Source organism: Actinocrispum sp. NPDC049592 (assembly GCF_040675465.1).
In the GTDB taxonomy this organism is placed as follows: Bacteria; Actinomycetota; Actinomycetes; order Mycobacteriales; family Pseudonocardiaceae; genus Kibdelosporangium.
Window position 1 is genome coordinate 1 of sequence record NZ_JBFAPA010000028.1, and the last position, 115343, is coordinate 115343.

General features: G+C 68.6%; 67 protein-coding genes and 2 pseudogenes (1 of these 69 running past the window's edge). 42 read left to right on the forward strand and 27 right to left on the reverse strand.

Going from position 1 to position 115343, the window contains the following annotated elements:
* Positions 1-270 precede the first annotated feature (270 nt).
* From AB0J95_RS47810 to AB0J95_RS47825, 4 genes are all read left to right on the forward strand, one after another.
* Positions 271-633 (forward strand): GntR family transcriptional regulator, encoded by a 363-nt coding sequence (locus AB0J95_RS47810; protein WP_364773078.1) that lies wholly within the window; start codon positions 271-273, stop codon positions 631-633.
* Between the two features lie 139 nt (positions 634-772).
* A complete protein-coding gene (locus tag AB0J95_RS47815; RefSeq protein WP_364773080.1) occupies positions 773-1369 on the forward strand; it encodes a maleylpyruvate isomerase N-terminal domain-containing protein in 597 nt (198 codons plus the stop codon).
* A gap of 20 nt (positions 1370-1389) precedes the next feature.
* Positions 1390-2472, forward strand: a complete 1083-nt coding sequence (locus tag AB0J95_RS47820; RefSeq protein WP_364773082.1) for a cupin domain-containing protein — start codon at positions 1390-1392, stop codon at positions 2470-2472.
* The gene (locus tag AB0J95_RS47825) at positions 2465-3262 is read left to right on the forward strand and encodes a class I SAM-dependent methyltransferase (protein WP_364773084.1); all 798 of its coding nucleotides are present in this window, start codon (positions 2465-2467) and stop codon (positions 3260-3262) included. Before AB0J95_RS47820 ends, AB0J95_RS47825 begins: the two co-directional genes overlap by 8 nt.
* A 37-nt stretch (positions 3263-3299) precedes the next feature.
* Here AB0J95_RS47825 and AB0J95_RS47830 read toward each other — a convergent pair whose 3' ends face one another.
* The 3 genes and pseudogenes from AB0J95_RS47830 to AB0J95_RS47840 form a co-directional block, all read right to left on the reverse strand.
* Positions 3300-6650: a CARDB domain-containing protein gene (locus AB0J95_RS47830; protein ID WP_364773085.1), complete on the reverse strand. Its 3351-nt coding sequence runs from the start codon at positions 6648-6650 to the stop codon at positions 3300-3302.
* 228 nt (positions 6651-6878) lie between these two features.
* A complete protein-coding gene (locus AB0J95_RS47835) occupies positions 6879-7544 on the reverse strand; it encodes a glycoside hydrolase family 64 protein (protein WP_364773224.1) in 666 nt (221 codons plus the stop codon).
* Positions 7545-7733: 189 nt separating this feature from the next.
* A pseudogene (locus AB0J95_RS47840) lies at positions 7734-8234 on the reverse strand (discoidin domain-containing protein); the annotation flags it as partial.
* 317 nt (positions 8235-8551) lie between these two features.
* On the opposite strand from AB0J95_RS47840, the gene AB0J95_RS47845 reads away from it, so the two are divergent.
* Complete coding sequence (locus AB0J95_RS47845; protein ID WP_364773087.1) at positions 8552-10273, forward strand: discoidin domain-containing protein; 1722 nt, start codon at positions 8552-8554, stop codon at positions 10271-10273.
* A 107-nt stretch (positions 10274-10380) separates the two neighbouring features.
* On the forward strand, positions 10381-11346 hold the full coding sequence (locus tag AB0J95_RS47850) for an adenosine kinase (RefSeq protein WP_364773089.1): 966 nt from the start codon (positions 10381-10383) through the stop codon (positions 11344-11346).
* 148 nt (positions 11347-11494) lie between these two features.
* Here AB0J95_RS47850 and AB0J95_RS47855 read toward each other — a convergent pair whose 3' ends face one another.
* Positions 11495-12619 (reverse strand): damage-control phosphatase ARMT1 family protein, encoded by a 1125-nt coding sequence (locus AB0J95_RS47855; RefSeq protein WP_364773090.1) that lies wholly within the window; start codon positions 12617-12619, stop codon positions 11495-11497.
* Positions 12620-12683: 64 nt separating this feature from the next.
* Between AB0J95_RS47855 and AB0J95_RS47860 the strand changes: the two genes are divergently transcribed.
* The 3 genes from AB0J95_RS47860 to AB0J95_RS47870 are packed head-to-tail and all read left to right on the forward strand — an operon-like array spanning position 12684 to position 16292.
* Positions 12684-14321 (forward strand): TIGR04141 family sporadically distributed protein, encoded by a 1638-nt coding sequence (locus AB0J95_RS47860; protein ID WP_364773092.1) that lies wholly within the window; start codon positions 12684-12686, stop codon positions 14319-14321.
* Positions 14322-14362: 41 nt separating this feature from the next.
* Positions 14363-15232 (forward strand): LytTR family DNA-binding domain-containing protein, encoded by an 870-nt coding sequence (locus tag AB0J95_RS47865; protein ID WP_364773094.1) that lies wholly within the window; start codon positions 14363-14365, stop codon positions 15230-15232.
* On the forward strand, positions 15177-16292 hold the full coding sequence (locus tag AB0J95_RS47870) for a histidine kinase (RefSeq protein ID WP_364773096.1): 1116 nt from the start codon (positions 15177-15179) through the stop codon (positions 16290-16292). The genes AB0J95_RS47865 and AB0J95_RS47870 overlap by 56 nt, the downstream gene beginning before the upstream one ends.
* Here the strand turns inward: AB0J95_RS47870 and AB0J95_RS47875 are convergent.
* Both AB0J95_RS47875 and AB0J95_RS47880 read right to left on the reverse strand, forming a co-directional pair.
* The gene (locus AB0J95_RS47875) at positions 16280-16777 is read right to left on the reverse strand and encodes a sigma-70 family RNA polymerase sigma factor (protein ID WP_364773097.1); all 498 of its coding nucleotides are present in this window, start codon (positions 16775-16777) and stop codon (positions 16280-16282) included. The two genes, AB0J95_RS47870 and AB0J95_RS47875, sit on opposite strands and share 13 nt — an antisense overlap.
* A 213-nt stretch (positions 16778-16990) precedes the next feature.
* Positions 16991-17698: a FadR/GntR family transcriptional regulator gene (locus tag AB0J95_RS47880; protein ID WP_364773099.1), complete on the reverse strand. Its 708-nt coding sequence runs from the start codon at positions 17696-17698 to the stop codon at positions 16991-16993.
* 169 nt (positions 17699-17867) lie between these two features.
* Here AB0J95_RS47880 and AB0J95_RS47885 point away from each other — a divergent pair, with 169 nt between their 5' ends.
* Genes AB0J95_RS47885 through AB0J95_RS47910 form a run of 6 tightly spaced genes read left to right on the forward strand, consistent with a single transcriptional unit; the run spans position 17868 to position 25821 of the window.
* Entirely contained in the window at positions 17868-19454 is a 1587-nt protein-coding gene (locus AB0J95_RS47885; RefSeq protein ID WP_364773100.1) for an ABC transporter substrate-binding protein, read from the forward strand.
* Between the two features lie 4 nt (positions 19455-19458).
* Complete coding sequence (locus AB0J95_RS47890) at positions 19459-20418, forward strand: ABC transporter permease (protein ID WP_364773102.1); 960 nt, start codon at positions 19459-19461, stop codon at positions 20416-20418.
* A complete protein-coding gene (locus AB0J95_RS47895; RefSeq protein WP_364773225.1) occupies positions 20418-22376 on the forward strand; it encodes a dipeptide/oligopeptide/nickel ABC transporter permease/ATP-binding protein in 1959 nt (652 codons plus the stop codon). The genes AB0J95_RS47890 and AB0J95_RS47895 overlap by 1 nt, the downstream gene beginning before the upstream one ends.
* The gene (locus tag AB0J95_RS47900) at positions 22363-23319 is read left to right on the forward strand and encodes an ABC transporter ATP-binding protein (RefSeq protein WP_364773103.1); all 957 of its coding nucleotides are present in this window, start codon (positions 22363-22365) and stop codon (positions 23317-23319) included. The genes AB0J95_RS47895 and AB0J95_RS47900 overlap by 14 nt, the downstream gene beginning before the upstream one ends.
* A 15-nt stretch (positions 23320-23334) precedes the next feature.
* Positions 23335-25179, forward strand: coding sequence for a sialidase family protein (locus tag AB0J95_RS47905; RefSeq protein ID WP_364773105.1), 1845 nt, complete (start codon positions 23335-23337; stop codon positions 25177-25179).
* 48 nt (positions 25180-25227) lie between these two features.
* Positions 25228-25821 carry a flavodoxin family protein gene (locus AB0J95_RS47910; protein ID WP_364773106.1) on the forward strand — a complete coding sequence of 198 codons (594 nt, stop codon included), beginning with the start codon at positions 25228-25230 and terminating at the stop codon, positions 25819-25821.
* A 7-nt stretch (positions 25822-25828) separates the two neighbouring features.
* Here AB0J95_RS47910 and AB0J95_RS47915 read toward each other — a convergent pair whose 3' ends face one another.
* Together AB0J95_RS47915 and AB0J95_RS47920 are read right to left on the reverse strand one after the other, a co-directional pair.
* The gene (locus tag AB0J95_RS47915) at positions 25829-26887 is read right to left on the reverse strand and encodes an acetate/propionate family kinase (protein WP_364773108.1); all 1059 of its coding nucleotides are present in this window, start codon (positions 26885-26887) and stop codon (positions 25829-25831) included.
* Positions 26863-29115: a phosphoketolase family protein gene (locus AB0J95_RS47920; RefSeq protein ID WP_364773109.1), complete on the reverse strand. Its 2253-nt coding sequence runs from the start codon at positions 29113-29115 to the stop codon at positions 26863-26865. Before AB0J95_RS47920 ends, AB0J95_RS47915 begins: the two co-directional genes overlap by 25 nt.
* A gap of 76 nt (positions 29116-29191) precedes the next feature.
* Here AB0J95_RS47920 and AB0J95_RS47925 point away from each other — a divergent pair, with 76 nt between their 5' ends.
* Positions 29192-29506, forward strand: coding sequence for a DUF6292 family protein (locus AB0J95_RS47925; RefSeq protein ID WP_364773110.1), 315 nt, complete (start codon positions 29192-29194; stop codon positions 29504-29506).
* On the opposite strand, the gene AB0J95_RS47930 is transcribed toward AB0J95_RS47925, so the two are convergent.
* Complete coding sequence (locus AB0J95_RS47930) at positions 29503-30042, reverse strand: hemerythrin domain-containing protein (protein ID WP_364773112.1); 540 nt, start codon at positions 30040-30042, stop codon at positions 29503-29505. The genes AB0J95_RS47925 and AB0J95_RS47930 overlap by 4 nt on opposite strands.
* Before the next feature lie 72 nt (positions 30043-30114).
* Here AB0J95_RS47930 and AB0J95_RS47935 point away from each other — a divergent pair, with 72 nt between their 5' ends.
* A complete protein-coding gene (locus AB0J95_RS47935) occupies positions 30115-31092 on the forward strand; it encodes a TIGR03557 family F420-dependent LLM class oxidoreductase (protein WP_364773113.1) in 978 nt (325 codons plus the stop codon).
* Between the two features lie 5 nt (positions 31093-31097).
* Positions 31098-31598, forward strand: coding sequence for a hypothetical protein (locus tag AB0J95_RS47940; RefSeq protein WP_364773114.1), 501 nt, complete (start codon positions 31098-31100; stop codon positions 31596-31598).
* Here the strand turns inward: AB0J95_RS47940 and AB0J95_RS47945 are convergent.
* Both AB0J95_RS47945 and AB0J95_RS47950 read right to left on the reverse strand, forming a co-directional pair.
* Positions 31595-31948 carry an STAS domain-containing protein gene (locus tag AB0J95_RS47945; RefSeq protein WP_364773115.1) on the reverse strand — a complete coding sequence of 118 codons (354 nt, stop codon included), beginning with the start codon at positions 31946-31948 and terminating at the stop codon, positions 31595-31597. The two genes, AB0J95_RS47940 and AB0J95_RS47945, sit on opposite strands and share 4 nt — an antisense overlap.
* 223 nt (positions 31949-32171) lie before the next feature.
* The gene (locus tag AB0J95_RS47950; protein WP_364773116.1) at positions 32172-32366 is read right to left on the reverse strand and encodes a DUF2795 domain-containing protein; all 195 of its coding nucleotides are present in this window, start codon (positions 32364-32366) and stop codon (positions 32172-32174) included.
* A gap of 71 nt (positions 32367-32437) precedes the next feature.
* Here AB0J95_RS47950 and AB0J95_RS47955 point away from each other — a divergent pair, with 71 nt between their 5' ends.
* The gene (locus tag AB0J95_RS47955; RefSeq protein ID WP_364773117.1) at positions 32438-32923 is read left to right on the forward strand and encodes a DUF6328 family protein; all 486 of its coding nucleotides are present in this window, start codon (positions 32438-32440) and stop codon (positions 32921-32923) included.
* Here AB0J95_RS47955 and AB0J95_RS47960 read toward each other — a convergent pair.
* A complete protein-coding gene (locus tag AB0J95_RS47960) occupies positions 32913-33587 on the reverse strand; it encodes a DUF2306 domain-containing protein (protein WP_364773118.1) in 675 nt (224 codons plus the stop codon). The genes AB0J95_RS47955 and AB0J95_RS47960 overlap by 11 nt on opposite strands.
* 31 nt (positions 33588-33618) lie before the next feature.
* A complete protein-coding gene (locus AB0J95_RS47965; RefSeq protein ID WP_364773119.1) occupies positions 33619-36588 on the reverse strand; it encodes a BTAD domain-containing putative transcriptional regulator in 2970 nt (989 codons plus the stop codon).
* A gap of 64 nt (positions 36589-36652) precedes the next feature.
* On the opposite strand from AB0J95_RS47965, the gene AB0J95_RS47970 reads away from it, so the two are divergent.
* The 3 genes and pseudogenes from AB0J95_RS47970 to AB0J95_RS47980 all read left to right on the forward strand — a co-directional run bounded on the left by AB0J95_RS47970 (position 36653) and on the right by AB0J95_RS47980 (position 38763).
* Positions 36653-37786, forward strand: coding sequence for an ROK family protein (locus AB0J95_RS47970; protein ID WP_364773121.1), 1134 nt, complete (start codon positions 36653-36655; stop codon positions 37784-37786).
* A gap of 105 nt (positions 37787-37891) precedes the next feature.
* Positions 37892-38062 (forward strand): annotated as a pseudogene (locus tag AB0J95_RS47975) (LLM class flavin-dependent oxidoreductase); the annotation flags it as partial.
* 77 nt (positions 38063-38139) lie between these two features.
* On the forward strand, positions 38140-38763 hold the full coding sequence (locus AB0J95_RS47980; RefSeq protein WP_364773122.1) for an alpha-ketoglutarate-dependent dioxygenase AlkB: 624 nt from the start codon (positions 38140-38142) through the stop codon (positions 38761-38763).
* Between the two features lie 282 nt (positions 38764-39045).
* Here AB0J95_RS47980 and AB0J95_RS47985 read toward each other — a convergent pair whose 3' ends face one another.
* Entirely contained in the window at positions 39046-39246 is a 201-nt protein-coding gene (locus AB0J95_RS47985) for a hypothetical protein (protein ID WP_364773123.1), read from the reverse strand.
* 437 nt (positions 39247-39683) lie between these two features.
* On the opposite strand from AB0J95_RS47985, the gene AB0J95_RS47990 reads away from it, so the two are divergent.
* Positions 39684-40730 carry an MBL fold metallo-hydrolase gene (locus tag AB0J95_RS47990; RefSeq protein ID WP_364773125.1) on the forward strand — a complete coding sequence of 349 codons (1047 nt, stop codon included), beginning with the start codon at positions 39684-39686 and terminating at the stop codon, positions 40728-40730.
* A gap of 12 nt (positions 40731-40742) precedes the next feature.
* On the opposite strand, the gene AB0J95_RS47995 is transcribed toward AB0J95_RS47990, so the two are convergent.
* The 3 genes from AB0J95_RS47995 to AB0J95_RS48005 form a co-directional block, all read right to left on the reverse strand.
* On the reverse strand, positions 40743-41552 hold the full coding sequence (locus AB0J95_RS47995; protein WP_364773126.1) for a universal stress protein: 810 nt from the start codon (positions 41550-41552) through the stop codon (positions 40743-40745).
* 120 nt (positions 41553-41672) lie between these two features.
* Positions 41673-42881, reverse strand: coding sequence for an NAD(P)/FAD-dependent oxidoreductase (locus AB0J95_RS48000; RefSeq protein ID WP_364773128.1), 1209 nt, complete (start codon positions 42879-42881; stop codon positions 41673-41675).
* Between the two features lie 149 nt (positions 42882-43030).
* Entirely contained in the window at positions 43031-43678 is a 648-nt protein-coding gene (locus AB0J95_RS48005) for a PadR family transcriptional regulator (protein WP_364773129.1), read from the reverse strand.
* 121 nt (positions 43679-43799) lie between these two features.
* Here AB0J95_RS48005 and AB0J95_RS48010 point away from each other — a divergent pair, with 121 nt between their 5' ends.
* From AB0J95_RS48010 to AB0J95_RS48035, 6 genes are all read left to right on the forward strand, one after another.
* Positions 43800-44951 carry a sialidase family protein gene (locus AB0J95_RS48010; protein ID WP_364773131.1) on the forward strand — a complete coding sequence of 384 codons (1152 nt, stop codon included), beginning with the start codon at positions 43800-43802 and terminating at the stop codon, positions 44949-44951.
* 65 nt (positions 44952-45016) lie between these two features.
* Positions 45017-45394: a hypothetical protein gene (locus AB0J95_RS48015; RefSeq protein WP_364773133.1), complete on the forward strand. Its 378-nt coding sequence runs from the start codon at positions 45017-45019 to the stop codon at positions 45392-45394.
* On the forward strand, positions 45391-46302 hold the full coding sequence (locus AB0J95_RS48020; protein ID WP_364773134.1) for an FAD:protein FMN transferase: 912 nt from the start codon (positions 45391-45393) through the stop codon (positions 46300-46302). The genes AB0J95_RS48015 and AB0J95_RS48020 overlap by 4 nt, the downstream gene beginning before the upstream one ends.
* Positions 46299-46850 (forward strand): ferric reductase-like transmembrane domain-containing protein, encoded by a 552-nt coding sequence (locus tag AB0J95_RS48025; RefSeq protein ID WP_364773136.1) that lies wholly within the window; start codon positions 46299-46301, stop codon positions 46848-46850. The genes AB0J95_RS48020 and AB0J95_RS48025 overlap by 4 nt, the downstream gene beginning before the upstream one ends.
* Positions 46847-48103, forward strand: a complete 1257-nt coding sequence (locus AB0J95_RS48030) for an NADH-ubiquinone oxidoreductase-F iron-sulfur binding region domain-containing protein (RefSeq protein WP_364773138.1) — start codon at positions 46847-46849, stop codon at positions 48101-48103. Before AB0J95_RS48025 ends, AB0J95_RS48030 begins: the two co-directional genes overlap by 4 nt.
* On the forward strand, positions 48100-48309 hold the full coding sequence (locus AB0J95_RS48035; RefSeq protein WP_364773139.1) for a ferredoxin: 210 nt from the start codon (positions 48100-48102) through the stop codon (positions 48307-48309). The genes AB0J95_RS48030 and AB0J95_RS48035 overlap by 4 nt, the downstream gene beginning before the upstream one ends.
* Here the strand turns inward: AB0J95_RS48035 and AB0J95_RS48040 are convergent.
* Genes AB0J95_RS48040 through AB0J95_RS48070 form a run of 7 tightly spaced genes read right to left on the reverse strand, consistent with a single transcriptional unit; the run spans position 48298 to position 57335 of the window.
* Positions 48298-49683, reverse strand: coding sequence for a rhamnulokinase family protein (locus AB0J95_RS48040; protein WP_364773140.1), 1386 nt, complete (start codon positions 49681-49683; stop codon positions 48298-48300). The genes AB0J95_RS48035 and AB0J95_RS48040 overlap by 12 nt on opposite strands.
* On the reverse strand, positions 49683-51695 hold the full coding sequence (locus AB0J95_RS48045; protein WP_364773142.1) for a bifunctional aldolase/short-chain dehydrogenase: 2013 nt from the start codon (positions 51693-51695) through the stop codon (positions 49683-49685). The genes AB0J95_RS48040 and AB0J95_RS48045 overlap by 1 nt, the downstream gene beginning before the upstream one ends.
* Positions 51692-52846, reverse strand: coding sequence for an L-rhamnose isomerase (gene rhaI / locus AB0J95_RS48050; protein ID WP_364773144.1), 1155 nt, complete (start codon positions 52844-52846; stop codon positions 51692-51694). Before rhaI ends, AB0J95_RS48045 begins: the two co-directional genes overlap by 4 nt.
* 8 nt (positions 52847-52854) lie before the next feature.
* The gene (gene rhaS, locus AB0J95_RS48055; RefSeq protein WP_364773146.1) at positions 52855-53922 is read right to left on the reverse strand and encodes a rhamnose ABC transporter substrate-binding protein; all 1068 of its coding nucleotides are present in this window, start codon (positions 53920-53922) and stop codon (positions 52855-52857) included.
* Complete coding sequence (locus AB0J95_RS48060) at positions 53904-54884, reverse strand: ABC transporter permease (protein WP_364773148.1); 981 nt, start codon at positions 54882-54884, stop codon at positions 53904-53906. Before AB0J95_RS48060 ends, rhaS begins: the two co-directional genes overlap by 19 nt.
* Positions 54877-55854, reverse strand: a complete 978-nt coding sequence (locus tag AB0J95_RS48065) for an ABC transporter permease (protein ID WP_364773149.1) — start codon at positions 55852-55854, stop codon at positions 54877-54879. The genes AB0J95_RS48060 and AB0J95_RS48065 overlap by 8 nt, the downstream gene beginning before the upstream one ends.
* On the reverse strand, positions 55851-57335 hold the full coding sequence (locus AB0J95_RS48070; protein ID WP_364773151.1) for a sugar ABC transporter ATP-binding protein: 1485 nt from the start codon (positions 57333-57335) through the stop codon (positions 55851-55853). The genes AB0J95_RS48065 and AB0J95_RS48070 overlap by 4 nt, the downstream gene beginning before the upstream one ends.
* Positions 57336-57422: 87 nt before the next feature.
* Between AB0J95_RS48070 and AB0J95_RS48075 the strand changes: the two genes are divergently transcribed.
* From AB0J95_RS48075 to AB0J95_RS48095, 5 genes are all read left to right on the forward strand, one after another.
* The gene (locus tag AB0J95_RS48075; RefSeq protein WP_364773152.1) at positions 57423-58424 is read left to right on the forward strand and encodes a substrate-binding domain-containing protein; all 1002 of its coding nucleotides are present in this window, start codon (positions 57423-57425) and stop codon (positions 58422-58424) included.
* A 534-nt stretch (positions 58425-58958) separates the two neighbouring features.
* Complete coding sequence (locus AB0J95_RS48080; RefSeq protein WP_364773154.1) at positions 58959-59171, forward strand: hypothetical protein; 213 nt, start codon at positions 58959-58961, stop codon at positions 59169-59171.
* Entirely contained in the window at positions 59168-61495 is a 2328-nt protein-coding gene (locus tag AB0J95_RS48085) for a TOMM precursor leader peptide-binding protein (RefSeq protein WP_364773155.1), read from the forward strand. Before AB0J95_RS48080 ends, AB0J95_RS48085 begins: the two co-directional genes overlap by 4 nt.
* 100 nt (positions 61496-61595) lie before the next feature.
* A complete protein-coding gene (locus tag AB0J95_RS48090; RefSeq protein WP_364773157.1) occupies positions 61596-63068 on the forward strand; it encodes a SagB family peptide dehydrogenase in 1473 nt (490 codons plus the stop codon).
* A 139-nt stretch (positions 63069-63207) separates the two neighbouring features.
* Entirely contained in the window at positions 63208-64362 is a 1155-nt protein-coding gene (locus tag AB0J95_RS48095; RefSeq protein WP_364773159.1) for a histidine kinase, read from the forward strand.
* A gap of 81 nt (positions 64363-64443) precedes the next feature.
* Here AB0J95_RS48095 and AB0J95_RS48100 read toward each other — a convergent pair whose 3' ends face one another.
* Both AB0J95_RS48100 and AB0J95_RS48105 read right to left on the reverse strand, forming a co-directional pair.
* Positions 64444-65049, reverse strand: coding sequence for a response regulator transcription factor (locus tag AB0J95_RS48100; protein ID WP_364773160.1), 606 nt, complete (start codon positions 65047-65049; stop codon positions 64444-64446).
* A gap of 408 nt (positions 65050-65457) precedes the next feature.
* Positions 65458-66009 carry a hypothetical protein gene (locus tag AB0J95_RS48105; protein ID WP_364773162.1) on the reverse strand — a complete coding sequence of 184 codons (552 nt, stop codon included), beginning with the start codon at positions 66007-66009 and terminating at the stop codon, positions 65458-65460.
* A gap of 317 nt (positions 66010-66326) precedes the next feature.
* On the opposite strand from AB0J95_RS48105, the gene AB0J95_RS48110 reads away from it, so the two are divergent.
* From AB0J95_RS48110 to AB0J95_RS48145, 8 genes are all read left to right on the forward strand, one after another.
* Entirely contained in the window at positions 66327-69059 is a 2733-nt protein-coding gene (locus tag AB0J95_RS48110; protein WP_364773227.1) for a LuxR family transcriptional regulator, read from the forward strand.
* 163 nt (positions 69060-69222) lie between these two features.
* On the forward strand, positions 69223-69498 hold the full coding sequence (locus AB0J95_RS48115) for a hypothetical protein (RefSeq protein ID WP_364773164.1): 276 nt from the start codon (positions 69223-69225) through the stop codon (positions 69496-69498).
* A 163-nt stretch (positions 69499-69661) separates the two neighbouring features.
* Positions 69662-83821 (forward strand): type I polyketide synthase, encoded by a 14160-nt coding sequence (locus AB0J95_RS48120; protein WP_364773165.1) that lies wholly within the window; start codon positions 69662-69664, stop codon positions 83819-83821.
* On the forward strand, positions 83818-93159 hold the full coding sequence (locus AB0J95_RS48125; protein WP_364773167.1) for a type I polyketide synthase: 9342 nt from the start codon (positions 83818-83820) through the stop codon (positions 93157-93159). Before AB0J95_RS48120 ends, AB0J95_RS48125 begins: the two co-directional genes overlap by 4 nt.
* A 147-nt stretch (positions 93160-93306) precedes the next feature.
* Positions 93307-96258, forward strand: coding sequence for a beta-ketoacyl synthase N-terminal-like domain-containing protein (locus AB0J95_RS48130; RefSeq protein WP_364773169.1), 2952 nt, complete (start codon positions 93307-93309; stop codon positions 96256-96258).
* A gap of 14 nt (positions 96259-96272) precedes the next feature.
* Positions 96273-99056: a beta-ketoacyl synthase N-terminal-like domain-containing protein gene (locus AB0J95_RS48135; protein WP_364773171.1), complete on the forward strand. Its 2784-nt coding sequence runs from the start codon at positions 96273-96275 to the stop codon at positions 99054-99056.
* 30 nt (positions 99057-99086) lie between these two features.
* Positions 99087-113630 carry a type I polyketide synthase gene (locus tag AB0J95_RS48140; protein WP_364773172.1) on the forward strand — a complete coding sequence of 4848 codons (14544 nt, stop codon included), beginning with the start codon at positions 99087-99089 and terminating at the stop codon, positions 113628-113630.
* Entirely contained in the window at positions 113627-115213 is a 1587-nt protein-coding gene (locus AB0J95_RS48145; protein WP_364773173.1) for an AMP-binding protein, read from the forward strand. Before AB0J95_RS48140 ends, AB0J95_RS48145 begins: the two co-directional genes overlap by 4 nt.
* A gap of 1 nt (position 115214) precedes the next feature.
* On the opposite strand, the gene AB0J95_RS48150 is transcribed toward AB0J95_RS48145, so the two are convergent.
* Positions 115215-115343: the end of a TetR/AcrR family transcriptional regulator gene (locus AB0J95_RS48150; RefSeq protein WP_364773175.1), read on the reverse strand. Its footprint extends 459 nt past the window's final position; 129 of the gene's 588 nt are visible here — the last part of the coding sequence; its start codon lies beyond the right edge, outside the window; its stop codon occupies positions 115215-115217.

The window sequence follows — 115343 nt, forward strand, 5'->3', positions numbered from 1 at the left end:
CGGCGCACATAAGCTTTCCGGCGGGGCAGGTCGCAGACCTGCCCCCTTTGATCTGCCCCGTGCGCCGCAGGGGTCCCCGCACAAAATCGAACCGCCCCAGCCCACATCCAGGCGCCGCCCAACCCACGATGGCGCTGCCCCATGGCGCCGCCCTAGCCACGCGATGGCGCCGCCCCAGCCACGATCCAGGCGCCGCCCCGACGCACCTCCAGACGCAGCCACACCCACCCAGCCACCCATCGTTTGTCGCATGGGTTGTACCATCCATCCATGGTCACCATCGACGCTGACTCGGCCACGCCCCCGTTCGAGCAGGTCCGGTCCCAGTTCGCCCGCCAGATCACCGACCGCACCCTCCCCGTCGGCACCAAACTCCCCACCGTCCGAGCACTGGCCACGGAGCTCGGCCTGGCGGCCAACACGGTGGCCAAGGCGTACCGGGAGCTGGAGGAGGCCGGGCTGATCGAGACCCGCGGCCGGGCCGGCACGTTCGTCAGCGCGGCGGGGCAGCGCAGCATGGCGATCGCCCAGCAGGCCGCCCGGGACTACGCGCACCAGATCCGCGCGCTCGGCCTGGACGCCGAGGAGGGGCTGCGGATCGTGCGCGCCGCGTTGACCAACACGTCCGGTTAGGACACTCACCGTCACGAAACGTGTACCGGCGGGCGGGAAGTCGACATGGTTACCGCCATCCGGCGGTGGCGGGCGGCACGAACTAAGTGGAAAACTATTCATATTCTGCTATGAATCCCTCGTGTCCCCCGGAGAGTCGATGGCTGTGTCCCGTTCGCGCGGCCGCAGCACGGATGTGCGCCTGCTCACAGCGCTTTGGCAGCAGTGGCAGGACGTTGGGACGGCCATGCCCGCGGGCCGGTGGAGCCATCCGACCGGCCTGGGAAAGTGGACGGTCCGTGATTTGTTCGCTCACGTAGCGCTTGGCGTGCGGACGACTGTGCAGCTCGCGTCCCAGCCAGCGGTAGAAAGCGGGCCCGAACTCGGAGACGCCGCAGCGTATTTCGCCGCCCTGCGCCCGCTCGGCGAGGCCGGTGCGGCCCAAGTGGCCCGGCTGGCAACGCAATGGGCTTCGGTACGGTCCGACGCCGAACTGGTGGCGGGTTTTGACGTTCCGGTGCCGGACCTCGCCGGTGATCCGGTGGTGCGCAGTATCGCCGGTACCATCAGGTTTGCCGACTACCTGGTGACCAGAGTCCTTGAGGCGACGGTGCATCTGCTCGACGTCGGCGTTCAGCCTCCGGGTGAGGCACTGGACCGGGCCGCGGACGTGCTGCTGGATCTCTGTCCACCAGCGGATTTCGTCCGGCTGGCCACCGGACGTCCGGCGGGACCGCTGTTCCCGGTGTTGACCTGAACGCTCGAAGGAGGGCCGCCATGTCCATTCTGCCGCCCGATGCCGACCGCAAGCGATGGCATCTCGGTGCGCTCACGTCGATCGCCGCCACCGCGGCCGAGACGAACGGCGCGCTTTCCGTGGTGGAGCAACGAGCCCAGCGCGGGTTCGCCACCCCGGCGCACGTGCACGGCCGCGAGGACGAAACGCTGTTCGTCATCGACGGTGAACTGGAGTACTCCGTCGACGGCGTCACAGGCATTGTGACCGCGGGGAAAGCCGCGCACCTGCCGAAAGGCCGGGCGCACCGCTTCGCCGTGCTGTCGGAGACGGCGCACTTCCTGGTGATCATCACTCCGGGCGGGTTCGAGCGGTTCTTCGGTGAGGTCAGCCCGTCCGCTTCGGCGGAGCGCCTGCCGAACGAGAACGACGGTGTGCACACGGCTTTGCTGAAGATGGTCGAGAGCGCGGCCTCCTGCGGCACGAAAGTGTTCCACGATGAGGAAAACGCGATCCTGACCGCCGCCCGGACCGTGGCGACATCGGATATCCCGGCCGAGATCACGTCCGCGTACCGAGAACTGGGCGCTTTGCTGGCCGGACCGGGTCCGCTGCCGGAAGACCCGGACGCGGCCGTTCAGCTGTTGGTGGAAGCCGTGGGACGCCTGGAATCCTCGCCAGTGCACGCACGGGCGTTGATCCTGCTCGGCATCCTGATCGAGCGCGCCGATGCCGAAGTCCCCGTGCGACCCCTGATCGACGCGATACAACCAGACCTGCCCGAACCCGCTGCGCTCGCCTTCGCCTACGCTCTGGCGCATTTCCCTGCGCACGCGGAAAGTGTCCGTGCCGCCTTGGCACCGGTGAACCTTCCGGAGCCGGACCGGGAACGCTTCTTGCGGTGCCTGGAGGAGCCTGCCCTGCAACGGATCGGCCGCGTGTGGCCGTCGCCGACGGTGTGGCGGCTCGACGAAGCCGAGCAAGGACTCGACGAGAGCTGGCGGACGCGGCTGGACCTGAGCGAAGAGGCCGTGCGGGAGTTGTGGGACGCGGAGACCGTGGCCTTGTTGGCGTTCATGGGATCCCGCGCCGATCACGCGGTGGAGAGGACTGAGCATGCTTGACCTGCTGGCAAACCCGTATCACGCCGCTTTCGCGTGCCCGACCTGCCACGGACCGCTGAGCGGGGAGCCGCTGTTCTGCGAGACCTGTGAGCGGACGTACCTGGCGGACAAGGGATACCTCGACTTCGCCCCCGAGGTGCGGATGAAACCGGGGCTGGGCCCGTTCTTCCTGCAGGACCCGTTGCACGTCACGAGGTACGAGGAACAGACCCGGGTCGCGTTCCTGAACATCATGGGCGCCAACTGGAACGACTCACTGACTCCCGAGCGCGAGGACGACTACCTCAGCGCACACATCGTGCCGGTCGACGGTCCGGTGCTCGATCTCGGTTGCGGCGCAGGACGGTGGACTCGAACGGTGGTCGATACCGTCGGCCAAGCGCGGGTGATCGGGCTGGACCTGAGCCTGGCCATGATCGATCTGATCCGGGCCGAGCTGCCGGAGCTGTGTGTGGTGCGCGCCAACGCTTTGCAGCTGCCGTTCGGGCGCGACTCGCTGGGCGCGGTGAACTGCTCGAACGCGCTGCAGCTGTTCCCGGAGCCGCGCACGGTCATCCAGGAGGTGGGCCGGGTGCTGAAGCCCGGCGGCACGTTCACCGCTTTCACGTTCCGGCAGGCGGAACGCCCCACCTATCGGTACTTCCAGTCCCAGCACGAGAAGACGTTCAACGTCAGGTCGTTCCGCGTCGACGAACTGACCACCTGGCTGACGAGCGCCGGTCTCGACCTCCTCGACCTCACCTCCCTGTCCGGCACCCTCCTGTTCACCGCCCGCAAGAAACCCTCGTGAGTGGTCTCGGCCGAGACCACTCACGAGGGCCACAGGGTCAGGAGCCGGTTATGGTGAAGCTGGAGCCTGGCTCGATGAGGATGTTGCCGTCGCGGGAGTTGGTGATGGTGACGTTGGTCAGGCGCGCGTTGCCGCGTGCGCTGCCCATGGCCAGAATCCCGGACCCGTTGTTGGACTTGTCGATACGGGTGTTGGTGATGGCGACGTTGGGGTAGGCGCCGCCGCCCGCCTTGAACTGGATACCGTCGTAGGTCGAGTCACTGATGTCGGTGTCCCTGATGGTCACGCCCGGGATGTCACCGTTGGGCGCGAACAACGTGATGGCGCCGAACTCCTGGGCCTCGCCCCAGAACACCCCGCCACAGCGGAACAACGCGTTGTTCGCCAGCAATGTCGTGCCGGAGAACGGGATCGGGTCGTGATCGGTGGCCAGCATGATCCCCGGGTAGTTCATCGTGTCGTAGATGAGGTTGTTCTCCGCCGAGTTGCCGTAACCGCCGTAGATCGCGATCCCGTTGGCCCGCCAGGGCAGCTGGATGGTGTTGTTGACGAAGTGGTTGTCGTGCCCGACATCCACCGACTGGTCCTTCACGTACTTGCTCGCCCACACCGCCAGCGCGTCGTCGCCGGTGGTGCGGAACGACGAGTTGAACACCCGCGAGTTGCGGGAGCCGTTGGTGAGGTTGATGCCGTCCGCGTAGGTGTCCCGGATCCGCATCCCGCTGAACTCCAGGCCGTCCGCCGGTCCCCACAGCTCGGGGATGTTGTCGAAGTCGCGGCCGACCCAGACACCGACGTTGGCGTGCTCGATCCAGACGTTGCTGATCTTCGTGCCGGTGCCGAACCGGCCGTTGAGGCCGACCCCGCCCTCGGCGTTGCCGTCCCCGCCGCGGATCCGGCCGGAGCCGAAGATGGCGATGTCCGAGATCTGGACGTTCTTGTCGATGTCGAAACCGAAGTTGCCTTCGTGCGGGTGGTTGATGCCGTGCGCGTCCTGCGGCTGGGTGAGCGTGTAGAACTGGGAGTACCACATGCCCGCGCCGCGGATCGTGACGTTGCTGATGCCCACCTGGTTGTACTGCCCGCGGTTGAGCGGGTCGTCGGTGAGGATCTTCTGCTCCTGCCGCCATTGCCCGCGCGGGATCCAGACACACGGGATCACGCCGTTCTGGTCGTCGGTCACCGCGCGCTGGATCGCGGCGGTGTCGTCGTTGCCGTCGTCGGGAACCGCGCCATAGTTGGTGATCGAGACGCAGCCGGCCGGCTGGCTGAGCGGCGGCGCGACCTGCTCCAGGTCGATCATGTCGATGATGTAGAAGGACGCGTTGTCCCCGTTGTCCCGCTGCAGCTTGAACTTCGTGCCGGGCGGGTAGCTGTTGGCCAGCAAGGCGTGTGACTCGTCGAACAGCCGCCGCGCGTCGCCGCCGGGTGTGTTGGTCAGCGACTCGGGTCCGTCGCTGTTGCCGTACAACCAGCTGTGCTGCGAGGAAAGCGTGAGCTTCTGCAGGAACGTGCCGTTGACGTACAAGCTGATCGTGGCGCTGATCCCGCCGCCGCCCGGGGCGTCCGGGATGGAGTTGCGCACCACGATCGAGTTGGCCTGGTTGACCGAGGTGAACTCGACGAACTGGCCGGTGCTGTTGAGCCGCACCGACTGGCGGCCGGAGGACTCGGTCGCGAAGTTGGTGTGGCCGAACGTCCGCAGCGGGTCGGTCTGCAGCAGCGTGCCCTGGTAGCTGGCGGCTTCGGCCTCGTACTCGGTGTACGGGACCGCGGCGCCCCGGCCGACCACGATCGCCTGCGAGAACGAGTTGTTGGTCTCGTTGGTCTCGGCGACGACGTTGGTCGCGTCGGCGGTGGCCGTGATCGTGGCCCCACCGCTGGTGGCCGTCCAGCTGCCCGACATGGCAACGCTAACCGTCGCGCCGGCGGCGATCGACGCGGTGTTGGTGTTCAACGTCGTGCCACCGACCGTAACCCGGGTGACCGTCGTGGCGTTCGTGGCTGTGGTGCCACGGTTGTTGACCGACACGGTGAACGTCACCGGTGCGCCCACTGCAGGGTTGGGCGGGTTCGACGTGACACCGAGGACCTGCAGATCCGGTCCGGGAGCCTGGGCGACCTGCAACTGCGACGCCGCCGTGAACGTGTTGTTGGCGTCGTTCTGTTCGATCACCGTATTTGACGGGTCCACAGTGGACGATACGGTGTAGCTGCCCTGCGGTCGAGTCCCGACGTCGAGGGTCACGGTCGTCGATGCGCCCGCGGCGAGTGCGCTCACCGGAACACCGCTCGTGGCCTGGCCACCGATGGAGAACGCCGCCGAGGTGGCCGGAGCCGCGGCCGAGCCGATGTTCTGCACGGTCGCCCGCATGGTGATCCGGTCGGTCTCGGCCGGTGAGGTCGGCGTCCACGACACCGCGCTGACCGTCAGATCCGGGTTCGGCGCAGGCGTGCCAAGGACATGCAGCTCGCCAACCTGCCCGCCTGGAGCGCCGGTGTTCCCGGTGAACCGCAGCCGCACATCGGCCGTGCGAGCGGTGACCGGAATCGAGACGGTGTTCTGGGTCGACGGGGTGAAGTTGTACGGTGTCAAGGCTTTCAACGAGGTGAAGCCGGACGCGGACTGTTCCCGGCCAAGAACCTCGAAGGTCTGCGTGCGCGGCCCCCAGATCGGGTCCGGGTTCAGCTTGACCACGACCCCGGTGATGTCCGCGTTCGAGCCCAGCTTGACCGTCAACGTCGACTCGAAGCCCGCGGACTCCCAGTACGTGCCGACGTTGTTGTCATTGGCGTTGGTGGCGACGAAGTTCTGGGTCGTCGATGAGGCCTCGATCGCCTTGCCCACGGCCAGGTTCGTGCCGGTGGGCGGGGGATCGGTGGGCCCGTTGTCCGGCCCGTAGATCTCGAACTCGGAGACCTGGGCCGCCGGCCAGCCGGTGTTCGCGGTGACGTTCACCCGCACGTACCGCGTGGTCGCCGTCAGGTTCAGGGTGACCGTGTTGTTCGCGGTCTGGTCGAACAGCCGGCCCGCCGAAGGAGACAGGGTGCTGAAGGAGGAGCCGTCCGTACTGCCCTGCACGCTGAGGGTCTGGGTCCGCGACCCCCACGAGCCGGGCAGTTTGAGCACGACCTGGTCGATGCTCACGCTGCCGCCGAGGTCGATCTGCACCCACTGCGGGAACGCGTTGTTCGGGCTCTCCCAGTAGGAGTTCTGGTTGCCGTCGTTGACGTTGGACGTCGGGAAGCCGCCGAGCGAGCCGCTCGCGGTCACCGTCCTGCCCAGCGCCAGGTTGGGTCCGGCCGCGAGGGCGGACGCAGGCGAGATGATCAGGCTCACCGCTACCAGTCCGGTGAACCACCGCCAACGGAGTCGATTCCGTTTCATGGAGTCCTCGTTCTGTGTGAAAACGACAGAGTGGGGCGCCACGGCAGGCGGGGCGGTCCGCCTGCGATGAAGTTGCAAGAAGTTCTGGATTGTTTAAGCAGGGCTGAGTGACTTCTTGCGGTCAGGTGTCAAAGGTTTCAGATGCGTGACCGGTTCGTCAACACCCCGGAACACGAAAAACCGGCTGCGGACCCGTCGGGCCCGCAGCCGGTGTGGTTCAGCGGCCGGTTACCAGCCAACCGCCACGAGCAGCCACTGTGGGTCGCCGTGCGAGACGAACGACGACTGGCCCGCGACGTCGTCGTACGGGAACCCGTACGCGAGCTTGTTGATCGCGTGGTCGTGCCAGAACTTGGCGTAGTAGTTGGCCGGAGCGGCCTTGTAGTACTGCGCCGGGTCCTCCCACTGGGTGCGCGGCAGGTGCGCCGTGTGCCGGTTGAGCGCGGCGCACATGCTCGGGTTCGAGGCCATCGACCCCGCGCAGCCGGTGATGTTCGAGGTCGGCTCGTTCACCCCGACCGACTGGGCGTAGGCGGTGAAGTAGTTCGCGTACTGGCCACCGGTCCGGAACGCGGGCACGCTGCCCGGCGCCGGGATCCGCAACGGCGCGTTCGGCGCCTGCGCCAGCTGCTTGAACTCGGTCGGCACCTCGTTGACGAACTTCTGGAAGGTGACCGCCCGGTCCTCCTGGAAGGTCTGGTAGTCCTCGCCGACCTGGACGTCATAGCCGTCCTTGGCGTGCAGGCGCATGGCCAGCTTCACCGCGAACGCGTCGACCCTGGTCGTGTTGCCGTTGAACACTCCTGCTCCCACGGTGAACTCGATGAAGTCGTTGTACTGGCTCGTGGGGGAGCCGAGGTAGAAGTACATCCGGCCGGCCGAGTTCGCCGGCATGTCCAGGTAGGGCTGCTCGGCGATCGAGTGCACCTGTCCGTTGAAGCTCCAGTAGACCTGGTTGTCCGGGTACTTCCCGTTGGTGCGGTTGAGGATCTTCACGGTGAGCACGTTGCGCGCGGGCGGGATGCCCGCCGTGTCACCCCAGAACGAGTCCGGCGGCTGCCCGGGGTTGCCAGGTCCGCCGCCACCACCGGTGCCGAACACCTGGAACTCCCACAGCGAGTAACCCCACTGGGTCGCACGGGCGGTGCCGTTCATCCGGATGTAGCGGCCGGAACCGTTGACCGCCAGGGTCTGGATCCCGCCCGTACTCGTTGTGGTGCTGTAGATGTCGCTCCAGGCGTTGCCGTCGGCGGACACCTGGATCTGGAACGCCCGCGCGTACGCGGTCTCCCAGTTGAGCACGACCTGGGTGACGTTCGCGGTGGCGCCGAGGTCGATCCGGATCCACTGTGGATCACTGAACGCGCTCGACCAGCGGGTGCCGGTGTTGCCGTCGTTCGCGGCGCCGGCCGGCGTGCCGGCGTTCTCCGTGGACGAGGCGAGGGTCGGTTTTCCTTGGGAGATCAACGGATCAGCGGCCGAGGCCGGAGCGGAACCGATCGTCAGGGACGCTGCCACGAGCAGTGCTGCGGCAAGTAAGGACGTGGGGCGACGCCAGCGCCGCGCCGATGCGGTGATGGACATGCGTTCTCCGAGGAGTGCAGGGGTGAGTGACGGAGGCCGCCGGTGGCCAGGGGACGTCTCCGTCGGAGGGGTACTCCAGTGGGCACGCGGGGCAGGACGGGTGATCACTGGAGAGCGCTCTCTCCTTGAGACTTGTACGATTCAGTCGGGATGTCAAGTGGACGAACCAGACATCCTGTCAGCGCGGGGTTTCCGGCCGGGCTTGACACGTCCTCCCGCCCGGCGGGATATTCATGAGAGCGCTCTCCTTCTCAGCCCTGCCCGGCGCCGCTGCCTGGCCAGCCGCGGACGCCTGCCTTTCCCTGCAAGGAGTACGCATGTCTCTGAGACGGCTGGCCCGGGTGTTGCTGGCCCTCACCGTTATCGGCGCGGTGACCTCGGTCAGTCCCACTTCCGTCGCGGAAACGCCGATTCGGATCCAGGCGGTCCCTGCGCCGCCGCCTGGGTTCAGCACCGTGTGGAGCGATGACTTCGACGGTGCCGCGGGTACCGGGCTGGACACCGGCATCTGGCGTTACGACGTCGGCCCGGGCAGCAGCTTCGGCACCGGCGAGATCGAGGACATGACCAACAGCACCGCCAACGTGTTCCACGACGGCGCCGGTCACCTTGTGTTGCGGGCACTGCATTCCGGCACCAACCCGGCCACCGGCTGGACGTCCGGGCGGGTCGAGACACAGGCGGACGGCTTCGGCGCGCAGGCCGGCGGGGTGGTCCGCATCCAGTCCTCGATCCAGCAACCCAACGTGAACACGAGCAACGGCGCCGGATACTGGCCGGCGTTCTGGATGCTCGGCGCCCCGCTGCGGATCGGCGTGCCGTGGCCGGGATCCGGCGAGATCGACGTCCTCGAGGACGTCAACGGCCGCAGCTCCACCTTCGGCACGTTGCACTGCGGCACTTTCCCGGGTGGTGTCTGCAACGAGGGCACCGGCATCGGCAGCGGGGAACGCCCCTGCCCGGGCTGCCAGACCGGCTACCACACCTACGCCGTGGAGATCGACCGGTCGACCTCGCCCGAGCAGATCCGTTGGTACCTCGACGGGTCCAACTACTTCACCCTGCAGTCCAACCGCGTCGACGCCACCACGTGGTCGAACGCGGTCGACCACGCCTTCTACATCATCTACGACCTGGCCATGGGCGGTCAGTTCCCGGCCGCGTTCGGCGGTGGCCCCAACGCCGCGACCGTGTCCGGCGGCCAGATGAACATCGACTACGTGGCCGTCTACGCCAAGCCGCCGGCCAGCACCTCCGGTACGAACCTCGCGCGCGGCAAGCCGACCACCGCCTCCTCGGCGGAGAGCGCGATGTTCCCGGCCACCAACGCCACCGACGGCGACGTGACGACCCGGTGGTCGAGCACGTTCAGCGATCCACAGTGGATCCAGGTGGACCTCGGCCAGTCCTACAACCTCAACCACGTGACCCTGACCTGGGAAGCGGCCTGTGCGCGTGCTTATCAGGTCCAGACCTCAGCCAACGGGTCGGCGTGGACAACGGTCTATACCAACAACAACAGCACCGGAGGGATCCAGGACATCTCGTTCGCGAGTACCGGCAGATACGTCCGCGTGCTGGCCACGGCTCGTGCTTCGCAATGGGGCGACTCGCTCTACGAGTTCGCCGTCTATGGCACGACCGGCGGTGGTACTGGAAACCTTCTGTCCCAAGGACATCCCGCCACCGCATCGTCCACTGAGAACGCCGGCTTCGCTGCCACGAACGCTGTCGACGGGAACACCGGCACGCGCTGGTCGAGCGCGTTCAGTGATCCACAGTGGATCCAGGTCGACCTCGGCGCCAGTCACGCGCTGAGCCAGGTGGTGCTGAACTGGGAGGCCGCGTTCGCGTCGGCGTTCCAGATCCAGACCTCACCCGACGGCAACGCGTGGACGACCGTGCTGACCACCTCGGGGTCCGCGGGTGTCCAGACGTTACCCATCACCGGGTCCGGGCGGTACGTCCGGATGCTCGGCACCGCCCGGGCCACCCAGTGGGGCTATTCGCTGTGGGAGTTCCAGGTCTTCGGCACCTGACCCCCGGAGCCGGCTGGTGGCTCGCCCACCAGCCGGCTCCCGTTTTGTGCGGGCACTGAGCCGTTCATGCCACACTGGGGTACGTGGTTGATGACGTCATCGGGGGCATGACCCCATCACGCCTCGACATCCTCGGGATCGGCAACGCCGTGCTGGACATCTTCGCGCGCGTCGACGACACCTTCCTGGAAGCGCATGACCTGGTCAAAGGGTCGATGACGCTGGTCGACGCGGACCAGGCCCACGCGCTGCACGCGGACCTCTCACCGATCGCGGAGATCTCCGGCGGGTCGGTGGCCAACTCGATGGTCGTCGCCGCGTCGCTCGGCGCCCGGGTCGCCTACGTGGGGAAAGTCCGTGATGACGACCCCGGTGACACCTTCGCCAGAGACACCCGCTCGGCAGGAGTGGGCTTCCAGACTGCGCCTACGACGTCGGGCGCGCCGACGGCTCGGTGCATTGTGATGGTCACGCCGGATGGTGAGCGGACCATGTGCACTTTCCTCGGTGCCTGCGCCGAGTTGGGGCCTGAGGATATTGACGCCGGGCTTGTTTCGGGGGCCGCGGTGACGTATTTGGAAGGGTATCTGTGGGATCGGCCGCGGGCCAAGGATGCTTTCCGGCTGGCCATGTCGCTGGCGCACTCTGCTGGGCGGAAGATCGCGCTGACCTTGTCGGACAGCTTCTGTGTGGAGCGGCATCGGGCTGAGTTCCTGGCGCTCATTCGTAGTCACGTGGATGTGCTGTTCACGAATGAGGATGAGGCTCGGTCGTTGTACGAGGTGGCCACTGTTGAGGAGGCGATCTCGCGGCTTCGCGATGAGTGCGAGATCCTCGCCGTCACCCGCGGCGAGAACGGCTCGTACATCACCCACGGCGACGACTTCCACGCCATCCCGGCCCAACCAACCACCGTGGTGGACACCACCGGCGCCGGTGACGCCTACGCCGCCGGGTTTCTGCACGCGTTGACCCAGGGCGAGGACCTCGAGACCTGCGCCCGCCTGGGCTCCACCACTGCGGCGCGGATCATTTCGCACATCGGTTCACGCCCCTTGGTCGCACTGTCGTAGAGCGCTACCGGAGTAGTGGGTGTCCGCTTGGTTGGACACTGGGGTGCTGAGGTGACTTGAAGGGCTACGGGTGGGGGCGGCTTCGTGGGTTGGGGCGCCGTGGCGGTGGGACGAGCGCCGACTGGCCGCCGCCAGAAGAGTCAGTCGCTCACCGTCGGGTGGGGAGGTTGGCGGTTTGGATGAGGGCGTGGTGGCCGGAGGTGCGCCAGTTGGGTTCGAGGTCCTGGAACGTGGTGGGGGTGAGGCCGAGGACGACTTCGGACTTCAGGGTGCGGAGGGCGGCGATGGGGGCAGGGAGGTAGGCGACGGCGTCCTGGAAGGAGGCGGTGGGGTCCCAGTCGCGGTCACCGACGAGGCGGCGGTAGTTGAGGTCGCCCTTGAAGATGGTGAGGCCGGTGGCGAACTCCGCCGCGAGGTCGGCGGGCATGTCCGCAAAGGACAGTGGGGCGGCGTGGAATGGGTGGGTGCGGATGGACAGTGTGCCTTCGGCGGCGGCGTGGTGGAGGCGGTCGCCGGTGGCGCCGGGGAGTTTTCTCAGGCGGCGCAGGCAGTCGCCGACGTCCGTGAAGGTGGCGTCCGAGGTGAAGTAGGGGTAGGGCTTGACGTGCAGGACGACCTCGTTCGCCATTCCTGTGTCCAGGAGGTGGCCGGCGAGGATGAGGTCGGACAGCAGTTCGCGGCCCGCGTTGTCCACTACGAACGTCACGCGGAGGGGTGCGTGGTCGAGGAGGAAGCGGTGGAGGTGGGCGCTGTCGTCGGCGAGGAGGGGTGGGTGGGTGGTGGTGTCGGCGCGGCCGGCGATGAGCTGGAAGCCGAGGTCGGCCTTGTTGCCGTAGAGGGCGGCGGTCAGTGCTGTGTCGAATGTGGTCTCGGTGATCCAGGCGAAGTCGTTGTCCAGGGCGGGATCCTGGAGTTCGGCGGTCTTGAACGGGCCGAACAGGTCGACGCCCGTGGTGAAGTAGCCCACCGCGTCGAGCAGGCACCGGTAGAAGTAGCTCTCCGCCCAGAGGAACGGCGCTTGGGACCACGGCGTTGCGAAGTGGCCACGGTCCCAGTCCAGCCACAGTGGCCGGTCGGCCCAATGCTCCGGTGGGGGCGGGACTACGCCGTTCAGGGTGGACTCGAGCAGCTCCGTCACGGCGGAGCGTTGCGCCGGGCCGTACGGATGGGTGTCCAGCAGCCGCCGGACGAGTTCCGGATGGCGTTCGTGGAACACCTGCCAGGGGAACGACCCCTCGGCCCCGATGGTGAAGACCGGCGGCTCAGATGACATACCGGCTACCGTAGTTGTTCATCCGCGTGTCACCGAAACCGGGTCCTACCTGGGGTTATACTGGATGGCAGACGCTGACATCGGGGAGTGCGAGATGGCCGGCCGATCCTTCAACCTGACCTCCCTCTACCGGATGACCGGCGGCCGCGACCTGTCCGAGTACGTGGTCGCCGCCGACTTCGACACCGACACCACGGTTCACCTCGATGGCGTCGCCGGGCGCCTGGTCACCGGTGCGCTGCGGTCCGACCGTCCAAAGTGGTCAGACCAGGTCACCTCGCTCACCGGCGGCCCGGCCGAGCTGCCGGGGGTGCACCCGTTCGCGGTTCTGTTGGTACCACTGGATTCCTGGACGTACGCGCTGACGTGGGGTTCGGGACACCTGTTGCTCGAGGACGAGTTCGTCGAGCAGGGTTTCGGGCTGCTGTTCGGGATCCGGCGGCTCAACTCCGAACGCCTTGGCCTGGTCGCGAGCGCGGCGCTGGACGCGTCCGCCCGCACGACGCAGACCTCCTATCCGGGCGGCAGCGACCTTTCCGGGTTCCGCCTCGAACCATACGGCGAACTCGTCACGCGGATGGCAGGCTCGGCCGACCTGCACGGGCTGACCTACGGCAAGTCGTACCGGATCAAGGTCGGCGACGCGCTCTGGGCGCCGTTCCCCACCACCGCAAGGGAACTGCTCGCGGATCTGCGGTCGGTCGGTGCGGTGGTGGACCAGCCGGACGAGCACTCGGCGCTGCGGTTCGTCGCGCAGGTCCGCCGCCTGACCCCGGCCGAACCGCACCTGCCCGAACTGAACCACCGCCTCGCCGAGGCGCTCGGTGGCGACGACCGGCACGGCCCGCTGGGACTGGCGTGGCCGAGCGAGATGGTCAACGAGGTCGAACAGGCCGGCGAGTTCACGATCAAAGGCCTGGGCGCGCCCGCCGGGATCGACGGTTCCATCGAGCTCGCGGACTTCACCGACCGCTTCGCCGAGATCCCTGTCGGGGAGCGGATCGACGTGCTGCGCAAGGCAAAGGTGTCGGCGGGGGACGAGACCGCGCGCGGAGTCGTCGCGGCGAAATGGTTCGCCTTCGAGACCACCATCGACCACGTCCGATACTGTTACCTGCAAGGAAAGTGGTTCAGGATCGGCGAGAACTACGTCGGCCGGATCCACGACCAGGTCGCCGCCCTGCTGGCCAGGCGGGCGAACCTGACCTTCCCGGTCTGGCGGCCGACCCGGCAGTCCGACGACGAGCACCAGTTCTGCCTGCGGATCGCCGCGCAGCCGGGATATCTGTGCCTGGACAAGGACTTCGCGACCACGCCCCTGCACCCCCGGTTCGAGCTGTGCGACATCCTCGGCCCGGGCAACGAACTGGTCCACGTCAAATGGCTGGGCCGCGCCCAAGCCGCGAGCCACCTGTTCATCCAGGCCCAGGTCTCCGCGGACGCGCTGCGCGACGAACCGGAGGCGATGCTCCAGCTCGCCGGCAAGATCCGCGAAGCCGACCCCGGCCGGATCCTCACCGACGTCCCGGACACCGTCGTGCTCGCGGGCGCCGGCCGGCCATGGAACGTCGCCACCCTGTTCACCCTGTCCCAGATCGCCCTGCTGCGCCTCGACCGGACCCTGCGCGGCCGGCGAATGACCCTCAAGTTCGCCGACATCCCGTTCGTGCCCAAGCGAAAGCAGATCCGCCGGGCCGCTTGACAACCCGGCGTAGGGTGAGACGGAGGAGCGGGCCACGGGAGGTGACGCGCTTGCCTCCGTGTGCGGTCTGCGTGCGCAACGGCCGGGATCCGGACGGGGAACGAGTGCTGCGCGTGCTGGCCGTGGACGACGAGGTCCCGGTGCTGGAGGAGCTGGTCTACCTGCTGCGGTCCGACCCGCGGATCGCCGCCGTGCAAGGCGTTTCCGACGCCACCGACGCGCTTCGCCTGCTGCACCAGGACCGCCCGCCGGACGCGGTGTTCCTCGACATCCGGATGCCCGGCCTGAGCGGGCTGGACGTGGCCCGGCTGCTGTCCAGGTTCGCCGACCCGCCGACGGTCGTGTTCGTCACCGCGCACGACGAGTTCGCCGCCGACGCCTTCGACCTGAAAGCCGTTGACTACCTGCGCAAGCCGGTCCGGCCGGAGCGGCTTTCCGAGGCGGTGCACCGGGTTCTGCACGCGGTGGACGAACGCCGCGGTCCCCGGCCCGAACACCCCGGCCGGCCGGACGCAGGCGAGGCCATCCCGGTGGAACTGGGCGGGACGACCCGGTTCATCAGGATCTCGGATGTGCGGCACGCGGACGCCTGCGGCGACTACGCGCGCCTGCACACCGCCAGCGGCAGCTTCCTGCTGCGTGTCCCGCTCACCACGCTCGCGGAACGCTGGCGGGACTCGGGTTTCGTCCGGGTGCACCGCAGCCACCTGGTGGCGCTGCGGTTCGTGGAGGACCTCACCCAGCACGACGGGCAGCTCACCGTGCTGGTCGGCGGGGTCCGGCTCGCGGTCAGCCGCCGGCATGCCCGCCAGGTTCGCGACCTGCTCGACCGGCACGCGAAGAACAGAGGTGGCCATGAGGCTTCGGAGACGGACCGGCACGGACCCGGTCGTCAGCCGGGCGACCTATGAGGCCCTGCACCGGGCCTGGTCGGCGGCACCGCCGCTGCGCCAAGGCCTGCAGCCGGTCAACGCCCGCAAGTCCGCCCGGCACCTGCGGTCCCTGCTCGGCACCCAGTCACTCCTGATCACCGACGTGTCGGAACTGGTGGCGTGGGACGGATCCGGCTTCGACTGCCACGGCGCCGCCGTGGTCTCGCACGCGATGTCGGTCCTGGAGACCGGGCGCAGCCGGATATTCGGCCGCAAACGGCTGGGCTGCACGACCCCCGACTGCCCGGCCCGGTACGCCGTGATCGCGCCGCTGACCGTGGACGAGCGCGTTGTCGGAACCCTGGGTGGCTGTGGCGCGGTCGGCTCGCCCGGGTTGGTGCGGGCCACGGTCGAGGTGTCGCGGTGGGTGTCCGGGCAGCTGGAACTGGCGGAGCTGGACCGGTCACGCAGCCGGCTGCTGGAGGCGGAGCTCACCGCGTTGCGGGCGCAGATCTCCCCGCACTTCATCTACAACTCGCTGACCGTGATCGCGTCGTTCGTGCGGACCGACCCGGACCGGGCGCGCGAACTGCTGCTGGAGTTCGCGGACTTCACCCGCTACTCCTTCCGGCGGCACGGCGAGTTCACCACGCTGGCCGAGGAACTGCGGTCGATCGACCAGTACCTGACCCTGCAACGCGCCCGCTACGGTTCCCGGCTGCGGGTCACCTTGCGGATCGCGCCCGAGGTGCTGCCGGTCGCGGTGCCGTTCCTGTGCCTGCAACCGTTGGTGGAGAACGCGATCCAGCACGGCATGGAAGGCAGGGCCGGTCCGGGACAACTGTCCATTGTGGCCTCCGATGAGGGGGTGGACGCGCACATCACGGTCGAGGACGACGGGGTCGGGATGGACCCGGAGGTGGTCCGGCGGGCGCTGGCCGGGCAGGAGATGTCCGGCATCGCCCTGGGCAACATCGACGAGCGGCTGCGGCACGTGTTCGGCGACGAGTACGGCCTGGTCGTGGAGACCGCGCTGGGCGCGGGAACCAAGGTGCACGTGCGGGTGCCGAAGTACCACGCCGGGGTTCAGGCGTCCTGATCGAGGATCGCCCGCAGCGACCTCAACCCGTAGTAGATACGGGACTTGACGGTGCCGACCGGGATCCCGAGCAGGGCCGCGGTGTCCGCAAGGGACAGTCCGGAGTAGTAGACGTGCGCCAGCACCTGGCGGTGCACCGGCGCCAACCGGGCCAGGGCACCCTGCATGACCTGAGCCTGTACGGTCTCGTCGATCCGGTCGCGGGCCTCGGGGATCCCGGCCAGCTCCGCCTCGCCGAGGACGGCGGGCCGCGTCCGCCGGGCCCGCCAGTGGTCGTTCACCAGGTTGCGGGCCACCGTGAACAGCCACGGCCGCACGGAGGAATGGCGGCTGTCCACGATCGCGGGCCGTTGCCAGGCCCGCACCAGGGTCTCCTGCACGACCTCCTCGGCGAGGTGCCGGTCGTTCGACGTCAGCTTGGCGACATACCGGCGCAGGGGCACGCCGTACTCCCGGATCACACCGGCCAGAGTCGGCTCGTCCATCACGGGGAGGGTCGTGCCCGCCATCGGAGCCTCCAAGAGGGGTCGCTGACATCACCAGCACCGCCCACGGTAGGCAGCAGGCCGGAAACAGGTAACCTCCGAGACTGTTTCCTGCGACAAAGGGCCCGCATCAGCGGCTTTGCGGACCACCGGCGGCGCGACCAGCGGTCGACCGTCCCGCGACGAACGGACAAGCGGCCAGGCCGGGCGCACTCACACCTGGTCGCCGACCGCGAGGCTGCCGTACGGGCGGGCGTGGGTGCGTCTGCGGACTTCCTCGAAGTGTTTGTGGACGGCCGTGGCGGCGGCGAGCGGGTCGCGGAGGATGAGGGCGTCGAGGATGGGCTGGTGGCGGTCGGCGGTGCTGGCGGCGGTCGGGAGGTCGCAGCCGAGCTCGGACTCGGCGGCGCGGTAGACCTCCCAGAACAGGCCGGTCAGCTCGCGGGCCAGGTCGAACCCGGCCTCGGCGCTGATCAGGTCGTGGAACTCGCGGTCCGCCGCCACACTGTCCGGCCCCTCGACCCGCATCCGGTCCACGCACTTCTCCAGCCGCGGAATCAGCTGGGGGCTGTGCTGCTCGGCCACCCGGCGGGTGAGCTCGGTCTCGATGATCTCCCGGACCTCCAGCAGGTCCCGCAGCCGGCTGAGGTCGTCGCCGCGCGTGCGGGTCCGGAACAGCAGCCACGTCTGCAGGGCCGCCGAACCCGCGCGGCCCACGAAGGTGCCGTAGCCATGCCGGATCTCGACGATGCCCAGCGCCTGCAGCGCCTTGATCGCCTCGCGCACCGAGTTGCGGCTGACCCCGATGTCCTGCATCAGGCTCAGCTCGGTCGGCATCGGCGCCCCGGGCGGCAGCGCCCGCTCGATGATCAGGTCGATGATCCGTTGGGTGATCTCTTCGCTCCGCTGCGGGCGCGCCACACAGTCTCCCCAGGCTCCGAGGGCGTTGTGACCAGACATCCTACGTCATACCTTTGGGTGTTCCCAGTTGTGAACGTCCCCTTGACCCGCTCTGGCCGTACCCCTAAAGTTCGCCGCAAGTCATAGGACGTCCCACGTCCCACAACCAGGGTGGCAAAGGAGCCGAGCGATGTCCCTCAGCCGGCGTGACATGCTGCGTTTCACCGGTCTGGCGGGCGCCGCGGCCGCGTTCTCGGCCGGTCTGGGCGCGTGCGGGGCCGGTCCGGCGTCCACGAACAAGGCCGCGTCGGCGGATTCGGTCACGGCGGTGCTCGGCTACGGCAACAACCAGACCTGGGACCCCCTGCAGACCGCCTCCGCCTTCGCGATGGCCGGGATCCTGCACGCCTACGAGTCCCTCGTGGAGGGTGACCCGATCACCCGCGAACCGTTCCCCGGCCTGGCCAAGGCCCTGCCGACGGACCTTACCGCGACCACGCTGAGGTTCGAGCTGCGGGACGGCGCGAAGTGGCACGACGGACAGCCGGTGACGGCCGATGACGTTGTGTTCACCTACGCCCGCGCGTTGAGCACCACGGAGAACGTGCTGGTGCACAGCTTCTTCGACCACTGGCTGGGCGAAGTCCGCAAGCTCGATGAGAAGTCCGTCGAGTTCGTCCTGAAAGCCCCGTTCCCGTATGCGTTGCAACGGATCCAGACCTGCAAGATCGTTCCCAAGCACGTGTTCGACGGCAAGTGGGCGGACGCGGTCGCGGGCAAGGTGGTCGGCTCCGGGCCGTACAAAGTCACCGAGCAGGCGCCGTTGAGCCACACCAGCTTCGAGCGGTTCGAGGAGTACAACGGTCCGCGACCGGCCGCTTACCGCAAGATGCTCTGGAAGTCCATTGTGGATGCCGCGCCCCGGGTGGCGGCCATCTCCGGCGCCAGGCCGGAGGCCCAGATCGTGGAGAACATCCCGCCTGCCAACGCCGACCAGCTGCGCAAAGCCGGTCGCACGGTGGAGTTCGCCGACGGCGGCAACAACCTGTTCCTGCTGTTCAACACCGCGCACGCGCCGTTCGGCGACAAGCTGGTCCGCCAGGCCCTGCACTACGCGATCGACGGCCGCAAGATGGTCGACGTCGGCCTGAAGGGCGCGGGCACCCCGGCGACCTCGTTCATCAACCCGAAGTTGCCATCGTCACAGCCCGCGGCCAACAGCTTCGGCTACGATCCCGCCAAGGCAAAGGATTTGCTGCGACAGGCTGGGGTCTCGGGGCTGAAGGTGACACTGTCCACAACGAACACCTCGCTGGTTGCCGACTGCGTGAAGGTGATCAAGGAGGGGTGGGACGCCATCGGCGTGGAGACCACTTTGGACTCGCAGGACACCAAGGCGCTGTTCTCCAAGCTGGACGCGGGCAACGACTTCCAGGTGGTGGCCACCACCAACAACCCGATGCAGTTCGGCAACGACCCGGACCTGCTGGTGCGCTACTACTACGCCTCGACGTCGACCCTGATGACCAAGTACGCCCGCTGGACGAACGCGGACGCGCAGGCTTTGCTGCAGCTGCAGGACAAGGCCGCTCTGGAGACCGACGAGGCCAAGCGCAAACAGCTGACCAGGCAGCTGCTGGACCTGATCTCGGAGCAGGCCGTGATCTACCCCGTGGTGTTCACCCAGCTGGGCACGGCGTGGGACGCGAAGGCCATCAGTGGCGTGCGTGCGCAGGGCTACCCCGGCATCTACCTCAACCAGGCCAAGCCGGTCTGACGCGATGGCCGTCGTCGTGCGGATGCTGCTCGGTCGCATCCTCGCCCTGATCCCGCTGCTGCTGGGCGTGATCCTGTTCGTGTTCGTGATCATGCGGTTCTCCCCGGTCGACCCGGCGCTGGCCGCGTTCGACGGTGCGAACGCGACGGCCGAGCAGCTCGCCCGGTTCCGCGCGGAGAACGGGCTCAACGACCCGCTTCTCCTGCGGTACGTGCACTTCGTGTGGCATCTCGTGCAGGGTGACTTCGGTACCAGCGTGATCACCAAGCAGTCGGTCGGTGCGACGATCGCGACCGCGTTGCCGTTGACCGTACAGCTCACCGTGCTGGGCCTGGCGATCGCGATCGTGATCTCGCTGGTGCTCGGCGTGACCTCCGCGCTGTTCCGGGATCGCTGGCCGGACCAGCTGATCCGGATCGTCACGCTCGCCGGCGTTGCGGCGCCCGCGTTCTGGGTGGCGCTGTTGCTGGTCCAGTGGCTCGCGGTCGGCCAGGGGATCTTCCCGACCAGCGGGTACGTCAGCATGAACGACTCGTTCGGCGGCTGGCTCAACTCGATGACCCTGCCCGCGGTGTCGCTGGCGCTTCCCGTCGCGGCGCAACTGACCCGGATCATCCGGACGTCGATGGTCGAGGAGCTCGACAAGGACTACGTGCGGACCGCGCGCGGCGGGGGACTGCCGCCGGTGGTCGTGGTGGGGCGCAACGTGTTGCGCAACGCGCTCGTGAACCCGTTGACCGTGCTGGGGTTGCGGGTCGGGTACCTGCTCGGCGGCGCGGTGGTGATCGAGACGATGTTCGCGCTGCCCGGCATGGGACAGAACATGATCCAGGCGGTGCTCGACGGCGACGTGTCCAAAGTGCAGGGTTTCGTGATCACCATCGCGGTCGGGTTCGTGCTGGTGAACCTGATCGTCGACGTGCTCTACCTGATCGCCAGCCCGCGGCTGAGGAGCCACTCGTGATGCGCCCGGGCCTGACGAAGCGCCTGTCCCGGCCGGGAATCCGGTTCGCCCGGCTGAACCTGGCGTCCTGGGTCGCCGTCGGCCTGCTGGCGATCCTCGTGCTCACCGCGGTCTTCGGGCCGCTGATCGCCACGCACAACCCGGACGCGCTGAGCACCGACACCGGCGGCCCGAGCGGGGCGCACTGGTTCGGCACGGATCAGTCGGGCCGGGACATCTTCTCCCGCTTGGTGTACGGCAGCCGCTGGTCGCTCGCGATCGGACTCGGCGCGACGCTTTTGGCGCTGCTGACCGGAGCGTTGATCGGCGCGCTGACCGCCACCGCGCGGCGGTGGGCGGACTCGGTTGTCATGCGGACTCTGGACGTCGTCATGGCGTTCCCGGGCATCGCATTGGCTGCCGTGCTGGTCGCGGTGTTCGGCCGCGGGATCCTCGTGCTGATCCTGGCGATCGGGTTCCTGAACATGCCCTCGGTGGCCCGGGTGGTCCGGGCCAATGTGCTCGCGCAGTACAGCGAGGACTACGTGGCCGCGGAGCGGATCATCGGCGCCAGGCGGTGGTTCATCCTGGTCAAGCACGTTGCGGTGAACTGTGCGGCGCCGGTGCTGGTGTTCTGCACGGTGATGGTCGCCGACGCGATCGTGTTCGAGGCCTCGCTGTCGTTCATCGGCGCGGGCATCCAGCCGCCCAACCCGTCCTGGGGGTCGGTGTTGGCCGATGGCAAGGACATGGTGCTGCTCGGCGGCTGGTGGGCCACGGTGTTCCCGGGCCTGCTGATCCTCGTCACCGTGCTGGCGCTGAACGTGTTGTCGGAGGGCATCTCCGACGCGTGGGCGGCGCCGTCGGCCCGCAGCGCCCAGGCGGGCGCGGCGGCGAAGGCCGAGGCCGCCGAGGAAGCGGCCGAGAACACCGAACCGGTGCTGCCGATCGCGGGTCTGCGCGAGGCCGGGGAGCGACTCAGCCGCACTGCCCGCGATCTCGACGGGCATCCGCCGGTGCTCGAAGTGGACGGTCTGACGATCGCGTTCCCGGAGCGGCACAACGGTGTCAACGTGGTGCAGGACGTGTCGTTCACCGTGCGGTCCGGTGAGGTGCTCGGCCTGATCGGCGAGTCCGGCTGCGGCAAGACGCTGACCTCGTTGTCCATCATGGGGTTGCAGCCCCGGACCGCGCGGGTGTCCGGGCAGATCCGCTTCGAGGGTCGTGATCTGCTCGCGTTGCGCCCGGGTGAGCTGCGCGCACACCTGGGCACCGACATCTCGATGATCTACCAGGACGCGCTCAGCTCGCTCAACCCGGCGATGACGATTCGCGCGCAGGTCAAGCAGTTCACCCGCCGCGGTGGCACCCGCAGGCCCGAGGAACTCCTCGAGCTGGTCGGCCTCGATCCACAGAGGACGCTCCGGTCGTACCCGCACGAGCTGTCCGGCGGGCAGCGGCAGCGGGTGCTGATCGCGATGGCGTTGTCCCGCAGCCCCAAGCTGATCGTCGCGGACGAACCGACCACGGCTTTGGACGTCACGGTGCAGGCGCAGGTCATGCGGTTGTTGCTGCGGCTGAAGGACGAGCTGGGGTTCGCGTTGATCCTGGTGTCGCACGACCTCGCGCTGGTGTCCGAAGTGGCCGATCGGGTCGTCGTGATGTACGGCGGGCAGGTGGCCGAGGTGGGTGCGACAGCGCGGATTGTCGGGTCTCCGCAGCATCACTACACGCGCGGCTTGCTCGGCGCGGTGCTGTCGCTGGAGGAGAACCAGGGCACACTGACCCAGATCAAGGGTGTCGTGCCTGCCCCGGCCGACTTCCCGGCCGGCTGCCGGTTCGCCGATCGGTGCCCTGCCGCGCGGGCGTTGTGCCGGGCCGAACCTCCGGTGCGGACGGGCGACACGTTGACCCACATGATCGCCTGCCACTTCCCGGCCGACCGCGAGCTGATCGGGGTGAGCCGTGAACCTGCTTGACCTCGACGGCGTCCATGTGGTGCACCGGATCCGGGCGGCGCGGCTGTTCGGCCACGCCAACGTCTACGCCCTCACCGACGCGAACCTGGTGATCAACCCCGGCGAGACCATCGGCGTGGTGGGGGAGTCGGGCTGTGGAAAGTCCACTTTGGCCAAGGTGATCGTCGGACTGCAACGACCCACCGCGGGAACGGTTCGCTACCAGGGACGGTCGCTGTGGGAGATGACCGCAGGGGAACGCGCCCGCGACTTCGGCTCGAACGTCGGCATGGTGTTCCAGGACCCATCGACGGCGTTGAACCGGCGGCTGTCGGTGGCCAAGATCATCCGGGATCCGTTGGACGTGCACAACTCCGGCACACCACAGTCGCGAGCGGACCGGGTGCGCGAGCTGATGTCGTTGGTGGGCCTCCCGGACAGCGTCGCCGAGGCCGTACCCGGTCAGCTGTCCGGCGGGCAGCGGCAGCGGGTCGCGATCGCACGCGCGTTGGCGTTGAACCCTGCTCTGCTGGTGGCCGACGAGCCGACGTCCGCCTTGGACGTTTCGGTGCGCGCGCAGATCCTGAACCTGCTGATCTCGCTGCGGGAACGGCTGGGCCTGGCGATGGTGTTCGTGTCGCACGACATCCAGACCGTGCGCAAGATGAGCGACCGGATCGTCACGATGTACCTCGGCCGGGTGGTGGAGGAGGCGCCGGTCGCCGAGATCCCCGCCGCGGCCCACCATCCGTACACACGGGCACTGTTCTCGGCCACTCCCAGCCTGCTGCACGCGGTCGAGCCGATCGTGCTGACCGGGCCGGTGCCGTCGGCCACCGCGCCGCCCAGCGGCTGCACGTTCCGCACGAGGTGTCCCAAAGCGACGGACGAGTGCGGGGCATCGTTGCCCCCGCTCGCCATGGCCGCGAGCGGGCACACGTTTCGCTGCATTCACCCTGACTGAAAGGGACCTCCGGACATGAGACCCCGCGCACGGCTGGCAGCTGTGCTCGTGATCGGGCTGTCGTTGCTCACTCCGGTGCAGCAGGCGACGGCTGCGCCCTTCTACGAACAGCAGGTGCTGTTCAAGGCTTCGCAGGATCCCGGCTACTCGTGTTTCCGGATCCCGGCGATCGTCAAGGCGAAGTCCGGTGCGCTGCTGGCGTTCGCCGAGGGGCGGGTGAACAACTGCGGTGACACCGGGGATATCGACGTCGTGCTCAAGCGGTCCACCGACGGCGGCAGGCACTGGACGCCCCTGACGGTCGTGAACTCAGGCAACGGCGATACCCACGGCAACCCGGTGCCCATTGTGGACGCTGACTCCGGCAAGGTCGTCCTGGTCACCACGTACAACAAGGGCCGCTTGGACGACAGGGGCTGTGACATCCCGTGCCCGCGTACGCCGCACGTCCAGTTCAGCACGGACGAGGGGCTGACCTGGTCGGCGCCGAAGGACATCAGCGCCCAGGCCAAGCTGCCGGAGTGGGACTCCTGGTACGCCTCCGGCCCGGTGCACGGCATCCAGCTCGCCAAGGGCCCGCACGCCGGCCGGATGGTCTTCGGGTTCAACGCGGAGACCAGTGACGGCACGCATTCCGTCGCCAACCACGCCGGTCTGATCTACAGCGACGACGACGGCGACTACTGGCACATCGGCGCTGTTTCCTCGTTCCCGCACCCCGTCGGCGGCACGTACACCCAGAAGCCTTCCGAGGTCACGGTTGTGGAGCTGCCGGACGGCTCGGTCTACGCGAACGGCCGGGAACAAGGCGGAACCGACCTCGGCAACCGCGACTACGCGGTCAGCAAGGACGGCGGCGAGACCTTCAGCACGCCGTTCACCACCATCCCGGACCTGGTCACGCCGATGGTCCAGGGTTCGGCGCTGCGGCTGGAGCGGCCCGGCCTGGGCGAGCGGATCCTGTTCTCGTCCCCTTCGGACACCGACCGGCGCCGCTGGATGGCCATCCGTTCCTCCTACGACAACGCCAGAACCTGGGAGAACGCCGACCAAGGCACCCGCATCACCACCGACTGGTCGGGCTACTCGGACCTCGTGCAGATCACCGGCACCGCCAACCCCGAGATCGGCCTGATCTACGAGGGCGGCGCGGCCGATGCCCGCGACGAGATCCGGTTCGGCCGGTTCACCGAGGACTACCTGGGCTGGCGCAAATCCGGGGGTCCGGCCACCCCGGATGTCTCGCCCACCAACGCGGACAGCAACGTCGTGGGCTCGACCACAGTCACCACAGGCAAGTTCACCAAGGCCATCGCGCTCAACGACGACTTCGTCCGCGTTCCTTACAAACCAGCGCTGGCCGTCGGCGACGACGACTTCACGTGGTCGAGCTGGTTCCGTTATGGCGCCACGAAAACTCCTCAGGTCATCTTCTGGCTGGGCGGCATGGGCAACACCGCGCCGCAGATCTGGCTGCGCGGCGAACCGGCCAACAACCGCCTGATCGCCCTGATGACCACCGCCAACGGCAGCAAGTCGATCGAGACCACCAAGGCCTACGACGACCAGGCCTGGCACCACATCGCCCTCCAACGCGCCGCCGGCCAGCTGAAGATGTGGGTCGACGGCACCCAGGTGGCCGCCGGCCCGGACATCGCCGGCTCGGTCACCGAAACCGTGTCCTTCCAACTCCTCCTCGGCCAACGCCTCGACGGCCAGTACCGCTGGAACGGCGCCTTCGACGACACCCGCCTCTACCACCGCGCCCTGACCACCACCGAACTCACCCGCATCCGCCAGGCCAACGATCCGCTCACAAACGGCCTGGTTCTGCGTTTGCCGTTCGACGCCGTCGGTTAACCCTTGCATGCATGGGTAGTCCTCCGGGGACGGAAAGGAGGGCTACCCATGCGCGCGGTTGTCCTGAACTGCACTTTGAAGCGGTCGCCGGAGGAGTCCAACACGGACAAGCTGGCCGCGGTGGTGGCTGCTGGGTTGCGGGACAAGGGTGCCCGGGTGGATACGTACCGGGTGGTCGACCACCACGTGGTTCCTGGGGTGGTCACTGATGCGGGGGATGGGGACCAGTGGCCGCAGCTGCATGACGCGTTGGTGCAGGCGGAGATCCTGGTTGTGGCCACGCCGACGTGGGTGGGGCATCCGTCTTCGGTGGCGCAGCGGGTGCTGGAGCGGATGGACGCCATGATCTCGGAGACCGGTGATGATGGGCAGCCGGTGGCGTACAACAAGGTCGCGGGTGTTGTGGTGACCGGTAACGAGGACGGCGCCCATCACGTGATCAGTGAGATCGCCGGGGCGCTCGGCGATATCGGGTACACGATTCCGGGGCAGGCGTGGACGTACTGGAACATGGGACCCGGCCCTGGGCCGAGCTATGCCGACACCGACCACGGGCACCAGTGGTCGCACAAGACCGCCGCGACCATGGCGAACAACCTCTATGGGGTCGCCGCCGCACTGCAGTCGATGCCGATAAAATGACGCCGAATCAAATGAGCTGAGCCGTCTCGCGGGCGATCTCCAGCTCCTCGTGGGGTTCCACGGCAAGCACCGGGATGGGTGCGTGGGGTGACGAGATGATGGTGTCCTCGGTGGGGTTCGGGTTCAACGCCGCCGGGATGCCCAGCCGGGTGAGCCCCCGGCAGACGGCCGCGCGGACCTCCGGCTGGTCCCAGCCGATCTCGCCGGTGAAGACCAGGCCATCGATGCGCGGCAGGTTCACCGACATCGCCGCGAGGGCCTGGCTCACCCGGTGGGTGAACACGCCCAGCGCGAGATCACAGTGTTCGCGCACGAGATCCCTGGTGTCGCTGGAGAACCCGCCGGACAGGCCGAGCAGGCCCGATTCGTGGTACAGGCCTTCGCGCACCTCATCGAGGCTCATCCGCTCGAGCAACCACAACAGCATGCCCGGATCCACACTGCCGGACCGGGTGCTCATCGGCACACCCTCCAACGGCGTGAACCCCATCGAGGTGTCCACACTGGACCCGTCCCGCACCGCGCACACCGAGCACCCGCCACCCAGGTGCGCCAGCAGGAGGCTCACCTCCGAGGCGGGCCGGTCCAGGATGGCGGCCGCCCGGGAGGTCGCCCAGGCATAGGAAAGACCGTGGAAACCGTACCGGCGGAGCCCGTACCTGGCCCGCCACTCCGCTGGGAGCGGGTAGGTGATGGCGACGTCGCCCAGTGAGGCGTGGAAGGCAGTGTCGGGGCAGAGCACGTGCGGCACGCCGGGAAACCGCTCCCGCGCCATGTCCAGGAGTTTCAGCGTGATGGGCACATGCAACGGTGCCAGTGCGGCTGCTTCCTCCACTTTGGACAGTACTTTATCGGTGACCACGGTCGGCTGGCGAAGGTGAGGTCCACCGTGGACAAGCCGATGACCGACCGCGTCGACCGAGCCGGTCAGCTCCAGCTTGGCGAAAGCGTCGGCGGAGTGCCCTTCCTGGGTCACGGCTGTGATGACCTTGCCGGACTCGACGACGTGCACCTGCAGGCTGTTCGATCCCGGGTTGACTGTCAGGATGATGGTGCCCACCGCCACTCGGTCACCTCACGGGGGTCGACGCCGTCCCGCCAGGCCTTGTCCCGCACCAGGTCCCGCGTGGCCAGCAGCGAGTCCGCCACCTGGGCTCCCCGGCCACGCCAGGCCCGGCGCACCGCGTCGGCGGCGAGGTCGAACCGGCTCATCTCGTTGCTCACCAGAAGGTCGAACGGCGTGGTGGTGGTGCCTTCCTCCTGGTAGCCGTGCACGTGGAACCGCTGGGGGGTACGTCTGCCGTGCAGCACCTCGTGAACCGCGGACGGGTACCCGTGGAACGCCATCACCACGGGGATCTCGGTGCCGAAACACCGGGTGAACGCGTCGATGGGCAGCCCGTGGGGGTGCTGGTCCGGCGGCGCCAGCGCCAGCAGGTCGACGATGTTCACCGTCCGCACCCGCAGATCCGGCGCATGCTGGCGAAGCAGAGCCGCCGCGGCCAGGGTTTCCACGGTGGGAACGGTTCCCGCGCATGCCAGCACGACCTCGGGGCTGCCCGGGGTGGACGCCCACTCCCACACCGAGGCGCCCGCCTCACAGTGGGCGGCCGCGGCATCGGGGTCCAGCCACACCGGGTACGGCTGTTTGCTGGCGACGACGAGGTTGATCCGGCCGGTCCCGCTGAGGCAGCGCCGCATGGTGTACAGCAACGTGTTCGCGTCCGGCGGCAGGTACACCCGCGACACCGAGGCCTTGCGGGTCAGGATGTTGTTGATGAACCCCGGCCCCTGATGGCTGTAGCCGTTGTGCTCCTGCCGCCAGCCCTCGCTGGTGAGCAGGTAGTTCAGGCTGGCCACCGGCACCCGCCACGGCACCTCGGCGGACATCTTGAGGAACTTGGCGTACTGGTTCACCATCGAGTCCACAATGGACGCGAACGCCTCGTAGCACGGGAACAACCCGTGCCGCCCGGTGAGCACGTAGCCCTCCAGGATGCCTTGGCAGATGTGCTCGGACAGCACTTCCACCACCCGGCCGTCCGGCGCCAGGTTCTCCGCGTACCCGTCGAACGACCAGGTGAACGCCCGGTCGGTGGTGTCCAGGATGGCGCCGAGCTTGTTGGACTCCAGCTCGTCCGGGCAGACGACCCGGAAGTCGCGCCGGTCCTCGGTGGCGCCGACGAGTTCGGCCAGCCACCCGCCGAGCGTCTCGTTGGCGCTGACGACCTCGCCCGCGCCGTGCATGTGCTTCTCGATCGAGGGCAACGGCAGGTCCTCGCGCAGCAGCCCGCCGTTGGCCTGCGGGACCTGGCCCAGCCGAAGGTGCCGGGGCGGGATCTCGTCCAGCAGGTCGGGAAGTGGCTCGCCGGACGGGGAGAACAGCTCGTCCGGCCGGTAGGACCGCAGCCACGTCTCCAGAACGTCGAGCTGGTCCGGGGAAACGGGCACCTGGTGGGCGTGGAACGTGCCGGCCAGAGCGGTGCCGTGGTCGTCGTGGCCGGGCAGGCCCCAGCCCTTGGGGGTACGCAGGATGATCATCGGCCGGGCGGCCAGCGCGGCCTGCGCCAGGTCGAGCGTCTCGGCCAGCAGCAGGTCCGGATCGCGGCTCTGCGTGACGTCCACGATCCGCGGCGACCAGCCGGCGCCCCGGAAGTACGACATCAGCTCGCCGTCGCTCATCGCCGCGAACACCGTGGGCGAGGAGATCTTGTAGCCGTTGAGGTGCAGGATCGGCAGCACCGCGCCGCCGGTGTCCAGGTCGAGGAACTTCGTGACCTGCCAGGACGCGGCGGTCGGCCCGGTCTCGGCCTCACCGTCGCCGACGATGCACGCCACCATCAGGCCGGGATCGTCCAGCGCGGCACCCGCCGCCGTCGCCAGGGCGTAACCCAGCTCGCCGCCTTCGTGGATCACCCCGGGGACCTGCGGCGCAAGGTGGCTGGGAAACCCGCCGGGCCAGGAGAACCGCCGGACCAGCTCGGTCATCCCGGCCCCGTCCAACGACAACGCCGGGTCGTACACGGCGTGGGTGCCCTCCAGCCACAGGTTGGCGTGCACGGCCGGAGCGCCGTGACCCGGCCCGGTGACCAGCAGGGTCCGCTGACCGGACCGGGAGACCAGCCCGTTGAGTCCACTGTAGACCAGGTTGATGCCAGGACAGGTGCCCCAGTGGCCCAGCAGCCGGGGCTTGAGGTGCTCGGGCTTGAGCGGCTCGCGCAACATCACGTTGTCCCGCAGGTAGATCATGCAGGTGGCCAGATAGTCGCACGCGCGCCGGTACCGCTGGCTCATAGAGGTTGGCTACCCGCGGGAGTGACTGGCAACCGTTGGAGGTTTGACGGATTTGCGTGGAGCCGACTCTATAGCCGTGATCGATGACGTGCGTGACTACCTGGCCGACGTCAGCAGGCAGGCCGGGGTGGGGCTGGAGTCGTGCTGCTGGGGCTGGGACTCCCCGGCCTGGGGGTACATCGCCCTCGACTGGCGGTTGAACGGGCGCGACGTGGCGCTGGTCTGGGACGAGACGACCGGGTGGGCGATCGCCACCGAGACCGACGGCGCCGAACTGGACATCGTGGCTCACCTGGACGGTGAGATCACGCCACCCGCGAGCACGGTCGCCCAGTTCGCGGCGACGCTGCGCTCGGAGGTGCCCTGGGCGCCGCTGACGGCCGCGGGCTAACGGTTGCCGGTGAGCGCGTCCCGGACGGTCTCGACCAGGTGGTTGCCGAGGCCGAGCGGGACGCCTTGGCGGTCACGGGCGGTGGGGTGCGGCCGGGAGGGTGCGATGTCCTTGGTGTGCACCATCTGCTTGCCCAGCTCGTGCAGATCCTGTGCGGACAGGGCGTTGCGCAGCCGGGGGAGCAGGGTCTCGTTCTGCCGGTGGATGTGCTTGCGCACGGCGGCGGTGAGTTTGGTCAGGGACAGCTCGAACCGGGCCGCGGCGGGGGACACGTTCTCCAGAGCTGTCATGGACTTCTCCGCCGCCGCACGTAACCTCTTGGCCTGCTCCGCGATCGCCTCGCCGTCCGGCAGGTGCGAGCGGACCGCCGGGAACAGGTAGCTCTCCTCGGCCACCAGGTGCCGCTCCAGCTCGGTGATCAGGTGATCGGCGAGCGCACGTCTGTTCTCCGGGCTCGTGGTGGTGGTTTCCAGCTCGTACAACAGGCTTTCGATGTGCTCGTGGTCCTTCTGGATCACCCTGATCAGATCGTTCATGCAAGTCACGTACCCGGGCTGTCCGTCGGTTAATCCGGGGTTGGCACAGCGGCGGCCGGGTACACGACAGACATGGTCAGCATCGGATATTTCCTGTCCAGCGAGGAATTCGGCCCTCGTGACCTGGTGAAACAGGCCAGAATGGCGGAGCAGGCCGGGTTCGAGCGGCTGTGGGTCTCCGACCACTTCCACCCGTGGAACCACGAACAGGGCAACAGCCCGTTCGTGTGGTCGGTGATCGGCGCGCTCGCCGAAGCGACCAGCCTGCCGATCGCCACCGCGGTGACCTGCCCGACCATGCGGATCCACCCGGTCATCATCGCCCAGGCCGCGGCGACCGCCGCCGTCCAGCTGGAGGGCCGGTTCGTGCTCGGCGTGGGCTCCGGCGAGGCGCTCAACGAGCACATCCTCGGCGACCACTGGCCGCCGGCCGCGGTCCGGCTGGCGATGCTGGAGGAGGCCGTCGAGGTGATCCGGGCCCTGCACCGCGGCGGCGAGGTCGACTACCGCGGCAAGTACTACCGCGTGGAGAACGCGCAGCTGTTCACGTTGCCCGACGAGCCGGTGCCGATCTACGTCTCCGGCTTCGGCCCGCGCTCGGCCGCGCTGGCCGGGCGGATCGGTGACGGCTTCATGTCGGTCATGCCGGAGTCCGAGCTGGTGCGCAGGTTCCGCGAGTCCGGCGGCGGGGAGCGGCCCGCCCAGGGCGGGTTCAAGGTGTGCTACGCGCCGAGCAGGGAGCAGGGCATCGAGACGGCACACCGGTTGTGGCCCAACGAGCAGGTGCCCGGCGAGCTGGCGCAGATACTGCCAACGCCACGGCACTTCGAGCAAGCGTCCACTTTGGTCACCCCGGAGATGGTCGCCGAGGCGGTGCCGTGCGGTCCGGACCCGGACGCCGTGGCCGCGCGAGTTCAGTCCTTTGTGGACGCTGGCTACGACCACGTCCACATCCAGCAGATCGGCCCGGACCAGGAGGCGTTCTTCGAGTTCTGGGCCAACGAGGTGCGGCCTCGGGTGCGCGAGGCCGTGCCGTCGGGAGGTGCTTGAGAACCATGTCCGAACGGCATCCGCGCTCGCGGGCCAGGTTCCTGGTGGGGGTCATGGACTCCGGCGACAACGACAGCCTGGTGCTGGAGCTGGCCAGGCTCACCGCCGAACGGCAGTCCGGCGGCCGGGAGTCGCACGTGATCGTCCGCGAGCTGATCACGGCCCTGGCCGAGATGATGCACAGCGCCGCGGGCCCGGCCGCGCAGGACAGTCCGAACTACGGGCTGGAGCTCACCGACGACGACAACGGAGCCATCTCGATCGACGACACGAGCCCGCCGGTGCGGGCATCGGTCCGCGCGTTACTGGCACAGCTCAACGGCCACACCGACGACGCGCTGTTCCAGGTGGACCTCGCCCTGCGGGACGACGCCTTCCAGGCCACGCTCGAGGTGTTCACACACGTTCTGCTGTGGACGATCGGTATGCTGAAGTGGTGTGACGCCAACGGGGTCCGGCGGCCGATGTGGCTGGGCGAGCCGGTCCCCGCGCGTCGAAGGGACTAACCCGTCAAGGAGTTCAGCGCCGCCGGGATGTCGGTGAAGATCGGCAGCACGGCGTGCAGGCCGGTGATCTCGAGTGGGCGGGTGACGGTGTGCCGTGCGGCCACCACCGCCCACTTGAGGTTCTGGTCGTCCATCTGCTGGCGCAGGTCGACCAGCACCGCCAGGCCGGCCGAGCTGAGGAAGTCCACACCGTCCATGTCCACCACGAACTCGCGGCCGTGGGTGGCCTGCTCGGTCATGGCCTGCTTGAACGCGGGAGCGGTCGCCAGGTCGAGGTCGCCGAGCACCTTGACCACCGGGACGCCGGTGGCAAGCGCGTGCACTTCCACCTTGAGAAGTTTGTCGGCCACCGTCGCACCTTCTGCGGATCTTGGAGTGCTCACGAGGGAACTCCTTCGGTCGAGAAACACGTCGTGCCGGCTGTGTTTTCAACCGTTGGCGATGTGTCAACCGTACGGAGCCGCAGCGCGCAGCACAACTTCAGGGCGAGAATGTTTGAAAAAACCCGATTGTGGGTACGCCCCATTGCCGCAGGTCCAAGAGGTGGGGCCCGCTGAACGGGCCCCTTCGGTGTCAGGCGTGGGCCACTTCCTTGCTCACCGCGTTGGGACCGTCGTACTGCCGGTCCGGAATCTTTTTCAGGCTCTCCAGCACGTCCTTGCCGGCGCCGTTCTGCTCGGCGCACTGCAGCACGTCCTGCTTGCTCGCCGGGTAGTCCATCCCCCCGAGGAACTTCTGCACCTGAATGGGATTCGGCTTGTCTGCCATGCGTTCTCACCTCCAGGCGCAGGTCTACCCGGTGCGGTGCGGGCTAATCCAGGCGTGGGTATCGTGCGGTGATGAGCGAGGCCGAGGAATCCGAACAGCAGCAGCTGGCGCGCAATCTGGGCGAACTGTTGCAGGAGTTGCGGGTGGCCCAGGCCGGAGTGCAGATCCTGTTCGGTTTCCTGCTGTCCATCGCGTTCACCGACCGTTATGCGCACGCCGAGACGTATATCAGGATGACCCATTTCGTCACCGTGTTGTTCGCCACGGCGGCGACCGCCTTGCTGACCGCTCCGGCGGCGTGGCACCGGATCCTGTTCCGGCACGGCAGGCGCGAGCAGATCATCCGCAACAGCAACAGGTTCGCCCTGGCCGGGCTGGTCAGCCTCGCTGTCGCGATGGCAGGCACGGTGCTGCTGATCGGCGAGATCGTGTTCGGCGGCTGGCTGCCGATCGTGATCGCCGGGCTGGTGGCGGTCGCCTTCGGGGTGCTGTGGTTCGCGCTGCCGGTCCGCGACCGGTCACTTCCGGAGGGCTCATCAGCCGGGTCTACACCGTGACGGGCCGCCTGACCCGTTTCCGCGCCTCCGCCCGGTCGAACCGCCACTGCAGCACGAGCAACGGCACCGTCCAGCCCAGCCAGGTCGCGATCCCGGCCACGGAGTAGCTCAGCAGCGTCCCGTCACCGTGGAATGTCGTGTCCAGTCGCGGCTCCAGTGCCAGGAACGCGATCACGCTCCACACCCGGTTGGTGATGATGGACATGGTCAGCACGAAACTGCGCAGCATCCACTTGCGGTGGTCGAGGAACCGCTTCTGCCTGGCCATCCGGTAGCCCACCACGGTGAACGCCAGCCACAGCGGCGGCATGATGAGACTGCTGGCCATCGCCACCGGGCCGAACGGCGTCACCGCGCCGATCACCCAACCGGCGATACCGGCAGGCAGCACCCCAGCGAACACATACACGCGGCCGGTGATCCGGTGAACCCGTGGGTAGCGCTGCCGGAACCACGGCCATACCTGCAGGACACACGTGAGCATCGCGACTGACGCGAACGACACGTGCGCGACGAGCAACGGGTAGTACCAGCTCAGGCCGTTGGTCAGGGGGACACGGGAGCCGCCGGTGAGGTACGGCGGCAACGAGAACGTCACGAACGCGACGGCGACGAACGCCAACGGCACTACCCACGGGCGCCGCCACCATTTGATTTCAGCCATGCCCGGCAGCTTGCGGGCCGCCGCTTACCGCTCACGCACCGAACGCTGACGGCCGCTCACCGAGCAGCGTCAGCGCCTCGTCCCGGGTCATCGCCGCACCGCGCCGGTACGCCTCGTCGAACCGTTCGCCCAGCTCAAGACGGGTCTCATCGACCGTCCGGGCGACATCCGGATCGCCGCTCACCGGCATCCCTCGCAACGCCACCGCCGCGCCCAGCAGGATCGCGGCCAGTTCGGGGTCGCCGTCGTGCAGGGCGATCGCCGCGAGCCCGTCGGCGGCCGGGGCGACCGCCTGGAGGTTCCGCCCGGCCAGGGCGGTCGTGACGGCCAGGTCGAACTGGGACCGGGCCAGGTCCATGTCGCCGTGCGCCTCGGCCAGCCTGCCCAGCCCGACCTGCACCCGGGCCCGGGTCTCACTCGTCGTGAACGACTCGGCCGAGGAGGTGCCCAGCGCCAGCTCGTACCAGCCCCGGGCGGCCGTCAGGTCGTCGCTGAACCGGGCGACATCGCCCAGGCCGCAGCATGCCTCCGCGACCAGTTCGGGACTGCCTGCCCGGCGGCCGGTCAGTACGGCCTGTTCGTAGTCGGCGCGGGCCTCGGCCAGCTCACCGCCGCGCGCGGAGTGGTAGGCGCGCCGGCACAGCAGGTGGGCCTGGTCCTCGACCGAGCCCAGCTCGGCCACGTGGGCCATCGCCTCGCCGATCAGCGCCCGGAACCGGACCCGGTCGCCGCTGAAATCGGCGATCCGGGCGAGCAGGTCCAGCGCCAGCACCATGGCCCACCGGTCGCCCACGGTCCGGAACCCGGCCAGCGCCACCTCACCGATGCGGGCGGCCTGCTCGGCGCGGCCACCGAAGAGGTCGATCAGGGCGACCCCGAGGTCGGTGAACGCGGCCGACCAGAGGTCGCCCTCGGCGAGCGGGCGCTGCGGTTCGGTCTTGGGCGGGCCGGTCACCGTGCCCCACATGAACGCGGTGAACGCGCGACGCAGCGGCCCGTGTGGCACCACCATCCGGGCCTCGGCGAGTTTCAGCTGGTCATGCCATTCCGGGGCGTCGGTCCGGCCGCGCATCGCGGACAGCACGCAGAGCACGAACTCCTCGTCCCACCGCTCGGGCGGTTCGTCGACCTTGACCAGCAGCGCCTCTCCCAGCGCGGCGGCCTCCCCGCGCATGCCCCGCAGGTACCAGTACAGCGACAGCTCGCCGAACAGGCACAACGCGATGTCGAGGTCGTTGTCGATGGCCCACCGCAGGGCGGCGTGCAGGTTGCCGTGCTCGCTGTCCAGCCGCGCCAGCCAGTGCAGCTGCTCGCTGCCGCGCAGGTGCCGGTCGGCCTGGGCGGCGAGGTCGAGGAAGTACTCGGCGTGCTCGCGGTGCAGGTCCTCGGCTCGTTCGGCGCAGAACGCCCGGATGGTGTCCAGCATCCGGTAGCGGCCGTCGACGTACTCCACCAACGACTTGTCCACCAGGTCGGGCAACAGGTCCGCGCGTCCGCACACTCGCTCGACGGCGTCCTGGGTGGCTCCGCCGGTGAACACGGTCAGCCGGGCGGCCAGCGCCTGCTCGTCGGCGTCGAGCAGGTCCCAGCTCCACTCGACCACGGCCCGCAGCGTGCGATGTCTCGGAGCGGCGGTCCGGTCGCCGCGGGACAACAGCTGGAACCGGTCGTCGAGGCGGGCGGCGATGTCGTCGACGGACATCGCGCGCAACCGGGCCGCGGCCAGCTCGATCGCGAGCGGCAGACCGTCCAGCGCGGCACAGATCGTGCGGACGGTCTCGTCGTGACCGTGGAAGCCCGGCGAGACCGCGGTCGCACGTTCGGTGAACAGCCGGACCGCGTCCGGGATCGGCAGCGGCGGCAACGGGCACAGGTGCTCGCCGGTGATGCCGAGCGGTTCCCGGCTGGTGGCCACGATCTTCAGCCCCGGACAACCGGTGAGCAGGCGCCGGCACAGCTCGGCGGCCTCGTCGATCACGTGCTCGCAGTTGTCCAGCACCAGCAGGACTTCACGGTCGGCGAGCGCGGTCACCAACCGTTGCGTTGTGTCGATCCGGCTTGCCGACGGGAACAGCCCGGTTTCGCGCACTCCCAAAGCGGTGAGCACCGCCTGAGCGAGGTCCTGGGCCGCCGACAGGTCCACAAAGGACGAGCCGGGACCGGCGGCCTCGATGGCCAGCCGGGTCTTGCCCGCGCCGCCGGGACCCGTGATCGTCACCAGCCGGGCGCTGGTGAGCAGGGCGGCGATCCGGTCCAGCTCGGCCCGCCGGCCGACGAACCCGGTCAGCTGGGCGGGCGGCCTCGGCCTGGACTCCGTGCGCAGCAGGGACTCGTGGACCGCTGCCAGCTCCGCCGACGGGCCGGTGCCGAGCTGGTCGGCGAGAGTGCGACGGGCGTCGTCGAACTCGGCCAGCGCCTCCGCGTGCCGTCCGGCATGGCTCAGTGCCTGCATCAGCTGGGCGCGCAGGCGTTCCCGCAGCGGATGGGCCGCGATGCGTTCGCGCAGAACGGGAACCAATGCGGCGTGCTCGCCCAGCGCGAGCCGGGCGTCGGCCAGATCCTCCTCGGCGGCGAGCCGGAGCTCGGTCAGCCGCGGATCGTCGACCGGGCCCCGCCACAGGTCCAGGGCCTCGTGCAGCAGCGCCGCCGCCTGAGCCGGGTCGCCGGCCAGCAGGCGGGACCCTTGCCCGGCGAGCTGTTCGAACCGGTGCGCGTCGACACCCTCGGCGGCCACGGCGATCCGGTAGCCGGTCTCGTGGAACTCGATCAGCCCGTCGGGCAGGCTCCGGCGCAACCGGGACACCTGGGACTGCAACGCGTTCACCGCGTCGCCGGGCGGGTTCTCGCCGTAGAGCCGGTCGATCAGCCGCTCGACGCCGACGATCCGGCCCGCCTCCAGCAGGAGCAGGCCGAGCAGGGCACGCTGGCGCGGGCCGCCGAGCGGGAGCGCGCCCCCCTCGGCAGGCCAGGCCTCGATGGTCCCCAGCACGCCGAACCGCACCCTGCCAGGTTCCCAGATCCTGGGCTCGCTGGCCCACGCGCCTCCCGGTTGCCATCATCGGCGGATGCCGGGCCGTCAATCGTCGAGTGCGGCCACGGTCCTTCGTGCCGTGCTCGAGCACGGCCCGGTCGCGCGCAGCACGGTGGCGCGGCTGTCCGGGATGAGCGCGGCCGCGGTCACCCGCCAGTACGCCGGGCTGGCCGGGCTCGGGCTGGTCACCGAGACCGGCCGGCTCGCCCGGGGCGGGCTGGGGCACCCGCACATCCCGGTGGACATCGACGTGGAAAACCATGTGGTGGCCGGGATCCACATCGCGCACGCCCAGTGCACGGTGGCGGTGCTGGATCTGCGTGGCCGGATCCGGGCCCAGGTCAGCGTTCCGCACGTGAGCACCGAACCGTTGGCGCTCCTTCACCATGTGGCGCAACAGCTGCGCGCGTTTCTCGGCTCACAGGTGCCGTTGGGGCTCGGCGTGGCCATCGGCGGGTGGGTGGATCCGGACGAAGGCGTTGTCGTCGAACATGCTTCGCTGGGCTGGCACGACGTTCCGGTCGGGGACCTGCTCGCCCGGCACACCGGCCTGCCGGTGCGGGTGGACAGCCACACGCGGGCGCTGGTGCGGGCCGAGCAGTTGTTCGGGGAGGTGCGGTCGGCCGAGTCGGTGGTGCACCTGTTCGTGGGCAACGTGGTCGACGCGGCGATCGTGACCGGGGGAGTGACCCACCGCGGCCCCCGGTCGGCCGCGGGCGACATCGCCCACCTGCCGTTCGGGGATCTTGCCTGCGGGCGCGGGCATTCCGGCTGTTTCGAGGTGACCGTGTCCGACCGCGCCTGGGGCGAGCGGGCCGGAACGTCCATTCGGGACGTCCTGGCATCTGGGAGAGCGGGTGACCGCGCGGCGCGGGCGCTGATGGCTGAGCGGGCCCGCATAGTCGGCCAGGCGGCCGCGTTGCTGTTCGACGTGATCAACCCGGAAGTGCTGGTGGTCACCGAGCTCGGCGTGCTCACCTTCCCGGAATGCCTGTCCGCCTTGCGGTCCGAGGTCGCCGAACGCTCGACCGTGTGCGCCGACCCGGGTCGCTCGGTGCTCGCCAGCAGCTTCTCCGGGGACACCGTGCTCGGCGTGGCGGCCGGGGCGGTGCAGCTCGACGCGATCTATTCCGACCCGCTGGCCGTCCCAGTGTTCGGACTGACTTAATTTCCTCCGTCGCAAAGTTGACCACCGCGCCGGCCGGTCCGCAGGATGGATCCCGAGCGACGTCGCCGATCTCCTTCCACCGCAACCCCTTGGGGAGTCCTTGCCATGCCCGAGTTACACCTGAACGCCTTCCTGATGGGGGTCGGCCACCACGAGGCGGCCTGGCGGCACCCGGCCACCGACCCGGCGCTGGCCGCGGACGTCCGGCACTACCAGAACCTGGCCCGGATCGCCGAGCGCGGCACGTTCGACTCGGTGTTCCTGGCCGACGGCGTGCAGTCCTGGTGGCGCTGGAGCGGCGGGTCACCTCCTGGAAGTGAACATGTGTTCGAGTCGGTGTGTATGCTCAGGTCATGGACGTGGCACTCCAGGGATCGCTGTTCGACACCTCGCTCGCGCTCGGCTCGCTGGCGGGCATCCAGCGGACGCCGCTGTCCCACGGAGCCTGGGTGGACCACCTGCCCGGCTGGCTGCGGGGCGCGTCGGCCCTGTTCGCCGACCTGGTCGACGGGGTCCCGTGGCACGCCGAACGCCGCCAGATGTACGACAGGGTCGTTGACGTGCCCCGGCTGCTGTGCTTCTACGGCGAGACCGATCCGCTGCCGCACCCGATCCTGGACGAGGCGCGCACGGCGTTGAGCGCGCACTACCACCCCGAACTCAAGGAACCGTTCCGCACCGCGGGTCTCTGCTACTACCGCGATGGCCGCGACAGCGTTGCCTGGCACGGTGACCGCATCGGCCGAGGCAACACCGAGGACACCATGGTGGCCATCCTGTCCGTCGGTGCGGCCCGCGCGTTGTTGTTGCGCCCCAAGGACGGCGGCGGCCCCACCGTCCGGCACGCGCTCGGCCACGGCGACCTGATCGTCATGGGCGGCTCCTGCCAGCGCACCTGGGACCACGCCGTCCCGAAAACCAGCAAACCCGTCGGCCCGCGCATCAGCATCCAGTTCCGTCCCCGCGGCGTCCGTTAGATTTCGATTCGGAATACCGCTATTTCCGGGTAACCGGCGGGTACCTTCATGCGGCGAATGCCGTTCCGGGGACCGGTGACGGCCTGCCGGAGAAACTGGTCAAGTATGTCCCGTTCGCGCGTGTTCGACCCGCAGGTCGATGTTTCCGTACATCACGTAAGGCGCAAGCTGCGATAGTTCACCACCAGTGCATCGGACCCGCCGGTCAGGCTCCGGTGCCGATCGGGCTGCCGGTGTACATCGCCTCGGCGAGCATCTTCGAGACGGTTCGCTCGTCCTCACTCACCGGCCACGGCCCATGCAGGTCGACATACGGGCCGAGCGACTGGCGTACTCCTGTTCCTGCGTCGCGCTGGTGAGCCTGCGGTGCCGGAAGAACTGCACCGGCAGCTGCTCCAACGGAAAGACGGTGTTCCCGGTGTGCACCTGGACGATCGGCATCGGTGCTTCCGGGTCGGTCCACAGGTCGGTCCGTTCCCGCAACGGCCACGCCTCCCGGAACGCGGTCGAAAGCTCATCACGCTTGACGCACTGTGCATGGTGACCTCGGCGATCACCGGGTGCATGGAAGGTCCGAAGTAGACAGTTCAACTTGGACGGTCTGCACGACCCGCCGCCCCTGCGAGACCCGTTGATCTGTTCCTCCGCGGTGGCGGCGCTGAGAGGAGCGACTGGGACCAAAGCGGCTCCGAGAGCACCGGCAGCGGCGGGCCAGCGGGCGATGGTGTCGCCGGTCCGGTTCGTTCTGAGGGACTACCAGCAGGACACTCAAGGCGGCTCAGGGCCATGGGATCTCCCGCGACAGCGTTGGCTGGTTGTCGTGGTGTGCCAACGGGGCTGTTACCGAGAGCGACCGGTGTCAGCCGAATGGACCAGTTCTCGCCGCGACAGCACACCGGAGGAACGACAAGGATGGAGCTATGTGTGTCGATGGTGGAGATTCGGCGGGTGGGTCGGCGCCGCGGGAGCTGAGCGGGCCGGTGGTGGACCCGATCGCGCTGGAGCCGGTGGACGAGGTCGAGATCGTCACGTTGGTGGACAACGTGTTCGACGCGTTGCTGATGGGTGACGAACGCACCCGGCGGCCCGCGATGGGGGTGCCGGGGGTGGTGGCGCCGCAGTTCGAGGAGGGCCGCACGCTGCGCGGGCTGGTCGCCGAGCACGGCTTCTCGGCGTTGGTGAAGGTGCGGCGCGGGGAGACGACCACCACGTTGTTGTTCGACACCGGGATGTCGCCCGAGGCGATGGTCACCAACGCCGAGCGGATGGGGTTCGCGCTCGACGAACTGAACACGATCGTGCTCAGCCACGGGCACTTCGATCACGCCGGCGGACTGGCCGGTCTCGCGAAACGGGTGAAGCTGCCGATGGTGGTTCATCCGAATGTGTGGTCAAAGCGCCGTTTGGTGATTCCCGGTCAGGACCCGGTCGAACTGCCGACGCTCAGCAAGCGGGCCCTCACCACCGAAGGCTTCGACGTGATCGAACGCCGCGAACCGTCCCTCCTGCTCGACGGCAGCGTCCTGATCACCGGCGAGGTCGACCGCACCACGGAGTTCGAACACGGCATGCCGCCCTCACACCAAGCCTGGGACGGCGGCAAGTGGGAGCACGACCCACTGGTGATCGACGACCAGGCGCTCATCGTCAACGTAAGAAACCGAGGCCTGGTCGTGCTGACGGGCTGCGGGCATGCGGGCGCGGTGAACATCGTCCGCCACGCGCAACGGCTCACCGGCGTCGATCAACTGCACGCGTTGATCGGCGGCCTGCACCTGAGCGGCCCCGCGTTCGAACCGATCATCAAGCCCACGGTCGACGCGTTCACCGCGATGCGGCCGAGCCTGATCGTGCCGGGACACTGCACGGGCTGGAGGGCGCAGCACACGTTCGCCGCCGCCATGCCGGACGCGTGGGTACAAAGCAGCAGCGGCACCAGCTATCGACTGGCTGGCGCCGCTGCTTGACGTGAAAGAGATTCAGGGACGGACCACCATCACCGGGCACGGCGCCAGGTAGAGCGCTGTGCGGGTGATGGGGGAGAGGTTCCCGGGCTCGCTGCCCGGGCCCATGATGAGCAAGTCGCTGCGGCCACAGGCTTCCACGGCCTCGTGCGGGTAGGCGTGGACGAGTTGGACACTCGGCTCCAGCTGGGGCATCAGCCGGGCGACGATCTTGCGAGCCCGGTCCAGCACGTCCTCGCCGTCGTGCCCGGACCCGACCGAGCGCGGACCGGCAGGCGGCACGGCGTGCACGAGCCGCAGCCCGTCGCGGTAACGGGTGGCGATGTCGGTGGCCCGGCGCAGCACGTCCTCGTCGTGCTGGCCGCCGACCGCGGCGGTGACCCAACCGTGCTCCCCGCGCACCGCGCGCGGTTCGCCGCGCACGACAACGGTGTCACACTCGGCGCCGCTGACCACCGGGAGCACGAGATGGCCCAGCCCCAGGGTGCGGCGGGTGCGGTGACCGTGGTGGCCGAGCACCAGCAGGTCGGTATCCGTGCTGGCGTAAAGCAAAGTGTGCTCGGGTGTGTCCTCAGAGGTCGTCACCGAGGCGTGCAGCCACCGGTAGACGTCCAACCTCCGGGCGATCTCGTTGTCGTCACTGGTCTTCGCCGAGTAGACGCGCAGTCCGGCGTTCATCAGCCAGGCGTGCCGCAGCGCCCACTCCAGCGCGGCATCACCCCACGTCGAGCCGTCCGTGCCGATGGTGACACGGGGACGGTGGCGTTCTGGCGGGAGTTCCGCCGATGCTGCCACCGCGGGCGTTTCCGCCGTAAAAGCTGTCATCAAGCCTCCCGTTGGCGGGGTCCACGGTAGTCCTGTGGGAAATTGATCGGTAGGCCCAAGTGCGTACCGCACCGGCCCCGCGTTACGTCCATAATGGACCAGGCCGGTGCGGTTCGCAGATCAGCGGTTGGACGTCAGCGCTCCGTCCACCGGGGCCTCAAAATCGATTCGGTAGTCCGTCTGCCACGCCATCTTCCCGGGCTTGACCAGCAGCTTCATCACCGTCGGCAGAACCAGGTCGCGCACCGTGCGGCCGACCGGTCCCGGCGCTTTGTTGCCGTCCACGCGGCGCCCGGCGGCGATGATCCGCTCCACCCGCGGTCGCCTTAAGTTCTCGTAAACACCGAGTGCCTCACCCACGGAAGGGATATCGCGCAGGCACCGGGCGAGTTGAATGGCGCTTTCGATGGCGATTGACCCACCTTGACCGGAACTGGGTGACGTCGCATGTGCGGCGTCACCGATCAACACCATTCGTCCCCTGTGCCACACCGGAACCTTCGGTAGGTCGTACACACCTCCGACGATCACCAGATCCTCGGGCTTCGACGCGGCAAGGATCTCCACCGCGGGCGAGCGGTCCTCGGCGAAGACCTCCGACAACCGGCGCAGCCATTCGATCGCGCCAACGGCCCGCGCCTCCGCCAGGCTCATCGGCGTCCTGCTGGGCAGGTTGACGAACCAGCCCGCGTGGCCGGACTCGTCGCTTCCGTAAGCGAAAACGGCCTTCTTGCCGTAAACCATGTGCAACGAGCCATGAGTCGACGGCACGTTCACCGGTTTCCCTGGCCGGCAGCCGAAGCTGATGAGCCCGGTGTACCGCGGCGCGGGTGCACCGGGATCGATCAGGGTGCGCATCGTGGACCGGATGCCGTCCGCGCCGATGATCACGTCGCCGGCCGCGGTGGTGCCGTCGGCGAAGATCGCGGTCCCGTCCCGCGCGTCGGTCAGCTGTCTGCCGTACTCGAACCGGATGCCGCGGGCGCGGGCTTCCCGTTCCAGGACACGGTAAAGATCCGACCTCCAGACGGTCCGCAGCATCGGTGGGCCGGCCGGGTCGCCGAACTCGGCGAGCCGTTTGCCCGTCCAGCTGAGCATGACCATCGACGGCACCGGCTCGGCGATCTCCAGCACCGCGTCCAGCAGACCGATGCTGCCCAGCGCGTTGAGCCCGTTGGGCGCGAGGCCGATCATCCCGCCGATCCCGTCGGCCGGCTGGTCGAACCGTTCGAACACGCGGGCCTCGATGCCCGCCTTCGCCAGCGCCATGGCGGCGACCGGCCCGGCGATGCCGCCGCCGATCACGACCGCCGTTCGCGTTTCTGTCATGTCGTCCTCCGGTTTGCCCGAACCGGCCGGAGGAGGAGTCCCGTTATCCTGATCAGTGCCATCCGCAGGACCGGGTCGCCTCGCGGCGCGGTTCGAAGGGTGAAAGGGCCCGGCGGCGGTGTTGCCGCACCTCCGCCGGGATCCGCCGGCTATTCGGCAGGCGCTCCCCGCTCGGCCAGGTCCCGGAACTCGGGTGGGACCGTGCCGGTCTGGTAGAACGCCCGCCAGCCGTCGAGCTCCGGGAAGGCCCCGGACCCGAAGTCCGCCAGCAGACCGTCGATCCACTGGATCTCGGCCCGCCAGACGGCCAGCTCGTACTCCTGCTCGATCAGGAACATCCGGGGCACGCTCTGCCGGGTGCTCTCGTACTGCTGTTCGTCCGCGGCGATCCGGGCGGTGAGCAGGTCCCGCCGTTGCCGCAGCAGGCCGATCGCCTCGTCCGGCGGCAGCGCGCCGATCATCGACAGGGCCGCGGTGAACTTCAACGGCTCCCGTTCGGGGGTGCCGAGCAGCTCACGGACCCAGTCCTGCAGCTCCTCGCGGCCGCCGTCGGTGATCGCGTACGTGGTGCGTTCGGGGCGGCCACCCGCACGGGTGCTGCCGGTCGCCTCGATGAAGCCGTGCTTCTCCAGGTTCTGCACGACCGTGTAGAGCGAACCCCACTTGATCGGCATGTCGTCGTCCTTGCCGCGCTCGCGGAGGAACGACGCCATCTCGTAGGGGTGCATGGGCCGCTGGACGAGCGTGCCGAGGACGGCGAGCGCCAGCAGGTTGCCGACCTTGCGTCGTTTCGCCACCGCGCTCCTTCCTCGGTTCCGGATACTCGCCTACGAGCATACGTGACCGAGTATCCACCGGGCAAGGTTGCTCCGAGCGGGTTAACATGCGTCGATTACGATGAGTAGCCGGAAGGTAGCCATGCGCGTTGGGATTCTCGCGATTGTCATCTGTTTGCTGACGTCTGTTCCGGCGAGTGCGGTACCCCAACGGCAGGTCCTGTTCGACGGCGGCAGTAGCTACCCGCGCGTGATCCGCCTGCACGACGGCACCATCCTGTCCAGCCTCACGACGAACGACGGCACCCAGGGGGTGGGCGTCATCAGCGTGAGCACCGACCAGGGGCAGACCTTCCGCAAGCTCGCGACCGTCGCCGACCCGGCCGCCGGGAACAGCGCGGGCATCTGCTGCTCCACTTTGTACGAACTGCCCTCGCCGGTCGGGACGCTGCCCGCCGGAACAGTGTTGTGGGCCAGCACTTCCGGCTACGCGATCGCCGGGGACGAGCGCCGGACGAGACAACGCCTCTGGGCAAGCACGGACCGGGGCGCGACCTGGAAGTTCCTCTCCGACATCGGCGTCGCGGCCAACCAGTACGCGACCTGGGAACCGAGCCTGTCGGTCGCGGCCGATGGGCAGCTCGTGGCGTTCTACTCCGACGAGACCGACAAGCTCCGGCACGACCAGAAGCTCGTCCAGGTCCGGTCCTCGGACGGTCTCAAGTGGACGGACTACCGCGAGACGGTGGTCAGCGACGTCTGGGAAGTCCGGCCCGGCATGATCAACGCCATCCGGCTGCCCGGCGGCGACTACTTCATGACCTACGAAGTGTGCAACAACGACAAGGTGCACCTCTGCAGCGCCTACTTCCGCCGTTCGAAGGACGGCTGGGACTACGGCGATCCGCGCGATCTCGGCGTTCTGATCATGACCGCGGACCGAAAACGGGGCCGTCACACGCCGGTACCCGCCTGGAGTCCGGGGCCCGGGCCGAACGGGACCATCCTGGTCATTACCGAGATGCTCGTGCGCGACGGCGGCGCGTTGGCGCCAGGCAATGGTGGGACGATCCTCGCCAACGACAATCGCGGTGAGGGCGCCTGGTACGAGATCCCGGCACCGGTTCCAGTGTCCGGAGTGGACAATGAGGGCTGCCGCAACTTCAGCCCCGCGCTGCTGCCGTCCACCGATGGACTGTCCGTCCTCGAAGTCACCACCGACTACGACCAGGGCGTTTGCAAGACCTTCTACGGAATTGGACCGCTTGTCCGGTCTGGGCGAAAAGAATCTTGAACCGCCTCCGCGCTGGCTACGTATGGGTTGTGACGTAGTTTGGCGAAGCCGGGGAGGCATCCAGGATGGCACAGCGACTCAGTGCGGCCGCGCGGGACGCGGCCCTGACTCGGATCAGCCTGATCACGGCCGGGGTGGTGACCCTGGGGCTGGCCGGCACGGTCGGCCTGGGTATCGCGGTGGCCGCCGAGACGCCTGTCAAGAGTAGCAACCCGGCGCCGGAGACCGAGGCCACCGCGCCGGAAGAGCAGAGCAGCGGCCACGGCGACCTGGGCGCGAACAACGTGACGCCGGACGTGGCGACCGTGCCCGCGACACCGAACGGCCAAGCGGCACCGAAAGGTCAAGCGGCGCCCAAGGTTCCGGCCGCCGCGCCGAAGGCCCCGGCCGCCAAGCCCAAGGCGACTCCCAAGCCGCCCGTGACCTCGTCGGGTGGGTCATGAACGGCGTGCGGTTCGAGGCCATCGGTACGACGGTGCACCTGCTCGTGACCGAACCCAAGGTGCTGCCAGCGGCCGAGGTCATCCTGCGGGAGTTCATCGCCGACCTGGACCAGGCGTGCAGCCGGTTCCGGGACGACTCGGCGCTGAGCGAGCTGAACCGCACCGGCCAAGCGACGCATCCGATGCTGCTGGCGGCGTTGCGGGTCGCGCTGGACGCCGCCGAGCAGACCGACGGCCTGGTGGACCCCACTCTCGGCACGTTCATGGCGAACCTCGGCTACGACCGCACTTTCGCCGAGGTGGCAACGGAAACGGCTGCGGAAGTCAGAACAGCTTCAGTGAAGGTGATCCAACCGCCGCGGCGGCAGGCCTGGCGGGACATCGAGATCTCCGACGACACCGTGACCGCGCCCCGCGATGTGCGGATCGACCTTGGTGCGACAGCGAAAGCGTGGGCGGCGGACACCGTGGCCAAGCAGATCGCCGACGCCACCGGGTCTGCCGTACTCGTCAACCTCGGCGGCGACATCGCGGCCGCCGGTTCCCCCGAGGATGGCTGGAGCATCAGGGTCACGGCCGACCACAAGGACGACGAGGGCGGTCAGGTCGTGGCGATCCACTCCGGTGGCCTCGCGACATCCAGCACCACCGTCCGCCAGTGGCAGCGCGGCGACGAGCTGCTGCACCACGTGCTCGACCCGGCCACCGGTCTCCCGGCGCCGCGGATCTGGCGCTACGCAACGGTTTCGGCCGCGAGCTGTGTCGACGCGAACACCGCTTCCACAGCGGCCTTGGTGCTCGGCGAAGGAGCACCGCACTGGCTTGCGGCGCGGGGACTTCCCGCCCGCCTGGTCTCGGCCGACGGCAAGATCGTCACGGTCGCCGAGTGGCCCGAGGAGGAGAAATGACATTGGCCGCGCCCTTTGTGGGCGAAAGCACTCTCTGGTATCTGGCACGGGGGAGTGGCATTGTCTCCCTCGCGCTGTTCACGATGACTGTCGTGCTGGGACTGCTGGTGGCGGGACGGCTCAGCTCGCCCGCGTGGCCGCGGTTCGTCACGGAGACGTTGCACCGCAACCTTTCCCTGGCCTCGGTGCTGTTCCTGGCCGTGCACATCGTGACGATCGTCTCGGACAACTTCGTGACCATCAGCCTGGTCGACGCGTTCGTGCCGTTCGCCGGCTCCTACTCGCCGTTCTACCTGGGTCTGGGCGCGTTGTCCGTCGACATCATCCTGGCCTTGGTGCTGACCAGCCTGTTCCGCACCCGGCTGCCGTTCAAGGCGTGGCGGTTCGTCCACTGGCTGGCGTACCTGAGCTGGCCGGTCGCGGTGGTGCACACCATCGGCATCGGCTCCGACCAGAGCTGGGTGCTGATCACGGTCGGCATCAGCGTCGTGCTTGTGCTGGCGGCGGGCAGCTTCCGCGTGGCATCGGTGCGGAGGAGGGCATCGTGAGCGCACCACAGCAACACCGTTATGACGGCAGGCCAAGGCTGTTGTCCCAGCAGTGGCCCACCCTCGCCGGGCATGCGCGGGCCCTGGGCCCGTTGCCCGAGGTGCCGAACCTGATCGACGTGGTGACCGCGTCCGGCCTGCGGGGCCGTGGCGGGGCCTGGTTCCCGACCGGGCGGAAGCTCGCTTCCGTTGCGGGCAAGGAGAACCCGTACCTGATCGTGAACGGGATGGAGAGCGAACCGGCCGCGGGCAAGGACAAGCTCCTGCTGCGCCGGGCGCCGCACCTCGTGCTCGACGGTGCCGAGCTGGCCGCCAAGGCGATCGGCGCGGACACCATCACCGTGTGCGTGCACCGCGGCAGCGGCCTCGCGCGGCACCTGATGTCGGCCGTCGCGGACCGGGCCTCCGCGAACTGGGGCACCGGGGTGCGCATCGAGGTCAGCGAGCCGCCGAAGTGGTACGTGTCCAGCGAGTCGACCGCACTGGCGAACTTCGTCGGCGGTGGCGAGGGGAAGCCGCGCTCCGTGCCTGCGCGGACTTCCGGCGTCAACGGCCGGCCGACGATCGTGTCCAATGTGGAGTCCTTCGCGCACATCGCGATGATCGGCCGCTACGGCCCGAACTGGTTCCGGACGGCCGGAACCGGTGAGGCGCCCGGGACCGCGCTGTTCACCGTCAGCGGGGGCGTGCGGCACCGGGGCGTGTTCGAGCTGCCGGTCGGCGTCACCGGCGACACCATCCTGCGGGTCGCGGGCGGTGTGGTCGAACCGATCTCCGCTGTTCTCGTTGGCGGGTACGGCGGTGCGTGGATCGAGCCGCGCGAGTTGCGGCGCCCCTTCACGCCTGAGGTGCTCGGCCAGATCGGTGCCTCGCCGGGCGCCGGTGTGGTGGTCGCTTTCCCCGCTCGCGCTTGCGGTCTGAACGAGACCATGCGGGTCGCGGAGTGGATGGCCGCCCAGACCGCCGGTCAGTGCGGGCCCTGCTTCAAGGGCCTGCCCGCGATCTCCGACGACGTCACCAAGATCACCCGTGAGGGCGACCGGCAGGCCTACGAGCGGCTGCGGTTCCGGCTCGGCGTGATCAACGGCCGGGGCGGCTGCGCACACCCCGACGGCGTGGTCAAGTTCGTGGCCACCGCGATGAAGGTGTTCGCCCACGACGTCCGCCGGCACCTGTCCGGACAACCGTGCCAGGGCGGCCCGCAGGTACTGCCCGTCCTGGCCCTTCCCGACGAAAGCGAAGGCTGGCAATGAGCGAGCGGCTGAAGGTCGACATGATCGCCTGCGACGGCCACGGTGTGTGCGCGGAGCTGCTGCCCGAGGTGATCGGGCTGGACGAGTGGGGCTACCCCATCGTCAGCGACACACCCGTCCCGGACGACCTGCAGAAACACGCGAAGCGCGCGGTTCGCTTGTGCCCCAAGCTCGCGCTCACGTTCTCGTCTTCGTCACCCCACTGACAGCCCGATACTGGCCGCGGCATCCCGCCAGGGATTCCTCGGGCCTAGAGGGAGGTATCGGGCGAACGGCCGGCTGGGGCGGGCGGGCAGACCGGCGCTCCTGGCCTGGACCAGGATGTTGCCCAGCGCGCTCGCTTCGACCGGTCCGGCAAGTACTGGCAGTCCACAGGCATCGGCGGTGAGCCGGCACAGCAACCGGTTGTGCGCTCCGCCGCCGACCAGGTGGACCAGCTCGATCTCGCGATCCGCGAGCACAGCGGCGGCGTGCAGCGCGGCGGCGTGAGCGAGGGCCAGTGAATCGAGGATCGCCCGGACGATGCCCGGCCGGCCAGCCGGTGGGGTCTGACCGGAGGCCCGGCATCGCTGGGCGATCCTCGAAGGCATGTCCCCGGGCGGCAGGAAGACGGGGTCGTCCGGGTCGAACACCGCGGCGAACGGCGGTTCGTCCTCGGCCGCCTTCAGCAGTGGCTCCAAGGGTTCATCCCACTGCCGCAGGCATTCGCTGAGCAGCCACAGGCCCATGGTGTTGCGCAGGAACCGCGTCTTACCGTCCACTCCGGACTCGTTGGTGAAGTTCGCCTGCCGGGCCTGCTCGGTCAGCACCGGCTCGTCGAGCAGAACACCCACCAGCGACCAGGTTCCGCACGAGATGTACCCGAAACCGGGGCCGTCGCCCGGGATCGCGAACACTGCCGAGGCTGTGTCGTGGGACGCGACCGTCAGCATTTGAACTTCGCCGTACATGTAGTCGCGTACCGTTCCGCTGTGCTCACCGGGTTGCCGCAGCGGCGGCAGGATGTCCTGGGGGATGCCCGCGCTTTCGAGGATCTGCGGCGACCATTGCTTTGTGGTCGCGTCCAGCAGGCCGGTGGTGGAGGCGTTGGTGATCTCGGCACCCATGGTCCCGGTCAGCCCGTAGGTGATCAGGTCGGGCAGGAGCAGCATCTTGTGGTCCGCCAGGCGTTGCGGCGGTTCGGTCATCAGCTGGTAGATCGTGGTGAACGGGAGGAACTGCAAACCGTTGATGCCGTAAAGGGTTTCGTCGTCGATGGCCTCGCGCAGCTTCGCGTCCACGCCGTCGGTCCGGGAGTCGCGGTAGCTGCGGACGTCACCGTCGAGCTTGCCGTCCGGGCCGATCAGGCCGTAGTCGATCGCCCACGAGTCCACCCCGAAGGTCACCGGGTGGTCGGCGAGCTTCAGTCCACCGAGGATGTTCCAGATGATCTTCCGGTAGTCCCAGCGCAGTCCGCCGTCGGGTCGCGGTTGCGGTCCGGTGGGAAACCGGAGCAGCTCGGTCAGCTCGACCTCGCCGTCGACGACCCGCCCCTGGATGACCCGGCCGCTGCTGGCCCCGAGATCGACCGCGACGAACATCAGCGCAGGAACGCCGCGGCCACCCCGGCGTCGACCGGGACCAGCAAGCCTGTTGTGTGCGAGAGATCGCCCGCGGTCAGCGCGAACACCGCGTTGGCCACGTGCTCCGGGAGCACCTCTTGTTTGAGCAACGTGCGCTGGGCATAGAACTCGCCCAGTTTCTCCTCGGGCACACCATAGACGGCCGCGCGCTTGGCGCCCCAGCCTGATGCGAAGATCCCGGACCCGCGTACCACGCCGTCGGGGTTCACGCCGTTGACTCGGATGCCGTGCTCGCCGAGTTCGGCCGCCAGCAAGCGAACCTGGTGGGCCTGGTCGGCTTTGCTCGCCCCGTAAGCGATGTTGTTCGGGCCCGCGAAAACGCCGTTCTTGCTGGCGATGTACACGATGTCGCCGCCCATGCCCTGAGCGATCATCGCCCGCGCGGCCTCCCGGGACACCAGGAACGAACCCCGCGCCATCACGTCATGTTGCTTGTCCCAGTCGTCCACCGTGGTCTCCAGCAACGGTTTCGAGACCGACAACCCGGCGTTGTTCACGATCAGGTCCACCCCGCCATAAGCCAGGCAGGCGTCCTGGATGGCTTCGGCGACGTCCACTTCGGATGTGACATCCGCGGTCACCGCTGTCCCGCCGATGGTCTTGGCGACCTCGGACGCGGTGTCCTTGTCCCGGTCGGCCACCACGACGTTCGCTCCCTCGGCGGCCAGGCGCTCGGCGATGGCCTTGCCGATCCCGGACCCGCCACCGGTCACCAGGGCGATCCGGCCCGCGAGCGGTTTGGGTCTGGGCATGCGGCGGAGTTTGGCCTCCTCCAGGTCCCAGTACTCGATCCGGAACTTCTCGGCCTCGGAGATGGGGCAGTAGCGGGACACCGACTCGGCGCCACGCATGACGTTGATCGCGTTGACGTAGAACTCGCCCGCGACTCGTGCGGTCTGCTTGTCCCGCCCGAAACTGAACATTCCCACGCCGGGCACGAGCACGATCGCCGGATCCGCACCGCGCATCGGCGGTGCGGCCGGAGTTGCGTGCCGCTGGTAGTAGGCCGCGTACTCGTCCCGATAGGTCTTGTGGAGTTCCTTGACCCGGGCGGTCACGTCGTCAATCGCGGCTGTGCCAGGAAGGTCCACGACCAGGGGTGCGACTTTGGTGCGCAGGAAGTGATCCGGGCAGGACGTGCCGAGCGCGGCCAGCCGGGGGTGTTCGGCGCGGGACAGGAAGTCCAGCACCTCGGGGCTGTCGGTGAAGTGACCGACCTGGCGGCTGTCCGTGGACGCGAGCCCGCGCAGCACCGGGAACAGCGCGGCCGCCTTGGATCGGCGGTCCGCCAAGGGTTCGTAGCCGGGGATCACCGGGCCGAACGGCTCCGGCTTGCCGTGATCGGCCAGATACCGTTCGGCCGTGCGGATGATCTCCAACGAGTTGGCCTGACACTCATCGCTGGTGGCGCCCCACGCGGTGATGCCGTGCCCGCCGAGAATGCAGCCGATGGCCTCCGGCGACCGAGCCTTGATCGCCGCGATGTCCAGGCCCAGCTGGAATCCCGGCCGCCGCCATGGCACCCACACCACCCGGTCGCCGAAGATCTCGCGGGTCAGCTCCTCGCCGTCGGCCGCGGTGGCCAGGGCGATCCCGGAGTCGGGGTGCAGGTGGTCCACATGGGACGCATCGACCAGCCCGTGCATCGCGGTGTCGATGCTCGGCGCCGCACCGCCCTTGCCGTGCAGGCAGTAGTCGAACGCGGCGACCATCTCGTCCTCGCGGTCGACGCCGGGATAGACGCCGGCCAAGGCCCGCAACCGGTCCAGCCGCAACACGGCCAGCCCGGTCTCGGTCAACGTGCCCAGGTCACCACCGGATCCCTTGACCCACATCAACTCCACCGGGCCGCCGGTCACCGGGTCGGTCGCGGTGCCTTTCACGGAGGCGTTCCCGCCCGCGTAGTTGGTGTTGCGCCGGTCCGCACCCAGGACATGGGCGCGGTCCAGCAGCTCCCGGACCGGGGTCACGCGCCCCACCCCGCCGCCGACCCGCCGACGCGCCCGGCCCGGAGCTTCTCCTGGTGCCCGGACCGGTGGTACGCGGCGATCGGGTCCGGGTCCAGCCCCATGTCCTCCCGCAGCGAGGCCAGCAGCGGCCGGACGTCGGTCGAGAAGGCGTCCATCAGCACGGCGTTGGCACCGAGCACGTCACCCTCCACCTGGGACTTGCGCAACGCCTCGGAGTCCACCAGCAGCGCCTTCGCGGTGGCCTCCTGGACGTTGAGAACGGACCGGATCATGGCCGGGATCTTGGGTTCGATGTTGTGACACTGGTCCAACATGAACGCGATGCCCGCCGAGGCGTCCAGGCCCCCGCCAAGAACGATCTCGGTCATGATCCGGAACAACTGGAACGGGTCGGCCGCGCCCACCATCAGGTCGTCGTCGGCGTAGAACCGCGAATTGAAGTGGAACCCGCCAAGCCGCCCGCGCTGCAACAGGAACGCCACGATGAACTCGATGTTCGTGCCGGGGGCGTGGTGCCCGGTGTCGACCAGGACCTGAGCCTTCGGCCCGAGATCGACGCAGTGCGCGTAGGACGTGCCCCAGTCGGGGATGTCCGTGGCGTAGAAGGCGGGCTCGAACAGCTTGTACTCCAGCAACATCCGCTGGTCCTCACCGAGCCGCGCGTACACCTGGTGCAGGGCTTCGGACAGCCGTTCCTGCCGGGCGGGGATCGAGTCCTGGCCCGGGTAGTTGGTGCCGTCCGCGAACCACAGCGACAGGTCACGCGACCCGGTGGCGTCCATGATGTCGACGCACTCCAGTAAGTGCGCCAGGGCTTTCGCTCGGACGGCCGGGTCCGGGTTGCAGACGCTGCCGAGCCGGTAGTCGTCCTCCTGGAACACGTTCGGGTTGATCGCGCCCAGGCTGATGCCCTGTTCACCGGCGTGCCGGGACAGGGCGGCGTAGTCGTCGACCTTGTCCCACGGGATGTGCAGGGCGATGCTCGGTGCCACGCCGGTGAACCGGTGCACGGTCGCGGCGTCGTCCACCTTCTCGTACGCGTCCCGCGGCACACCCTCCTGTGCGAACACCTTGAACCGGGTGCCGGAGTTGCCGTACGCCCACGACGGCGTCTCGATCCGTTGCGCCCGCAGCACATCCCGGATGTCCATCGCGCTCCCTAGAAGTTGTACTGGTCGATGTTGGCCGAGGTGAAGACGGTGGGCGGGCCGAGGATGATCTCGCCGTTCTTGCCGATCTTGCGGTCACCCAGCTTGCCTGCCTTGAGGGTCTCGCCCTGCTTGCCGGTGATCTGGCCGGACGCCAGCGCCGCGGCCGCGTACCCGGCCAGGTAGCCCAGCTCGTTCGGGTCCCACAGCGCGAACTCGGTGACCGTGCCGTCCTTGATGAACTGGCGCATCTGGTTCGGCGTGCCCAGCCCGGTCAGCGAGATCTTGCCCTTGTACGGCGAGGACGAGATGTACCGCGCGGCCGCGGAGATGCCGACCGTGGTGGGCGCGATGATGCCCTTGAGGTCCGGAATGGACTGCAGCAGGCCCTGGGTCTCCTGGAACGACTTCTGGTCGTCGTCGTCGCCATAGGCCACCTTGGCCAGCTCGATGTCCTTGTACTCCGGCTTGCGCAGCTCGTCCTTCATGAAGCCGATCCAGGTGTTCTGGTTGGTGGCGTTCGGGGTCGCCGACAGGATGGCGATCTTGCCCTTGCCACCGATCTGCTTGGCCACCAGCCGCACCTGCGAGCGGCCGATCTCCTCGGACTCGGCCTGGTTGACGAACACCTGACGGGCGTCGGGCGCGGCGTCGGAGTCGAACGTCACGACCGCGATCCCCTTGGACATCGCGTCCTTCAACGCCGGCGCGACCGCGTTCGGGTCGTTCGCGGCGATCACGATCGCGTCCTGCTTCTGCTGGATCAACGTGTTGATGTAGGAGACCTGGGACGCGGCCGAGGCGTCCGACGGGCCGACCTCCTTGCCCTCGCCGGCCAGTTCGCGGATCGCGCCGATCCCGCCGTCGTCGATGATCTTCTCGTACGGGTTGTCGATCTCCTTGGGCAGGAACCCGACCTTCCGGCCCTTCTTCATGGCCGCGTTGGGGTCGGCGGCCTTCGAGGAGGCCGTACCCCCGGACGACTGCTCGGCGTTCTTCGTCGTGCCGCCGCAGCTGGCGACCAGCCCCACAGTAAGACCGGTTGCGATCAACAGGCGGATCAATCGTGGACGGGCCATCGGACTTCCTCTTCCTTGAGGACTACAGGGGCGGCGGGAACCGGGCGGCGACGGGCCAGTGCCCGGGCCGCGACCGGCACGAGGACGGAGACGATCAGCAGCAGGCCGGTGATCACGTTCTGGATCTCGTTGCTGACGTCGTTGAGGAACAGCACATTGCGCAGGCCGGCCATCAGCAGCAGCGCGGCGGCGACCCCGAAGACCGTGCCACGGCCGCCGAAGATCGACACCCCGCCGAGCAGAACCGCCGCCACGGCGGCCAGTTCGAGGCCGTTGGCGTTGTCGGCACGGGCGCTGTTGTAGCGCAACGTGTAGATCAGCGAGGCGAGCGCGGCCAGCAGCCCGGACACCACGAACAGCAGCATCTTGATCTTCTCGACCCGGATCCCGGAGAACCGCGCGGTCTCGGCGCCGAGACCGATCGCGAACAGCGACCGGCCCAGGGTGGTGAAGTGCACGCCGACCGCGATGATCACGCCGACGGCGAGCACGATGAGCGGGGCGTAGTCCGTCGCGAGTGGACGGTACGCCGACGGAAACCCTGTTACGGCACCGTCGCCCAGAACGATGTACGCAAGCCCCCGGTACAGCCCCAAAGTGCCGATGGTGACCGCCAAGGACGGCAGCCCGAACTTCACCACCAGCACCGCGTTCAGTGCCCCCAGAACGGCTCCGGCCAGGAGAACCACCGGCAGGATGGTCTCGAACGGCAGCCCCGCGTCCCACAACGTGCCCGTCAGCGCCGAGCAGAAGCCGAGCGTGGACGCCACCGACAGGTCGATCTCGCCGGTGAGCACGATCGGCAGCAAGGCGAACGCCAGCAGCGCGACCTCGCTGTAGTCCAGCAGCAGGAACCCGATGTTGTCGGTGTCGGCGAAGCCATCGGTGGTCGTGCCGAACACGAACACCCCGACACACAACAGGAGCAGGAAGCTCTCCCAGCGAATGATCTTGTCACGCACGGCGGGCGCTCCTCTGCTCTCGCAGGCGTGCGGCGACTCTGAGCATCACGGCCCGGTCGAGCGAGATCGCCAGCAGCAGCGCGGCCCCGTCCACCGCCCGTTCCCAGAACGCGGGCACACCCAGGATCGGCAGCGCGCTCGTGATCGTGGTCAGCAGCAACGCACCCAGTGCCGCACCGACAAGCGACCCGCTGCCACCGAAGATCGCCACCCCACCGACCACAACCGCGGCCACCACAGCGAGTTCCTTGCCGTTGCCCACCGAAGCGTTGATGGTGCCGAAGTACGAAGCGTGCATCACCCCGCCCAGCCCGGCCAGCGCGCCCGCGATCACGAAGGCGGTGAACACCCGCCGCCCGGTCGGCACACCCGCGAGCCGGGCCGCGTCCGGATTGGACCCGATGGCGTACAACTCCCGCCCGGACCGGAAGTTCCGCAGCGCGTAGGCGAAGATCGCGAGCACGACGACCGCGATCAGCGTGAGGTTCGGTATCCCGAGCACCGAACCGCTGCCGAACTCCAGGAAGCTGGGCGACATCCGGTCGGCGTTGACCTGCTGCACGCCGGAAGCCTTGGCCCACGCGTAATCCAGCCCACGGAACACATACAGCGTCCCGAGGGTGACCACCAACGCCGGTACTTTGGCCAACGCCACCAAAGCACCGTTCACCGCTCCGCAGACCGCTCCGAGAGCGAGGCCTGCCAGGATCACGGCGATCACCGGCGTGCCCTGGTGACCCATGAACAGCTGTCCACTGAGGAACGCGGTCAGCCCCATCACCGAGCCCACGGACAGGTCGATGTTGCGGGTGATCACCAGCAGCGCCTGCCCGGTGACCAGCAGCGTGATGATGGACGCGTTCAGGAACAGGTCGTGCACACCCTGGCGGCTCAGGAACCCGGGGTTGGCGATGGTCGTGGCCGCCATCACGACGGCCAGGGCGAGGACGATCCCGAGTTCCCGTTTCACGACACGCTCCCGGTGGCTGCCCGCATGACCTCTTCCTCCGTCGGCCGGGTCAGCGAAGCGGTGATGCGTCCCTCGTGCATCACCAGCACGCGGTCGGCCATGCCGAGCACCTCGGGCAGGTCCGAGGAGATCATCAGGATCCCGATACCGTCGCGGGCCAGGTCGGCCAGCAGCTTGTGCACCTCGAACTTGGCGCCGATGTCGATACCGCGGGTGGGTTCGTCCACGATCAGCGCGACCGGTTCGCCCGCGAGCCACTTGCCCAGCACGACTTTCTGCTGGTTCCCGCCGGACAACGTGGCCACCGGGTCGGACAGCCTGCCGAACTTCAGCCCCAGCCGCTCGGCCCACCTGCCCGCCAGGGCGCGTTCGGCGGAGCGGCGCACGATACCGCCGCTGGAGACGGCCCCGAGCATCGCGAGGCTGGCGTTGCGCTCGATCGACAGGTCCGGGATCAGGCCCTGCTCCCTGCGGTCCTCCGGGACCATGGCCAGCCCGGCCTCGATCGCCGCACGCGGATCACCCGCGGGCAACGCCCTGCCGTTGACCACGACGGTCCCGGAGTCCCGCCGGTCGACGCCGAAGATCGCCCTGGCGGCTTCCGACCTGCCCGAGCCGACAAGCCCGGCAAGTCCGACGATCTCACCACGTCGAACGGTCAGTGACACGTCACTGAACACACCGGCCCGGGACAGCCCGGACACCACCAGTACATCATCACCGGGCCGGTCCTGGCGCCCGGGGAAAAGCTGTTCAACCGATCGGCCTACCATGCGGCGCACCAATGTGTCCCGGTCGATCTCCGCCATCGGCATGGTGGTGACCAACTCCCCGTCACGCAGCACAGTCACGCGGTGGCACAGCGCGTACATCTCCTCCAGCCGGTGCGAGACGAACAGCAGCGCCGCGCCGCCCTCGGCGAGCCGGCGCGCGACCCGGAACAGCCGCTCGGCCTCCACTGTGGACAGCGCCGCGGTCGGCTCGTCCATCACGATCACCCGCGCCGACCCCGACAGCGCCTTGGCGATCTCGATCACCTGCTGGTCGGCGATGGACAGGCCGCGGGTCGGCCGGTCCGGGTCGAGCGGCACGCCGAGCTGCTCGAAGATCTCCGCGGCCTGTCCGCGCATGGCGGCGCGGTCGATGCGCCTGCCCTTGCGCAGCGGCTGGCGGCCCATGAAGACGTTCTCCGCGACGTCCAGATCGGGGAACCGGCTGGGCTCCTGGTGGATCACCGCGACGCCGTGCCGGCGGGCCTCCCGCGGCCCCCCGAAGCGGATGGGCTCGCCGTCCAGCACGACCGTGCCGGTGTCCGGCTGGTGTTCGCCACCGATGATCCGCACGACCGTGGACTTGCCCGCGCCGTTCTCCCCGGCCAGGGCGTGGATCTCGCCGGGGCGCAGGGCGATCGACACGTTCTTCAGCGCCCGCACGGCGTCGAAGGACTTGCTGACGGCACGCAGCTCGAGCAACGGTTCCACGGCGACTCCACGCTCGAGTGAAACGTTTCACTTCATTCCCGGCCAAGCTAGGCCACGAGTCCGGCCGAGTCAAGGTACGGTGCGCCCATGGCACCGAGCATCAAGGACGTCGCCGTGCGCGCCGGAGTCTCCATCGGCACGGTGTCCAATGTGCTCAACCGGCCGGACAAGGTGGCCGAGTCCACCCGCGCCCAGGTGCTGGCCGCGATCGACGAGCTGGGCTTCGTGCGCAACTCCTCAGCGGCGCAGCTGCGCGCGGGCACCAGCCGCTCGCTGGGCCTGATCGTGCTCGACATGGCCAACCCGTTCTTCCACGACGTGGCCAAGGGCGTCGAGGACGTGGCGAGTTCCCTGGGATACGCGGTCGTGTTGTGCAACTCCGACGAACAGGCCGGCCGGGAGGACCGCTACCTCCAGGTGCTGGAGGAGCAACGGGTCCGGGGTGTGCTGATCACCCCGGTCGAGGTGAGCTCCGAACGGCTGGATGCGTTGCGCCGCAGGGGGACCCCGACCGTGCTGGTGGACCGGCACGACCCGCGGATCGACTGCTGCTCGGTCGCGGTGGACGACGTGGCCGGCGGCATGCTGGCGGGGGAGTACCTGGTCTCGTTGGGGCACAAGCGGATCGCGTTCTTCAGCGGCCCGATGGGCATCCGCCAGTGCGCCGACCGGCTGGCCGGGCTGCGTCAGGCCGTGACGGGCGCGGGCCTCGACCCGGACTCGGTGATCGACGTGGTGGAGACGCCCGCGCTCAAGGCCCGGATCGGCTACGAGGCGGCCCGGGAGCTGTTCGACAGCTCCGGACAGGTCACCGCGGCCTTCTGTGCCAACGATCTGCTCGCCCTCGGCGTGCTGCGGGCCGCGGTCAGCACCGGCCGCCGCGTCCCCGACGACCTCGCGATCATGGGTTACGACGACATCGAGTTCGCCGCCGACGCCGCCGTCCCGCTGTCCTCGATCCGCCAGCCCACCGTCGACATCGGACGCGACGCCGCCCGCCTCCTGCTCGAGGAATGCGACAACCCCGAGACCCACGAACACCAGCAGGTGATGTTCGAGCCCGAGCTGGTGATCCGGGAGTCGACCTAGCGGCGTAGCCACCCCGCGTGCGGGTTAGCCCGCAAAGAGCAATCCGGGCCCGCGCATCCCCCACGGGAATGGGACCATTCCCGGTGAAAAACCCCCGGCGCGCGGCGTGCCGAGATCAGTCCTAAGCAGACGCTCAAGACAGGTCACCTGGACCCAGCGTCACGCATTGGAGTATTCCCGCACTATCGGGCAGGTAAACGGTCCCGCCCGGAATTCGGCGCCGGAAACGCCCCGGAAATGAACGACAGGGGTCCGACCGGTTACGCGGGCACCCCGACTGGTTCACCCACCGCCACCCCCGGCGGACGGAGCGTGATCATGGGGCCCTTCCTGCGCAACCTTCCGCGATCGACGGCCCGCGACGACCCCAGTGGCGGGTATGAGCAACTCCCGTGCCGGGTATGAAAAATTCCTGTACCGGACAGTGACGGATCGGCGAGCGCACTGGTTATCGGGACACTGGTTGACCGGCCATGGCGTGCCGCATGCTTTTGGCGATCCAATCGAGCGGGGAAATCAAGGATAGGGGCCATTGTGATCGCCACCCTGAACAACACCGACGCCACTCTCACCGACACCCTTGGTTCGTTGTTCGCCGAGCTGGACCTGCACCTGGCCGACGCCGCCGGGACCGACCTGGTCATCGATGCGACCGACCTGTGGCGCAATCCGGAGCACACGCTCGCCGGCTCGTGCACCCAGACGTTCAACCTCGTCGTGGTCGCGCGGGAGATGACACAGCGATGACTCACCCGGGTGCCTCAGCAGGACGGGTGGTCGGCTTCAAGCGCCACCTCCGCGTGGAAGTGATCAAAGGCGAAGCCGTCTACCTCTTCTCCGAGCGCGGGGTGACCGCGCTGAAGGGCTCCGACGCGGAGACCCTGGCACCCCTGCTGGACAGCACCCGAGACCTGGAGACCCTGCTGCGCGACGTACCCAACGGCGTCGCACCCGAGCAGGTCGGCAGGTTCATCGCCCGGCTCGACGAGGCCGGGCTGCTCACCCTGGGACCGCCGCCGGGCTCCGGCGCGGGCGAGCGTGCCAGGGCCTACTGGGAGGCGGCCGGCACGGACGCCACCGCGGCGGTCGCGAACACCACCACCAAGCGGGTGCGGGTGATCGCGACCGGGAACGTCGACCCGGTGCCCGCACTGGCCGCGTTGCGCGAAGCGGGACTCACCGTCCAGGTCGGTCCCCCGCCGATGGACGGTGACGAGACCGCCGGGTTCGCCCTGGCGACAGACGATCCGGCCGACCTCTCGGTCGTGCTGTGCGATGACTACCTGTCGTCAGATCTGGCCGACATCGACGCGGTGCACCGTGCCGCTCGCCGACCGTGGCTGCTCGCCAAACCAGTGGGCGCGCAGATCTGGATCGGCCCCGTCTTCGACTCGCCGGAGCTGGGCTGCTGGCACTGCCTGGCCACCCGGCTGTGGGCCCACCGCGAGGCAGAGGCCCACGTACAGGCGGCTTTGGGCCGCATCGGCCCGGCCGTGCGCCCGGTCGCCTCGGTTGCGGCGCTGGACTCGATGGCCACCCACCTGATCGCGCTGGAAGTGACCAAGTGGCTCGCCGGCTACCGGTACCCCGGCCAGCGTTCGGTGTGGACGTTCGACAGCTTCGACCTCGGTGGCCGGCACCACGAGTTCCGCCGGCGGCCGCAGTGTGCGCTGTGTGGCGACCCCACGCACATGCGCAACCAGGCGCGGCGCCCGGTCCGGCTGGTCTCGCAGCCCAAGTCCACCGACAACGCGGGCGGGCACCGGACCCTTCCGCCGCAACAGGTCTTCCAGCGCTACGAGCACCTGATCAGCCCGGTGACCGGGGTGATCAAGGAGATCACCCAGCACACCAGGGGACCGGCGTTCTTCAACTCCTTCCGCGCCGGGCCGAACGTGGCCGTCGGCGGCCGCGCCGCCTGCGACCTGCACGCCGCGCCGCGGGTGGAGAACGGCGGCAAGGGCGTCACCCCCCTGCACGGCAAGGTGAGCGCGTTGTGCGAGGCGCTGGAACGGCATTCGGGCTTCTTCCATGGGGACGAGGAACGGGTCCGGGGCAGCTACCGGTCGCTGGGCGAGCAGGCCGTGCACCCCGCGTCGGTGCAGCTGTTCGACGAGCGCCAGTACCCGGCGCGCTCGGCGTGGAACGCTGCCCACTCATCGTTCCAGCACGTGCCGGATCCGTTCAACGACAACGCGGTCCTCGATTGGACACCCGTCTGGTCGCTGACGCACGAACGACACCGGTTGCTGCCCACGGCGATGCTGTACTACGGCGCCCCGCCGGAGGCGGGCTCGGTTTCGCTCTACGCGGACTCCAACGGCAACGCCGCAGGTAGCAGCCTGGAAGACGCTGTGCTGCAAGGGTTGCTGGAGTTGGTCGAGCGTGACTCGGTCGCGATGTGGTGGTACAACAGGACCCGGCAGCCCGGGGTGGACCTGGAGGCGTTCGGCGACCCGTGGATCGACGAGCTACAGGACGTCTACAAAGGACTGAACCGGGAGGTGTGGGTCCTCGACGTCACCGCGGACTCCGGCATCCCGGCGATGACCGCGTTGTCCCGGCGGACCGACGGCGGCACCGAGGACATCATGTTCGGCTTCGGGTCGCATGTGGACGCCAGGGTCGCGCTGCGCCGCGCGCTGACCGAGATGAACCAGCTGATGCCGGTGGTGACCGACCTCGGCCCGGACGGCCGCTACGGCTGGGTGGAGCCGGAACCGGTGAACTGGTGGCAGAACGCCACCATCGCCAACCAGCCCTACCTGGTGCCCGACCCGGCGGTGCCGGCCAGGACACCGTCGGACTGGCCCTATGTGTCCACACCGGACCTGCTCGACGACCTGACCGACGTCCGCCGCCGGGTGGAGTCGCTGGGACTGGAGGTGCTCGTTCTCGACCAGACCCGCCCGGACATCGGGCTGCCGGTGGTGAAGGTGATCGTGCCCGGCATGCGCTCCTTCTGGGCGCGGTTCGCGCCCGGCCGGCTGTTCGACGTCCCGGTCCTGCTCGGCCGGCTCCCGGCGCCGACGCCGTACGAGGAGCTGAACCCGACACCCCTGTTCATCTGAGATGGCCACCGCAGGTGAAGGGGCACAAGTCACGACCTGGAGACCGACTGTGCAGTTCAAGCCTCCTCCCGGCGATCCGGAGCGAATAAGGCTGTGGTCCTTGCGCGAGGACGCCCTGGTGGAGAGCGCCGGTGACGACCAGCTGCTGGTCTTCACACGCTGGGGCGACATCGAGATCGACGACCCCAGCCCGGTCGTGCGGGAGTGGCTGTACCGGATGAGCCTCGGCCCGGTCTCGCTGGAGAACCTGTTGCCCGCCTTGGCGGAGCACAAGAGCACGGCCGGGATCCCGTCGATGGCCGACGATCCCGAGTACCTGCGCGTGCGCCGGGTGATCGAGAAGCTCGGCAGCTGTGTCGTGCATTCCCTTGGCCTGGCCGACATGGGCGGCCCGCTGCTGTCCGCGGTGCCGATCTCCCGGCAGGCCACCTTCGAGCTGCCCGCCGTGGACGCCGGCCATCCGGTCCGGCTGTCCCGGTTCGCCGCCATGCGCGCGAGCGACGGCGAGGTCGTGCTCGAGTCGCCGCTGGCCCGCCATCGCGTTGTGTTCCACCGATCCCTGGCCACCCGTGTGGTCGGGTCGCTCGGCAAGGCCACCACGATCGCGGATCTGGCGCCCGCGCTGGACGTCGCCGAGTCGCTCGTGGCCGACATCGTCACTTATGTGGCCGCGGTGGGCATGGTCGTTTTCGCCGAGGACGAGGGCAACCCGCTCAACGCGCGGTTCGCCGAGGACACCGATCCGGCCTTGCTGGTGTGGTCGCACAACGATCTTTTGTTCCATTCCCGCAGCAGGCTGGGCCGCGACGACCCGCGTGGCGCGGTTTTCCCGCACGGTGACAAGCTGCCGCCGCCGCCCGCGGTGAAACCCGTGCCGGAGGGGCCGAGATTTCCCCTCTACAAGCCGGTTCTGGCCGATGTGGCCGCGGCCGACCCGCCGTTCACCGAAGTGGTGGAGAAACGCCGTTCCTTTCGCAAGTTCGCCCGAAGGCCGTTGACCGCACAGCGGCTGGGCGAGCTGTTGTTCCGCTCGGCCCGAATTCGTTCGGTACGGCCCGCGGACGGCGGCGGAGTGAGCTACGCGGTGTCCGACCGGCCCTACCCGAGCAGTGCCAGCCTGCACGAACTCGAGCTCTACCTGACGATCGACCGCTGCATCGGGCTGCCGCGCGGCATCTACCACTACGACCCTCTCGGTCACGCGCTGACACTCATCAATACTTCGGAGGACAAGGTCGGCGAGTTGTTGGACGATGCGAAGGTGGCGACCGGTTCGTTACAGCGGCCGCCGGCACTCATCACCGTGACGGCTCGAATGGGACGGTTGTCTTGGATGTACAACGGGATCGCATACGCCACCACACTGCGCCACGTCGGCGTGCTGCAACAGACGCTCTACCTTGTGGCAACGGCGATGGAACTGGCCCCGTGCGCGCTTTCCGTTGGCGACATCGAGGTGTGCGACAGCGCGTTCCTGCTGGACTGGCCGGCGGAAGTGACAGTCGGCGGGTTCGTCGTGGGATTGAGACCAGACGCCATAGCCGAGCGCAACAGTGCTAGGCAAGATCCGTGACTGCAGCTTGCTGCAAGAACTACCTATACAGGTTGGCGTGTAGGATCAGTCAGGCCGAGAGCGTGACGATGCTGGGGGGAGAATGAGCCCAGACTCGGACGGTAATGCGTTATCCGTCAACTCGACACTCGCCCCGAAGGTGGCCAGGCTAGTCGTCGTCACGGTCTTCAGCTGTATCGCTTTGCTGGCCTTCTTCCGCGTGCTGCTCACCGGCGTGACGTTCGTAACCGGCGCGCTGTGCACGGTCTATATCGTCGCGTTGCTGTCGCTGCAGATTCTCTGGACCTCCCGGCGCGCGGCCGAACTGCCGGTGTGGCTGCGCTATGCGGCGCTGTTCGCTCAGGCCTGCCTGGTGTACCTGCCGTTGCTCCAGTTCAAGCAGTCCTGGGTGGGGCTGCCGGGATTCCTGGCCGGCAGCGCGCTTCTGGTCATCCCGCCGCCGTTCGGCTGGATCACCGCCGGGCTTGTCGTGGTGAGCATGGCTTTCACGCAGGCGGCGTACACCGGTGTGCCCGAAGACGTCCTTTACATAACGCTGTCCACGATCCTGACCGGGTTGCTGGTTTTCGGGCTGACCCGTCTGGCCACATTGGTGACCGAGCTGCACCGCGCCCGTGAGGAACTTGCCAAGATGGCCGTGGCGCGTGAGCGGTTGCGGTTCGCGCGGGACCTGCACGACCTGCTGGGCTACAACCTTTCCGCGATCACGCTGAAGAGCGAGCTGACCCATCGGCTGGTCATCAAGCATCCCGCGCGGGCGCGCGAGGAGCTCGTGGAGATCCTGCAGATCTCCAGGCAGGCGTTGGCGGATGTGCGCGCGGTAGCCAGTGGTTACCGTGAGATGTCACTGGACGAGGAGTGCGAGTCCGCGAAGTCCGTGCTGGCGGCGGCGGACGTGCACGTCCAGATGGACATCAGCTACCGCGACCTGCCGGTGCGGGTTTCCACGGTGCTGGCCACGGTTCTGCGCGAGGGGATCACGAACCTGTTGCGGCACAGCAAGGCCGAGTTCTGCGAGATCTCGGTCCGGCAGCGCGACGGAAAAGTCGTCATCGAGCTGGTCAACGACGGTGTGCCCACCGAGCCGGTCGACTCCAGACAGGACAGTGGGCCGGGCGGCAGCGGGATCCACAACCTCTCCGCGCGGGTGGCGGAGCTGGGCGGGGAACTGACCGCGGAGCTGATGGCGGACAACAGGTTCCGGCTCTACGCGGTGATGCCCTTGTTCGGCCCGGCGCCGAGCCGCGACACCGGCGACGACGACCTCAAACCGCCGCTGCGCGTGGTTTCCTAGCGGCTTCGTCTGCGACAGCGGCCGGCGATACTTTCCGCCCACTCCCAGCCGCCGTCGCGGACCGAAGCGTCAACCCTGGTGCTACAGCCATCCGGCTTCGGTGGCGATCCGGATCGCGTCGACCCGGTTGCGGGCGTTGAGCTTTCCCGCGATGGTCGTCAGATAGTTGCGCACCGTTCCCACTGACAGGTACAGCTTGGAGGCGATCTCGGCCGCGTCGGCACCGTGTGCCGCCAGCCTGAGCACCTCGCTCTCCCGGGTGGTCAGTGGACAGTCGGTGCTGTCCCACGCGGCCAGCGCGAGCTGGCTGTCCACCACGCGCCTGCCCGCGGCCACGCTGCGGATCGCGTCGGCCAGCTCGCTGGCCGGGGCGTCCTTCAGCATGAACCCGCTGACGTGCGCGGAGAGCGCGCGCCGCAGGGTGCCCGGCCGGCCGAGGCCGGTCAGGATCAGCGTGCGCACCTCGGGCATGCAGGCGCGGATCTCGCCCGCCGCGGTGAGCCCGTCCTTGCCGGGCAGGTCGATGTCGAGCAGGGCGACGTCCGGCCGGTGCTTGGTCGCGGCCGGGAGGATCTCGTCACCCGATGCCATTTCCGCGACGACCTCGATGTCGGGCTCCACGTTGAGCAACGCGACGAGGGCGCCGCGGACCATATGCATGTCCTCGGCGATAATCACCCGGATCATGGTGTGCCCCTTTCCCCTCGGCACCGCCACGGATGGCTCGTGCCTTTCCCATTTCCGGCCGGACACCAGGTATGCGGGGTGGCGACGGCCGACGGGCATCCGCTTCGCCTGACCTGCAGCAAGCGGGTGCTGCAGTTGGTGTCACAAGAGATCATAGGGGTCGGCCCGCACAATTGGATCGGCTGTTAGGGGAAAAGAATGAAACCGCCGCACCCGCGCACGGTGGGTGCCCATACAGCGGGTGACGCACCGGGGACGGCGAGTATTCATCCTGTGACATTCCGTCAATGCGCGGGATCTGAGCTAATTGGGCGAGACGTTGTCCCGCAAAGAGGGCATAACACTCACGGAATTGGGTACGCATGGGCCGTTGAGAGCACGCCGGGCCGCTGAAAGGGCGAGTGCGGCTCACCGGGACCTCGCCAGGCCGCCGTCACGCTGAGCGGGAATGGCCGCCGCGGGTGGTGACTGCGCGCCGATCCTGCGGGCCGTCGCGATCACCGCGCGCCACGGTGGCAGCCGGTGCAGCGCACGGGGCCGTTCAATCCACGGCAACTCTTTTGTTTCGTCGATTTCACGTGGTACCACCACGCGCGAACCGGCCGGTAGCGGATGCACTTCGAGGCACCGAAGCCGCGATGCGCCATCGTCGGCGTAGTCCTTCGGTGCCGGGCGGCAATTCGCGGAGGGTTGCGTCAGGAACAGCCACCACTGGCCGGCCGTGTCGGCCAGCACCGGGCCGGCGAGCAATGTTATTCGCAAATCGGTGAGCACGCCCCGGCCCAACGGCTCGGGCATTACCACGGCGTCGAGCCGTTCGCCCAGCCGCATCACCAGACGGCCGGGGTCCACCTCGATGGTGACCGGCCAGCCGAATCGTTCCTCGTAGTACGTGCGGGCTTCGGAAAGTTCCCGTAACAGGTCAAGGTCGGGGGTGCGTTTCCGGGTCGTTGTAGTCATCTAACGCCTCCAGCATCGTCTGTCTCCTTTCCACACGGGGTGCCGTCAAGCCGGGGCACGACGGCCGCGACTGCAGAAAAACAAAGGTATACGGCATATCATCGCGGCCGGACCAGTTCGCCGGTCATCGGACGACCGTGAAATTCTCGCCTTTCCTATGTGAAGAACACCTAGTGGCCATGTCGGTTCGTCATACCGGCGGATGACAAGCGCATGCAGAGGTTGGTGAGGCCGGCACTGGAAACTGCGTCTACCAGCGATGAACAATTCGCAGCATCGTGCCTGCCGGCAAAGTCTGGCGAGGAAAGGCTGTGGGGATGGTGTTAGTCGAGCGAAATGAGGCAATGGCTGCCTTGACGCGGCTGCTCGAGCAGGGCACCGCGGGACACGGCCGCGTCGCGCTGGTGACCGGCGGCCTGGCGACCGGGAAGACCGAGCTGCTGCGCCAGTTCGCCGACCGCGCCACGCAGTCCGGGGCGCTGGTGCTGTCGGCCGCGGGATCCCGGGCGGAGCAGTCGCTGCACCTGGGGGTGATGTGCCAGATCTGTCACGGGCCGGCGTTCCCGGACATCCCGGTGCCCAGCATGTCCACTGTGGACCAGGTGCTCTGGGACGAGGTGGACCCAGACCCGGCGGTGGTCGGCCCGCTGGACGCCACGATCGTCCGGGACATGTCCGCGGCGATTCTGGCCGCGGCCAGGCAGCGCCCGGTCGTGATCATGATCGACGACGTCCAGTTCGTCGACGGGGCGTCGCTGCGGGTCCTGCTGTACCTGCGCCGCCGGATGACCGGCGCGCCGGTGCTGATGGTGTTGTCCGGGTGGGAACAGCGCCGCCGCGCGTGGCCGTCGTTCCGGGCCGAGATCACCCGTCAGCCGCACGAGCAGATCCGGCTGAACCCGTTGACCGAGCAGGGCGTCGCCGAGCTCGTGATGACGCGGCTGGAGTCGCCGCCCGCCAGGCTCGCCCGGTTCGTGTTCCAGCTCAGCGGCGGGAACCCGTTGCTGGCCAGTGCTCTGGTCGATGACAACGAGCGCACCGGGGACGATCTGGCCCCTGGCGTGGGCTATGCGCAAGCCGTGCTGACCTGCCTGCACCGCGGCGAACCGCAGCTGATGGACGTGGCGAGCGCGGTCGCGGTGCTCGGCGAGCAGGCCGCGCCGCCGCTGGTGGCCAAGCTGGCCGGGGAGACCGTCGCCGAGATCATGCCGACCCTGCAAGCACTTCGGTCCGCCGGGATCTTCGAGGGCCAGGACTTCCGGCACCCGGCCGCGGCCGCCGCCGTGGTGGACAGCCTCCGGCCCGGCGAGCGGTCCGGGATGCACCTGAGCGCCGCGAACCTGTTGCACCAGCAAGGCGCGGGCGCATTGGACATCGCCCGGCACCTCGTGGCCGCGGACGCGGCCTGCGGGCCGTGGGCGGTGGAGTTGTTGCGTGAGGCGGCCGAGCGCGCGCTCGCCGACGACGACGTTGCCGCGGCGGCGCATTGCCTGCGGCTGGCCCTGCGCGACAGCACGAGCGAGGACATCCGGCGGGAGATCACCAAGTCGTTGGCACGCGTGGAATGGCGGGTCAACCCGGCTGCCGCCGCGCTGCACCTGCAGCCGTTGCATGAGGCTTTGCGCACGGCCACGTTGAACCGTCGTGACGCGGCGACGTTGGCGCGGCAGGCGTTGTGGCAGGGGGACACCAAGACCGCCATCGCGGCGATGAAGGCGCTGGAGTCCGACGGTCAGGTCGCGGCCGAGCTGCGGCTGGTCTACGAGTGGATCCACGGCTCGCAGCAGGGCCTGCCGTCCAGCGAACGGGCCGGCGCGGGCGGCAACCCGTGGGTGCAGGTCGCGAGCAAGCTGAGCGGCCTGATGGTCAAGGGCCGGCCCGAGGACGTGGCCGGCAGCGCCGAGCACATCCTGCAGAGCTGCCATCTCGGCGACACCACACTGGAAGTCGTCGTCGCCGCGCTGCTGGCGTTGGCGTACGCGGACAAGCCAGACAAGGCCGCGTTCTGGTGCGAGGCCCTGGCCGAGGAGGCGCAGCGGCGCAACGCCCCGACGTGGCAGGCGCTCCTGGGCGCGGTCCGGGCGGACATCGCCCTGCGGCAAGGGGATCTGGCGTTCGCCCAGGCGCGTGCCACCGCCGCGTTGGGGCTGTTGCCCGCCGAGGGCTGGGGAGTCCTCATCGGACTTCCTCGGGCGACGTTGTTGATGGCGCACACGGGGATGGGACAGCCGGATGCCGCGGCCGAGGTGCTCAAGCAGTTCGTGCCGGACCAGATGTTCCGGACCGTGATCGGCCTGCGCTACCTGCACGCCCGCGGTCACTACTATCTGAGCACCGACCGGGCATTGGCCGCGCTGGACGACTTCCAGACCTGCGATCGGCAGATGCGCGAGTGGAACATCGATGTCCCGGCCCTGGTTCCGGCGTTGACGGACCTGTCGCAGGCGTACCTGAAGCTCGAACAGCGCAAGGTGGCGCGGGATCTGGTGACCCGGCAGCTGGACCGGCCGCGGGTGATCAGCTCGCGGACACGGGGGGTGGCGTTGCGGATCCTCGCGGCGACAACGGAGTTGCGGCAGCGGCCGCAGCTGCTCATGGAGGCAATCGAGGACCTGCACAACTGCGGCGACCGGCTGGAGCTCGCGCGGGCGCTGATCGACCTGAGCGAGGCGCACCAGGAGCTGGGCGAGTTCAGCCGGGCCCGGATGCACGCCCGCCGCGCGGCCGCGGAAGCCAAGGCGTGCCACGCGGAACCGTTGACGAAGCTGCTGTCGCACGGGGGCACGTTCGAGGTCAAGGAACCCAAGGTCGAGGCCGAAGGCGTGCCACCGCTCAGCGGCGCCGAACGGCGGGTGGCGACGCTGGCGGCCCGTGGCTACAGCAACCGCGAGATCGGCCGGATGCTCTACATCACCGTGAGCACGGTCGAACAGCACCTGACCCGCGTGTACCGCAAGCTCAACGTGGGCAGCCGCGCGGACCTGCCGGTGGGCCTGTTGCTCAGCCGAGTCCCCGCGGGCAACCCGCACCAGGTGTCGAACCACGAATAGGGGTCGATCGGGGTTGATTTTCCGCCGACCGGCGGTCCGGATTTCCGGGCCGCCGGTTTTCGCGTTTCTTGGACATTTGTACTGGGCAGCCGTGTGTTTATCCGGTACCGTTGGAGTGCTGATTCATGGTCTTCTTGTGACTTGTGGAGAGGAGGCCGTTGTGGTGTCCCCTGGATCCGTCCGGCCTCGTTCCTGGGTCGAGGCCGATGTGCTCGCCGACGGCGTTCTGGAGCTGTCCGCGGGCGCCGGTGGCGTGCTGTTCCGCTGCGGGCCGGCCGGGACGGCGATGTGGATCGCGTTGTGCCAGCACGGATGGCTGGCCGAGGGCGCGGTCGGCGCGTTGTCCGCCATCTGGACGGCGGACAGGGAGAACATAAGGGCCGAACTGGACATCTGGATAGGGGAGCTGTGGGACGCGGGGCTGCTCGAGCAGCGCTGAGACCGTGAGCGAAGTGCGGAACTCATAAACCGGATCGTGAACCATTCCGGGCCACCCGTGAATTGTGGCCGCTCGGGGTGGCTAGGGGTACTGGGGTCCGTGACGTGCGCAATACCGTCCCGGTTGAGGTGGTTTCATCCGTCGAAAACCGGGGAGTGCGCACATGGAGTTCGCCGTGCTGCTCGACGTCGTCCGGGCCGAGGCCCTCGCGGTGCTGGCCAAGATCCGGCCCGCCCTCCAGATCGACCCCACCCGACCGCTGCGCGACCTCGGCCTCGACTCCCTCGCCCTGGTCGAACTGCATGCCCGCCTCACCGCCGCGCTGGGCATCAGCCTGCCGGTCACCGCCGCCTTCGACCACCCCACCGTCATCGACCTCGCGGCCTACATCCTTGGTCTGTCCGAGGACCGTCCGGTGGAGGTATCCACTGTGGACTCGCCGGTTGCGGTCGTCGGCATGGCCTGCCGGTTGCCTGGCGGTGTCTCCTCGCCCTCGGACCTGTGGAATCTGCTGCTGGACGGGCGATCCGCGATCACGCCGTTCCCCTCGGACCGCGGCTGGGACGCGACCGGCTTCGGCGGGTTCCTCACGGATGCCGCGATGTTCGACGCCTCGTTCTTCGGGATCAGCCCGCGTGAGGCCCTCGCGATGGAGCCGCAGCAGCGGGTCCTGCTGGAGATCGCCTGGGAGGCCTTGGAAGACGCGGGTATCGACCCCACATCCTTGCGTGGCAGTCAAACAGGGGTGTTCGTAGGGGCGGGAGCCGCCTCGTACGCGGGCTCGCTCACCGGGACTTCGCTGAGCATCGCCTCTGGCCGCATCGCGTACTTCCTTGGGCTGCAAGGGCCCGCGCTCACCGTCGACACCGCTTGTTCTTCTTCGCTTGTGGCCCTGCATCTCGCGGCAGCGGCCGTGCGGCGCGGCGAGGCTTCGCTGGCGCTGGCCGGGGGAGCGGCCGTGCTGGGCAGCCCGTCGGTGTGGACCGAGTTCTCGCAGCTCGGCGGGCTCGCGCCGGACGGACAGGTCAAGGCGTTCTCTGCCGCCGCGGACGGCACGAGCCTCGCCGAAGGGGCCGGGTTGCTGGTCGTGGAACGGCTTTCCGACGCCGTTCGCCTCGGTCACCCGATTCTGGCCGTGCTGCGTGGTTCGGCGATGAACCAGGACGGCGCTTCCAACGGTCTCACCGCTCCGAACGGCGCCGCCCAACGCCAGCTGATCCAGACCGCGCTCGCCACCAGTGGTCTCACCGCCGCTGATGTCGATGTCGTCGAGGCACACGGCACCGGCACCGCGCTGGGCGATCCCGTTGAAGCGCAAACCATCCTCGCCACTTATGGCCAAGACCGCGAGACACCGTTGTGGCTCGGCTCGGTCAAGTCGAACATCGGTCACACCCAGGCCGCCGCCGGAGTCGCCGGCGTGATCAAGATGATCATGGCCCTCCGCCACGGAATCCTGCCCCGCTCCCTGCACATCGAGTCACCCTCACCCGCGGTCGGCGATGTCCGCCTGCTGACCTCGCCAGTGCCCTGGGAACGCTCGGAACGCCCCCGCCTCGCGGGTATCTCGGCCTTCGGCATCAGCGGCACCAACGCCCACGTGATCATCGAAGAGCCCCCAGTCCCGACGGCTGCTCCCGCCCCCTCGGGCCGCCTCCCGTACATCCTGTCCGCCAAGACCTCCGCCGCCCTGGACATGCTTCTGCGGCAACACTCGCCGGGGCCCGACGTGGGGTTCACGTTGGCGGTGGGACGGGCTCGGTTCGATGAGCGGGCCGTGATCATCGATGACGCCGTGATCCGGGGTTCGGTGACAGGCGGGCGGACGGCGTTCTTGTTCACAGCTGGGGCCGCTGTCGATCGGGCGCTGTACGCCGAGTATCCGTTGTATGCGGCGACTTTTGAAGCGGCGATGGGCGCGGGGGAGGCGTTCGCCGGCCAGGTCGCCATGGCCCGGCTACTCGAGTCGTGGGGAGTGCGGCCGGACTTCGTGGCTGGGGATCCGGTGTGTGAGTTCGCGGCGGCTTACGCGGCCGGAGTGTTGTCGTTGGAGGACGCGGCTTTGCTGACCGCGGCATCCGACGAGGACCGCGCGCGGTTGTCCCGCGTGGTCACGTACGCGCCGCCGCAGATCCCGCTCGTGCCCGGGCAACTGGAGTTCAGTGACGGCCTGCGGTGGCTCGCCGACCAGGGCGTGGACACGTTCCTGCGCCTCGGTTCCGGTGACGACGCTCCGAGCGAGACGATCCCGGCCACTCCCGACCTGCTCACGGCCGTTGCCCGGCTGTACGTGCGTGGGACTTCGGTGGACTGGGCGGCGTTCTTCCCGGGCGCCCGTCGGGTGTCGCTGCCGACGTACCCGTTCCAGCACACGAGGTTCTGGCTCGGTGCCGCTGCTGCCCAGCCGATGATGGTGCGACTGGCTGGAACGGATGGGGTCGTGTTGTCCGGCCGGGTGTCGCTGCGGCAGTTCCCGTGGCTGGCGGACCACGTCATCTCCGGCATGGTTCTGTTGCCTGGTGCGGCCTTTGTCGAGCTGGCCCTGCGAGCCGCCCGGGAGGCCGGGTTCCCGGCGCTGGCCGAGCTGACCATCGAGCATGCGCTGGTCCTCTCCGACACCGGCGAGACCGAGCTGCAGGTGGTCGTGAACGGCCGGGCCGTCGACATCTACGCGCGGACCGGCGACGAACCGTGGCTCAAGCACGCCCATGGCGAGCTGACGTCCGCGGAACCCGCCGTGAGCACAGGGGAGTGGCCGCCGCGAGGCGCCCAGCCCATTGACCTCACCGGGTTCTACGCCACCGTCTCGCAAGGCCCTGCCTTCCACGGCCTCCGCACGGCCTGGCGACGCGGCGCCGAAGTGTTCGCCGAGGTGTCCCTGCCCGCCGACGGCGACTTCGTGATCCACCCGGCGCTCCTGGACGCCGCCATGCACACCCTCGACCTGGTCGCGGGCGAGGACCTCGGCGTCCCGTTCGCGTGGGAACGAGTCGTCCTGCACTCGGTGGCCGGATCGACGGTCCGCGTACGGGCCAGCCGGGAGCAACTGTCCATTGAGGACCCTGAGGGCATGCCGGTGCTGTCGATGGGGCCGGTGCGATTGCGCCACAAGCGGCCGCTGACCCAGGATCTGCACGAGATCCGGTGGACACCGATCCCGGCCCCGGCGACCGCCCCGGACGGCAACGGCATGTACATCGTGCCGCGGCTGACCGGCGACATCCCCGCGATGACCAAGGCGCTCACCGCCGACGTGCTGGCGATGCTCCAAGCCTGGCTTGCCGACCCGCATCCGGCTGGTGCTCAGCTGGTGATCGTGACCCAGCGCGCGGTCTCGACGAACGGCGAGGACGTCGACCTCATGCACGCGCCCATCTCCGGGCTGGTCCGAGCGGCGCAGGCCGAGAACCCCGGCGAGTTCGTGCTCGTCGACGTCGACGAACTGACCGAGATCGTGGCCATTGCCGCCGCTGCCAACGAGCCGGAGCTAGCAGTCCGCAATGGACAGTTGCACAAGCCTGAACGTGTCCGGCTGGCGGCTCCCGCTGGCGACTCGCCCTGGCACGCGGACAGCCGCGTCCTGATCACCGGCGGGACCGGGGCGCTGGGTGCGCACGTCGCCCGGCACCTGGTCCACCGGCACGGCGTCGAACACCTCGTCCTGCTCAGCCGTCAAGGCCCGTCCGCCCCCGGTGCCGACTCCCTCATCGCCGAACTTGGGGTCGACGTCACGGTGGTCGCCTGCGATGTCGCCGATCGTGAGGCGGTGGCAGTCGTTCTGGCTGAGCACCCGGTGAACGCCGTCGTGCACGCGGCCGGTGTGTTGAGCGACGGTGTGATCAGCTCGTTGACGCCTGACGACCTCGACCTGGTCATGCGCTCCAAGATCGACGGCGTCATGAACCTGCACGAGCTGACCGGTGATCTCTCGGCGTTCATCCTGTTCTCCTCGATGGCGGCCACTGTGGACGGTGCCGGGCAAGGCAACTACGCGGCCGCCAACGCTTTCCTGGACGCCTTGGCCGTCCACCGCAAGGCACAAGGGTTCCCGGCGACTTCGCTGGCGTGGGGACCATGGTCCGACGGCATGAGCGCCACCACGTCGAACCGCATCGGCGTCGCCACCCTGAGCGCCCAGGAGAACCTGAAGCTGTTCGACCAGGCGATGACGAGCGATGCCGGAATGGTGATTCCGGCCCGGTTCGAGGCCATCCCGGCGCGGTCGCACAACGACCTGTCACCGCTCGAACTCATCTGCATCGAGACGGCGGCCGTTCTCGGCTACGAGGACGCCTCGCGGATCACTCCCACCAAGACGTTCCACGACCTCGGCGTGGACTCCCTCACCGCCCTGGAACTGAGGAACCGCCTCACCGCGGCCACCGGACAACGCCTGTTCGCGACCGTGACGTTCGACCACCCGACCCCGGCCGCGCTTGCCGAACACCTGGCCAACCACGTCGCCGAACCATTGCCGCTGCCCGGGATCGAGCCGGACGAGCCGATGGCGATCATCGGGATGGCCTGCCGGTTCCCGGGCGATGTCCAGTCTCCGGAGGACCTCTGGCAGATGGTGGCCGCGGGAGAGGACGTGATCTCGCGGTTCCCGGCCGACCGTGGCTGGGAGCTGTCGGGTGAAGGCGGCTTCCTCTATGACGCGGCCGAGTTCGACGCCGACTTCTTCGGGATCTCACCCCGCGAAGCCGAGTCGATGGACCCGCAGCAGCGCCTCCTGCTGGAAGTGTCGTGGGAGGCATTCGAACGCGCTGGGATCGACCCGGAGTCCATGCGCGGCAGCGACACCGGTGTGTTCGCGGGCGTGATGTACCACGACTACGGCGATGGCAACTCCGGAGGCATGGTGTCCGGTCGCGTCGCCTACACCTTCGGCCTGCGGGGACCAGCGGTCACTGTGGACACTGCATGCTCATCGTCCCTGGTGGCCATGCATTGGGCGATGCAGGCGTTGCGCAACGGTGAGTGCTCGCTCGCCTTGGCCGGTGGCGTGACGGTGATGTCCACTCCGGACACGTTCACCGACATGGACCGGCAAGGCGGGCTCGCGGCGGACGGCCGGTGCAAGTCGTTCGGCGCCGGTGCGGACGGCACGGGCTGGGCCGAGGGTGTCGGCATGGTCCTGCTGGAACGCCTGTCCGACGCCCAGCGCAACGGTCACAAGGTGTTGGCGATCGTCCGAGGCTCCGCAGTGAACTCCGACGGTGCCTCGAACGGGTTCACCGCTCCGAGCGGCCCGGCCCAGCAACGCGTGATCCACCAAGCCCTCACTGCGGCCGGGGTGAGTCCGGCCGATGTGGACGCCGTGGAAGGGCACGGCACCGGAACGACTCTCGGCGACCCCATCGAGGCGCAGGCCCTGATGGAGGCTTACGGCGACCGGCAGGAACCGCTGTGGCTCGGCTCGGTGAAGTCGAACATGGGCCACACCCAAGCGGCCGCCGGGATCGCTGGCGTGATCAAGATGGTTATGGCGATGCGGCACGGCGTTCTCCCGATGTCCCTGCACGCCGGCGAACCGTCCTCGCACGTTGACTGGACCACCGTCAAGGTGCTGACCGGCGCGGTCGACTGGCCGGACACCGGACGACCCCGCCGGGCAGGCGTTTCGTCCTTCGGAATCAGCGGCACCAACGCCCACGTGATCCTCGAACAGCCGTCCACCGAGGCGCACGACGAGTACGCACCGGATGCGACCGTGTTGCCGTGGGTGATCTCGGCGAAGACCCCGGCGGCCTTGGCTGAGCAGGCCTACCGGCTGCGCACCACAGTGGACACGCTGCGCGACGAGGACTTCGCTCGTGTCGGTCGAGCCCTTGGCTGCGCCCGTACGGCGTTCGGATACCGCGCGGTGATCGTCGGCGAGACCCGGGCCGAGTTCATCGCCGGCCTCGAAGAAGTCGCATCCACCGGTACCTTCGAACAGGCCAAGGAAAACAAAACGGCGTTCCTGTTCAGTGGGCAAGGTGTTCAGCAGCTGGGTATGGGACGCGAGCTGTACGGCACGTTCCCGGTGTTCGCTGAGGTCTTCGACGCGGTGGTGGCCGAGTTGGAGGAGCACGGTGACCTGCCGTTGCGCGAGATGATCTGGGGGACGAACCAGGACGCCCTGGACCAGACCATGCTCGCCCAACCGGCCTTGTTCGCAGTCGAAGTGGCAGTGGCGCGATTACTCGAGTTCTGGGGCGTCGAACCGGACTTCGTCGCGGGTCAGTCGGTGGGTGAGATCGCGGCGGCACACATCGCGGGCATCCTCTCGTTGCGCGACGCGGCCAAGCTGATCGCGGCCCGAGCCCGTCTGATGCAGGCGCTGCCCTCCGGCGGCGCGATGTTCGCGATCACCGCGACCGAAGCCGAAGTCACGCCACTGCTCACCGCTGACACCAGCATCGCGGCTATCAACGGCCCACGGTCCATTGTGGTCTCCGGCTCGACAGCCGCGGTCACCAAGATCGCTGACCGGTTCACCATGCAGGGTCGCAAAGTCACTCGGCTGCGAGTGTCGCACGCCTTCCACTCGCCCTTGATGGACCCGATGCTCGATGAGTTCCGCGAGATCGCCGCGACACTGACCTACCACGAGTCCAGAGTTCCGTTGGTGTCCAACGGGATGGTCATCGACCGCGTCGATGCCGAGTACTGGGTCCGGCACGCCCGCGAGACCGTCCGGTTCGCCGACACGTTGCGATTCCTCGCCGACCACACGTTCCTGGAGCTGAAGGCGCTCTCCACCGAGCGGGCCCTGGTCACCGGACTGGCCAAGGCGCACGCCCGGGGAACGAGAGTCACCTGGGCGAACTTCTTCGGCCCCGGCCGGTTGGCGGACCTGCCGACGTATGCGTTCCAGCACAAGCGGTACTGGATCGAGCCCCGGCGCCCGGCCGGGCTGGACCGGCTCGACCACCCGATCCTGACCACGGTGATGGTGTCACCGGAGGAAGGCGGGATCGTCCTTTCCGGACGCCTGTCGACCCAGCCTTGGCTGGTCGACCACACCGTGCTGGGCAACCAGATTCTGCCCGGGTCGGCGATGGTCGAGCTGGCGATCTGTGCGGGTGATCAAGTCGGCTGCGACCTCCTGGAAGAGCTGACCCTGGAAACGCCGCTGCCACTGGGCGATGGCCCGGTCGCGGTACAGGTTGTGGTGGGACCAGAGGAGTCCGGGTGCCGGTCGGTGCGGATCTTCTCGCGCCGCGACGAGCAGCCGTGGACCAGGCATGCGAGCGGGTTGCTGGCCGTGGGTGCGGCCGAGCTGATGGTCGACCTGTCCGAGTGGCCGCCGCACGGCGGCATTCCGGTCGAGGGCGGCTACGACGAGTTGCGGGACCTCGGTTTCGGCTACGGACCGGCGTTCCAAGGTCTGCGGGCGGCCTGGCTGCGCGGCGACGAGCTGTTCGCCGAGGTCGAGCTGCCCGCGCACGTGCCGTCGGCGGGCTACGGCCTGCACCCGGCCTTGCTGGACGCGGCGATGCACGCGGACCTGTTGGTGGACAACCAGGTCCTGCTGCCGTTCGCGTGGACTGGTGTGTCACTGCACGCGACCGGCGCGCGTGCGGTGCGGGTGTGGGTACGCCGGATCCGCGGCGCCGAGGAGTCCGAGATGATGATCGCCGACAACGAGGGCCGGCCGGTGCTGTCGGCCGCCTCCCTGATCTCCCGAGCGGTTTCGAGTGAACAACTGGGTGCCGCTCGGGGTGCCACCCACGATTCGCTGTTCCGCGTGGACTGGGTCCCGGTGCCGGGACCGCGCATCAACGACGACAGTGTTTTCCTTGGTGCGCCGATGCTCGAAGGCCTGCTGGCGCTCGATCCCGTGCCCGCGGTGGTGATCGCGCAGTGCCCGAACCTCACCGGTGACGTCCCCTACGCGGCCCGTGCGCTGGCCGGCGAGGTGCTGGAGCTGGTCCAGACCTGGCTCGAGCACGACCGGTTCGAAACGTCGAAACTGGTCGTGGTCACCGCGAACGCGATGACCGACGACCCGGACCCGGTGCAGGCGCCCATCTGGGGCCTGATCCGGGCGGCCCAAGCCGAGCAGCCGGGCCGGATCGGCCTGGTCGACTGGGACGGCATTGACGACACAGCGCTACTTGCCGCCGCGGCCTCGGACGAACCCGAACTCGCCGTCCACGGCGATGAGCTGATGGCCCCGCGCCTGGCCAAGCTGATGGTTCCGGCGGTCGAGCCGATGTGGGACCCGGACGGCACCGTCCTGATCACCGGCGGTACCAGCGGCCTCGGCGCGCTGATCGCCGAGCACCTGGTGACCGAGCACGGGATTCGACACCTGCTCCTGGCCAGCCGCAGCGGTGGTCAAGCACCCGAACTGGACGCGAATGTAACTGTCAAGATCTGTGACGTTACGGATCGTGACCAACTCGCTGAGCTGCTGGCCGAGATCCCGGCCGATCGCCCGCTGAAAGCGATCGTGCACGCGGCGGCCACAACGGACGGCGGCGTGGTCGGCGCGATGACTCCCGAACGCCTCGCCGATGTCATGCGGCCCAAAGTCGACGCGGCCTGGCACCTCCACCAGCTGACCCAGCACCTTGATCTGGACGCGTTCGTCCTGTTGTCCTCGGCCGGCAGCCTGGTCATCCCGGGTGGGCAGGCCAACTACGCGGCGGCCAACGGGTTCCTGAACGCCTTGGCCCAGCACCGCAAGGCGATGGGCCTGCCCGCGACCGCGATGGCGTTCGGCATGTGGACCGGCGAGTCGGAGCGGATGACCCGCCTGGGCATGCCGCCGCTGACCGCCGAGCAAGGCCTCGTCCTGTTCGACGCCGCCATGCTCGCCGACGAGGCACTGGTCGTGCCGCTGCGAATCGAGACGATGACAGAGATCCCGCCGTTGCTGCGTGGGCTGGTCCGGACCACACGGCGGGTCGCCGAGCACGATCTGGCCCGCCGGTTGATCGGCAAGACCGGCGGCGAACGCGACCGGATCCTCCTCGACGTCGTGATCGGCCACGTCGCCGCGGTCCTGGGCCACGAGCCGGCCGCGATCAAGCCGGACAAGGCGTTCCAGGATCTCGGGGTCGACTCACTGGCCGCGATCGAGCTGCGCAACGCGCTGAACGCCACGACCGGGCTCAACCTCCCGGTGACGCTGGTGTTCGACCAGCAGACCGCCCGGGAAGTGGCGCGGCTGCTGAAGACCGAGCTTACCGGCGGCTCTCCCGTGGCCGCCGGTATCCAGCCAGTGCCCGCCGTGGCCGATGAGCCGATCGCGATCATCGGGATGAGCTGCCGGTTCCCCGGTGGCGTCCGGTCGCCGGAGGATCTGTGGGAACTGGTGTCCGAGGGCTGGGACGTGATCTCCGGGTTCCCCGCCGACCGGGGCTGGACCATGACCGGGCAGGGCGGTTTCCTGACCGACGCGGCCGAGTTCGACCCGGCCTTCTTCGGGATCTCAGCACGCGAGGCCACCGCGATGGACCCGCAACAGCGGCTCCTGCTGGAGACCGCGTGGGAGGCGTTCGAACGCGCCGGGATCGACCCGAAGTCCTTGCGTGGCAGCCAGACCGGCGTCTACGCGGGCGTGATGTACCACGAGTACGGCCAGGGCATGCAGATCCCCGACGAGGTCTCCGCGTTCGTGGGCAACGGCAACGCGGGCAGCATCGCGTCCGGCCGAGTGGCCTACACCTTTGGTCTGGAAGGACCAGCGGTCACTGTGGACACCGCGTGCTCGTCCTCCCTGGTCGCGTTGCACATGGCCTGCCAGGCACTGCGGTCCGGCGAGATCACCATGGCGCTGGCCGGTGGCGTCACCGTGATGCCGACCCCGGATGTGTTCGCCGAGTTCGGACAGCAAGGCGCGTTGGCCTCGGACGGACGCTGCAAGGCGTTCTCGGACGCGGCGGACGGCACCGGCTGGTCGGAGGGCGTCGGCCTGCTCCTCGTCGAACGACTCTCCGAGGCCGAACGTAACGGCCACAACGTGCTGGCGGTCATCCGTGGTTCGGCGATCAACCAGGACGGCGCCTCCAACGGCCTCACCGCTCCCAATGGTTCGGCACAGCAGCGGGTGATCCTCAAGGCGCTCGCCGCGGCCGGCCTACGACCGTCCGATGTGGACATGGTCGAGGGTCACGGCACCGGCACCGCGCTGGGTGACCCCATCGAAGCGCGGGCGATCATCCAGACCTACGGCCAGAACCGCAACGAGCCGGTCTGGCTGGGCTCGATCAAGTCCAACATCGGCCACGCCCAAGCGGCCGCGGGCATCAGCGGTGTGATCAAGACCGTGATGGCCATCCGCAACGGTCGGATGCCGATGACCCTGCACGTCGACGAACCCTCCCACCAGGTCGACTGGACCACAGGCGCCGTACGGCTGCTGACCTCGGGCCGCGACTGGCCGAAGTCCGGTCTCCGCCGGGCCGGGGTGTCCTCGTTCGGGCTCAGCGGCACCAACGCACACCTGATCATCGAGCAGGCGCCGATAGGGGCCACTGTGGACAGTGTTCCGGCCAGGTGTGTACTGCCGGTGGTCATTTCCGCGACCGACGAGAAAGCCCTGGCGCACCAGGCGGAACGACTGCGGTCGCACCTGCTGGACCACCCGGACCTGAGCATGCTCGACCTGTCCTACTCGCTGGCCACCGGCCGGGCCGGTCTGGACCACCGCGCGGTCATCCCCGCCCGCGATCGGGACGTCGTGCTGCGCGGGCTGACCGCGGTGATCGAGGGCCGGTCGGCCGGTGTGATCACCGGGAACGCGGATGACGACGGGCTGACCGCGTTCCTGTTCACCGGGCAGGGCGCCCAGCGGATGGGCATGGGCCACGAGCTGTACACGACGTTCCCCGCGTTCACCGAAGCGTTCGACGAGATCGCCGCCGAGGTGGACGAGTACCTGGACCTGCCGCTGACCGACGTGATCTGGGGCGAGTCGGAGAACATGGTCGGCCAGACGATGTACGCGCAGGCCGGGTTGTTCGCCGTCGAGGTCGCGCTGTACCGGCTGATCGAGTCGTGGGGCATCCGCCCGGACTTCCTGGCCGGTCACTCGATCGGCGAGCTGGCAGCGGCACACGTGGCCGGTGTCTGGTCCCTTTCGGACGCCGCGAAACTCGTGACCGCACGAGGAAAGCTGATGCAGACGCTGCCTTCGGGCGGGGCGATGGTCGCCATCCAGGCCACCGAGGACGAGGTCCTGCCGATGCTCTCGCCACGGGTGGCAATCGCCGCGGTGAACGGACCGTCCAATGTGGTCATCTCGGGTGACGAGGAGGCGGTGGTGGACATCGCGCGCCACTTCGCCGACCAGGACCGCCGGGCGACCCGTCTCCGCGTGTCGCACGCGTTCCACTCGCCACTGATGGAGCCGATGCTCGCCCAGTTCCGGGATGTGGCTGAAAGCATTGCCTACCATGAGCCGCGGATCCCGATTGTGTCCAATGCGACCGGACGGATCGCGGTGGACCTCACCTCGCCCGAGTACTGGATCGGCCATGTCCGCTCGACCGTCCGGTTCGCCGACGGCATTCGGTGCCTCTCGGCGGCCGGTGTCACGCGGTTCATCGAGCTCGGTCCGGAGGCCATCCTGTCCGGCCTGGTGCTGGACTCGTTGGGGGCCGGTGCGATGGTGGTCCCGGCGATCCGCCGCGGCCGCGAGGAGACCGCGACCCTGGTGAACGCCTTGGCCCGCCTGCAGGTGGCCGGGGCGAACCCGGACTGGCAGTCGTTCTTCGCCGGGTTCGGCGCTCGCCGGATCGACCTGCCCACGTATGCCTTCCAGCGGCAACGGTTCTGGCTCGACGCACCGGCGATCCCGGCCGCCGTCAGCGATGCGGCCGACCTTGGCCAGGTCGCGGCCCGGCACCCGTTGCTGAGCGCGGTCGTGCCGATGGCCGGCTCGGGCGCGCCGATGCTGACCGGACGGTTGTCTGTGGACAGTCAGCCCTGGTTGGCGGATCACATGATTCTCGGCAAGATCACGTTGCCGGGCTCGGCCTACGTGGAGATGGCGTTGCGGGCCGGGCAGGAGGTCGGCTGCGATGTGCTGGACGAGCTGATCCAGCAGGTGCCGATGGAGATCCCCGCCGAGGGCAGCATCGCGGTCCAGGTCGTGCTGGGCCGGGAGGATGACGGCCGCTACTCGGTGTCCATCCACTCGCGTCCCGAGGGTGAATGGGAGTGCAACGCCCGCGGCATCCTCTCATCGATCCCGGCCGAACCCACCATGACCCTGCGGGCCTGGCCGCCGGCCGGAGCGAAGAGCATCGACATTTCCGCGCTGTACGCGGACCTTGCCTCGCTTGGTTACGGCTACGGCCGGATGTTCCGTTGCGTGCGGGCAGCCTGGCGCCGCGGAGACGACGTCTTCGCCGATGTCCGTCTCCCACAAGGCGAAGACGCCACCGCCTACGGCCTGCACCCGGCACTCTTGGACGCCGCGTTGCATGCCGAACGGATCCTCGACGAGGGACACCCGGCGGCTGACCGGACCGCGCTGCCGTTTGTCTGGTCCGGAGTGTCCCTGCACGCAGCGGGTGCCTCGACGTTGCGGGTCCGGCTGACCAAGCCTGGCCCGGACATGGTCGCACTGTCCCTTGCGGACCCGACCGGTCAGCCGGTGGCCACGATCGAGTCGCTGAGCTTGCGCGCGGTGTCCGGCCGCAAGGCGCACCAGGACTCGCTCTACAAGGTCGCCTGGAGCGCCATCGAGGTATCCGGCCGCACCGACGCCCGAGTACTGCGCGTGAAGTCCGATGAGGACGATGTGCCCGCGGCCATCCGCGAGCTGTCCGAGCGCGTGCTGAAAGCGATCCGCGGATGGCTGGCCCAGGACACCCGCACACCGCTGGCGATCGTGACCAGGCTTGCGATGGTGGTCGGCGACCAGGACCAGGTCGACCTGCGGCAGGCTCCGGTGTGGGGCCTGGTCCGGGCGGCACAGGCCGAGCACCCGGGACTGTTCATCCTCGCGGACATCGACGACACCGAAGCCTCCCGCGGAATGCTGGCCGCCGCGCTCGCGTCCGGTGAGCCGGAACTGGCCATCCGCAACGGTATTGTCTCGGTGCCGCGCCTGGTGAAAGCGGTGGTCGGCGACGGCGAGGCGCCGTGGAGTCCAGATGGGACGGTGCTCATCACCGGCGGGACCGGTCTGCTCGGCTCGTTGACCGCGTTGCACCTCGTGGCCGAGCACGATATCCGGCACCTGGTCCTGACCAGCCGCCACGGGATCGACGCACCTGGCGCCGCCGAGTTGCGAGACAGCCTGGCCGCGATGGGGGCGGACGTCCGGATCGCCGCTGTGGACGTGTCCGACCGGAGCGCGATCGCCGAGCTGCTGGCCGAGATACCGGCGGCGCACCCGCTGACGGGGATCGTGCACGCGGCCGGGCTGATGGACAACGCCCTCGTCGAAGCGATGACGCCCGAGCAGATCGACCATGTGCTGGCGGCCAAAGCCGACGCCGCCTGGCATCTGCACGAGCTGACCGAACACCTTCCCCTGTCGGCGTTCGTCATGTACTCGTCGATCGGCGGCATGGTCATGGCCGCCGGACAGGCGAACTACGCTGCCGCGAACGTTTTCCTCGATGCGCTCGCCCACCACCGCCGGGCGGCCGGCCTGCCCGCGACCTCGCTGGCGTGGGGACCGTGGGAGAGCATCGCCGGTCAGCTGGACGTGCGCCGGATGGACCGGGCCGGGCTGCCGATTCTGTCCTTCGAGGACGGTCTGGCCCTGTTCGACCGGGCGACCGGCACGGACGATTCCGTTCTGGTGCCCGCGAACGTGAGCCTGCCGACGCTCCGGGCCCGGCCGGACGAGATCCCGGCCCTGCTGCGCGGCCTCGCCCGCCCGGCCGGAAAACCGGCCGTGCGGGGGGATCTGATGAAACTGGCCGAGCCGGAGCGCAGCCGGTTCATGCTCGACCTGGTGTGCGGGCACGTGTCAGCGGTCCTCGGCCAGGTCGATCCCGAACGTGGCTTCACCGACCTCGGCATGGACTCGCTGGCGGCGATCGAGTTGCGCAATCGCTTGCAGACCGCCACGGGGCTGAGACTTCCGGCGACCGTGATGTTCGACCATCCCAACGCGACCGACCTGGCCCTGTTCCTGCTCACCGAAGTGGTGCCCCAGCAGGACCCGGACATCGCCATCCACGAGAAGCTGGCCACCATCTCACTGGACCGGATGCGCGAGACCGGGATCCTGGAAATGGTCCTGGAGATGGCCGACCTGTCCGCCGAGTCCGAAGTGGACCGAATGGCCGCCATCGAGACCATGGCGGTGGACGAACTGGTGCGCGCGGTGCTTGAGACGGACGAGGAGGAGGGAGACCGGTGAGCGACGTTCCCGCCGACCGCCTCGTCGCGGCCCTCCGCAAGTCCATGCGGGACAACGAACGCCTGCGCGGCCAGACCACGCGGCTGCTCGCCGAGCCGATCGCGATCGTGGCGATGAGCTGCCGCTTTCCCGGCGGCGTGAGCTCACCGGAGGACCTCTGGCAGCTCGTTGCGGATGGCAGGGACGCCATCACGCCGTTCCCGGCCGACCGCGGCTGGGACCCGGACCTGCACGACCCGAGGCCCGGCCGGCCCGGCCGCACCTACGCCCGCGCGGGCGGGTTCCTGCACGACGCGGCGATGTTCGACGCGGAGTTCTTCGGGATCTCGCCGAAGGAGGCGGCCCTGATGGACCCGCAGCAGCGGCTCCTGCTGGAAACCTCCTGGGAGGCGGTCGAACGCGCGGGCATCAACCCGGTGTCGTTGCGGGGCAGCGACACCGGCGTGTTCGCCGGGCTGATGTACCACGACTACGCGGGCGGGAGCGCGGGCAGCATTGTGTCCGGCCGAGTCGCCTATGCCCTTGGGCTCCAAGGGCCGACGCTGACCGTCGACACCGCGTGTTCGTCCTCTTTGGTCGCTCTGCACCTGGCCTGCCAGGCGCTGCGCCGCGGTGAGTGCTCGATGGCCCTGGCCGCCGGAGTGGCCGTGATGGCGACTCCGCAGATGCTGATCGACTTCGGTGAGCAGCGCGGGCTTTCGCCGGACGGCCGGTGCAAGTCGTTCTCCGCCACTGCCGACGGCACCGGCTGGGCCGAGGGTGTGGGGGTGCTGCTCATCGAACGGCTTTCGGACGCCCAGTTCCGCGGGCACCCGGTAGTGGCGGTGATCCGCGGCTCGGCCATCAACCAGGACGGCGCGTCCAGCGGGTTGATGACGCCGAACGGCACAGCCCAGCAACAAGTCATCCGGACTGCCCTGGAGAACGCCAAGCTGTCCGCCGCGGACATCGATGTCATCGAAGCCCACGGCACCGGCACACCGCTCGGCGACCCGATCGAAGCCCACGCCCTGCGGGAAACCTACGGCCGCGGCCGGAAACGCCCGCTCTGGCTGGGCTCGGTGAAGTCCAACATCGGCCACACCCAGGCGGCCGCGGGGATGGCCGGGATCATCAAGATGGTCCAGGCCATCCAGCACGGCATCCTGCCCAAGACCCTGCACGCGGACTCACCCAGTTCCAAGATGGACTGGTCCAGCCTGCGGCTGCTGACCGAGGCCATGCCCTGGGACCGGACGTGCCGCCGGGCCGGGGTGTCCTCCTTTGGGCTGAGCGGCACCAACGCGCACGTGATCATCGAACAGGCGCCCGTCGTCCCCCTTGAGTCCAGAGGGCTGGCCGTGCCAGTCGTGCCTTTGGTGGTGTGCGGGAAAACCGCGGACGCTGTCCGGGCTCAGGCCACGCGACTGTTGTCCTATCTGGACACCGAGCCGACCGACCTTGGTTACTCACTGGCGTCCGGCCGCGCCCGGTTCGCGCACCGGGCCGTGGTGCTCGGATCGGCGGTAGAGGATCTGGAACACGGACTGGCCGAACTCGGACGAGCCGAACGAGCCCCAGGGCTGATCGTGGGGACCGGCCGCATCCACGGTCTGACAGCGTTTCTGTTCGGCGGCCAGGCCCGTGTGGGAATCGGCCAGGAACTGTACGACGGCTATCCGGCTTTCGCCCAGGCCTACGACGAGGTCATGCGTTACCCCGACGTGAGCGAGTTGTTCGCGGTCGAGGTGGCGCTGTTCCGGCTGCTGGAATCGTGGGGCATCAAACCCGACTATGTGGCCGGGCACGGGGATGGCGAAGTGGCTGCCGCCCATGCCGCCGGTGTCCTGTCCCTTGAGGACGCTTGTGCGCTGGCCGCCGATCGGGAGATCGCGGCCACGTTGAACTTCGCGGCGCCGAGCATCCCGGTCGTGTCCACTGTGACCGGTGCGGCCGCGGACATCGACGACCCGGACTACTGGACCAGACCTGCCGATCGCCTGACGGACGCCATCGAGTACCTGGCCTCGTTGGGAGTCTCCCGGTTCCTCGAACTCGGCCAGACCGGCGATCTGACCGAGCTGGCCCAGCAGTCGGTCGAGTACGCCGTGCACGCCTGCGGGTTGCGCGGAAGCGAGTCCGAGCCGATGACGTTGCTGACCGCGGTCAGCCGGTTGTTCGTCGCCGGAATGGACGTCACCTGGGCTGCGTACTTCGCCGGAACCGCGGCGCGGCGGGTCGACCTGCCGACGTATCCGTTCCAGCGGAAGCGGTACTGGACGCTCCCTCCTACCACCGCGGTCATCGGCCCTGAGCACACGCCGATCGACCACCCGATTCTCACGACGGCGACGCCCGTGGGCGATTCGTCTGTGGTGCTCAGCGGCGAGATCTCCCCGGACAGGCAGCCGTGGCTCACCGATCACGAAGTGGCCGGACAGGTTGTCGTGCCTGGTAGTGCCGTCGTGGAGATGGTGCTCTACGCGGGAATGCACGTTGGTTGCCCGGCTATCGATGAGCTCACCTTGCGGGCGCCGATGACCGGCGGCCCGGTTCAGGTGGTCGTCGACGCCCCGCATCTGGACCGGCGGGCGGTCCGGGTGTTCGCCAAGTCCGGTGGCGACTGGACCCTGCACGCTGAGGGCACGCTTTCATCCAGCGCCGCCACAGGGAATGACCTGCGGGAATGGCCACCGGACGCCGCACTCACCGACATCGCCGACGTTTATCCGGCGCTGGCAGCGAAAGGCCTCACGTACGGCCCGATGCTCCAGGGCCTGCGATCGGCTTGGCGGCGCGGGGACGAGTTGTTCGCCGAGGTCGAGCTGCCGGACCGGATGGACGCCGAACGGCACTGCATCCACCCGGTGCTGCTTGATACCGCCATGCACGTGTCCATGGTGGACGCCGAGGATCCGGCCGTGCCTTTCGTGTGGAAGGGCGTGTCCCTGCACGCCAAGGGATCAGCGGTGGCGAGAGTCCGCATTGGTCCGAACGGCCTAACCCTGGCCGACGCCATCGGTCGCCCAGTCCTGTCCGTCGACTCCCTGATCACCCGGGCACTCCCGGCGGACCAGACCACTGCGGGTCCGTTGTTCCAGACGGTCTGGCGACCGGTCCCGGCCGGGGACGCGGAACCCGTCGACGCCGTCTTCGAATGCTCCCTCGAAGGTGACGTTCTCGCGGGTGCGCGGCTGGTGACCGAACAGGTGTTGCACGAACTGCAGGACTGGCTCCGGGAAGACCGGCAGTCACGGCTGGTGATCGTCACGAAGGATGATCTCCGGCATGCTCCCGTGCGGGGACTCGTCCGTTCGGCCCAAGCCGAGAACCCCGGCCAGTTCGTGGTGGTGGACACCGACGGCAGCGGGGCACTGGCCGGGGCGATGGCGACCGGCGAACCGGAACTGAGGATCCGCGCCGGGAAGGTGTTGGCTCCCAGGCTGGAGCGGGTCGACGGCGGAGAAACGACGGTCTGGAGCGCCGACGACACGGTGTTGATCACCGGCGGGACGACCGGCGTGGGGCTCGCGATCGCTCGTCACCTCGTGGCCGAACACGGAATTCGCAAGCTGATCCTGACCGGCCGTACGTCCCGCGAAGTCGATGTTCCGGGTGCCGTGATCGTCGCCTGCGATGTGTCCGACCGCGAGGCGGTCGCCGATCTGCTGGCGACCCACGCGGTCACCGCGATCATCCACGCGGCCGGGGTGATCGACGACGGCACCGTCGCTTCGCTGACCCCGGACCGGATCGGCACCACGTTCGCACCGAAGGTCGACGGCGCCTGGCATCTGCACGAGCTGGCCGGCGAGGTGTCGAAGTTCGTGCTGATCTCGTCGGTGGCCGGGGTGCTCGGTTCGGCCGGGCAGGGCAACTACGCGGCAGCCAACGCGTTCCTCGATGCCTTGGCCACAAAGCGCCGCGCCGACGGGCTTCCGGCCATCTCGCTGGCGTTCGGCCGCTGGGACATCGGCATGGGCTCTGGAGGTTTCTCCGTCGAGCAGGGTGTTCGGCTGTTCGACGCGGCGATGACGATCGACGCGAGCACGATCGTCCCAGCGCGACTCGGCGAGGTCCGGACTCCGATCCGTCAGGTACGCAACGCGGACCTCACCGACGACGACATTCTCGATGTGGTCAGGGAAACGGTTGCCGGGGTGCTTGGCTACTCCGACGCCGCCGCGGTCGACCCGGACAAATCGTTCGAACAGCTAGGTTTCGACTCGCTGGCGACGATCGAGTTGCGCAACCGGCTCAGCGCGGCCACGGGCCTGCGGCTCTCGGCCACGCTGCCGTACGACTATCCGACGGTCGGTGACCTCGCCGACTACATCGCCGGGGCCTGCGACGGGCAGCAGGCGCGCAAGTCCGCCGGGCCGGGCGACGATCCGATCGCGATCGTGGCGATGAGCTGCCGTTACCCCGGCGGCATCGGCTCCTCGCAAGATCTGTGGCGGATGGTCGCCGAAGGCCGGGACGTGATGTCCACCCTGCCCACCGACCGGGGCTGGCCGGAAGACCTGTACACGTCGGGCAGGACCGCCACCAACATCGGTGGATTCCTCGACGGCGCAGGCGATTTCGACGCGGACTTCTTCGGGATCAGCCCTCGCGAAGCCACCGAGATGGATCCCCAGCAACGGCTGCTGCTGGAGATTTCCTGGGAGGCTGTGGAACGCGCGGGGATCGACCCGGGTTCGTTGCGGGGCAGCTCGACCGGGGTGTTCGCGGGCGTGATGTACCACGACTATGGCGGCGGAACGGCCGGCAGCGTGGTCTCCGGCCGCATCTCTCACACGCTCGGCCTCGAAGGTCCGGCGGTCACAGTGGACACCGCGTGTTCGTCCTCTTTGGTCGCCCTCCACCTGGCCGCGCAGGCGTTGCGAGGCGGCGAGTGTGACCTCGCTCTGGCCGGTGGCGTCACCGTGATGGCGACCCCGGACAACCTCGTGTACTTCAGCGGACAGCGCGGCTTGGCGCCCGACGGCAGGTGCAAGTCCTTCGCCGGCGCGGCGAACGGCACCGGCTGGGCCGAGGGCGCCGGAGTTGTTCTGCTGGAACGTCTCTCGGACGCACGCCGCAACGGCCATCCCGTGCTCGCGATCGTCCGGGGTTCGGCGATGAACCAGGACGGCGCCTCGAACGGACTGACCGCGCCGAATGGCCCGGCTCAGCAACGAGTGATCCGCCAGGCACTGGCGTCGGCGCGACTGTCCCCATCGGACATCGACGTCGTGGAGGCCCACGGCACTGGGACCACGCTGGGCGATCCAGTCGAGGCGTTGGCACTGCTGGCCACCTATGGTCAGGGCCGCGCCGAACCGCTCTGGCTGGGCTCGATCAAGTCGAACATGGGCCACACCCAAGCCGCGGCCGGGATCGCGGGCGTGATCAAGATGGTGGAGTCGATGCGGCACGGCACAATGCCGCCGACCCTGCACGTCGACCGCCCCAGCCCGCACGTCGACTGGACCACCGGCAACGTCCGGTTGCTGACCCAGGCCCGGCCCTGGGACCGGCCGGTCCGACGGGCCGGGATCTCGTCGTTCGGCCTGAGCGGCACCAATGCGCACGTGATCATCGAGCATGTCCCGGCGGAGCAACCGCTTGCGAGCCCTGCCGTTCCGATGATGCCGTGGATCCTGTCCGGCCGGACTCCCGCCGCTCTGTCCGACCAAGCGCGGCGGCTGAAGTCCTATGTGGAGGACAACCCCGGCCTTGATCCCGCCGACATCGGGTTCTCACTGCTCAGCACGCGGACCGCGTTCGACCACCGAGCCGCAGTGGTCGGCAGCGACCGGTCCAAGCTGCTACGTGGGCTGGGTCTGCTGGTCAGAGGTGAAACCGGTCATGCGGTCGTCCGAGGCAAGAACCATGCTGGCAGAACGGCGTTTCTGTTCACCGGTCAAGGCGCCCAGCGGCTCGGCATGGGGCAACAGCTCCACGAGACGTACCCTGCCTACGCGCACGCCTTCGACGCGGTCGTGTTCGAACTGGACAAAGGCCTCGACCTGCCGCTGAAGGGTGTGATCTGGGGCGGCGACGAAGACCTGGCCGGTCAGACCGAGTTCGTCCAGGCCGGGATGTTCGCCGTCGAGGTCGCCTTGTTCCGGCTGCTGGAGTCATGGGGCATCCGGCCGGACTACCTCCTGGGCCATTCGATCGGCGAGATCGCCGCAGCACACGTCGCCGGAGTCCTGTCTCTCGTGGACGCTTGCACGCTCATCACCGCCCGGGGACGGCTGATGCAGAGCCTGCCGGTGGGCGCGATGGTCGCGGTCCAGGCCACCGAGGCCGAGGTCGTGCCGCTGGTCACGGACAAGGTGAGCATCGCGGCGGTGAACGGGCCCAACTCGCTCGTACTGTCCGGTGTGGAGGATGTGGTCGTCGAGATCGCGGCCCGGTTCGCCGCGCAGGGCCGCAAGACCGAGCGGCTCCGGGTGTCGCATGCGTTCCACTCACCGCTGATGGACCCGATGCTGGACGAGTTCCGCGCGATCGCGGCCCGGTTGACCTATCGCGCGGCGGAGATCCCGGTGGTGTCCACTGTGACCGGTGGCCTGGCCGAATGCCGGTCGTCGGGGTACTGGGTCGAGCACGTCCGCCGACCGGTCCGGTTCGCCGACGGGATCCGCTTCCTGGAAGCCCGCGGCGTGACCAGGTTCGTCGAGCTGGGGCCGGACGCGGTGCTCACCTGGCTGGCCGAGCGGTCGCTCGAGTCCGAGGCCGTGCTGGTGGCGTTGCAGCGGGAGAACCGGCCCGAGGCCATCGGGCTGGTGACCGCCATCGGGCAGTTGTACGCGGCCGGCATGCCAGTGGACTGGAGCGCGTTCTTCACCGGTGCCAACCGGGTCGACCTGCCCACCTACGCGTTCCAGCACCAGCGGTACTGGATGCTCGCCAAGGACCCGGCGCCCAGTGGTCTCGACCATCCGTTCCTGACCACCGAGGTCCCGTCCCCGGACTCGGCCGCTGTCACGTTCACCGGCCGGCTCTCGATCGACGCCCAGCCCTGGCTCGCCGACCACGAGATCAACGGCGAGGTCCTGGTTCCCGGGTCGACGTTCGTGGAAATGGTGCTGTGGGCAGGGGAGCGAACCGGCAGCCCAGGAATCGACCAGCTGACCATGCATACGCCGCTCGTCCTCACCGATGACCGTCCGGTGCAGGTGGTCCTGGGCGAACCGGTAGCCGGGAAGCGGTCCGTGCGGGTGTTCTCGCTTTGGGACGAAGAGTGGATCCTGCACTGCGAAGGCACGTGCGGGTTTGCCGAACCGCCTCGTGAAGCACTGGAGGTGCCGCCCGAGGGTGCGGTCGAGCTGGACGTTTCGGACGCCTACGAGTTGCTGTACGACAAGGGGTTCGCGTACGGTCCGGCGTTCCAAGGGCTTCGGGCGGCCTGGCAGCTCGGCGATGACCTCTTCGCCGAGGTCGCTGTGCCCGAGCGTGGCTTCGCGATCCATCCGGCCCTGATCGACGCCGCCATGCACGCCGGTTTGCTGGCCGGGGATGCTGAGGTGCCGTTCGAGTGGCACGGCGTCTCCTTGCATGCCAAGGACGTGACCGCCGTCCTGGTCCGGATGTCGGGTCCGGCGATCGAGTTGTTCTCGGCAGGGCAACCCGTTCTCACGGTTCGCAGCCTGGCCACGCGGCCGATCAAGCCGGGCGTGCCGCCGCCGGTGGACTCGGTGTACCAGGTCGGCTGGCTGCCGATCGATCCTGGCGGCCCTGCCGGACCCGCCGAGTTCTTCGACATCCCGTCGGTCCACGACAGCCTCCCTAACAGTGTTAGAGAGGTCCTGGCTCGGACGCATTCGGTGATCAAGGAACACTTGGCCGACGGCTCGGGAAAGCTCGTGATCGTCACCAAGAACGCGATGTCCACTGACGATGAGGAAGGCGCGGACGTCCGGCAGGCCCCGGTGTGGGGGCTGGTGCGAGCGGCCGAGGTGGAGAACCCCGGCCGGTTCGTCCTGGTCGACGTGGACCGGACCACTGAGTCCCAGGCCGTCCTGGCGGACGCTGTCGCGACGGGCGAACCGGAGCTGGCGATCCGCGAGGGCGAGATCCTGGTTCCCCGGCTGACAAAGCTGCCGGTCGAGGGCGAGCGGACCTGGCAGGGTACGGTTCTTATCACCGGCGGGACGGGTGCGCTGGGTTCGGCGATCGCCCGGCATCTCGTGACGGCTCATGGCGTCCGGTCCCTGGTCCTGGCCAGCCGTCGGGGGATCGACGCGCCAGGGGCGTCCGGACTGCGGAACGAGCTGGCCAAGCTCGGTGCTGTGGTGCGGTTGGCGGACTGCGATGTGTCCAGAAAGGACGAACTCGAAAGTCTCTTCGCGGACCACATGATCTCGGCCGTGGTTCACCTCGCCGGGGTCGCCGGCAACGCGATGATCGAATCGCTGACCCTGGAGCAGATCGACGCCGTGCTGTCGGCGAAGGCCGATGCCGCTTGGCATCTGCATGAGCTGACCCGCGATCTGGACCTGGACGCGTTCGTGATGATCTCCTCCTCGTCGGCGGTACTTCCCGCCGCCGGGCAGGCGAACTACGCGGCAGCGAACATGTTCCTGGACGCCCTTGCCGCCCAACGACGAGCCCAAGGCCTGCCGGCGACTTCGTTGGCCTACGGGATGTGGGACATCGCCGCTGGGATGTCCGCATCCCTGACCGTGGCCGATCGCGAGCGGATGCGTAAGTCGGGCCTGGATCCGTTGCCGGTGCCGGAAGCGTTGGCGATGTTCGACGCGGCCGGTGAGGCGTCCGTCGTCCCGGTCCGGATCGACCGCGCCGAACTCCGCAAGCGCGACCAGGTTCCGGCGGTGCTCCGGGGAATGGCTCAGGTTCCCCGGATGGCCACCGGCAAACTGCGTGAGCGGATCGCCGGAATGCCTGCGGACCAACGGGACCGCGTCGTGCTGGACATCGTCCGGGCTCATGTGGCATCGGTCCTTGGTCATCCGTCCGGATCGGCCATCGATCCCGAGCGGGCGTTCACCCAGCTCGGGTTCGACTCGGCCGCGTCGGTGGAACTGCGCAACCAGCTGACCACCGCGACCGGGCTGCGGTTGCCGGCGACCCTGACGTTCGATCATCCCACCGCGAAGGCGGTGACCGACCTGATCGTGGCCGGTTTCACCGAACCGGAGCAGACGCTGTTGTCCGAATTGGACAAGCTTGAGTCGGTGCTCGAAGCGGCCGCGGTGAGCCAGGACGAACATGCGGAAGTGGTGCGGCGGCTACGTTCCATGGCGGCCAAGTGGGTCGAGCCGCAGGACGCTGTGATCACCCGCGAGGACATCGAGTCCGCCACGGCCGAACAGATCTTCGAGATCCTCGACCAGGACCACTAAGGACCAGCACTGAGGATTTCCCTTGCCGGGCATGAGGAATTCACGTCGTCCGATAAGGGTACCGGTCGCGCGCTGAGGGGTTGGCGGTGAAAGTCACCCCCAGTAGCGTGAGAATTGTTTTCCCGGAGGCGAGGGGACGTGGTCGCGATGGGCGACGAGGAGGTGCTGCTCGGCTACCTCAAGCGGGCCACCGCCGACCTCCTCGACACCCGGGAACGCCTGGCCGGGCTCGAACGCGGTACGGCACCCATCGCCATTGTCTCGATGAGCTGCCGCTATCCCGGAGCCGACACACCTGAACGGCTCTGGGATCTGATCGCGTCCGGAACCGATGTCATCGCCGGGTTCCCGGCCAACCGGGGCTGGCCCGACGACGTCGACACCGTCACCCGCAGCGGCGGCTTCCTCGCCGACCCGGGGCAGTTCGACGCGGCCTTCTTCGACATCAGCCCGGACGAGGCCCGCGCGATGGACCCCCAACAGCGTCTGCTTCTGGAGCTGTCCTGGGAAGCGATCGAACGTGCGGGCATCGACCCACTGTCTCTCAAGGGAAGCCCGACCGGCGTGTATGCGGGTGTGATGTACCGCGACTACGCCATGGGTCGTCAGCCTGGCAGTGTCAGCGGTGGCAGCCTGGTCACCGGTCAGCTCGCCTACACCCTGGGCCTGGAAGGTCCGGCGATCACTGTCGACACCGCGTGTTCGTCCTCTTTGGTCGCTCTCCACCTGGCCATGCAGGCGTTGCGGCGAGGTGAATGTTCGCTGGCACTTGCCGGTGGGGTAACCGTGATGGCGACGCCGGACATGCTGGTGTATCTCGGTTCGCAGGGCGGGCTGTCGGCTGACGGCCGCTGCAAGGCGTTCTCCGCCACCGCTGACGGGATGGGCTGTTCCGAGGGTGCCGGTCTGGTTGTTTTGGAGAAACTGTCAGACGCCCGGCGGCACGGGCACCCGGTACTCGCGGTGCTGCGTGGTTCGGCAGTGAACCAGGACGGCGCTTCCAACGGGATGTCCGCGCCCAACGGTCCCTCACAGCAGCGTGTGATCAAGGCCGCGCTCAAGGACGCCGGCCTGTCCACTGCGGACGTTGATGTCGTCGAGGCGCACGGCAGCGGCACCATCCTGGGAGACCCGATCGAGGCCCAGGCCGTGCTCGCGACTTACGGTCAGGATCGCACGACACCGATCTGGCTGGGCTCGGTGAAATCGAATCTTGGCCATGCCCAAGCCGCGGCGGGCATCGCGGGCTTGATCAAGATGGTCCAGGCCATCCGGCACAAGCTCATGCCGCGGACCCTGTACCTCGACGCACCGACACCGCACGTCGACTGGTCTTCGGGCGCGGTCCGGCTGCTCGCGCGGAATCGACCCTGGCCACAGAACGGCCGTCCTCGACGCGCGGCGGTGTCCTCGTTCGGGATCAGCGGAACCAACGCCCACCTGATCATCGAGCAGGCCGGGCCAGCACCGCAGGCCGCCGGTTCGTGCAGGTTGTCGGTGATCCCGTGGATCCTGTCAGCGCGAACCCCGCAAGCGCTCGCGGCACAGGCTGATCGACTGTCCAATGTGGAGGGCGACCCGGCCGGCATCGGGTTCTCGCTGGGTGCTCGCACGGCCTTTGAACACCGCGCTGCAGTCGTTGGGAGCAACCGGGACAGCCTTGACAACGGTCTCTTGGCACTGGTTCAGGGAAGACCCGCTGCGAATGTCCTGCAGGGCTCGGGAACGCCTGGGTTGACGGCATTCCTGTTCACGGGCCAGGGATCGCAACGGCTTGGCATGGGACGTGGGCTGTACGGGGCGTTTCCGCAGTTCGCCGTCGCCTTTGACTCGGTCGTCGGCGAACTGGACGAGCATCTCGACCGGCCGCTGCGTGAGGTGCTCTGGGGTGAGGACGAAGACCTGCTGAACCAGACTCAGTTCACCCAGGCCGGGGTCTTCGCGTTCGAGGTCGCGCTGTACCGGTTGCTGCGGTCGTGGGGAATCCGGCCGGACTTCGTTGCCGGGCACTCGCTGGGAGAACTGGCGGCAGCGCATGTGGCTGGTGTGTTCACGTTGGCGGATGCGGCCAAGCTCGTGGCCACCCGGGGCAGGCTAATGCAGGCCTTGCCTGAGGGCGGCGCGATGGTCGCGGTGCAGGCAGCTGAAGACGAGGTGCTGCCGTTCGTCGATGACGAGATCAGCATCGCGGCCGTCAACGGTCCGGAAGCCGTTGTGCTGTCCGGCGTCGAGCAAGCGGTCGAGTTCGTGGTGGCGAAGTTCACCGCGAGGGGCCGCAGGACCAGCAGGCTCAGGATCTCGCATGCCTCGCACTCGATCCTGATGGAACCCATGCTGACCGAGTTCCGGGTCGCTGCTCAGAGCATCCGCTACGCACGTCCGGAGATCCCGGTTGTGTCCACTGTGACCGGTTCGGTGAGTGCGAGCGTGGTGATCCCGGAGTACTGGGTGTGGAACGTCCGGCAGACCGTCCGGTTCGGCGACGCCGTTCGGACCTTGTCCGAGGAAGGCGTGACGACGTTCATCGAACTTGGCCCGGACCGGGCGCTGTGCTCGATGGGGTCTGACTGCGGAGAAGGGACTTTCATTCCAGTGCAGCGCAAGGACAGCGGTGAAGAGCGTGAACTCGTGACAGCCCTGGCTACTGCCTTCGTGCACGGTGTGGATGTCGACTGGGCCAGGGTCTTCGAGGGCGCTCGCCGGGTCGACCTGCCCACGTACCCGTTCCAACGCCAGCGTTATTGGCTGGACGCAGCGGTGGAACCGGCCGAGGTCGTTCCCGCGCCACGGTTTGAGGTCTTCGACCTCGTGGTGGCACACGTGGCCGCGGTGCTCGGGTATGAGTCGAGTGCTGAGGTCGACCCGGACCGGCCGTTGCGGGAGCTGGGACTGGACTCGATGGCCATTGTGGACCTACGCAACCGGCTCGCCGAGGCCACTGGGCGGCGGCTGCCGGCGACGGTGATGTTCGACCACCCGTCGGTCCGGGCACTGGCCGCGTTCCTGGCCGGTGAGCAACCGGCCGCCAAGGATCTGCCGGCGGACTTCGCGAGCGACGACGAGTTGTTCGAGGAACTGGACGAGCTGGGGATCTCGTAACCGGGGGAGGATGGATGGCCGACGAGGACAAGCTCCGGGAGTACCTCAGGCGCGCGACCGCCGACCTGCGCCGGCTGCGGGAACCGGTCGCCATCATCGGCATGGCCTGCCGCTTCCCCGGCGGCGTCGAGTCCCCGGAGGACCTCTGGACCCTGGTCGCCACCGGCACCGACGCCATCACCCAGAGCCCGGCCGATCGCGGCTGGTCCGATGCCCACCAGGGTGGCTTTCTGGAGAACGCCGGACTCTTCGACGCGGACCTGTTCAAGATCACTGCCCGTGAGGCCCGCGAAATGGATCCGCAGCAACGGCTCCTCCTGGAGGCCGCCTGGGAGTCGGTGTCCCGCGCGGGCATCGAACCGGCTTCGCTGCGTGGCAGCAGGACCGGTGTCTACGCCGGGGTGAGCTACCAGAACTACCCGACCGAGAACTTCGCCGGGGCGATGACCAGCGTGGCATCCGGCCGCATCGCCTACATCCTGGGACTCGAAGGCCCCGCGATCACCGTCGACACCGCATGTTCGTCCTCATTGGTCGCGCTGCATCTCGCGGTCCGGGCTGTCCGGTCGGGGGAGTGTTCGCTTGCCCTGGCCGGGGGCGCGGCGGTCATGTCCACTCCGGACTCATTCACCGGCTTCGACATGCTGGCTGCCGACGGCCGGTGCAAGTCGTTCTCGGCTGCCGCCGACGGAACAGCGTGGTCCGAGGGCGTGGGCATGATCCTGGTCGAGCGCCTGTCGGAGGCCGAACGCCTTGAACATCCCATTCTCGCGGTCATCCGTGGCTCCGCGGTCAACTCAGACGGTGCTTCCAATGGCCTCACTGCGCCAAACGGCCTAGCGCAGCAGAAGATCATCCACCAGGCGCTCGCCGACGCACGGTTGTCCGTCAGCGAGATCGACGCGGTCGAGGCCCATGGCACCGGGACGGAACTCGGCGACCCGGTTGAAGCCCAGGCCCTGGAGGCGGTCTTCGGTGAGCGGGACCGGCCGGTGTACCTGGGCTCGCTCAAGTCGAACATCGGCCACGCCCAGGCGGCGGCCGGCATCGGCGGGGTCATCAAGATGGTCCAGGCCATGCGGCACGGCGTCCTGCCCCGGACGCTCCACGTTGATCAGCCCTCGCCGCACATCGAGTGGTCCAAGGTCGAGCTGCTGACGGCGCCCGTCGACTGGCCCAGACCACGTCGAGCTGGGATCTCGTCCTTCGGCTACAGCGGCACCAACGCCCACGTGATCATCGAGGACGTCGAAACCCCGGCCACCCCCTTCCCGGCGCCTGTCTTCCATCGCCGTCACTACTGGAGCATGCCGGTCGAGAGCACGGACTGCCTGCGGCACAAGGTCGTCTGGCAGCCGGTCCCGGGCACGGCCCGCGGCACGTATGCCATCGTTACCGCAGGTCAGCGCGATCTGGCCGAGCGGATCGCGGCCGATCTGACCAGCCGGGGCGCTGAGGTGCGGTTCGACGACCTCGAAGGCGTCGACAGCGTGATCTCCCTGCTGCCGCTGGCTCGCCCGATGGTCGAGACCTTTGAGCTGATCAACGCCGGGGTGCCGGTCTGGAGTGTCACTTCGGGCGCGATCAAGGTCGACGAGACCGAGGACGTCGATCCGGCCCAGGCCGCCTACCTGGGGCTGGGCCGGGTCATCGACATCGCAGGCGATCCACAAGGGATTGTTCTCGCTGATCAGCCGGTTGCCGTGCGTCACAACGGTGTTTTCATCCGCAGGATCGTCCCGGCGCCGCTGAGTTCCGTGCAGCGGCGGCCCGACTGGCGGGCAACGACGCTGATCACCGGCGGGACCGGTGCTCTCGGCCGGCACGTGGCCCGCATGCTGGCCGAAGACGGCGCTGAACACTTGTTGCTGGTCGGCCGAACCGTCCCCGAGGTCCCCGATTTCGGGACCAGGGTGACCGTCGAGTCGTGTGATGTCCGGGACAAGGCTGCGCTCGGGGCACTTTTGGCCGAGCACGACGTCAATGCGGTGTTCCACCTCGCTGGGATGGCGCGGACAGACGTCTGGGACGCGAAGGTCCTCGGCGCCCGGCACTTGGACGAACTGCTCGATCGCCCACTCGAAGCGTTTGTGCTGTTCTCATCCGACGCGACGATTGCCAACCGCCCCGGGCAGACCGAGTATGCCTGCGCCAATGCCTTCCTCGACGGGCTTGCCCTGCGGCGCCGGGCACGTGGGCTCCGGGCGACCTCGATCGCCTGGGGTGCTTGGGACTGCGGGATGGTCGACGGGAAACTCAGGGCCTACCTGACGAAGGCCGGGACGCCGCCGATGCGGCCCGCGACCGCGATCCAGGCGCTCCGGGAGATCCTCGCCCGCGACGAGGGCAACGTGATCATCGCCGCACAGCCTGTCGCACAGGCGGATCTGGTCCGGACTCAGGTAGCCGCGGTTCTCGGCGTCCACAACCCCGCCGACATCGACGAGACCCGCACGTTCGAGGACCTCGGCTTCGATTCCCTGGCCGTGCTGGACCTGCGTAACCGGCTGAGCGAGACCACCGGCCGGACGTTGCCCGCGACTGTGGTCTACGACCATCCGACTCCGCGCAAGCTCGCGGACTTCCTCAGTGGCGCTCCGGATATCCAGGCCGAACTCGACCGGCTGGAAAAGCTGGCGCTGGCACTGCCTGCCGGCCAGGCCGCTGAGGTCGGCGCGCGGTTGCGGGCGCTGGCCACCAGGCTGTCGCCAACTCTGTCCACTGTGGATGTCAGCGGCCGGTTGGCGACGGCCGACGACGTCTTCGACTTCATCGACAAGGAACTCGGCCTCGCCTGACGCGGCCCGACCGGACCAGGGAGACGCCAGATGGCGAACGACGAGAAGCTGCTCGAGTACCTCAAGCGCGTCACCGCGGACCTGCACCAGACCCGGTTGCGCCTGCAGGAGGTCATGGGCCGCGACGCCGAACCCATCGCCGTCATCGGCATGAGCTGCCGCTATCCCGGTGAAGCCGGTTCCCCGGAAGACCTTTGGCGTCTGGTCGCCGAAGGACAGGACGCGATCGGCCCGGCCCCGGCGGATCGAGGCTGGACGACCACCCGGCAAGGGGGATTCCTCAGCGGGGCAGCCGACTTCGACGCCGACTTCTTCGGCATCAGCCCGCGCGAGGCCCTGCACACCGACCCACAACAGCGGATCATGCTCGAGATCTGCTGGGAGGCCCTGGAACGGGCCGGCATCAACCCGCACTCCGTGCGTGGTCAGCAAGTCGGGATGTTCGCGGGTTCGGGCCTCCAGGACTACGCCCATTTGGTCGATCCAGACGCGACCGGCACGTCGGCGGCCGTCATCTCCGGACGGGTGGCCTACTTGCTGGGGCTCGAAGGCCCGGCGCTCACTGTGGACACTGCTTGTTCGTCTTCCCTGGTAGCCCTGCACCTGGCGGCCCAGTCGCTGCGGCAACGGGAATGCTCGCTCGCGCTGGCCGGGGGCGTGATGGTGATGTCCACGCCATCGTCGTTCCAGGCGTTCGGCGGGATGGCTCCGGATGGCCGGTGCAAGGCCTTCTCCGAGTCGGCGGATGGCACGGGCTGGTCCGAAGGCGCTGGAGTCCTGGTGCTGGAACGGCTTTCGGACGCTCAACGCAATGGTCACGCTGTTCTGGCGCTGATCCGAGGCTCGGCGGTCAACCAGGATGGCGCCTCGAACGGTCTCACTGCGCCGAATGGGCTGGCCCAGCAACGTGTGATCCGGCAGGCCCTGGCCAACGCCCGGCTCCGGCCGATCGAGATCGACGTGGTCGAAGCGCACGGCACCGGGACGACCCTCGGCGACCCCATCGAAGCCGAAGCCCTGCGGGCGACCTACGGCCGTGACCGCGGGCGGCCGCTCCTGTTGGGTTCGCTCAAGTCGAACATCGGCCATTCGCAAGCGGCGGCCGGGGTCGGCGGGGTGATCAAGATGGTCCAGGCAATGCGGCACGGCCTGGTGCCGCAGTCCCTCCACGTGACCGAGCCGTCCGGTCACGTGGACTGGACCGGTCTGCGGCTTGTCACCGAACCCACGCCATGGCCGCGGACCGGGCACCCGCGCCGGGCCGGGGTGTCGTCGTTCGGGATCAGCGGAACCAACGCGCATGTGATCCTGGAGCAGGCGCCGCCGCTCGAAGTGGACGATGAGCCGGAGCCGGAGCACTGGCCGGCCGGGACCGTTGTCCCATGGGTGGTCTCCGGGCGGACCGCCGAAGGCCGGAAAGCCCAGGCAGAACGCCTGCTGGCGGACATCGACGACCAGATGGACATCGATCTGGCCTATTCTCTGGCTACTTCGCGGGCTTCGCTCGACCATCGCGCGGTTGTGCTGGCCGCCAACCGGGACGCGGCCATCAGCGGACTCAGAGCCGTCGCCGCAGGGGAAGGCGCACTGCAGGGTGCTGCCATGCCTGGACTGACGGCGTTCCTGTTCACTGGCCAAGGCGCGCAACGGTTGGGGATGGGACGGGAGCTGTACGCGACCTTCCCGGCGTTCGCCGACGCGATGGACGCCGTGCTGGCCCATCTCGACGTGCCGGACGTGATGTTCGGGACCGACGCGGATCTCCTGGACCAGACCGGGAACGCCCAGCCCGCGCTGTTCGCGATCGAGGTCGCGCTGTACCGGCTGGTGGAGTCCTGGGGGATCAAGCCGGACTACCTGGCCGGGCACTCGATCGGTGAGATCGCCGCCGCCCACGTCGCCGGCGTGCTGTCCCTCGAGGACGCTTGTGCGTTGATGTCCGCGCGCGGCCGGTTGATGCAGGATCTTCCGCCTGGTGGGGCCATGGTTGTGGTGCGGGCGGACGAGTTCGAGGTCGAGGCCATGCTGACCGACGGCGTCTCGATCGCGGCGGTCAACGGGCCGGACTCGATCGTGATCGCCGGACAGGAGACCGAAGTTCTCGCCATCGCCGAGCGGTTCGGCTCCACCAAACGACTCCGGGTGTCGCACGCGTTCCACTCCGTGCTGATGGACCCGATGCTGGACGAGTTCCGCCGGGTCGCGGAGACGCTCACCTACTCGGTACCGACCATCCCGATCGTGTCCACTGTGACCGGTGACGTCGCCGACGGCATGGACACCGCCGAGTACTGGGTCCGGCATGCCCGCCAGACGGTCCGGTTCGCGGACGGCCTGCGCTGCCTCGCTCAGCACGGCGTGACCCGGTTCCTCGAGCTCGGACCGGACGGCGTGCTGACGAGCATGGCGCGGCAGACCCTGAACGAAGGTCTGCTGGTGCCGACCATGCGCCGCAACCAGCCCGAGATCCACACTCTGCTGACAGCGATCTCGCGGCTGTATGTGTCTGGCGTGGACGTTGACTGGCCGTCGTTCTTCGTTGGCTCCGGCGGTCGGCGGGTGGACCTGCCGACGGCCGCGTTCCAGCGCCGCCGATACTGGCCGACGACCGAGCGGCCCATTGCGGACGCTGTGGTGTCAATGGCGGACGCGGACCGAGTCGTCCTGACGGGACACCTGTCGGTCGAATCCCAGCCGTGGCTGGCGGACCATGTGATCGGTGGCGAGGTTCTGTTCCCGGCAACGGGGTTCGTGGAGCTGGCGATGCAGGCCGGAGGCTCGGGTCTGGCCGAGCTGACCTTGCAGAAGCCGCTCGTCGTGTCCGGGCGGATGGAGATCCAGGTCATCGTCGATGGCCGGAAGGTGACCATCCACTCGCGACAGAATGACGAGCCGTGGATCATGCATGCGGAGGGCACTCTGGCCCCGGCGAGCGACCCGGTTTTCGAAGTCACCTGGCCGCCCGAGGGAGAGCGGCTGGATCCGGGCGAGCTGTATGCGGACCTGAGTTATGGCCCGAAGTTCCAGGGCGTGCAGGCGTTGTGGCGTAACGGCGATGAGATCCTCGCGGAGGTCGCGCTGCCCGCCGAGGGCAAGTACGGCATCCATCCGGCCTTGTTCGACGCCTGTCTGCATGGTGCCCGGTTGCTGTTCGACCAGCCGGTGATGCCTTTTGCCTGGTCTGGGGTGGATCTGCACTCCTCGGAGGCGAGCAGGCTGCGGGTTCGGCTGCGCCCGGCCGGTCCGAACGCGATCACCTTGATCGCCACCGACGACACCGGACGGCCGGTGCTGTCGGTGGACTCGCTGGTGCTCCGGCCGATCGGGGAGACCAAGGCCGCCGAGGCGCACCACGAGGACCTGTTCGAGGTGGTCTGGACACCGGTCGAGGTGACCCAGGGCAGGGTGTCCACAATGGAATGGGACGACCTGTACGGGCCGATGGATCTCGGGCCGGTACCGGACATCGTGTTCATCCGGCCGGACAACGCCGACGTGCACCTGGCCACGCGCAAGATGTTGTCGGCCATGCAGTGCTGGCTCCAGGACGAGCGGTTCGCCCCGTCCCGGCTGCTCGTTCTCACCAGTGGCGCGATGGCATTGCCCGGCGAGGACGTCACCGATCTGGCGGGCGCGGCGATCTGGGGAATGGTCCGGACCGCCCAGATCGAGACACCGGACCGGTTCCTGATCGCGGACATCGACGACACCGGCGACATCGCGGCCATCGTCGCTTCGGACGAGCCGCAGTCGATCGTCCGCGCCGGCACTCTCTACGGCGCCCGCCTCTCCAGGACCCACGCTGCCGCGAAGCAAGTCAGCTTGCACGGAACGGTGCTGGTCACGGGTGCGAGCGGCAAGCTGGGCCGGCTCGTCTGCGAACACCTGGTGAATCATTACGGTGTCAGGAAACTGGTACTGGCGAGCCGGGAAGGTCAAGAGGCGCCGGATCTCGACGCCGACATCACCGTGGTGGCCTGCGACGTCGCCAACCGGGACGAGGTGGCGGCCCTGCTGGCCGAGCATCCGGTGAATGGTGTGGTCCACCTCGCCGGGGTGCTCGACGACGGCACGATCGCGTCGATGACGCCCGAGCGGATGTCGGAGGTGTTGCGGCCCAAGGTCGACGCGGTGATCAACCTGCACGACCTCACCGAGAACCTGACGGCGTTCGTGCTGTTCTCGTCGGTCAGCGGCGTGCTCGGCTCACCCGGTCAGGTCAACTACGCCGCCGCGAACGCTTTCATGGACGCGTTCGCGACCCATCGCCGGGCCAATGGTCAAGCGGCGCAGTCGCTTGCGTGGGGACTGTGGTCCGGTGGGATGGCCGACCGGGCCGATCTGGACCGCATCCGGCAGACGGGGATCGGCACGTTGACCGACGCCGAAGGCCTGGCGCTGTTCGACGCGGCCATCCGGCGGGATGCGCCTGTGCTCGTCCCGATGCGATGGGACCGGCGGCCCATGGGGGACGCGGACGAAACGCCCTTGTTGTTTCGTCTCGTGGGCCGCGACCGGTGGCGGAGTGCCCAGGCCCCAAGCCCGCCCGATGCCCTGGCGGACCGTCTGGCCCGGCTCGGCCAACCGGACCGCGAAGCGGCTGTTCTGGACCTTGTCCGGACCCAGGTGGCGCTGACCCTCGGCCATCCGGCCACAGTGGACCTGGACCGGACCTTCGCCGATCTCGGGTTCGACTCGCTGAGCGTGGTCGAGTTCCGGGACGCTCTGGCCGCCGAGCTGGGAATCGCGCTGCCTGCGACGCTCGGGTTCGACTTCCCGACCCCGAACCTGCTGGCCCGGCACCTGTCCCGTGGCGGGTTCCAGCCCGCCCCGGTGGCATCGGACAGTTCCGGTGACGAGATCGCCATCGTGGCCATGGCCTGCCGTTATCCCGGTGGGGTGTCGTCACCGGACGACCTGTGGCGGATGGTCCAGTTCGGCACGGACGCGATCGGCGGGTTCCCGGACAACCGCGGCTGGGACATCGACCACCTCGACACGGCCACTGGTGAGGGCGGATTCCTCTATGAGGCAGGGGAGTTCGACCCGGGCTTCTTCGGGATCAGCCCGAACGAGGCCGCGACCATGGATCCACAGCAGTACTTGTTGCTGGAGACCGCTTGGGAGGCCTTCGAACGGGCCGGGATCGACCCGGCGGCCCTGAAAGGCAGCCAGACCGGGTTCTTCGCCGGGATGATGTACCACGACTACCCGGCCAACAGCAGCACCGGCGCCCTGGCCTCGGGCCGAGTGTCCTATGTGTTCGGTCTCGAAGGACCGTCGATCACTGTGGACACCGCGTGCTCGTCGTCTTTGGTCGCCTTGCACCTCGCGGTGCAGGCACTGCGCTCAGGGGAGTGTTCGCTGGCTTTGGCCGGTGGTGTCGCGGTGATGGCCACGCCGGAGACGTTCGTGGAGTCCACCAGGCAGGGCGGGCTGTCGGCGGATGGGCGTTGCAAGGCGTTTGCCGAAGGTGCGGACGGTGCCGGCTGGGCCGAGGGCGTGGGCATGCTCCTGGTCGAACGGCTCGCGGATGCCCGCCGCAACGGCCATCCGGTGCTGGCGATCGTGAGGGGCACGGCGACCACCCAGGACGGCACCTCGAACGGCCTCACTGCTCCGAATGGACCAGCGCAGCAACGCGTGATCCTGCAGGCGTTGGCCAACGCCCGTCTGTCCCCTTCGGACGTTGACGTGGTGGAAGGCCACGGAACCGGGACGGTGCTAGGCGATCCCATCGAGGCCCAGGCCGTGATCGCCGCCTATGGGCACGACCGCTCCGAGCCCCTGTGGTTGGGTTCGGTGAAGTCGAACATGGGGCACACGCAGGCGGCTTCCGGTGTCGCCGGGATCATCAAGATGGTCGAAGCCATGCGGCACGGTGTCATGCCGAAAACGCTGCACGTCGACGAACCGGCATCGCATGTGCGGTGGGGCAACGTCCGGCTGCTGACCGAGGCACGGGAGTGGACTGGACCGGTTCGCCGGGCGGGTGTGTCGTCGTTCGGCATCAGTGGGACGAACGCGCACGTGATCATCGAACAGGCGCCCGTCGTCGATCTGCCCGAGCCGGACCAGCCGGCCATGGTGCCGTGGGTGCTCTCCGCGAAGACACCGCAGGCGCTGCAGGAGCAGGCTGAGCGGCTGGTGTCGCATGTGGACGGGCTGAACACCGTCGACGTCGGGTTCTCGCTGGCCGGGCGGGTTACGTTCGACCATCGAGCGGTGATCATCGGTGAGCCCGACCAGCTCATGACGGGGCTGGCCGCGTTGGCCACCGGACAAGGGCCCGGCTTCCTCCGTGGGTCGGGCCGAACCAGAGGCGCAACAGCGTTTTTGTTCACCGGAGGTGCCTCGGACGCAGGTCACGAGCTGTGTGATGCGTATCCGGGGTTCGCCCGGGCTTTTGCCGACGGGCTTGAGGTCGCGCTCTACCGGCTGTTGGACTCGTGGGGCGTTGTGCCTGCCTTCGTCGCTGGTCCGAGGGCTGAGGAGATCGCTCCTGGGATCCCTGCGGTGAGCGGGGACCTGGCCGGGGCGATCGGTGAGCTGGCCGCTCAAGGAGTGACCCGGTTCGTCGAGGTCGGGGCGGACTCGACTGGTCTGGTCCAGCAGGTCGCGCCGGAGGCGATCGTCATCCCGTTGCTCCGGCCGGGGAAGCCCGAGGTCGCCAGCCTGTTGATGGCGATGGGGCAGCTGTACGTGACCGGCGGGACGGTGGACTGGGCCAGGCTCCTGCCGGGTGGGCGTCTGGTCGACCTGCCTACGTACGCGTTCCAGCGTCAGCGGTTCTGGTCGGTCGCTGGGCGGTTCGAACCCATGTCCACTGTGGAGCTGGCGTCCGGTGGCGTCGTGCTCACCGGACCGGTGTCGACGGAAGCGCAGCCGTGGCTCGCCGACCACGAGGTGATGGGCAACGTGCTCATGCCCGGCACCGGGTTCGTCGAGCTGGCGCTGCGCGCGGGCGCCCAGATGGGCTGCACCACGATCGAGGAACTCACCCTGCTGACGCCGCTGGTGATGGATGGCGAAGTCCAGCTGCAGGTCTCCGTGACCGGCACGCGTGAGGTCCAGATCCACGCCCAACGCGAGCACGAGCCTTGGACTCTGCACGCGGAAGGCCGGTTGAGCGAGCGTACGAACATGATGGCTGACCTCGGCGAGTGGCCACCCCGAGGCGCGACCCCTATGGATCTCGGGTCACCATACGAACGGCTGCTGGACAAGGGGTTCGCCTACGGCCGGGCGTTCCGAGGACTGCGAACGGCCTGGCGGCACGGCGACGACCTGTATGCCGAGGTCGCGCTGCCGATGCAGGGCGAGTACGCCATCCATCCGGCTTTGCTCGACGCGGCAATGCATGTCGCCATGCTCGACGGCTCCGGCACCTTGCTTCCGTTCGTGTGCAAGAACGTCACGCTGCACGGTCCGGCCTCACCGATGGCCCGGGTCCGGATCACCCGGCCGGCCGCGGACAGCATCTCGCTGGAGATCGCGGACGGCTCCGGGCATCCGGTGCTGTCGGCGGGGTCCATTGTGGGCAGACCCGCGATGGGAACCGAGTCGATGTACAAGATCGACTGGACCGCCGTTCCGTTGCCCGCCACCGCCGAGGCCATCGACGTGCTGGAATGCGTGACGCCGGAAGGGGATGTGCCGTCGGCGGTCCGGGCAGTCCTGGACCGGGTGTTGCCGGCGCTTCGGGGCGCGCCGGGCAGGCTCGCGGTGGTCACCAGGGCCGGCGACCTGTGCCAGGCAGCGGTCTGGGGCCTCGTCCGGGCGGCCCAGGCGGAGAACCCCGGTCAGTTCTTCCTGGTCGAGGTGGACAGCGCCAAGTCCGGCCAGCTCACCTTGCGGGCGGTGGCGTCCGGCGAACCCGAACTGGCGATCCGGGACGGCGAGCTGTACGTCCCGCGCCTGGTCAAGATCGCCGTGCCTCGCAACCCGGTCACCCTGCGGGGGACGGTCTTGATTACGGGCGGTACCAGCGGTGTTGGCGCGCACATCGCCCGACAGCTTGCCCGGCAGGGCATCCGGCTCGTGCTCGCGAGCAGGCGGGGACCCGACGCTCCTGAGGCCGCCGGGCTGGCCGAGTTGGGTGCGGTCATCGAGGCGTGCGACGTGTCGGACCGGGACTCGGTCGCCGCCCTGCTGGCGAGACACCAGATCAACGCGGTCATCCACGCAGCGGGAGCGTTCGACAACGGCATGATCGGATCGTTGACCCCGGACCGCATGGACACCGTGCTGAAGCCGAAGGTCGACGGTGCCTGGCACCTGCACGAACTGGCGTCAGATCTGGACGCGTTCATCCTGATCTCCTCGGTGGGCGGTCTGGTTCTGCCTGGTGGCCAAGGGAACTATGCGGCCGCGAACGTTTTCCTCGACGCTCTTGCCGCCTACCGCGCCGCTCAGGGGCTTCCGGCGGTGTCAGTCTCCTTTGGACAGTGGGATGGCGTGGGACGGCAGCGCCCGGGTCGCAAAGCCATACCTGCCTTGAGCGTGGACGACTCTCTAACACTGTTCGAGACGGCGATCTCCGCAGGTGAGACGCACCTCGTTGCGATGCGGTTGGGGCAGCTCGGCGGCGACGTCCCGGCTCTGCTGCGCGGGATGACCACCGCGGCGCCGGTCCAGAGCGACATTCTTGAGCTGGTCCGGGAGTTCGCCGCGGCGATCCTGGGACACTCTGGGCCGGAAGCGATCGAACCGGACCGGCCGTTCCAGGAGCTGGGCTTCGACTCACTCGCCGCCGTTGAGCTGCGCAATCAGCTGAGCGCGGCCACCGGACGCCGGCTCCCGGCGACCCTCGCGTTCGACTACCCGACCGCGCAGGCCGTCGCAGATCTCCTGACCGAGTCTTCCGTTGAGCCGCAACCGGTGGCGGCGCGGGCTTCGGACGATCCGATCGCGGTGATCGGGATGAGCTGCCGGTATCCGGGCGGGGTGACCTCGCCGGATCTGTTGTGGGAGCTGGTCGCGAACGGGATCGACGCGATTTCGGAGTTCCCGGCCGATCGTGGCTGGGATGAGCGTGTGTACGACCCACAGCCAGGCAAACCAGGCAAGACGTACACGCGCCAGGGCGGGTTCCTGTACGACGCCGCGGACTTCGACGCGGGCATGTTCGGGATCAGCCCGGCCGACGCGCTGACAATGGACCCGCAGCAACGGCTTCTGCTGGAGACCTCGTGGGAGGCGTTGGAGAGTGCCGGAATCGACCCGGCCACGCTGAAAGGCAGCCCCACCGGGGTATTCGCCGGGCTGATGTACCACGACTACGGCCTGGGTGTGCAGTCGGCGATGACCGCTGGCGGCAGCCTGGCCTCGGGCCGAACCTCGTACGCGTTCGGTCTCGAAGGGCCAGCGGTCACTGTGGACACCGCGTGTTCGTCCTCGTTGGTCGCTCTTCATCTGGCCGCGCAGGCATTGCGGTCGGGTGAGTGCTCGCTGGCGCTGGCCGGTGGCGTGGCTGTGATGGGCACGCCGGGCATGTTCATCGAGTTCAGCAGGCAGCGTGGGTTGGCCGCCGACGGCCGCAGTAAGCCGTTCTCGGCCGACGCGGACGGTACGAGCTGGGCCGAAGGCGCCGGAGTGCTGTTGCTGGAACGGCTCTCGGACGCACAGCGCAACGGTCATCCGGTGCTGGCGATCCTCCGGAGCACGGCGATCAACCAGGACGGCGCGTCCAACGGCATGACCGCGCCGAACGGCCCCGCCCAGCAACGTGTGATCCGCCAGGCGCTCGCCAACGCCGGTCTGTCCCCTTCGGACATCGACGTCGTCGAGGCACACGGCACCGGCACGACCTTGGGTGACCCGATCGAGGCGCAGGCCGTGCTGGCGACCTACGGACAGGACCGGGACGAGCCGCTCTGGCTGGGGTCGGTCAAGTCCAACATCGGCCACACCCAGGCGGCGTCCGGGGTGGCCGGGGTGATCAAGATGATCCAGGCGATCCGGCACGGCATCCTGCCCAAGACCCTGCATTCCGCCCGGCCGACGGACAAAGTGGACTGGGGCTCCGGAAACGTGCGGCTGCTGACCGAGGCCCAGGAGTGGGTGGAGAACGGCCATCCGCGCCGGGCCGGGATCTCCTCGTTCGGCATCAGCGGCACCAACGCCCACGTGATCATCGAACAGGCCCCCGATCCTGGCAAGCGGGCCAAACCCGCTATGGCGTCGGCGATTCCCTGGGTGCTGTCCGGCAAGACACCGGCGGCGTTGTCAGCGCAGGCCGCGAAGCTGCTGTCCCATGTGGAGGAAGACCCGGAACTGAACCCGATCGACATCGGTTTCTCGCTCGCGACCGGCCGAGCCGTACTGCCGCATCGTGCGACAGTTGTCGGCGCCAACCGAACGAAGCTCACGCAGGCACTGACCGCACTGGCCGAGGGGCAGAGCCTGCAGGGAGTGGTGAAAGGCAACGGGGAGCTCGACGGGTCGACGGCGTTCCTGTTCACCGGCCAAGGCGCGCAACGACTCGGGATGGGACAGGAACTGCACGCCACCTATCCGGTGTTCGCGCAGGCGTTCGACGAGGTCGTCGCCGAGCTGGACAAGAGCCTGGACATGCCGCTGTGCGGGGTGATCTGGGGCGGGGACGAGGAACTGGTCAACCAGACGGTGTTCACCCAGGCCGGGTTGTTCGCCGTCGAGGTGGCGCTGTTCCGGTTGCTGGAGTCCTGGGGCGTCCGGCCCGGCTACCTGGCCGGCCACTCGATCGGCGAGATCACCGCCGCATACCTGGCAGGCGTGTTCTCGCTGGCCGACGCGGCGACACTGGTGGCCGCGCGGGGCTGGTTGATGCAGGAGTTGCCCGCGGGCGGGGCGATGGCCGCGATCCAGGCCGGCGAGGACGAGGTCGCGCCGATGATGACCGGCAAGGTGACCATCGCCGCGGTCAACGGCCCGAGCTCCGTCGTGATCTCCGGCGCCGAGCACATTGTGGTCGAGGTGGCCGCCAGGTTCGCCGCTCAAGGCCGCCGGGCCGATCGCCTGCGGGTGTCGCACGCGTTCCACTCGTGCCACATGGACCCGATGCTGGCCGATTTCCGGGCCGTGCTGGAAGGTCTGACGTATCACCTGCCGCGGATTCCCGTGGTGTCCAGCGTGACCGGTGAGTTCGCTGATTGGCTGGACACGCCGGACTACTGGGTGCGGCACGCTCGCGAGACCGTTCGGTTCGGCGACAGCATCAAGTTCCTGCGACGTAAAGGTGCTACCCGGTTCGTTGAGCTGGGACCGGATGGCGTGCTCACCGGCATGGCCGAGCAGAGCGTTCCGGATGCCGTGCTGGTACCCGTGATCCGGCGCAACCGGCCAGAGACCAACGGTGTTGTCACCGCCCTGGCCCAGCTGCACGTGTCCGGTGTGGACGTCGACTGGCGCGCCTTCTTCGCGGGCTCGAACGCTCGATTGGTCGACCTGCCGACCTATGCGTTCCAGCGGTCCAGGTACTGGATCGAACCGGCTGTGATGACCGGCGATGTGTCGGCGGTCGGGCAGATCCCCGATGACCATCCGCTGCTCGGGGCGGCGGTGCCGGCGCCGGACTCGGACAGCATGATCTTCACTGGACGACTGTCCACAAGCGACCAGCCGTGGCTCGCCGAACACCAGGTGCGGGGCTCGACCCTGCTGCCCGGCTCCGCGTTCGTCGACCTGGTCCTGCACGCCGGTGCGCAGGTCGGATGTGGGGTCGTCGAGGAACTCACGCTGCTGGAGCCGTTGACCACCCTGGACGTCTCGATCCAGGTCGTCGTTGGCGCGCCGGACGAGACCGGGCGACGGCCGGTCCGTGTGTACGCGCACAAGGACACGTGGGTCCGCCATGCCGAGGGCATTCTCGCTTCCGCAACGGTGTTACCGGACTTTTCGCTCACCGAATGGCCGCCGCCGGGCGCGATCCCGCAGGACATCGCGTTGTACGAGACCCTCGCTGAGTCCGGCTTCGGCTACGGCCGGGCGTTCCAGGGTGTGCAGGCGGTCTGGCGGCGCGGGGACGACCTGTTCGCCGAGGTCACGCTGCCGGTGCCGGGGGACAGGTTCGTCATCCACCCGGCTCTGCTCGACGCGGCGATGCACCCGTTGGCACTGGAAGCCTCGACACAGGCGCTGGTGCCGTTCTCCTGGCACGGTGTTTCGGTTCATCGGGCCGGGGCGAGCGCGGTTCGAGTCCGGTTGCGGCCGGTGGAAGGCGGGACGTCGATCGTCATCGCCGACATGGCCGGTGTCCCCGTCGCTTCCGTGGATACCTTGGTACGGAGGCCCGCCGCGCAGGACTCGTTGCTCCGGGTGGAATGGACCGAGGTCCCCTTCGGCGAGGCGGCTGAACTTCCGGATGTGCTGATGCTGGACTCCCCGGCGGGGGAAGTGCCCGGCGCGGTCCGCTGGATCCTCGACCAGGTGCTCGCCGCCGTCCAGTGGGCACTTGTCGACGAACGCGCGCCGAAGCTCGTCATGGTCACCAAGAACGCGATGGCCACAGTGGACGGTGAGGACGTCGATGTCCGGCAGGCGCCGGTGTGGGGCGTCATGCGGGCAGCGCAGGCGGAGAACCCTGGCCGGTTCGTGCTCGTGGACATCGACGATGACGAGACCTCTCACGAGAACCTGGCCGCCGCGGTCGCCACAGGTGAACCGGAGTTGGCGCTTCGGCGCGGCAAGGTGCTCATTCCCCGGCTCACCAGAATGCCAGCCGGTGGTCCACAGTGGAGCGGTGACGGGATGGTCCTTGTCACTGGCGGGACAAGTGGGCTGGGCGCGCTCGTCGCCCGGCATCTGCACACCAACTACGGCATCCGCAACCTGCTGCTGGTGAGCCGCAGTGGTATGAACGCTCCACAGGCAGCGGCGTTGCAGGCCGAGCTGGGCGCCACGATCGAGGCGTGCGATGTGTCCGACCGCCAGGCCGTGGCGGACCTGTTGGCGAGGTATCCGGTCAGCGGGATCGTCCACGCGGCAGGCACGGCGGACAGCGGGATCGTCAGTTCGCTGTCGTCGGAACGGATGCACACAGTCCTGCAACCCAAGGCCGATGGCGCCTGGTACCTGCACGAACTCGCGGGTGACCTCGACCTGTTCGTCATGATCTCGTCCGCAGGTGGCCATGTCCTCGCCGCGGGACAAGGCAACTATGCGGCCGCGAACACCTTCCTGGACGCGTTGGCAGCACACCGCAAGGCTCGTGGGCTTCCGGCGGTATCGATGGCCTTCGGGCTGTGGGACGTCGAGACCGGACTCAGCAGGAACATCAACATGTCCAGATTGGACCGAGATGGCCTGCCTCCACTGTCGGCCGAGGAAGGGCTGAAGCTGTTCGACGCGGCCCTGGCTACGGATGCGGCGCAGGTCGTGCCACTGCGGGTGGATCTCAACGCCCGAGGCGATCGAGTGCCGTTGTTGCGGGGAATGCGGCGCAAGCCGGCGGCCCGCCGCCCGCGGCTCGATACTTTGCCCGAGGAGGAACGGAATCAGGCCATCCTCAGCCTGATCCGGGCGCAGGCGGCCGAAGTACTGGGCTATGACGAGGCCGTCGACACACGCGCGGAGTTCGCCGGACTGGGCTTCGACTCGTTGAGTGCGTTGGACCTCCGCAACCGGATCAACGACGCCACCGGGCTGGCGTTGCCCTCGATGGCCGTGTTCGACGCGCGAACCCCGGCCGGTCTCGCCGAAAAGGTGTGCCAGGAGCTGGGAAAGACCACCAAGGACACCCTCCACGACCTGTTCCTGGCCTCCATCACGGACGGGAACCTCCACAAGGGACTGTCGCTGCTCAAGGCGGTGGCAGCCCTGCGGCCCGAGTTCCACTCACCCGATGACCTCGCGGAACTCCCGGAGCCGGTCACGTTCGCCACACCCGAAGACACCCCGCGACGCCCCCGCCTGATCTGCCTGAGCACACCGACGGCGGCAGGCGGAGTCCACCAGCACGCCCGGCTCGCGGCCAAGATGCACATGCCGGTAACGGCGTTGCCAATGCCCGGCTTCAGTCCTGGTGAGAGCCTGCCGGACTCGTTCGACGCGGCGGTCTCGGTGCTCGCGGAAAGCGTGCGTCGCGCGGCCAACGGCGAACCATTCGTCCTTTTGGGATTCTCGTCTGGCGGGTTGCTGGCCCACGCGACCGCGGCCCAGCTGGAACAGCTGGGAATCAAGCCCATGGCGGTGATCCTGCTGGACACCTACCGGCTCACCGAGGAGGGCAGCGACGAAGCCGGATCCGGTGTCGTACAGCAGATGGCGTTCGCCGTGCCGACGAAGGCCGCCGAACTGGGCGCCTTCAGCAGTACCCAGCTGTCGGCGATGGGTCGCTACGTCGAACTGTTGCCCAGCTTCACCATGCGGCACGTGGCAGCGCCGGTGTTGTTCGTGCGGGCCGGTGAGCTGTTCGAGAACGGCGGTCAGGTCGCGGAGAACTGGCGCGCCACTTGGGATTCCGCGCACACGGTGCTGACCGTGCCGGGGACGCACTTCACCATCGCCGAGCAGAACGCCGGCACCACCGCGCGGGCCATCGAGGGATGGCTGGACACGGTCATCGTCGACGAGTACCTGGGAGGAACCCCTTGAGCTCCAGCACTTTCTCGATCAGCGAGCACCAGGTGGCCGAACGCCTGGACGAGTTCATGCTCGCGGCCGCCAAGATCACCCCCGGCCGGCAGGCGGTGGTGGAGGAGGACCCGAACGGCCGCCTGGTCACGATGACCTACCGCCAGCTGGAACGGCTCGTGCACGACTACGCCTTCGCGCTGGACGAGCTCGGCCTGCACATCGGCGACCGGGTGGTGATCGAGTCGAACACCTCCGCGTCGGCGATCGCCATGTTCCTGGCCTGTTCCTCGCTGGGGATCACGTTCATCCCGGTCAGTCCCGAGGTGCCGGTGCAGCGGCTGATGTCGATCATCACCACCGCGGACGCGGCTTTCCACATGCAGCCGGTCGAAGGCCCACGGCAGGACCTGCCGGCGGATGTCCCCACTGGACGGTTCGGCAGGCACGGGTTGATCGTCGGCCGCGCGCCCAGGTCGACCACCCGTCACCGCAGGGAGATCGCGCCCACGGACGCGGCCTACATGATCTTCACCTCGGGGACCACCGGCCGGCCGAAGGGCGTGGCGATGAGCCACCGCGCGGTGATCTCGTTCTACCGTGGGATGTTGTCGCACGCGATCATCACCAGCGATGCGCGGGTGGCCACGACTTCGCCGCTGCAGTGCGACTTCTCGTTGCTCGACATTGGACTCGCGCTGGGCAGCGGCGCCACTCTGGTCGCTGTGCCCCGGGACGCGGTTCGCTGGCCACGCCGGTTCCTCCGGTTCCTGCAGGACACCGGGGCGACGCAGGTGAACGGCGTGCCGACGATCTGGCGCCAGGTGCTCCGGCACGAAGCGGCCGGACTGTCCGGACTGCACCAGATCCGGGGAATCCTGTTCTCCGGCGAGAACTTCCCGCTGGCCGACCTGCGCCGGCTGCAGCAGGCGCTGCCGATGGTGCGGATCGTGAACTGCTTCGGACCCACCGAGGCCATGGCGTTCTCGCTCACCGACGTGCCCAACCCGTTGCCGCCCACGGTGAAGCGGCTCTCCATCGGGTTCGCCTACCCCGGCGCGGAGATGATGATCGTGGACGACGACGGCCACCCGATCAACCGGCCGCATGTGGTCGGCGAGATCTACATGCGCGGGCCGTCACTGTTCAACGGCTACTGGGACGATCCGGAGGCCACTCGGAGGGCGCTGGTCCTCGACCCGCTCAACCCACGATCGGGTCAGCTTGTCTATCGATCGGGCGATCTCGCCTACCGGGGCGAACACGGTGAGCTGTACTTCTGCGGCCGCGCCGACTCCCAGGTCAAGATCCGCGGCAACCGCGTGGAGCTGGGCGAGGTGGAGGGCAGGCTGGTCGAGTTCCCGGGCATCTCGGCCGCGGTGGCGTTCGTGCGGCAGCGGCCCGACCGGGACAGCGAGCTGAGCGCGTTCGTGGTGCTGGACGCCGGGGTGAGCGAGCTGGTCCAGCACGAGCTGACCGAGTTCTGCCGGGAGACGATGCCGGACTACATGGTGCCGCGGGATGTCCGCGTGCTCCCGGAACTCCCGGTGACCACCAACGGCAAGACCGACCGGGCCGCGCTCGCCGCCGCGGGCGAGATCTGACTCATTTCGACAGCGTCGCGTCGATTCCCGCCACCGCGCGGATCGCGTCGGCGAGGTCCTTGCCGTTGGGTGCTTTGTCCGGGTCCACCAGCCACTGCGCGATCACGCCGGTGAGCATGGCCAGCGCGAA

Bases quoted from the DNA above. Each gene is read 5' to 3' on its own strand.
- AB0J95_RS47920 (WP_364773109.1), bottom strand. From the start codon at position 29,115: ATGAGCCAGCGGTACCGGCGCGCGTGCGACTATCTGGCCACCTGCATG.
- AB0J95_RS48085 (WP_364773155.1), top strand. From the start codon at position 59,168: ATGACTCACCCGGGTGCCTCAGCAGGACGGGTGGTCGGCTTCAAGCGC.
- AB0J95_RS48075 (WP_364773152.1), top strand. From the start codon at position 57,423: ATGGCACCGAGCATCAAGGACGTCGCCGTGCGCGCCGGAGTCTCCATC.
- AB0J95_RS47815 (WP_364773080.1), top strand. From the start codon at position 773: ATGGCTGTGTCCCGTTCGCGCGGCCGCAGCACGGATGTGCGCCTGCTC.
- AB0J95_RS48025 (WP_364773136.1), top strand. From the start codon at position 46,299: ATGACATTGGCCGCGCCCTTTGTGGGCGAAAGCACTCTCTGGTATCTG.
- AB0J95_RS47940 (WP_364773114.1), top strand. From the start codon at position 31,098: ATGTCCGAACGGCATCCGCGCTCGCGGGCCAGGTTCCTGGTGGGGGTC.
- AB0J95_RS48100 (WP_364773160.1), bottom strand. From the start codon at position 65,049: ATGATCCGGGTGATTATCGCCGAGGACATGCATATGGTCCGCGGCGCC.
- AB0J95_RS48035 (WP_364773139.1), top strand. From the start codon at position 48,100: ATGAGCGAGCGGCTGAAGGTCGACATGATCGCCTGCGACGGCCACGGT.
- AB0J95_RS47860 (WP_364773092.1), top strand. From the start codon at position 12,684: ATGGCAGACGCTGACATCGGGGAGTGCGAGATGGCCGGCCGATCCTTC.
- AB0J95_RS47810 (WP_364773078.1), top strand. From the start codon at position 271: ATGGTCACCATCGACGCTGACTCGGCCACGCCCCCGTTCGAGCAGGTC.
- AB0J95_RS47980 (WP_364773122.1), top strand. From the start codon at position 38,140: ATGGACGTGGCACTCCAGGGATCGCTGTTCGACACCTCGCTCGCGCTC.
- AB0J95_RS47960 (WP_364773118.1), bottom strand. From the start codon at position 33,587: ATGGCTGAAATCAAATGGTGGCGGCGCCCGTGGGTAGTGCCGTTGGCG.
- rhaI (WP_364773144.1), bottom strand. From the start codon at position 52,846: ATGGACATCCGGGATGTGCTGCGGGCGCAACGGATCGAGACGCCGTCG.
- AB0J95_RS48105 (WP_364773162.1), bottom strand. From the start codon at position 66,009: ATGACTACAACGACCCGGAAACGCACCCCCGACCTTGACCTGTTACGG.
- AB0J95_RS48010 (WP_364773131.1), top strand. From the start codon at position 43,800: ATGCGCGTTGGGATTCTCGCGATTGTCATCTGTTTGCTGACGTCTGTT.
- AB0J95_RS47990 (WP_364773125.1), top strand. From the start codon at position 39,684: ATGTGTGTCGATGGTGGAGATTCGGCGGGTGGGTCGGCGCCGCGGGAG.
- AB0J95_RS48000 (WP_364773128.1), bottom strand. From the start codon at position 42,881: ATGACAGAAACGCGAACGGCGGTCGTGATCGGCGGCGGCATCGCCGGG.
- AB0J95_RS47835 (WP_364773224.1), bottom strand. From the start codon at position 7,544: ATGCCGGCGAACTCGGCCGGCCGGATGTACTTCTACCTCGGCTCCCCC.
- AB0J95_RS47930 (WP_364773112.1), bottom strand. From the start codon at position 30,042: ATGAACGATCTGATCAGGGTGATCCAGAAGGACCACGAGCACATCGAA.
- AB0J95_RS47910 (WP_364773106.1), top strand. From the start codon at position 25,228: ATGCGCGCGGTTGTCCTGAACTGCACTTTGAAGCGGTCGCCGGAGGAG.
- AB0J95_RS47855 (WP_364773090.1), bottom strand. From the start codon at position 12,619: ATGTCATCTGAGCCGCCGGTCTTCACCATCGGGGCCGAGGGGTCGTTC.
- AB0J95_RS47895 (WP_364773225.1), top strand. From the start codon at position 20,418: ATGCGCCCGGGCCTGACGAAGCGCCTGTCCCGGCCGGGAATCCGGTTC.
- AB0J95_RS47885 (WP_364773100.1), top strand. From the start codon at position 17,868: ATGTCCCTCAGCCGGCGTGACATGCTGCGTTTCACCGGTCTGGCGGGC.
- AB0J95_RS48120 (WP_364773165.1), top strand. From the start codon at position 69,662: ATGGAGTTCGCCGTGCTGCTCGACGTCGTCCGGGCCGAGGCCCTCGCG.
- AB0J95_RS48020 (WP_364773134.1), top strand. From the start codon at position 45,391: ATGAACGGCGTGCGGTTCGAGGCCATCGGTACGACGGTGCACCTGCTC.
- AB0J95_RS47870 (WP_364773096.1), top strand. From the start codon at position 15,177: ATGAGGCTTCGGAGACGGACCGGCACGGACCCGGTCGTCAGCCGGGCG.
- rhaS (WP_364773146.1), bottom strand. From the start codon at position 53,922: ATGGCCCGTCCACGATTGATCCGCCTGTTGATCGCAACCGGTCTTACT.
- AB0J95_RS47890 (WP_364773102.1), top strand. From the start codon at position 19,459: ATGGCCGTCGTCGTGCGGATGCTGCTCGGTCGCATCCTCGCCCTGATC.
- AB0J95_RS47955 (WP_364773117.1), top strand. From the start codon at position 32,438: ATGAGCGAGGCCGAGGAATCCGAACAGCAGCAGCTGGCGCGCAATCTG.
- AB0J95_RS47875 (WP_364773097.1), bottom strand. From the start codon at position 16,777: ATGGACGAGCCGACTCTGGCCGGTGTGATCCGGGAGTACGGCGTGCCC.
- AB0J95_RS48110 (WP_364773227.1), top strand. From the start codon at position 66,327: ATGGTGTTAGTCGAGCGAAATGAGGCAATGGCTGCCTTGACGCGGCTG.
- AB0J95_RS48135 (WP_364773171.1), top strand. From the start codon at position 96,273: ATGGCCGACGAGGACAAGCTCCGGGAGTACCTCAGGCGCGCGACCGCC.
- AB0J95_RS48140 (WP_364773172.1), top strand. From the start codon at position 99,087: ATGGCGAACGACGAGAAGCTGCTCGAGTACCTCAAGCGCGTCACCGCG.
- AB0J95_RS47905 (WP_364773105.1), top strand. From the start codon at position 23,335: ATGAGACCCCGCGCACGGCTGGCAGCTGTGCTCGTGATCGGGCTGTCG.
- AB0J95_RS47825 (WP_364773084.1), top strand. From the start codon at position 2,465: ATGCTTGACCTGCTGGCAAACCCGTATCACGCCGCTTTCGCGTGCCCG.
- AB0J95_RS48015 (WP_364773133.1), top strand. From the start codon at position 45,017: ATGGCACAGCGACTCAGTGCGGCCGCGCGGGACGCGGCCCTGACTCGG.
- AB0J95_RS47830 (WP_364773085.1), bottom strand. From the start codon at position 6,650: ATGAAACGGAATCGACTCCGTTGGCGGTGGTTCACCGGACTGGTAGCG.
- AB0J95_RS48130 (WP_364773169.1), top strand. From the start codon at position 93,307: ATGGGCGACGAGGAGGTGCTGCTCGGCTACCTCAAGCGGGCCACCGCC.
- AB0J95_RS47935 (WP_364773113.1), top strand. From the start codon at position 30,115: ATGGTCAGCATCGGATATTTCCTGTCCAGCGAGGAATTCGGCCCTCGT.
- AB0J95_RS47995 (WP_364773126.1), bottom strand. From the start codon at position 41,552: ATGACAGCTTTTACGGCGGAAACGCCCGCGGTGGCAGCATCGGCGGAA.
- AB0J95_RS47845 (WP_364773087.1), top strand. From the start codon at position 8,552: ATGTCTCTGAGACGGCTGGCCCGGGTGTTGCTGGCCCTCACCGTTATC.
- AB0J95_RS48040 (WP_364773140.1), bottom strand. From the start codon at position 49,683: ATGTTCGTCGCGGTCGATCTCGGGGCCAGCAGCGGCCGGGTCATCCAG.
- AB0J95_RS47950 (WP_364773116.1), bottom strand. From the start codon at position 32,366: ATGGCAGACAAGCCGAATCCCATTCAGGTGCAGAAGTTCCTCGGGGGG.
- AB0J95_RS47850 (WP_364773089.1), top strand. From the start codon at position 10,381: ATGACCCCATCACGCCTCGACATCCTCGGGATCGGCAACGCCGTGCTG.
- AB0J95_RS47970 (WP_364773121.1), top strand. From the start codon at position 36,653: ATGCCGGGCCGTCAATCGTCGAGTGCGGCCACGGTCCTTCGTGCCGTG.
- AB0J95_RS47820 (WP_364773082.1), top strand. From the start codon at position 1,390: ATGTCCATTCTGCCGCCCGATGCCGACCGCAAGCGATGGCATCTCGGT.